Source organism: Agrilactobacillus yilanensis (assembly GCF_003946725.1).
Taxonomy (GTDB): Bacteria; Bacillota; Bacilli; order Lactobacillales; family Lactobacillaceae; genus Agrilactobacillus; species Agrilactobacillus yilanensis.
The window spans coordinates 1-88,836 of the sequence record NZ_RHOY01000014.1 but is presented as its reverse complement, the minus strand read 5'-3'; the positions used below and the strand labels follow the sequence as shown (position 1 = coordinate 88,836).

Here is an 88,836-nt window from a genome sequence, read left to right as displayed (position 1 = left end):
TGATTTCTGCGCTTAGCTACGTCTAACTTGTAAGCGAAGACCGCTCACGGCGTTAGCCTAGGCTATGCTCAAAATCAACCCGTCTTTTGTCGCGCTCTAGACGAGCATGTGATATAGGGTTTGGTTTTCTTGTAGATTGATGTATTTTGGATCAAAGTTTTTAAGTTCTGTCAGGAGGTGATTTAGGTTGTCAGCGTTACCTAGGCGGACGCCGATGAGGACGGGGCCTTTGCCGCTGTTGATTTTTTTAGTGTATTCAAATTTGGTGATGTCGTCGTCAGGATTGAGGACTTCATTAACAAATTCCCGCAAAGCACCGGCGCGTTGGGGGAAATTCACGACGAAGTAATGCTGTAGGCCTTGATAGATTAGGGCGCGTTCTTCGATTTCTTGCATACGATTGATGTCGTTATTACCACCGGAGATGACACAAACGACGGTTTTACCGGCCAGGTGATCTTTATAGGTTTCTAAAGCCGCAACACTCAGGGCGCCAGCGGGTTCTGCGACTAAGGCTAATTTGCTATAAAGGTCGAGGATGGTGGCGCTGACTTGGCCTTCTGGAACGGCGACTAGGCGATCGACATAGGCTTGGCAAGTGGCGTAAGTTAGGGCACCGACTTTGTTAACGGCAGCACCATCTACGAATTTGTCCATGGTGTCTAGGGCAGCGGGGTGACCGTTGGCAAAGGCTTTAGCCATGGAACTGGCACCACTGGGTTCAACACCGACAACGGTTGTGGTGGGACTGACGGCTTTAGTGTGGGTGCTGATGCCGCTGACTAAGCCGCCACCACCGATAGCTGCAAATAAGAAATCAACGTCAATATTTTTGTCTTTGGCGTCGTTAAACACTTCAACGGCTAATGTCCCTTGACCGGCCATGGTATTCAAGTCGTCAAATGGCGCAATAAAAGTTTGATGATGATCGGCACAAAAGGCTTCAGCTGCGGAGTTAGCCGCATCAAAAGTGTCTCCGGTTAATTGGATGGTGACATTGGTGCCGCCGAAAAACTTAACTTGATCAATTTTTTGCCGGGGTGTGGTGGTTGGCATAAAAATCGTTGCGGGGATATCCAGTTGCGCACTGGTCCAAGCAACACCTTGGGCGTGGTTGCCGGCACTGGCACAGACCACACCTCTTTTTCGATCGGCTTCGGGTGTTTGGGAGATGGCGTAATAAGCCCCACGGATTTTGAATGAACGGACGGCTTGAAGGTCTTCTCGTTTTAAATAAACTTGGCAGTTGTACTTTTGGGATAGATAGTCGCTATATTGTAAGGGCGTATGGGCCACAATGGGCTTTAACACCTCATATGCTTTTACGATGGCGGTATCGGTTAAAACGTTATTTGCTGTATTCGTAGTCATTTGATCACATCCTCAATTTATTTTTAAAAATTTATATTAAAAAAAGGGCCACCTGCACTTAGCAGATAGCCCCTTTAGTAACCAGTCATTTAAACTAGCCCATGAATATCTTCAACACCATATCTTGACTGATCGTCCTCGCTGCGCGCGTTAGACCGGCATAGACATGGTACGTGTCCAAGATGAATTCGGGATTAAGCTGTTCAGCACCACAATAATTAATATTTGCGTTGTCAATAATTAAGCTGATTAAGGCCGTTGTAGCGACGGCCTTAATAATGGCAATGTCCCCATTCGTAATGTTGCTAATTAGAATGTGGTTCACGCCATTGGCTTGGGCAATATCAATTCTTGTTTGTAATTCATCAAGGCCATAGTTAATAAAGCCATCTAACTTAACGATAATTTCAAAATTTTCGTCAGTTGTAGCTTGTTGTGCGCTTGTTAAAATTTGATCCAAAGCTTCAGCATTTTCTAAATTGGCGTCACTAAGGATAACTTGGCGGCAACCAATTTTTTGTAAGGCTTGGATGGTTGTTGGTAATGTCCATAATTCAACATTATCAGGGATGTCGGCAATGACAGCCATTTTTGTCACGGCGGCTAAACGTTGCACATAGTTTAAATAAGCGGTTGTGCTTAATAAATCCGTATCATAAGTCCCAAGGAGTTGGGTGCTAACTAAACGGCTGTCTAAGTACACTCGGTCGAAACCTTGCGATTCGAAGTGTTTGAGCATAAGTGCGTTTGATGCGGCTGGAATAATGTGTGCTGACATCATAAAACATCCCTTTCTTAAACAAAAAAGGCCCTCTGATAGATTTATCAAAGGGCGCGAACTGCGCGGTACCACCTTATATTTGCAGCATTACGCTGCCTCATGCTAGAAATCTAGCTTGCATAAAATGTCATACATAAATGAATTATGTAAGTGGAGTAACCTTCAGTTTAGGCCAATACCTTTTTACAGCGGAAGCAAGGCTCTCTGTAAATGGCACAAAACTTACTCGTTCCAATTTTGCTTTTAATTATTTTTTAATTTATCTAAATATAGCACACTCACATCAATTGTCAACAAAAAGATATAAAAGTTATTTTTTGGTCGGATAAATAGTAGAAATGGGCTGAAAACACTGATTTAACCGATTTAAATTTTGTAAATAAGGGAATTCCCCTATTTGATAAAAAATAGTTGACATTTTATGAATTACCGTTTAAATTTAATTCACATCAGCACGACATTAAAAAAATATAATCATAATCTAATTTAAAATTAACCATTTACAAATTAACAATTCTCGTATATGATTAAGCCAATCCAAATTAGATGCCTGATACATAGGGGTTTATGAGGTGTATGTAAAAATGTATTGTTGATAAAAAGAACAAATAGCAGTCATAAGAAATGAGAAATAGTTGTTTTTAGATTATATATCTAATCTATTTTTAATCTAATTGCAATTATACTCATAATCTAACAACTATGGAGGGATGAGATATTATGCTAGCAAAACAGCCAAATGCAAAACAAAGTCAGGTTAATGGTGCAGAAGTCTTAATTCAATCGCTAATCGATCATAATGTTGAACTATTATTCGGCTATCCTGGTGGGGCTGTTTTACCGGTGTATGACACACTTTACACATCGTCATTTCGTAATATTTTAACACGACATGAACAAGGTGCGGCCCATGCAGCTGAAGGTTATGCTAAGGCGACTGGGAAAACCGGCGTCATCTGTGTTACCAGCGGCCCGGGCGCTTCTAATGCCATTACTGGCATTGCGGATGCTATGATGGATTCCACGCCATTAGTTGTGTTGACTGGCCAAGTTGGAACCAACGCGATTGGGACACAGGCTTTTCAAGAATTAGATATCATCAGCATGACAAAAGCCGTGACAAAAGCCAATTTTCAAGTTCGGCAAGTCAGTCAATTGGCACAAATTATGGATCAGGCCTTTACAATTGCACAGACTGGTCGTAAAGGGCCGGTTGTGGTGGATTTGCCAAAAGATATTATGGCAGCGGCAATTGACGTCCCAACAAAGCGGACAACACCAAGTACGGACCGCAATGAAACCGATTTGTCAGCATTCCAAAAAGCCTCTTTAAAGGCGATTTTATCCGGTTTAAGAAGCGCAACAAAGCCGTTATTACTCTTAGGTGCTGGTGTCAGTGCAGCGCAGGCGGGTACTTTAGCCAAAACCTTTGTCCATCAGTGGCAAACACCAGCAGTTGCGACCTTATTAGGCTTAGGTATTTTGACAAATGAGGAACCTTTATTCTTAGGTATGGGCGGAATGCACGGGACTTATGCGGCCAATATGACGTTTCAAGAGTGCGATTTCTTATTAAATATTGGGGCTCGGTTTGACGATCGCTTAGTACCGAATGTGGCTAAGTTTGCACCAAATGCCAAAATTGCGCATATCGATATCGATCCTAATGAGATTGATCGCATTGTTAAAACGGATTATGCCGCAGTTGCAGATGCCAAAGCTGCTTTGGAATTCATGGTGCAGCAACCCGTTGCCAATTATCCTTCCCAACCTTGGTTACGCTTAGTTCAACAGCGTAAACGGCAGCATCCTTACCATTATCGGTTAAGTGATAGTTTCTTTAAGCCCCAAGAAGTCGTTGAAGCGGTAGGCAAAGTAACCCGCGGACAAGCGATGGTCGTTACTGATGTGGGTCAGCATCAAATGTGGACAGCACAGTTTTATCCGTTCCATTATCCACAACAGTTGATTACTTCTGGTGGTTTAGGCACTATGGGCTTTGGTATCCCTGCGGCAATTGGGGCTAAATATGCCCATCCCGATCGCGACGTTGTTTTATTCGTTGGGGATGGCGGTTTCCAGATGACGAGTGAAGAGTTAGAAGTTTTAGCAACGGAACAATTAGATATCAAGATTGTTCTGCTGAACAACAAGACCTTAGGCATGGTCCGTCAATGGCAAGATGAGTTTTATCAACATCATCGCTCACAGACAATGTTTACCCATCAGCCTAATTTTGAAAAATTAGCGGCTGCCTATGATGTAGCCTACTATGAATTAACCAAACCGATGGCTCTGGAACCAACATTAAAAGCAATTTTTGCCGAAAAAGGCCCTGCTTTAATCAATGTAACCATTCCAAGTTTTGAACAAGTATATCCAATGATCGCCCCAGGCTGTGCCAATGATGACATGATGGGTTTAGATCAGTAAAAAAGGTATCTCGCTTAATTAAATTCGATTTTGATGAGCTTGATCATAGATGAAATCAAAAAAATTATATCTTATTGGAGGCATTATTATGAATGTAGAAATGTTGTATGAAAAGGATGTAACCACAAACTATTTGCAAGGTAAGAAAATCGCTTTTATCGGCTATGGGGCACAAGGCCACGCCCAAGCGAATAACTTACGTGACTCCGGATATGATGTAATTATCGGTGTTCGTCCAGGGAAATCTTTTGACAATGCCAAAAAAGACGGCTTTGATGTTTACAGTGTAGCAGATGCTGCGAAACAAGCGGACTGGATCCAAATGTTAACAACTGATGAAAATATGGCTGATATTTATAAAGACAGCGTTGCGCCTAATTTAGAAGCAGGCAATGTTTTAGGCTTTTCTCATGGCTTTAATATTCATTACAAAGAAATCGTGCCACCAGAAGATGTTGATGTTGTTATGATGGCCCCTAAAGGTCCTGGTAACTTGTGTCGTCGTACATACAAAGAAGGTTTTGGTGTACCAGCATTATATGGCACTTTCCAAGATTACTCTGGCCATGCTGAAGACTTATCTAAAGAATTTGCTAAGGGCAATGGTGCTGCTAGAGCCGGTTTACTTGAAACAACATTTAAAGAAGAAACTGAAGAAGATTTGTTCGGTGAACAAAATGTCTTGATGGGTGGCGTTACAGCCTTGATCGAAACCGGGTTTGAAGTTTTGACTGAAGCTGGCTACTCTCCACAATTAGCTTACTTTGAAGTACAACACGAAATGAAATTAATCTGTGACTTGATCTATGAAGGTGGTTTCAACAAGATGTATGCAGATTGCTCTAACACCTCTGAATACGGTTCTTATGTTATCGGCCCTAAAGTCGTTGGTCCTGAATCTAAACAAGCCATGAAAGATGCCTTAACTGAAATCCAAAATGGTAAATTTGCTAAAGACTTCATGGATGACTACCGTGCTGGCTTCCCAGAATTGAAGAAGATGCGGGAACGTTCTGCCACATCTCAACTTTCTGAAGTAGGGGCTGAATTGCGTCAACGGATGCCATTCGTTAAAGATGCTGATAAATACAGCACACCTCAAAACTAGAGTTTATTAAGCGACTCATAAAATACTGCCACAAAAATATTTTAGCGTAACGGCTGGCTGAAGACTTTGGTCTTTTACCGGCCGTTTTGCATAGAAAGGCCGATCAAAATAGATAAAATTTTAGAATTTAAAGATGTATCTGTGACAAGAGGTGACCGCCAAATTTTGAAGCATATTTCTTGGCAAGTGCAAGCAAAAGAAAACTGGGCAATTTTAGGGTTAAATGGGGCTGGGAAAACAACAATGCTCAAAATGATTCACGGGGATCTTTGGCCGACGACCGGTAAGCTAGAAGTTTTAGGCGGTGTTTTTGGACATGTGAATATCCCTGAATTAAAAACGAAGATTGGCTGGGTGAGTACGGCACTGCAAGATGAACTGCATGCCGGGGATGTGGTGGATGAGATTGTCTTATCCGGTAAATTTGCCAGTATTGGTATTTATCAAGCCTATACTAAAACAGAAATGGCTGAAGCGCAGCAGACATTGATCGATTTGGGCGGTGAAAAACTATTGGGCAAACCCTATGCTATTTTGTCCCAAGGAGAACGGCAGCTGGTCTTGATTGCCAGAGCCTTGATGACGCAACCGAAGTTATTAATTTTAGATGAGCCTTGTAACGGCTTGGACTTATTTGCCCGTGAAGAGCTGTTAAGTCGGATTCAAAATATTGCCAAGCGGCCGAACAGTCCGGCGTTGTTACTGGTATCCCACTATACTGAGGAAATTTTGCCAATCTTTGATCATTTGTTATTGCTCCGTGGTGGGGAAACTGTGGCCATGGGGCAACGGCAGGCCTTGTTATCTGAAGAAAGCTTGTCTAGCTTTTATCAAAAACCGATCGCAGTTCAAGAAATTAGTGGTTCTAGAATTGCGGTCTATCCTAAATAGTTTGGGCCTAACTATGTTATTTAAGGCAAACCCTTGGTATAATACGCTTTATTAGGTTATATTTTGATGAAGTTAGGGGTTTTAAAATTATGGGTAAAACAAAGCGCACAGCTTTTGAAATCAGTATTTTGGGGCTGCTGTCGGCTTTAATCTTGTTACAAGTTTATATTCCAATTGTGATTCCTGGTGGGCTACAAATTGTGACGGTGCATATTACAGTAGCGTTGGGTGCCATTATTTTAGGCACTAGAGATGGGGCAATTTTAGGATTGGTCTGGGGGTTGTTGTCGTTATTTCGCGCGTACACCTCGCCGGCCTCGCCACTGACCATTTTACTGTTCACCAATCCGGCAATTGCCATTATTCCTCGGGTTTTGGTAGGGATTGCGGCCGGGTTATTGTTTAATGTTTTTTATCAAAAAACGAAGCTGAAAAAAGCGGTTAGTTTGAGTATTACCGGCGTGGGCAGCGCCTTAGTCAACACATTATTTGTTTTATTGCTGACGGTTATCTTTTTCCAGCACGACCCTAATGCTTTATTCGGGGCAGCACGAGGCGGTGGCAGTAATACCAACTTGTTGATTTTCTTATTAACTGTTTTTGGGATTAATTCAATTATTGAGGCAGTTACGGCTGGGGTATTAGTACCATTAATTGGAACACCGTTGTTACGATTTAAAAAAGAAAAATAGCATTTTAATAAAAAAATCAGATTAACTTTTCTATATTTTGAAGTTGATCTGGTTTTTTTAGGTTGTTATTCTAAAAAAACTTAATAATATCATAAATAGATATAAATTTTTAAGGTAAATGACTTAAGTAATAAAACCCATTAATTTCAATTTTTGGTGGGCCGTTATAGCGCCCACCATTACTGCTCGTATGAGACGTATTTAATAATTCATAATTGAGCATACTCACAAAGCGATCATAAATTCTTATAAAATCATCATAATTTTTTTATCCATAAAAATTTTGGCTCAGTTAGAGGATATAATATTTGACGAATTTTGTAATCGCTCTATAATAGGTGTCGTATAGGAAACGCTTTCCATTTTTTTATATAACTTGAAGCTGAAAGGACGTTTGTTTTGTTGTTTTTTGCATTTGGAGATAATTTTATTATACATATTGACGATTAATAATACTGTGAAAATGTTCGTTTGCGGTGCGCTAAAGTATGCTAAAAAATAATTATTAGATATTACTAATTTTTAGATAGGCAATATTTAAAAGTGTTGGGAGATGGCTTTAAAGACGTAGCAGATTGTATTGAAGAAAGGACGAAAATTTAATGGACAATACGATGACACTAACTAAAAAAGTAGCGCTTATCCATAGCTTTGAACCTGAACCGGATGCTGCTGTAAATATTTTACTAACTTTACAGCAAGCCACAAAAGACGCCTATGTTGATGAAGCTTCCGCGCGTTTGGTGGCAGATTATGTAGGTTTGACACTGGCAAATATTTACGAATTAGTCAGTTATTATCCGGCTTTAAATGAACAGCCACAAGCCCGTTACGTATTAACTTTTTGCCACAGTGCACCTTGTGCCGTTAGCGATAATGGCTTCATTGAAAAAACATTGCATCAGATTTTAGGCATTGATGAAGGACAAGTTACAGACGATGGGTTATTGGCTTATCAAGGTGTGGCTTGTGTTGGGGCCTGTGAGCAAGCACCTTTTATCAAAATTAAAGATCACATCTTCCCAAATCTAACGACAGATAAGATTCAGCAGCTGGTGGCGGACTTAAAAGCCGGTCACTTCGACGATATTTTGTAAGGCGGTGGCAAAAAAATGATTACAAGACAACCTTTAACGAGTCGCTTTGGTCGTGTAAAAGATATAACCGACGTTGCGGCGTATGAACAGCTACAAGGCTATGAAGGTTTGAATCAAGTGCTGGATGCAACAGAAACTCAAAATCTAAATACATTGATTGAAGGGGCGCTATGGAGTCGTAGTGGGAATGGCACCAATGTTGCGGTAGATTGTCAAGAAGTTCTGACGAATGAAGCTGAGACAAAATACATCATTTGTAATGCCGATGAAGGTGAACCAGGGACATTTAAAGATAAGGCATTATTACGGTCAGATCCGTTAGCGGTCATCGAAGGGATGACCATTGCGGCTTATTTAACCCATGCTCAAGTAGGTTACATCTATGTTCGGGGTGAATTCCGGGACTTGATTTTAGAATTGATGCAGACCATCGAGAATTGCCGGGCAGCCCATTTATTGGGTAAATCTATTTTTGATGTACCGGGCTTTGATTTTGATATTAAAATCAGCGAAAGTGCAGGGGCTTATGTGTGCCAAGAACCAGCTGCCTTATTTAACGCTATGAGTGGTGCTACTGGGCGCCCAGGCGGCCGGGTAACGCCAACTAAAGCTGGTTTTTATAAACAGCCAACTTTAGTAGAAGATGCGGAAACTTTTGCGAATTTACCAGTACTTTATCGGTTAGGGGCCAAAGCTTATCAGAGTTTAGGAACTAGTGAAAGCGGCGGGACCAAATTAGTTTGTTTGACCGGGCAAGTTAAAAATCGCGGTCTGTTTGAAGTACCAATTGGGCTTGAATTGACAACGATTCTAAATGATCCAGAATTTGGCGGCGGCAGCCAAGATGGGACGCCATTTAAGTTTATCCATTTAGGCGGTCAGTCAGGGATGATTTTACCTGCTGAAAATATAACAGATTTAATTTATAGCCCAGAAGCCTTACAGGCTGAACATTTAACAATGGGCACAGGGGCGATTGTAGCGGCCACAGAAGCAGTTAATATTTTAGATTACTTAGTGCCAGTAGCACGCTTCTTTATGGATGAATCTTGTGGGAAATGTCCGGCTTGTCGTATTGGGACAGTTCGGATTTATGAAGCTTTACAAACATTACAAAAACAAGAAGGCGTACCAGGGGATTTAACCCGGTTAGCCCATATGGTAGATCATGTGGCCAGTCAAGCGTCTTGTTTTGTAGGGCAAGTTGTTGCCAATCCAATTTTTAGTGCAATGGCTGCTTTTCCTGAAGAGTTTAAAGCAGGTGTAGATTGGCAAGCGGAAGTCGTCAAGGAGGTGCCTTGGTAATGGGAACAGTTGATCATCGTCCAAAAATAACTATTAAACCAATGTTAAATCAATACAGCAATTTGGCAGAGGCCGTTAACCTAGAGCAAGAAGATACCCGGGATAAGAAAGAAAAACGGCAAGATGCCCGGAAATTCATCGTTGATTTGGAAATCAGTAATCATCATTTGAACTGTTTAGAATGTCCAAAAGATGGGGATTGCGGTTTAGAAAAAGAAGCTTTAGCAACCGGTATGATGCATACGACTTTCCACGGCCGTAAAATTAAAGATCACAAAATTGATTGTACGAATCCATTCTTTGAATATGATCCTGAAAAATGTTTGCTATGTGGTAAATGTGTGCAAGTTTGTCATTTGCGGCAAGGTCGGGATGTTTTAAGTATGGGCCGCAGAGGTATCGAAACGCGAATTATTCCAGGTTATGGTGATACTTGGGATAAGTCTGTTTGTGAATCTTGCGGGAACTGTGTCGCAGTTTGTACGACCGGTGCTTTAACTACTAAAAACCATAAGAGCTATCGGAAATGGGAAACCACAACCGTTCAGACAACATGTCCATATTGTGGGACCGGCTGTCAAATTGATATGGTCCTTAAAGATGGTAAGATTGTGGATGCAGAACCTGCAAATGGCCCGGCTAACAAAAACTTACTTTGTGTCAAAGGCCGGTTTGCTGCCTTTAATTTTGCCCAATCTAAAGACCGCTTGACTAAGCCATTAATTAAAAAGAATGGTAAGTTTGAAAAGGTTAGCTGGAGTGAAGCGATTGACTATATTGCCAAACGATTCACAGAATTAAAGACAAAATATGGCCCAGACAGCTTAGCTGGTTTTGCTTGTTCTCGTTCTACAAATGAAGACGATTATGTTTTACAAAAAATGGTTCGAACGGCCTTTGGCACCAATAATGTAGATAACTGTGCCCGGGTTTGTCATGCGCCATCCGTTCATGGTTTGGGGATGACCCTAGGCAGTGGGGCGATGACCAATACGATCAAAGATATTACAACAGATGTAGATGCCATCTTATTGATCGGGTCTAACACAACTGAAGCCCATCCTGTCATTGGGGTACAAATCAGATCAGCTGTCCAGCATGGGGCTAAATTGATCGTTGTAGATCCAAGAAATATTGATTTAGTTAAAAATAGTAAGCTGCATCTACAGCTTAAAGCCGGAACGAATATCGCCTTAATCAATGGGATGATGCATGTCATCATTGAAGAAGGCTTAGCAGATATGAATTTCATCGAGCAACGGACAGAAGATTTTGACAAGATCAAAGCTTTAGTCGCTGATTACACACCAGAAAAAGTTGCCGAAATTTGTGGGATTGATGCCAATTTAATTGTAGAAGCTGCTGAAATGTATGCTAAAGCAAAGAAAGCCCCATTAATCTATTGTTTAGGTGTCACTGAACATTCTTACGGGACTGAAGGCGTTATGAGCATGTCTAATTTGGCCTTATTGGTTGGTAAATTAGGCAAACCTGGCTGTGGGGTAAATCCATTGCGGGGACAAAATAATGTCCAAGGTGCTTGTGATATGGGCTGTGACCCATTTGATTTCCCAGGTTATCAAAAATTAAATACACCAGGCGTTGTTGAAAAATTCGAAGAAGCTTGGGGTACAAAATTAAATCCAAATGTCGGGAAGACATCCACGCAAGTTATGCCGGCAGCTGGTGAAGGTAAGATTAAAGGGCTCTTTATTTTCGGGGAAGATCCAATTGTGACCGATCCGGACACGAATGAAGTACGGCATGATTTGGAAAACTTAGAATTCTTAGTGGTCCATGAATTGTTCATGACCGAAACGGCAGAATACGCAGATGTTGTTTTGCCAGGGTTAAGCTATCTTGAAAAAGATGGGACGTTCACGAATACAGAACGGCGGATTCAAAGAGTACGGGCAGCCATCAAACCATTGAGTGGTGTGAAACAAGACTATGACGTCTTTACCGAAATTGCCACAGCAATGGGGTACCCAATGCACTATAACTCAGCTTCTGAAATTATGGATGAAATCGCCCAATTAGTACCAACATTCGGTGGGGTTAGCTTCGATCGGCTAGAAAATCCAAATGGTTTGCAATGGCCATGTCTAGATGTTCATGATCCTGGGACACCAATTATGCATGTGCATGAATTTACGCGGGGCAAAGGATTATTCATGGCTTTACCATATCATCCAGCAAAAGAATTACCGGATGATAAGTATCCATTTGTTTTGTCCACAGGTCGGGAATTGTATCATTATAATACCCGGGCTTATTCAGAAAGAACTGAAGGCATCACGGAATTAGCCGGTTTGGGCCGTGACAAATCTTATATCGAAATGAATCAAGTGAATGCGGATGAATTAGGTATTAAAGATGGTGATCGGGTCAGAGTTAGCTCGCGGCGGGGGACTTTGGAAACCTACGCCAATGTGGGTCAACGGGTATTGCCAGATGCTGCCTTTATGACCTTCCATTTCCCAGATGGGAATGCCAATATTGTAGCCAATCCAATGACGGATGATATTGCGAGATGTCCAGATTATAAAGTGTGTGCCATTAACATTGAACCGGTTTAAACTAATGCGTCACTAAAAAATAAATGCGTTGATGCCAGCAGACTAGAGGCAAAATCTAGGGCTGGGGTCAACGCATTTATTATTGACTAAAAGTTAATCTACTTTATTTTTTAAATCTCTAGCTTGTTTTTGGGCGGTATTCAAATTAACATTCATAATTTCAATTTGCTGGAAAACGGCGCCATAGTACTGATTTAGCCGGTTTTCCTGTGCCTCTAATTCTGAAATGTCATCGTCACTTGCTGTATTTGTACCGCTGCTGTCTGCATGGGCTTGTGAATCCTGGCTTAGCAAGTCATAATAAGTTTCTTCAGCACTAGTGAGCTCGTCCATAAAGGTCACAAATGTTTTTTGGTCTAAAGCAGAAAGATGTAGGCTTTGAACTAAGTCGTTGATCGCCTGTTTGGGCATATTGGGGTAAGTTTGGTTACTAATTTTTAATAACTCGGTGCGGTCGCTTTGTAAAGCCGTTTGGTTCCGTTTGAAGGCTTCATAGGCTTCGCGACGCTCAGTAACCGTCTGATAAGTTTTAGAATCCGCCGTATCTAATAAATTTTCGCCGGGAAACTTATCTTGTTCACTAGAAAAAGAAGCCTGATTTTTAGTCATCTTTGCTTGAATCGTACGTAAACTTTGCTTTTGTTTTTTGATATCCGTTAAAATAACCTTTGTATTAGTGCCCAACTGCGCTTTAGCGCTTTGTTTAGGGGTACAGCCGCCAAGGATTAGAATGAAGATTAGGGCGAGGCTTAAAGCAAGGCAGCGATTAACTTTTTTATATTTACTCATAATTTGTTTAAATCTCCAATTATTCTTGTTACCATAATAATAGCGTAATTTACTGACCCATGCCAACAATTAGACGGGAGGAATTTATTTTTGCGGATTGGTTTAAGAACCATTAAAACAGCGGTTGGTGCAGCGATTGCCATTTTAGTCGCTTATTATATGCACTTGCAGTACTGGCCGGCTGCCGGTATTATCACGGTTTTAAGTGTTCAAAATACTACTAAATCATCATTGCGACTGGCTTTTTTTAGAGTGATTTCAACAGCAATTGCCTTTTTAATTGCGATTATTAGTTTTCATTTAATTGGTTATAACGCCATTGCTTTTGGGGTATTTTTGCTGCTGTTTATCCCAGTGGCAGATATGTTCAATTTACAAGACGGTATTATTTTAAGTGCGGTGTTAGTGACCCACTTCTTGATTGAACGCAGTACCTCTTGGTATTGGATCGGCAATGAATCTTTATTGATGGTTGTCGGGGCTGGGATTGCGATCATTGCCAATTTATTCATGCCAAATTTAGAGGATCGCATTTCAACGTATCAAGCTGCCGTTGAGGACAGTATGCGGGCCATTTTGGAAAACATGAGCCAGCAGCTTTTGGGCGCAGCCGATGAAACTAAAAAAGCCGATTTGATTAAAACCAGCTGGGATCATATCAGTGACCTCAAAATTGCGATTAATGATGGGACCGCTTGGACGGTACGGCATAACGAAAATCAGCTGTTGTCTGAAAATGATTACTATCGAGCGTATTTTGAAATGCGCAATAATCAATATGAATTATTGCGACAAATGCAAAATAGTTTAGAAAAAATTCCAGCGACAGTTTTACAAAGTAAAGCTATTGCTAAAATTTTAACACAAACGGCGAACGATTTGGCGGAAGATAATTCGACAAAAGATTTAATCGAAAACGTAGAAATTTTACAACAGAAGTTCCATGTCAGCGCTTTGCCGAAGTCCCGTGAGGAATTTGAAATCCGAGCACAGCTATATTATTTATTAAATAATTTCCACCAATTTTTACGTTTAAAACACACATTTTATACAATTGTGGCCAGCCAGAATTAGCGCTATATCCCTTGTCATAGCTAGGTTGTTATGGTAACATAGAGCTGTACTTTTTGAATGGTTATGGTTCGATCGTTTCATAAAACTTTCTTCCATTGTACCAAACAAGAATGCACAATTATTTATTTACTTTCGAGGAGGAAATGCTCTTATGGAACATGGTACAGTAAAATGGTTTAATGCTGAAAAAGGTTATGGTTTTGTAACACGTGAAGATGGCAGCGATGTATTCGTACATTTCTCTGCAATCCAAGGCGACGGCTACAAGACTCTTGAAGAAGGTCAAGGCGTTACTTTTGATATTGAAGAAAGCGACCGCGGCCCACAAGCTGTTAACGTTGTTAAAGACTAATTCTTAAAATTTATTAAGAGCTGAGGCAAAACATTGTTTTGTTTCAGCTCTTTTTGTTATTTTGTTTTACAATAGAAGTAGAACAGAGCAATTAAAATAATTGTTTTTTAAAAAAGGAGGTCATCAAATGGCTTATAACGATTTAGCAGCCATTGCCCAAGCCGTGATTCGTGAGAAATATGGGAATACCCATGTTTTCAGCACTGAAGTATTACGGGGGCCTGCGGTTTTATTTGACGATTGGGCCCAATCCAATGCCCAATTGACTAAGGCACAAGTCCGTCAGATCAAAGAATTATTCACAGATTATGAGTGGATGCTGTGCCAAAAGGCAATTTTCCAAGCGACGACAATTCCAGAATACAGTGCTAAGGCAGATTATATTTATGCCAATGCCAAAAAACATGTGGCAAAACACTGGCTTGCTGCTGAAAATTGTCAAAGCAGCTTTAAAAATGAACAAGTTTTGAATCATCCCGTTGTCCACTTACGGCTGACGATGGGGTACGATTTATGGGGCTTTTCAGACATCTTAGATTTTGTAGTACCTGCGCATATTCAAGAAGCGATTGAAACCAAACAATTGGACTTGCTAACTTGGGCCAATGACCTTAAAATTGAAAAATAACAAGGTTACAAATTAAACGAAAAAAGTAGGTAGATTATTTTTTGGCAAATCAGCGGAAAAGACAAGGGTATCGACGGAAACAACAAAACAATGGCTTATTAGGTGTGCTAATAACGCTGTTAATTTTGTTGATCGCCATTTTTGGTGTAGTACGCGGCTTTGAATATCATGAAGCCAGTTTACAGCAAGCCGCAATTGATTCCTCCAAAGCTGTACGGGAAAAAGAACAACGCGAAAAAACAGCCTTTATTAATAAAATAGCACCTTATGCGAAGCAACTTTATCAGACTTATCATATTTTGCCCAGTATTACAATTGCCCAAGCTATTTTGGAAAGTGATTGGGGCAAAAGTCGGTTAGCTTCAGAATATAATAATTTATTTGGCGTTAAGAGTACCGATCCCAATAACAGTAAGGTATTAGATACCCAAGAATATGTTGATGGCGCGTGGCAGACCGTGAAAGGGCGTTTTCAAGTCTATGACAGCTATGATGCGTCTTTATTAGCCCATGCCAAACTATTAGCAGGTGGTACTAGCTGGAATCAAGACCAATATACGCATGTGGTTAACGCGACGGATTATGTGTCTGCAGCCAATGGTCTGCAGCAAGATGGGTATGCTACTGATCCGGGCTATGCCAAAAAAATCATTCAAATTATTGATAAATATAAACTCACCCAATACGACACCTAATTTTAAGGCGACCTGCTGATTTTGCAAAAGCCGAACAAACTGTGTTATAAAACACGAATATTATAATTTAATGAAATTGTGTTCTTGATATTGAGAACACAATTTTTTTATGGTAATGTTTAATTTAATTAAATTCGTATTTTACGTTAGTTGCGAATGATTAGACTTATAAATTTACGCTAATAGTTCAAAATACGAATATTATACAAACTATGACCTATGAGAAAGGAACGTTAATTTTGAAGATTCTAGAAGATCGTATTTTAAAAGATGGGCAAGTGTTGGGGCATGATGTCTTAAAAGTCGATAATTTTTTAAATCACCAAGTAGATCCAATGCTAATGCAACAAATGGGCGAGGAGTTTCATCGATTATTTAAAGATGAGAAGATTACAAAAATATTGACCGTCGAGTCTTCTGGAATTGCACCTGCTGTTTTTGCAGGATTGGCGTTTAAAGTGCCCGTTGTTTTTGCACGGAAGCACAAGAGCGTTACCTTAAAAGATGAACTCTACACCTCTGTTGTGTATTCTTATACAAAAAAAGTCAGCAATCATATCTCTATTTCCAAAAAATTCTTAAACAGTGATGACCGCGTTTTAATCATTGATGATTTCTTAGCCAATGGACAAGCGGTTCAAGGTTTAGTAGACATTATTAAACAAGCAGATGCGGATTTGGCCGGAATTGGGATTGTCATCGAAAAGACATTCCAAAAAGGTCGGGAATTAATTGATAAAGAAGGCATTCATGTGGAATCATTAGCACGGATCAAAGCCTTTGAAGACGGCAAGGTTATTTTTATGGACGAGGCGAACACCATTAATGCCAACAACTAAGACCAATAACGTGCCCACAGCTGAAGTGGGTAATGTTAAGGCTGCAGTTTTAGGACTGCAACATTTATTAGCAATGTATTCAGGTGCGGTTGTCGTGCCGTTATTAATCGGTGGGGCATTACATTTTTCAGCATTGCAAATGACTTATTTAGTGTCGATTGATATTTTTATGTGCGGTTTGGCAACTTTTTTTCAGCTGCGCAGTAATCGTTTTATGGGTATTGGCCTGCCCGTTGTCTTAGGTTGTGCCGTACAGGCCGTTGAACCGTTAAAGATGATTGGGGCGCATTATTCCGTTGGGACAATGTATGGCGCAATTATTGCAGCCGGTATTTTTGTGGTTTTAATCGCCGGCTGGTTTGCTAAAATTAAGCGTTTATTCCCGCCATTAGTGACAGGAACGTTAATTACGGTGATTGGCTTGAGCTTGATCCCGGTAGCTTTTCAAAATCTGGGCGGCGGCGATATGAATGCTAAGAATTTTGGCAATTTAACAAACATTGGTATCGGCTTTTTGACGATTTTTATCATTTTAGGGGTCAGCTTTTGGGGCCGTGGTTTTTTGAAGTCCATTGCGGTACTGGTTGGTTTAATCATTGGGACTTTAGTCGCCGCTTATTTTGGCTTAGTGTCCTTAAAACCAGTGGCTGAGGCCAGCTGGTTCCATTTTCCACGACTCTTTTATTTTGGCAGACCGCAATTTGAATGGTCTTCAATTATGACGATGATTTTAATTTCGTTAGTTTCAATGGTGGAATCCACCGGTGTTTATTTTGCACTGGGGGATATTACCAAACGTAAATTAACCCGGGATGATTTAAAACGGGGCTATCGGGCAGAAGGGATGGCCATCATTTTTGGCGGCCTATTTAATACCTTCCCCTATACCACTTTTTCACAAAATGTTGGTTTAGTGCAGTTATCAGGAATTAAAACCCGCAAACCAGTTTATTTTGCAGCCGGATTTTTAGTCTTATTGGGGCTATTGCCAAAATTTGGTGCGATAGCCACCATTATTCCTGATCCAGTACTGGGCGGTGCCATGTTAGTGATGTTTGGCATGGTGGCTGTTCAAGGGATTCGGATGTTGCAGAACGTTAATTTTCAAAATGACAAAAATCTGTTAGTTGTGGCGATTTCAATCGGCTTAGGCTTGGGCGTGACGGTCCAGCCGCAGATTTTCCAATTTTTACCTAACACGCTCCAATTACTCTTTAGTAATGGGATTGTAATGGCTAGCTTAGCGGCAGTCTTATTAAACCTGATCTTTAATGGCATGGGGACGATCGATGAAGAAGCGGTGGGCTTAAATGAAGACAAGACAGATGAACGATAAAATTTTGGCATCCGTTAAAGTTGTGTGGTACTGTAAACTCAGCGAATACTATTTTTATTAAAGGCAGGACCGAACAATGGCTTTTATTTATCCTAGGCAAACGATCGGCATCATTGGCGGCGGCATGAAAAGTTATGCTTTAGCATTAACGGCTAAAAAAATGGGCTTTAGTGTGGCCTTGATGACCGATCGACAAGAACCAGTTTTAAATATTGTAGATTTTCCCACGGTGGGGGATTTAGAGGCGACTGAGGCGGTATTGGATTTCACAGCCGGCTTACCGTTAGTGATGTTTCAAGACGAGAATATTAATTTTCAAGTTTTGGAAGCTTTGCAAAATCAAACCTTCTTACCACAAGGCAGTGATATTTTGGCCATCACACAAGATCGTTATTTAGAAAAAACTTTTTTAGATGATTTGAATGTGAATGTGGCGCCTTATACGACGGTGGTGAATTTAGATGATGTGCGGGCGGGCTTAGCGTCAATAGGGTATCCGGCGGTGATTAAACCGATTCAAAAAGGCTTGGCGCACAATCGCCAAGAAGTCTTATATCGAGATGAAGATATCGCTTATCGGACGCATTTTTTAGAAGATACCTCTGCAATTTTGGAATCTTGGGTACCCGTATCGCAAGAGTTTTTGATTATGGTCTGTAAAGATCAGGATCAAAAAATTCAACTGTTGCCGATCATTGAAACTTTTTATGACGGCCACCAGCTGATTGCGGCAATGGTCGCACCACGCTTAGCAACAGAGGTTCAAACTGAAATTCAGCGTGTTGCCCAACGGATTGCTGAAACCGTCAATTATTGCGGTTTGTTCGGTGTCTCATTTTTATTGACAGCCACTGGCAATCTTTATGCCCAGCGGATCTTTCCAGGTACGCATACGGCGGCAGATATTTATGAACAGACAACTGGCGTTTCCCAGTATGAATTGCAGCTTAGAACTTTGTTAGGCTGGCCGCTGCCTAAAGTGACGTTGCAAACCAACGGAGCTCTATTGATGATGCTTAAGATCATGGAAGAAGCCAGTTATACGCAAATTAAAATTAAACCAGAATGGCAATTTAACTATTATCCAGCAGCGATTGCCAATTCAGTCGCTGAGCCCATTGGTGAAATTTTTGTGACGGATGACGATCGGGCCAATTTAATTAATCGAATCAATGCCACGGACTTGTGGTATTTATAAAAAAACGAACGCTAATTAATATGTGATCACTTAAAAAATTAAGATAATAATAAAGGAGACTGCAATGATTCCACGATATGTAAGACCTGAAATGAGTAAGATCTGGACCGATGAAAACCGCTACCAAGCTTGGTTGGAAGTTGAAATACTTGCGGATGAAGCTTGGGCACAATTAGGTGAGATTCCCACAGAAGATGTTCAAAAAATTCGGGAAAATGCGACGTTTGATGTTGATGAAATTCAACGTTTGGAAGCTATTACGCACCATGATGTGGTCGCTTTTACACGGACCGTATCTGAAAGCTTAGGCGCTGAAAAGAAGTGGATTCATTACGGCTTAACTTCAACGGATGTTGTGGATACAGCTTATGGTTATTTATTAAAACAGGCCAATGATATTTTGCGGCAGGATATTGATGATTTCTTAGCAGTGATCGCTAAAAAAGCAAAAGAATACAAGTATACAGTAATGATGGGGCGGACCCACGGCGTTCATGCTGAACCAACAACTTTTGGGCTTGTGTTAGCAAACTGGTATGCTGAAATGAAACGGAACAAAGCACGCTTTGACCGGGCCAGCAAAGGGGTTGAAGCTGGTAAAATCAGTGGTGCTGTCGGTACTTTTGCCAATATCCCACCTGAAGTTGAAGCCTATGTTACCGAACATCTAGGGACAAGAGCCCAAGATATTTCAACGCAAGTGCTACCAAGAGACTTGCATGCCGATTATGTGCAGACGATGGCTTTAATCGCCACTTCTGTGGAACGCTTTGCCTTAGAAGTACGGCATTTGCAAAGAACTGAAGTCCGAGAAGCAGAAGAGCATTTTGCAGCCGGACAAAAAGGGTCTTCAGCAATGCCACATAAACGTAATCCAATTGGCTCTGAAAATGTGACTGGACTCGCAAGAGTGATCCGCGGTCATGCGATCACCGCTTTAGAAGATGTGCCCCTTTGGCATGAACGGGATATTTCCCATAGTTCTGCAGAGCGCATTATTTTACCGGATACGACGGAATTATTAGATTATATTTTACAACGTTTTACAAAAATTCTAGATAACTTAACCGTTTTCCCAGAGAATATGTTAGCCAATATGCAAAAAACACACGGCTTGATCTACTCACAACGGGTACTGTTGAAGTTAGTTGATAAAGGCTACAGTCGTGAAGCGGCTTATGATATTGTGCAACCTAAGACGGCACAAGCTTGGGATGAACAAAAAGATTTCCGCACCTTGTTAGAGGCTGATCCAAAAGTAACGACTAAGTTAAGTCCAGCTGATTTGGATGATGCTTTTGATTATCATTGGCATTTAAAGAATATCGACACCGTGTTTGAACGGGTTGGTTTAGGCTAAATATTATTTTCAGAAAATATCACAATTAAATTAACGTCTCAAAATTGGGGTTGAATGCCAAACCGTTGGCTTCAGCGCCTTTTTTTGCGATTTGAAATAACGGTGAGCCTCAGTGGCGCTTAATGAAATAGGCCTTATATTTTGGTATAATGTAGTGTACTTTTAGACGTGTAAATAATAGATAAAATGCGCTTTGCAATATAAGCAGATACGAAAGGACAAACCATGGCAATCGATTTATTAGATAAATTAAATGATAAACAACAAGAGGCCGTTCGAACAACGGAAGGGCCGTTATTAATAATGGCTGGTGCCGGCAGTGGGAAGACTCGGGTGTTAACACATCGGGTCGCTTACTTGATTGAAGAAAAAGGGGTTAACCCTTGGAATGTTTTGGCAATTACTTTTACTAATAAAGCGGCTCGAGAGATGAAAGAACGGGTGGGCCAATTATTAAATGCTGACGATGCACAAGCTGTTTGGGTTTCTACATTCCATGCATTATGTGTGCGAATTTTACGGCGAGAAAGTGAAAAAATCGGCTATGCCCGCAGCTTCACCATCGCTGACCCAGCAGAACAGCTGACTTTGATCAAACGAATCTTGAAAAATTTAAATCTTGATCCGAAAAAATTTGAACCCCGCAGTATTTTAGGGGCCATTAGCAATGCCAAAAATCAACTGATTACGCCAAAAGAATTTCATCCGGAAAATCTATTTGAAAAAACAGTGGCTCAAGTTTACGAACGCTACCAAGCCAGTCTCCAAGCTGACCAGGCCATGGACTTTGATGATTTGATCATGTTGACGATTCAATTATTTGAAAGCGATCGGACAACACTGAGTTATTATCAAAATAAATTTCATTATATCCACGTGGATGAATATCAAGATACCAATGAAGCTCAATATCAATTAGTTAAACTGTTGGCTGGCCAATATCATAATCTCTGTGTCGTTGGGGATGCGGATCAAAGTATTTATGGTTGGCGGGGTGCCAACATGAATAATATCTTGGATTTTGAAAAGGACTACAGTGATGCCAAAGTAGTGATGCTGGAACAAAACTATCGCTCTACGAAACATATTTTAAAAGCCGCTAATGAAGTCATTCAGCATAATGTCGTTCGGCGGCCCAAGGATTTATGGACAGATAATACAGAGGGTGAAAAGATCACGTATTATCGGGGCCAAAGCGGTCAAGATGAAGCAATTTACGTGATTCAGCAAATTCAAGCCCAGATTAAAGACAAGCACTATCGCTATGGGGATTTTGCAATTTTATACCGGACCAACGCCCAATCACGGATCGTCGAAGAAAGTTTACTTAAAGCCAATATGCCTTACAAAATTGTGGGCGGCCACAAGTTCTATGACCGTAAAGAAATTAAAGATGTTTTAGCTTATTTGCGGTTAGTGGCTAATCCTAAAGATGATATGAGTTTTCAACGCGTGATCAATGTGCCAAAACGGGGTATTGGCCCAGGCACCATTGATAAGCTGCAAGATTTTGCGGATCTCCATGATTTTTCTTTACTAGAAGCTTGTTTAAACATTGATTTAGCGAATATTACGGGCCGAGCAAATGGTAATTTGGCTGATTTTGGGAATATGATTTATGCCCTACGGCAACGGATTGAAGCACAGACACTGACACAATTGACAGAAGATTTGTTAGACCGTTCCGGTTATTTAGCAGCTTTAAAGAAGCAAAACAATTTAGAGTCAGCGAGCCGAATTGAAAATATTGAAGAATTACTGTCAGTGACCCAACAATTCGACGACCATTATGAACCTGAAGATGAAGACAGTGACAAGTTTGTGGACTTTTTGGCAGACTTAGCTTTAGTTTCCGATCAAGATGATTTAGAAGAAGCTGCCAGTGAAGTCACTTTAATGACTTTGCATGCCGCAAAGGGTCTAGAGTTTCCAGTGGTCTTTTTGATTGGCTTAGAAGACGGCATTTTCCCAATGGGCAGAGCGTTAACCGATCAAGACGAACTTGAAGAAGAACGGCGCTTAGCTTATGTGGGCATTACGCGAGCTCGAGAAAAACTGTATATAACCAATGCTTACAGCCGAATGCTTTACGGCCGGACCCAAAGTAACCCAGCCTCTCGATTTATCAGTGAAATTAACGATAATTTAATTGAGAATGCCAATCGGAATGCCGGCGCAGTACCCTTTAGAAAACCGGGCAACAGCCGCTTAGCAAACCAATATGAACGGAGTCAAGCCACCGCGTACCAAGCACCGGGGGCAGTGGCTAAAACGAGTGATGCAGGTGGCAAAACTTGGCTGCCAGGGGATAAAGTAACCCATAAGAAATGGGGCATCGGTACGGTGGTTAAAGTCAATGGTACCGGTGAAAATGCGGAACTGGATATTGCCTTTAAGGAACAAGGCGTGAAACGGTTACTAGCCGCTTTTGCACCAATTCAAAAAGTAAAAGCAGAAGATTAGCTTAGAAATCAGCAATTGAGGTGACTAAATTGACATTAGATAAACCGATTGAAGCTTATACAAAAACACAAGCTCAGCAAGCAGCCCAATCGTTGCGGGAGACGATCAATCGTTACAGTGCGGCTTATTATACAAAGGATGCACCGGTCGTTGAAGATAGCGTCTACGATCAAGTGTATCGGGATTTACAAGACTTAGAGGCGGCTTTTCCAGATATCGTCACGCCGGATTCACCGACTCAAAAAGTTGGCGGTGAAGTTTTACCAGGATTTAACAAAATTACCCATAGTACACCAATGCTTTCCATGGGGGATGTGTTCTCCTTTGAAGAACTTGAAGCATTTGATGCGCGGCTGCAAAAAAATATTGACGGTGATTATGCCTATAGTACCGAGCTAAAAATTGATGGTTTAGCAATCAGTTTAGTTTATAAAAACGGCCAGTTCGTGCAAGGGGCTACCCGGGGTGACGGGACAATTGGTGAAGATATTACAAAGAATTTGATGACCATTGATGGCATTCCAAAGACGTTGCCGGAACCGTTGTCCATTGAAGTTCGTGGGGAGTGTTACATGCCAAAAGCGGCTTTTGAAGCGTTGAATGCCCAACGAGAAGCCGAGGGGAAAGCCGTTTTTGCCAATCCCAGAAATGCGGCGGCCGGTAGTTTACGGCAGTTGGATACCAAAGTTACGAAAGCGCGGCAGTTGGAAACCTTTATTTATTTTATTACGCAGCAAGATACTTTAAACATTCAAACCCAAACCCAAGCGCTTGCCACTTTAAAACGCTTAGGCTTTAGCACCAATCCGGATAGTAAATTATGTTCAAATGTGGCTGAAGTGATGGACTACATTAAAGCACAAACACCGCATCGAGATGATTTGCCTTATGGTATTGATGGTGTGGTTTTAAAAGTAGATAGTTTGGCGTTGCAGGCACAATTAGGCAACACGGTCAAAGTCCCTCGGTGGGAAATTGCCTATAAATTCCCGCCAGAAGAAGCGCAGACGATTGTCCGAGATATTGAATGGACCATCGGCCGAACTGGCGTGGTTACGCCCACTGCGGTAATGGATCCTGTTCAGTTGGCTGGGACGACAGTAGCCCGGGCGACGTTGCATAATGTGGATATGCTTAAAGAAAAAGATATTCGTATCGGGGATACGGTTGCTTTGTTTAAAGCCGGGGATATTATCCCGGAGGTCAGTGCGGTTATTTTGAACAAGCGGCCAGAAACAGCTTTGCCTTATGAAATACCAACAACTTGTCCTTCTTGCGGCGCTCAGTTGGTTCATTTAGAAGACGAAGTGGCTTTACGTTGTATTAATCCGATGTGTCCGGCTCAAGTTAAAGAAGGACTGACTCATTTTGCCAGTCGGAATGCGATGAATATTGATGGATTAGGCCCGCGCATTATTGAACAGCTTTATGATTTAGAATTAGTCCATGATGCAGCGGATTTATATCGCTTAACAGCGGACACTTTAACACAGTTGGACAAATTTAAAGATAAGTCTATTAATAATTTATTAAATGCGATTGATCGTAGTCGTCAAAACTCATTAGAACGCTTATTATTTGGCTTAGGGATTCGACATGTAGGGGCTAAGGCCGCTAAAATCTTAGCCGCACATTTCGGGGATGTTTGGCAGCTTGCCCAGGCCAGCGCTGAAGAGATGGTAACCATTGATAATGTCGGTCAAATTATGGCTGACAGTGTGGCAACTTATTTTGCGAATGCCGGGGTTCAAGAATTGCTGCAGGAATTTAAAGCCGTGGGGGTTAATTTAACCTATATTGACACTAGCACCTCAACCACGACGACCAGTTACTTCACGGATAAAACTGTGGTTATAACCGGAAAATTAGAAAATATTACCCGACCAGTTTTAACGCAGCAATTAGAAGATTTAGGCGCTCATGTCACCGGCTCTGTCTCTAAAAAAACGGATGTTTTAATTGCCGGTACAGCAGCGGGCAGCAAGCTTACAAAAGCACAAAATTTAGGGATTCAAATCATTAATGAATCCGAATTAGATCAATATTTGACAGCAACGGATTAGTTTCAGGAGGACAAGCTTTGAAACGTAAAGGATTATTAGTAGCAATGGCTGGACTAGTACTTATTTTAGCCGGATGCGGCAATTTAAAGAGTACCGGCAGCGGCACATCTACGACCACCACCAATAGCAGTAAAGGGGTTCAAACAACAGGTTCCACAGGGGAAAGCAACTATACCGGTGTGATTCAAGACGGTAGCTACAAAACCAGTGCAGCTCGGGGCTTAATGGTGAGTCAAACGGATAATGTGCTTAATGTAAAAAGCATGGAAACCGGTTTAACGACCATTTCTAAAAAAGAGTTCTCCACTGATAAGTACTTATTACAAGAAGGTCAGTATTTAAAGAGTGCGACGGTTAAAAAATGGCTGGCTCGCAAATCTAAAAGTAACCCCACTGGTTTGAATCCAAAGAGTAATGGCTCTACAGATGCGGATAAGCGGACGCCCCTTTATTTACAGCAAATATTAGAACAAGATTACGTGACGCAAACGGATAATAACAAAAGTGTCAAACTCGGCGGTGTAAGTATTGCCCTGGGAATGAATACCGTTGATTATTATCAAAAAGAAAGATACGGTGCAGAATATAAAACGACCATTTCAGATTCGGAATTATTAGCCCAAGGTAAGTCAATGGCGAACACCGTTTTAAAACGTTTGCGGCAAAATTCGGACTTGAAAAATGTCCCCATTGTCATCGCAATTTATAAACAAGCGGCTAAAGATAGTTTGGTCGGTGGGGTTTATGTTGCTTATTCGGCCAATAAAGCCAGTGCAACAACTGTGACAGATTGGAAGAACTTGGATGAAAAAAATCAGGTTTTACCAACCGTTGGCGATGAAAAGGCAGTGAATTCTGGCGATAGCGATGCTTTTTCGAACTTTAAATCGCAAATTCAAGGCTTTTTCCCTAATCTTGCCGGTGTTGTTGCCCAAACACATTATGAAGATAATCAGTTGCAGGGGATGAATATTACCATCAATACGCAGTTCTACGGCGAAACCGAAATTACCAGTTTCACCCAATATGTTTCACAAGCTGCGGGTCGTTATTTGCCAAGTAATATTCCAATTGAAATTACCGTGCAATCCACTCAAGGTATTCAAGCTTTTGTAGCTCGCGAAAGTGGTGAAAAGAGCTTTTATACCCACGTTTTCAGTAGTTATTAAGCTGGTTAAACCAGTGTCAATAAAAAATATGTTACAATATATGAGTATGTTCGAATTTGGAGTAAAGAAGGAGAAAAAACATGATTTCAAAGGCACAAGTTAGTCATGTTGCCAAGCTGGCCAGGCTAGAATTTAATGAAACTGAATTAGAGAATTTTACGAGTCAATTAGATAAAATTGTTGAATTTGTAGATCAATTAGAAGCAGTAGACACAACTGGCGTTGAACCAACAACGCATATTTCTAATGCCATTAATGTTTTCCGCGAAGACGTACCGCAAAAAGAGGCGACACGGACGGAACTATTAAAGAATGTGCCGGAACAAGCCGATGGGTTGATCCGTGTACCAGCGATCATCGAAAAAGAGGAGGGCGAATAGTTGAATTATTTTGATGAAGATATCGCCAGCTTACATGAAAAACTGGTGCATAAAGAAATTACAGTGCGACAATTAGTTGAAGCCACTTTTGAACAAATCGAGGCTAAGGATGAAAAAATTAATGCCTTTGTAACGTTAAATAAGGCCGCTGCTTTAGAAAAAGCAGATGCTTTAGATGCTAAAGGGATTGATGAAGCCACTATTTTAGCGGGTATTCCTTTAGCAATTAAAGATAATATCGTAACCAAAGGCTTGCGGACGACCGCTTCTAGCCATATTTTAGATAATTTTGAACCTGTCTATAATGCCACCGTAATGGATAAATTAGACGCAAAAGATACCATCACAGTTGGGAAAACAAACTTGGATGAATTTGCCATGGGCGGTTCTACAGAAACCTCTTATTTTGGTGTGACGCGTAATCCTTGGCAATTAGACAAAGTACCTGGTGGCTCATCAGGTGGTTCGGCAGCTGCAGTTGCTGCTGGTGAAGTTATCGCTGCTTTAGGGACAGATACAGGTGGCTCTATTCGCCAACCAGCCGCATTCAATGGTATTTTCGGCATTAAACCTACTTATGGGCGTGTTTCCCGTTGGGGTTTAATGGCTTTTGGTTCTAGTTTGGATCAAATCGGGGTCTTGTCTCGCAGCGTCAAAGACAGCGCCCTTGTTTTGAATGCGATCAGCGGACAAGACGCCCATGATGGAACAAGCATTGATACGGCTGTACCTGATTTTACCGCTGCTTTAGGGCAGTCCGTTAAAGGCATGAAGATTGCAGTGCCAAAAGAATATATGGGTGAAGGGATTGATCCAGATATTGTAGCTGCAGTCAAAGCGGCCATTGCCACTTTTGAAAAACTTGGGGCAACGGTTGATGAAGTGACGCTACCTTACACAAAATATGCCGTACCAGCTTATTACATTATTGCGTCCAGTGAAGCTTCTTCTAACTTACAGCGTTATGATGGCATTCGTTATGGCTTTAGAGCTAAAGATGTTCATTCATTAGATGATGTTTATATCAAGTCTCGTTCTGAAGGTTTCGGCGATGAAGTCAAACGCCGGATTATGTTAGGAACATTCTCATTATCTGCTGGGTACTACGATGCCTACTTTAAAAAGGCGGCGCAAGTTCGGACATTAATTAAACAAGATTTTGAAAAAATATTTGAAACCCACGATTTAATCTTAGGACCAACAACGCCAACACCAGCCTATGGGATTGGTGAAAAAATTACAGATCCCGTAACGATGTATTTAAATGATATTTTGACCATTCCTGCAAACTTAGCCGGTATTCCAGCGGCTTCAATGCCAGCTGGTTTTTCTAAAGCTGGGCTGCCAATTGGGGTTCAATTGATGGCTAAAACTTTAAATGAAACAGCTATTTTCACGGCAGCGGATGCGTTTGAAAAAGCAACAACTTTCCATAAACAAGTACCCGAATTCAAAGGAGGCCAAAATTAATGAATTTCGAAACAACTATTGGTCTTGAAGTCCACGTTGAATTAAAGACAAAAACAAAAATGTTTAGTCCCTCACCGGTTGAATTTGGGGATGAACCCAATACAAACACAAACGTTATTGACTTTGGGATGCCTGGGGTTTTGCCTAAGGTGAACAAGCAAGCTTATCGTTATGGCATCATGGTGGCTTCCGCATTAAATGCGACAATTACGCGGGATACCCATTTTGATCGGAAAAACTATTTTTATCCAGATAATCCAAAAGCTTATCAAATCACTCAGTTTGAAAAACCATTAGGGACAGACGGCTGGATTGAAATTGAAGTTGACGGTAAGAAAAAGAAAATTGGCATTACTGAATTGCACGTCGAAGAAGATGCTGGGAAAAACACCCATTCTGAAGATGGCTATTCTTATGTGGATTTGAACCGTCAAGGCACACCTTTGATTGAAATTGTGTCCAAACCAGATATCGCTTCCCCAGATGAAGCGTATGCCTATTTAGAAAAACTTCGCCAAATTGTCCAATTTACGGGCGCTTCTGATGTTAAAATGGAAGAAGGGTCTATGCGGGTGGATACAAACATTTCCATTCGGCCAATTGGACAAAGTGATTACGGGGTTAAAACAGAATTAAAGAACTTAAACTCCTTTAACTTTGTGCGCAAAGGGTTAGCTTATGAAGAAAAACGGCAAGCTCGGGAATTAATGGCTGGCGGGGTAATTCGTCAAGAAACACGGCGTTATGATGATGCGACTGGCCAAACTTACTTGATGCGGGTGAAGGAAGGCTCTGATGATTATCGTTATTTCCCAGAACCAGATATTCCGCCATTCCATTTAGATGATGCTTGGATCAAAGAAATTCAAGCAAGTATTCCTGAAATGCCTGAAAAACGGCGGGCCCGCTACGTTCAAGAATTTGGGTTACCAGAATACGATGCCAACGTTTTGACAGCGACCAAAGAAATGTCTGATTTCTTTGACGCTGCTGTTGCCCAAAAGGCAGATCCTAAGTTAATTTCTAACTGGTTAATGGGCGAAGTGAATGCCTATATGAACGATAAGAAATTAGATTTACAAGAAACTAAATTAACCCCTGAAAATTTAGCCACAATGGTTAAGTTGATTACGGATGGGACGATTAGTTCTAAGATCGCTAAAAAAGTCTTTAAAGAAACGATCACCAACGGCACAGAACCAAAAGAATATGTTGAAGCTAAAGGCTTGGCACAGTTATCTGATCCAGCTAAATTAACCCCAATTATTGATGGCGTTTTAGACAGCAATCAACAATCTATTGATGATTTCAAGAATGGTAAGGATCGGGCAATCGGCTTTTTAGTAGGTCAAATTATGAAACAAACAAAAGGTAAAGCCGATCCAAAAGTAGTCAACCAAATTTTGATGACTGAACTTAAAAAAAGATAAAGATGAAGGATATAGAGGGATAACATGAGAGTCCGAGCAAGATTAATTTATAATCCAACCGCAGGGCATGAAACGCTTTTAAGAAGTGTTGGCCAAATTTTGAATATTTTAGAAAAAGCGGGCTATGAAGCCAGTGCTTTTCAAACCACCAAGGAGCCTAACTCTGCTGCTAAAGAAGCGAGAAGAGCCGCTAAAGAAGGATTTGACTTAATTGTTGCTGCTGGTGGTGACGGGACACTTAATGAAGTTGTTAACGGCATTGCTGGACTAAAAAAACGGCCGAAAGTCGGGATTATTCCAGCAGGGACAACGAATGATTATGCCCGGGCTTTGAAGATCCCTCGTGAAGATCCTGTAGAAGCTGCCAAAATTATTTTGAAGAAGCAAACAATCAAGCTAGATGTTGGGCAAGCCAATGATGCTTACTTTATTAACATTGCGGCCGGGGGCTTCATGACAGAGCTGACCTATGAAGTACCTTCTCAGTTTAAGTCTATTTTGGGTTACTTGGCCTATGTTATGAAGGGCGCAGAAATGCTACCGAAAATGCGGGCAAAAGCAACTCAAATGCATTTGGAATACGACGGCGGTTCTTACGATGGCCCGGCGTCGATGTTCTTTTTGGCATTGACGAATTCCGTTGGCGGCATGGAGCAAATTGTTCCGGATGCTTCTTTAGGCGACGGCCACTTTTCATTAATTATTGTGAAGGCGGCTAATGTTGCTGAAATGATCAAATTATTAGCATTAGTCTTAAATGGTGGCAAACACGTCGACGATCCGAATATTATTTATGTGAAAACTAAAAAATTAGTAGCTAAAACTAAAAATGGTGAACGCATGATGATTAATTTAGACGGGGAATACGGTGGAGATGCCCCTGTACGCTTTAAAAACTTAAAGCAGCACATTGAATTTTTTGCAGATGTAGATGCTATTCCAGCAGAAATTATGCCGGTTGAAGATTATGGTGAAGACGGTAAAAGATTGGTAGAAAACCTAGAAGATCAAGTCGCGGCCACTGATTTGGCGGCCTCTGAAACACCTAAAGTAGAATAACTTTGAGGATAAGTCTAGCTACAATTGTTGTGGGTAGACTTGTTTTTTTGCAGAAAATTCGTTAAGCTTAACGGCGACTAAAAAAAACGAGGTAAATATGAAAACAAAAATTGAAGCACCTATTGAAAAAAACGAACAGAGACAATTTGAGATCACAGATCTATCTTATGACGGCTTAGGGGTCACTAAGATTGATCACTATCCAATTTTTGTCAGCGACGCACTACCTGGAGAAATCGTTGAAGCAGTAGTAACTAAAGTGGGTCAAAAATACGGCTTTGCTAAAACTAAAAAGATCCTTAAGAAAAGTGCGGATCGGGTCACTGTAGAAAATCGGCAATACACGCAAACAGGTATTGCGCCACTCCAACATTTAGCTTATCCAGCGCAATTGCAATTTAAGCAAAAACAAGTTGAAAATGTTTTTCAAAAAGCACAGTTGGCAATCAATGTTTTACCAACTTTAGGGATGAGTGATCCAACCCATTATCGGAACAAGGCTCAAATTCCAGTCCGGAACTTAAATGGGCAAGCAACGGTAGGCTTCTTTAGAAAACGGAGTCACCAGTTAGTGCCAATGACGGATTTCTTTATTCAAGATCCAGAAATTGATAAAGCTATTGCGGCGCTGCAATCCATTATTCGCCGTTTAGCCATTGAACCTTATGATGAAATTCGCCATACGGGCGTTTTGAGAAATATTATGGTGCGGCGCGGCTATTATTCGCATGAATTAATGCTGGTTTTAGTAACGCGCAGTACGAAATTAGCTTCAGCTAAGACGTTAATTGCCATGATTCAATCTGAAATTCCAGAAGTCACCAGTGTGATTCAAAATATCAACCCTAGTAAGGGCAATGCGATTTTGGGGAAGACGCAAAAAGTTCTTTGGGGCAAACCCGTATTGCGGGATGAATTGTTAGGGCTGCAGTTTGATATCTCCCCGTTATCTTTTTATCAAGTGAATCCACAACAGACACAAGTGCTTTATCAAAAAGCGATTGATGTGGCGGATCTTCAAGGGACTGAAACTGTGATTGATGCTTATTCTGGTATTGGTACTATTGGCTTATCCATGGCGAAGCATGTCAAGGCGGTCAAAGGGATTGAAGTGGTTGAAGATGCGGTCAAAGATGCCCGGCATAATGCAAAACTAAATGGCATTACCAATGCGGAATTCACCTTGGGTAAAGCTGAAACAGTCATGTTGACCTGGCAGGCAGAGGGTCTACAAGCAGATGTTGTCGTCGTGGATCCACCACGTAAAGGCCTAGCACCTGAATTTATTGAAGCAGTTGGCAAAGTAGCCCCTGAAAAAGTGGTTTATATTAGTTGTAATCCAGCGACACTCGCTCGGGATTTGACGTTATTCGGTGCCCAAGGTTATACAGCTAAAGAAACACAGCCAGTGGATATGTTCCCAATGACAACCCATGTGGAAAGTGTAACTTTATTAACAAAATAAAAAGGATTTAAATTTGAAGAATTCTGAAAGTGCTGCTGTGACAGGCGATTATTTCAGAGTTCTTTTTATTTTTAGATTATTTACATTGTGAAATAATTATCAATATACCTTGAGATTGCCTTTCTGCTATGCTAAGCTACCCTATAGTAAATATAAGAAAAGAGGGTAAAAAATGGGCTTTTTACAAGGAAAGACGGCAATCATTACCGGTGCTGGCCGGGCGACTTTAAGTGATGGCACATGTGGGTCAATTGGGTATGGGATTGCGACGGCTTATGCGAAAGAAGGGGCTAATTTAGTTATCACCGGTCGTAATGTACAGAAGTTAACGGATGCTAAAGAAGAATTGGAGCGTCTGTATGGTATTTCAGTATTGCCGGTCGTAGCGGATGTGAGTGCGGGTAAGGATAATGAAGCAACGGTTAATGTAGTTATTGAACAGGCGGTAGCGACATTTGGCGGCATTGATGTGTTAATTAATAATGCCCAAGCTTCAGCTTCGGGCGTACCGTTAGCGGAGCACACATTGGATCAGTTTAATTTGGCTATTTATTCTGGACTTTATGCGGCATTTCTTTATATGCAAAAATGTTATCCGTACTTGGCAAAGTCCAAAGGTTCAGTGATTAACTTCGCTTCTGGTGCTGGCTTATTTGGTAATTTTGGACAAAGTGCCTATGCCGCCACAAAAGAAGGGATTCGGGGGCTATCTCGAGTGGCCGCCAATGAGTGGGGTAAGGATGGGATCAATGTGAATATCGTATGCCCCCTTGCTTGGACAGCGCAACTTGAGAATTTTAAAAAAGCGTATCCAGAGGCATTTGAGGCCAATGTGCATATGCCACCAATGGGCCATTATGGTGATTGTGAAGCTGAGATTGGGCGTGTCTGTGTGCAATTAGCATCCCCAGACTTTAAGTACATGAGTGGTGAAACGATCACGCTTGAAGGCGGTATGGGACTGCGCCCATAAGAATGTTAGCTGTTGTATTACGGGAATGGGTTAAAAAATGACGAGTCGTATTAAAAAGTGAAAGCATTTCATCGGTTAAGATGAAGTGCTTTTTTAATTTTAAGATAAAAATCGGTCCATAGTTGCAAGAAAATGAACAGGAAGCTGAGGGTTGAATTTGCTATACTTTTTTGTGAAAGGAAGGTGGCACAGTTGAATATCATAAAACAATTTAATGAGGCTATGGCCTATGTGGAGGCGCATTTGATGGCGGATATTGATACCGCACAAATCGCGCGACTTGCGGGGTGTTCGGACTATCATTTTCGCCGCATGTTTTCGTTTATGGCGGACATGCCTTTGGGGGAATACATCCGCCGTCGTCGATTATCATTAGCTGCTAATGTTTTGCAGTCGACGGCTAAAAAAGTTAGCGACGTTGCACTAGATTTTGGTTACGAAACACCGGAAGCTTTTAGTAAGGCGTTCAAAAAAATGCATGGTGTCAATCCTTCACAAATAAAAAAAGGTGCTGTTCAATTGAAAATATTGCTACCAATGACCTTTCAACTGACAATAAAAGGTGGGGAAACAATGGATTACAGGATTGTCGAAAAAGAAGCTTTCCAAATAATTGGTTTTAAGAAAAGGGTGACTTTACAATTTGAAGGTGTTAATCATCAAATGGATTCGCTAGTACAGCAACTAACACCGGAAATCATAGCTGAACTTAAAGCCCTAAGTGATGTTGAACCAAAGGGCATGCTGAATGTCTCTGCTAACTTTGCTGACGAGAGAGTTGAAGGCTGTGAATTAGATCAGTATTTAGGGGTAGCAACAACTCAGACGGTAAAAACGAGTTTTGACAGGCTAGCGGTTGAAGCGTCAGAATGGGCGGTCTTTAACGTTGTTGGCCAATTTCCGGAAGCCTTGCAAGCGACTTGGGCAAAAATCTACGGTGAGTGGTTTCCAACTTCGGGTTATGAACTCACAGGCGGGCCAGAGCTATTGTGGTCTGAAAGTCCAGATACGTCTAAGATAAATTATCGAAGTGAAATTTGGATTCCAGTTTGTAAATTATCGTGAATTTGATTGAATAATGCACGCCGATAGCCCAAAGTAGCAGTGTCTACTCTGGCTGTCGGTTTTTATTGCTAAGTGAGTTTTTATGCTATAATAAAGACTTAAAAAAGTGCGAAAGTTGGTTTGGTGCAAAGCTAAAATAACTTTAAAAGATGCGAGCATTACGCAGCAAGGAAAGATTGGTATGTGCAGGTTGACTATTGCAGGATAACGATCAATGTCTATAGCTTTACAATCATAACGGCACATAAAACAAAATGATTGTTAATAATTTATAAAAAGAGGCGCTTAACATGTTTGCAGAAATGAGACGACAAAATCGGGCATTAGCCCCAGAGGCATTACCCGCAGTTTTGGAAAAAGCAGCTTATGGCATTTTAGCAACGATTGGGACAAACGGCTATCCTTACGGGGTACCGGTTAGTTTTGTGACTAAAGATGGCGCAATTTATTTTCATTGTGCGCCAGATGTGGGGCAAAAAGTAGAGAATCTAAAACACAATGCCAAAGTTAGCTTTACCGTTGTGGGCGATACCGAGGTTTTACCAGATAAGTTTTCGACTAAATATGAAAGTGTCATTGCCTTTGGAGAAGCGGTAGAGGTTTCAGGTGATGTAAAACAATTGGCCTTGGAGTTGCTGATTCAAAAGTATTCACAGAATTTTGAAGCAAAAGGTTTAAAGTATATCAAAGCCATGTCTGATAAGACGGCGGTTTATCAAATTAAGGTTGAACACATTACCGGAAAAGCGCGTAAAAAGTAATAAAATTTTAAATAAATAGGTTCACAAAATAAGCTAATATTTGGCGTAATAATGCTGAGTATTGGCTTTTATTGTGCCTGTTATCTAATTTTATAAGAAAAAGAATTCGATATGATTAATTGATTAATACTCAAAAAATATGTTTTTTTTAGAATTTTCTGATATAATATAGGCGAGGTTAGATAATAATAATTAAATGAATGCCTTATTCTCCACTTAATGATGATAACGATCGGTTTAAAATTTGCTGTATTTCATAAGGCGATTAGTGAGCGATGCAGGTTTGTGCAAATTTATTTAAAACAAACGTGCTAGTTTTGTAAAAAATTAGCGATATGTTAGTAATTAGGTTATTTAAACGCACTCAGTTCACGTTATTAGAATTAGGGAGAAGGGTGAACTTTGAAGAACAAAAAATTTATATTCAGCTTATTAGCCATTGTGGTTCTCTTGTTTTCAATCGGTTTGGTAGCTTCTCAAACAAAAATTGCCAAAGCTGATACAACACCGGTGACACAAAGCACAGAAAGTACCGCCAAAACAGCTGGCACAATGGCGCAAACAGCTCAGAAACCATCTGAAACAACGACAATTCCTGAAACGCCGTCAGCGACACCGGGAGTCACGGAATCACCAGCGACTGAAACGGCGCCACCAGCATCAGGGACAACAGAACCTGCTAAGCCAGTGACACCAGCACCAACAACACCTACAGAAACACCAACGCCACAGGCTAAGCAGCCACGAATTAATAATATTACTTTTATGACGAGTGGCATTGGTATTTTAGATGCTAAAGACAGCGATGGTCAGCCGATTACAAATGCGACGGATTGGATTTTAGGTGACTATCATGCGATTCATTACGATTGGAATTTCGGCAATGATGTTGAAGTGATCAGTGGCGACACCTCCATTTTAACTTTGCCAAACGGCGCACAATTTATCAAAAATGAAAATTTTGCGATTAAAAATGATAATGGGGATGTGGTTGGCCAATTTGTAGCTACTGAAGGTCAAAGTACCGGGACCATTACTTGGACAGATTACTATACCAATCATCCCTTAGATCGTACTGGTAATATTTATTTAACCGTTACCGGTCAAAAACCTAATGATCATCAGGCAGAATATATTGCTAAAAACGGCTGGGCGATTAATCAACAAGCTAATGGTCGCTACCGTCAGATTCAGTGGCAGATGCGGATTAATCCAAAAGAATACGATATTGAAAATGCGGTTGTAACGGACACTCTACAGAACTTGGACAATCAAACCATTGATAAAGATTCATTTCAAATAACCTATACCAATGAACAAAGAGTTGTCCCGGCTGATTTATATGTCTTAGAAATATCAGACACGGGTTTTACGCTTAAATTTAAGCAGGCAATCGTAAGAGATATCCAAGTCCTTTATACATCGACATTGAATGAAAACAGCCCTTATCTGCAAGATGGCAGCCGGATGGCACTAACGAATTCAGTAGGCATCAAAGGGGCTGATATCACCCATGGACACTTGTTTAATGATAGCGGCATCAAAACGGTTGTACTTGGTGAAGGCGGCAGTGGTTTAGGAACGAACCGTAGTGTGACACTTACTAAAGTAGATCAAATTACCAACGCACCTTTAGCCGGGGTTCACTTTAAGCTACTAGATAGCCAAGATCGCGTTGTTCCCGGCTATGAGGATTTAGTAACCGATGAGAAAGGGCAGATTTTTATTAAAAACCTACCTGCTGGTGACTATTCCTTCGTGGAGACACAAGCGCCTGAAGGGTACGTTTTAAACAGCACACCGGAGCCGTTTTTCATTGATAACGATCTACAACCAACCGTTAAAATGGTGATGTACAATGTGCCGAGTACTAGTGTTTCCGGAACAAAAACTTGGGAAGATGACGCTGATCAAGCTGGTAAGCGGCCAGCGTCAATTACCGTAAATCTACTGGGTAATGGACAACTTGTTCAGACAAAAACGGTGACCGCTGAAGATAATTGGCAGTATACGTTTGATAATTTACCGACATTTAAAAATGGTCAAAAAGTAGATTATACAATTACAGAAGACCATGTTCCAGATTATTCTGCGACAGTAGAAGGCTACAATTTAATTAACACCTATACGCCAGATAAAATGAATGTTACGGTAACTAAACGTTGGGATGATATGGGTAATATTGCAGAAACGCGACCGGAGAGTGTTTTAGTTCAGCTATATGCTAATGGTGAAAAAGTTGGCGAACCAGTGACATTAAGTGCTGATGAAGATTGGACACACACTTGGCAAGGCTTAGCGCTCGATCAAGATGGTACGGCAATTCATTATACCGTGAAAGAGTTAAATATCTCTGAAGATTACCTGGCCTCAGTGGATGATAAAGATTCTGGTAATATCATCCTTACCAACGCCTTATCGTATCATGACGAGGATGAGCCGGAGAACCCAGAGAATCCAGAGAATCCAACGAACCCGGAGAATCCGGAAAACCCAGAGAATCCAGAGAATCCAACGAACCCGGAGAATCCAGAGAACCCAGAGAATCCAGAGAATCCAGAGAACCCAGAGAATCCGGAGAATCCAGAGAACCCAGAGAATCCGGAAAACCCGGAGAATCCAGAGAACCCGGAAAACCCGGAGAATCCAACGAATCCGGAAAAACCAACAAATCCTGGTAAACCAGATACAAACAAGCCAGATACAAGCAAACCAGATACAAATAAGCCAGATACAAGCAAACCAGATACAAGCAAACCAGATACAAGTAAACCAGATACGAGTAAACCGGATACGAGTAAACCAGATACGAGTAAACCAGATACAAGCAAACCGGATACAAGCAAACCAGATACAAGTAAACCAGATACGAGTAAACCGGATACAAGTAAACCAGATACGAGTAAACCAGATACAAGTAAACCAGTCTTGCCAAGTCCTTCGATACCAGGTACAGCAACACCGAAACCAACGCCGACACCATTATTACCAGAGCCGGCATTACCTGGGTTAACAACATCGACACCGGCTAAGGACGAAGCCCGTGATTTCCCACAAACTGGCGAAAAGCATAATCAATGGGCAGTCATTTTAGGATTATTGCTTGTTGGAACAGCTGCTTTTATCTATCAAAAGAAATTCAGAGTTAAACGATTAAAAAAATAGTTTAACGTATCTAAGGTAATGCAAATAAAGAATCCAGATCAGAATTAATCTTGATCTGGATTCTTTACTGTGTTCAGGTTGTGTTGGATCACGCTCTGGCTCTAAAACGCGCTCACTAGAGCAAAGCTCTCACCTAACTACGAATCTCTTGTGTGTCTGACGACACCCTGCAAGATTCTAGGTTAGTGCTCAAGGCTTTCCCGCTCTAGTTCCCGCTCTGGCTCTAAAAACGCGTTCCCAAAGACTGATTTCTGCGCTTAGCTACGTCTAACTTGTAAGCGAAAACCGCTCACGGCGTTAGTCTAGGCTATGCTCAAAATCAACCCGTCTTTGGTCACGCTCTGATCTTGAAACGCGCTCACTAGAGCAAAGCTCTCACCCAACTACGAATCTCTTGTGTGTCTGACGACACCCTGCAAGATTCTAGGTTAGTGCTCGAGGCTTTCCCGCTCTAGTTCGCGCTCTAATCTTTTTTATCTTTCAACAGGTTTTTAACGGCGGGGAGTTGGCCGAGGCTGTCGATGGCTTGGCTTGGCATAACAACGGTGTTTGTGTCACTATTGGCTAAGGCTTCCATGGCTTCGATGTTACGATATTGCAAGTAAACGGGGGCGTTTTCTTTTAAAGCTTCATTAATAAAGTCAATTTGGTCTCTAGAAGCTTGGGCGAGTAAACGTTGACTTTCAGCCCGACCTTGGGCTTCTAAAATTTGGGTTTGTTTCTTACCTTCAGACTCCAAAATGTTAGCTTGCTTTAAACCTTCAGCTTTAGCAATGGCAGCTTGTTTTAAGCCGTCTGCTTCCATAATGTTGGCTTCTTTTTCTCTAGAAGCTCGGAGCAACTTGTTCATAGATTCTTGAATATCTTGATCAACTTCGATGGAATCAATGTTCACCCGATCTACATTAAGACCGTAGCCGGCGGTGATGTCACCTAGTTGTTCAAATAAAGAGTGATTAATGGTTTCGGTACCGTTTAAGACTTCATTTAGGTCCATATTCCCAATAATGCCCCGAAGTTGTGCCCGGGTGTCTTGAATCATACTTTCAACGGAGTCTTTATTTTTGTAAACAAAAGCGTCCACATCGGTAATATGATATTTTAAAGTTTCGGAAACTCTAACGACAACGTTGTCTTTTGTAATAACTTCTTGCTCATTAATTTGCATAGGAATCTGTTTTAGATTCACGACTTGAGTGATACGGTATAAAATCGGCACCACAACGTGTAAGCCGGGCTGTAAGGAACGGACATAAACCCCTAAACGTTCTACAATCCCAACTTCACCAGTATGGATGATAGCAAACGATGAAAAGATAATAAATAAAACAAATAAGATAATTGCAATTACAATAATCCAAGTAATAATGGACATAAAATAGCACCCCTCAATTAGTATTTAAGTTCTGGTATATATGGTTGGACAAGCAAATAACTTGGTGTTACTTCGGTAACTTCCAGTATTTCACCAATGGCAACCGGTTCTGTGAGACGATAACGGTAAAGAATACCAAAGAAACGCACCGTTCCCGAATCTGTTGCGGTTGTATTAGTGAATCGTTGGCCGATTAAACGTTGATCTAACATTGTCATCATTCCTTATCTCAAACAGACCCCTTACATAGCATAGCAATAACTATCCTCAATTAAAAGAACAATTGTTAAATTAGAAGTTATTTAGATGCCAACATTGAATATCTATTCACAAGCTGAAAAATAGCCTTTAGAAGAATAACCTTATATAATCTGTCTTACTAAAGGAAACAATTATTTTTATTTGGGGTTATTGCAATAGGTTTTAGGCTTGGGGGTATCACAATGAAAAAGCGACTATATTACATGTTGTTGGGACTACTTTGTGGGTTGGGGGCTTTTTTAGTGATGGATCACCAAGTTGTCAGGGCGGTTGATGAAGAACCAAAAGATGTTTTTGGAAGAGCCTATCCCAGAGGGTTAAGTTCTACACAATCATTATTTACACTTGGTAACATTTCTTATAACTCAACAGAATTCTATACACCAAGTGATGGTAATGGGACAACGGCGATCATCATAACGCCTGCGAGATATAATCGTGTTGGATCCGTGTGGTCCAACATGGCCGCTGACAATTATATTGATTTATCCAAACGGCAAACTATGTCCATGTGGCTGTATTTTGGTGCACGTTACTATAATGGCGGGGACGGGATGGCTTTTGTCATGCAAAATGATCCTCGAGGCGTCAGTGCCTTTGCTCAAGGACCTGGGGGCAGCAGTATCGGTGGTGAAACGTTAGGTGTTTGGGGCTCTACGCAAGATGGCAGCACGCCAGAAGTTACGGCTTCTCGAGCGATTCAAAATAGTTGGGCTTTAGAATTTGATACGTATCTTAATCCGAAAGGTGCTAATCCAGCAAATGATAATAAGTTTGATATCAATCTTGGCTTAGGTGACACAAACTACAATAACCATATTGCCTCTAATTATCCAGGAGAAGTTGCGACGTATAATACAGACCTTTCAATGAACCATGAAGGCTTAGTGAAATTAGGAGATGTCTTTAGCAGCACTATCGATAAGATTTTAAGTAACGTAAAATGGCGGCATTTAAAGATGCAATGGGATCCTACAACCCAAGAAATGACGTATATCTTTGATGATGAGAACTTTGATGTTGATGGACAAGCAAACGGCTCGCCTTCAGGTAAAGCCGTGACCCGGACGGTCCCTATTGATATCAGTAAGCTGAATTTGACCGATGGGAATACTAAAGTTAGATGGGGCTTTACCGGGTCAACCGGTTCTGCCAGCGAAAATAACTTTGTAATCTTTGAATCGATCCCTTCTTTAGTTGAAGCAGAGGCCACTGCAGAAATTCAAAATGTCACGCAAGGCAGAACCGTTGCCAGTGGGGATGCAGTAATCGCTGGGGACACATTAGATGTCCACTACCAATTAAGCTATTTAAGTGGGAATCAATCTTGGCAAAATATTGTGGCCAGTCTTAGCTTGCCTAAGAGTATGACTTACACAACGGCGCAGATCACTTATCCTAATACGGATAAACCTGCTGAGACCATTGATGTCAGCAAACTAAGTAATTTTGCAATGAGTCAAACGTTGGGGCAGGCTTTGGACAGCAGTGTGGCTAGAGCGGATATTCATTTCATTGGGACGGCCAAAGCGGGAACATTAGGCTCAACGGCTACAGTACCTTCGGCAGTATCTACTTTTAAGGGCACTAATTTGATTGCTACGGCAGCGACCAATAATTTTGTAATTAAGTCAGCAAAACCTTTAACAATTGCCACTACGGTCAATACGGTGAACATTCAGCAAGGTGACGATGCGGTTTTAGGCGGTACTATGGCCTATACTAGCGGCGGGACGATTGATAACACTAAAGTTACCCTTTATACAAAACTCAATGAAGCTACTACTGAAACGGGCACTTTGGCTAGCGTAGAGAGCAGTACTAACGGGACTTATAAAATTACGGTGCCTGCTGAGGGGTTAAAGCCTGGTGTGAATATATTAACGGTTTATGCCCGGGATGCTGATGGCAATAAATCAAATACGATCACTTATACTATTAACATGACCGGCTATCTTGTTTTAAAAGCAACTCCGGCGGTTACCTTTGAAAGAGGTTTCGCTGGTGACACCCATCAAATTTTGGATCGACAGGGCGATTGGACTGTGACGTTAGAAGATACGCGCACATCAGGTTCAAAGTGGGCCATTCAAGCAACTGCCAGCCAACTGATGCAAACAACAACGCCGTTAAATGGCGATATCATTTATGTAGATATTAATAGTAATCAAACGGCAATTACGGATAATCCAACAACCGTGGCTTCAGGGACAAAGATGGGGGATGATCCCACGACAACGGACATTTCTACAGGCTGGGTGCCTACAACGGGCTTATTCTTAAATACAACCGGTAATAATAATGCCGGTATTTACACGGGTACCATCACTTGGACAGCAACCAATAGTATTTAGAAGATTAAAATAGTGCTGGCATAAAGCGCGTTAATACGCCTTACCAGCGCTATTTATTTGTCAATTTATAGTAATATATTAGTAGGGGATGTAAAATAAAATAAAATTAATAATATAAACTTCATTTTATCTAAAGTTGATCTTTAAATTATTGACCTTGTTTTAAATAAACCCTAAGCTAAAAGATGATAGAACTCCGAATATGATGTCGTCAAATAAGGCTTAGGTGGAATAGGTGTCTATAAAACAAATAAAATACTTTATTTTCTTCTTAATTAGTATGGTATTCATTATCAGTTGCAATGTGCTCTATAAACCAACAGTAGCTTATGGCGAACAGATTAACGATATTCTGACTAAAAAATTGCCAAATGGTTTGCCCGATGCAGATAAATTATTTACCTTGGGGACAATTCCCGGGACTTTTAATAATTCGAGTTTTGGTGCAACGGGGACGTCCGTTGTGCCAATTATTTTAACGACGGAGCAGGCGGGGGTTTACGGTTCAGTTTGGTCTAAAGCCAGCGCCGGTAATTATTTTGATATTACAAAAGCACAAACAATGTCGATGTGGTTATATTTTGGGAATCGATTTGAAAATGCTGGTAATGGGATGGCTTTTGTTTTACAAAATGACAAACATAAAACAGAGGCCTTTTCATTAAATAGCAACGGCAAAGGCGAAGGTGGTGAAACACTGGGGGTCTGGGGAACGACACCAGGCGTTGATGGGATTTCAGCGATCGCCAAACGCGCAATTCAAAATAGTTGGGCTTTGGAGTTTGACAGCCATAAAGATACGCCGGTGAATAATCAGTGGGCGGCGAATGCGAACTTTGATAATGGCTTAACTTTTCCTAGTAATGGTCTTTCAGATCACATTGCATCTGCCTATCCGGGTCAACCTGCAACTTACACGCCTTTTAATGGCAGTTTTATGAGTTTGATGATGAATCACAGCGGTGTTGTCATGTTGGGTGATGAATTCACCGGTAATGACCGGTATTTGAGTAATGGTAAGTGGCGGCATTTGAGTATTCATTGGGATCCGATTGCCAAGCAGATTACATACACATTTAACGATAAAGCATTTGATGAACCGGGGCTGCCAGATGGAGCGCCTACTGGTCAAGCGATTACACGGACGGTGCCAGTGGACCCGACTGTTTTTTTAGCAACCCAGGATTCCAAAATCCTTTGGGGATTTACAGGCACAACTTGGAACAAGGTCGAAAACAATTTAGTTATTTTTGAATCAATGCCCGCTTTTGTGGCGGGGGATGTTACCGCACAAATTAAAGATGTTGTCCAAAACAGAGTTTTAAATGAAGATGATACGGTGCATGTAGGGGATACATTAGCCGTAAATTATCAGCTGCATTATAATAGCGGCTCTGAAGACTGGGGTTCAATTTTAGCAACATTGCGGTTGCCGCAGCAAGTATCTTATACCAGCGGCAAGGTGACGTATCAAAATGGGCAACAAGACAGTATTGATTTACAAAACTTAACTGAAAATGAAATTAAAGTTGCTTTAAAACAGAATTTAAATCTTAATAATAATACGGCAACGCTTGAATTAGTGGGTACGGTGGAAAGTGTAACGACAGATACAGAGGTAGCTGCGACAACTTCTCATTTTGCAGGTCGACGACTGATTACGGATGCCACAACGCCAGCGTTCAAGATTGAACGGCCAGAATTGGGGATCATGGAACAAACACCAAACCCAATGGCCTTAAAAATTGGTGAGGACGGCTTTATTTCGGGTAAAATTCAGTATCGAGATAATCATGAAGTTGTAAATCAGCAACAGACACTCTATACAAAATTAAACGATGGGGCATTAGTTAGCCGTAATGTCCAAGAGACCAGTCAAATTGCAGGAACATTCAACATCAATATAGCCCATCAAGCGTTGCATGTGGGGACCAATGTATTGGAAGTTTATCTTAAAGATCAAACGGGTTTAAAATCAAATGTGATTACTTATTTAATTAATGTAATCGGTGTTTTAGAATTAGAACCGATGGCTGATCTGTATTTTCAACAAGGCTTCAGCAGTCAGGCGCATCAAATTATTCAGCGTCAAGACAATTGGATGATTAAAGTGATCGACAGCAGAGCACCTGGGCTTAACTGGCACATTCAAGCCCAGGCCACCAAACTGCTTCAAGATCAAACGGTGTTAAATGGTGAGTTAATTTATGTTGCAGATTCAGGGCAAATAACCCCATTATCGGATACACCAATTTCTGTGGGTCATGGGGTTAAAAGTGGGCTTGGCGTGCAGACGACAGATTTGACCACGCAATGGCAGCCAACCACTGGTATTTTATTAAGAACTTCAGACTATAATGAACCTGGAACTTATCAAGGGACGATTACTTGGACAGCGGTGAACAGTCTTTGAGAAGTCAACTAAATTATAAAACTAGGTTAAATAAAAAAGTGAGGCCTCAGATCAAAATAAAATTTTGATCTGGGCACTCACTTTTATTAATGCTGGACCTAGTCTGCCAAGGGAATAATAGAATAATAATTATAATTTCAGGTAGAACGCTTTTTTAGATCAATGCTAGGCAGCAAGTTTTGAAACTGTTACAATATAAGGCATAACTTCAAGGCGTATTACGATCGACAATATCATAAGTTTCGCCGCTGGATTCATCATAAATCTTTGCTGGACGACGATCTTGCGCAAAAATTTTTAGTTGAAAGCCATAATGGTCTAGGAAAGTTAAAAGTTCTGAACTCAAACCAATAATATGACCGTCAAGCTTTTTATGATCGATCGTAATTTTTAAGTCTTGATCTATCAACATAGCATGCTCTTTTTTTGTATGGGCATCAATAAAGGCCCACTTCCCGGCAAAAATTGTTGAATAATCAGGTTCTACATGTTCAACAGCTTGGGCGTGCTGCTTGACGCGACGCTTTTGCACCCAATCATTTAACCGCTGGGCACTTTGCTTAAAAATATCTGCCATACGTTTGTTTCCTCCCTATACTATTAAATATAGCACTAGCACGATTACAAACTCAATCGTTTTGACTATTAAATAAAAATTAATCTTGGAGGCGTTTTAAATGTTAAATCTTGGTATTATTGGTACGAATTGGATTACAAAACAGTTTGTTCAGGCTGCATTGGCAACTAAAGAATATACGCTGGCAGGGGTTTACTCTCGAAACATTGAAAAAGCCCAGGCATTTGGCCAAGAATTTGGAACGGGGATTCAGTATTTCGAAGACATGGCGCAATTTGTCAATTCAGAAGCTATTGATATTATTTATATTGCCTCACCAAATAGCTTGCACGCCCCTCAAGCACTAACTGTCATTAATGCGGACAAACATGTGATTGTTGAAAAACCGGCAGCAGTAAATCCTACTGAAATGGCCGCAATTCAGGCTGCATTAGTCGCCCATCCTAAAGTCTATTATTTTGAAGCTGCCCGGCAGATCCATGAACCGAACTTTCAAACGGTGACAAAAACAATTCAAGGTTTTGATCATCAAGATGGGGCGTTTTTAACGTACATGAAATATTCCTCACGATTTGACCAGTATTTAGCCGGTGAAGAACCAAATATTTTCTCAGCAAAATTTGCGGGCGGTGCTTTGCAAGATTTAGGGGTGTACTTAGTGTATAATGCAATCAGTTGGTTTGGTGTCCCTGAAAAAGTGCAGTATCACCCAGTCTTTTTACGGACCGGTGTAGATGGCCGCGGCACTGCAATTTTGAATTATCCAGATTTTGAAGTTACTTTAAATATGGGGAAAAACGTCCAGTCGACTTTAGCCTCTGAAATTTATTGCGGGAAACAAACTTTACGTATTGATAATGCTGGGGAATTTAATGAAGTTACTTTGACAAGAGCACCTGACGCGGCAGCAGAACTTTTAAGTGAAAAACCTGCAGCAAATCCGATGATTCATGAAGCTCAAGATTTTGCAACGATTATTGCCCAGCAAGATCGGCAAACTTTCCAGAAGCTGAATCAATTAAGCGTTGCTGTTAATCAAACGATGTACAATTTACGACAATCCGCCGGGTTTAATTTGCCTGCGGATCAATAGAAAGGTTTAAAAAATTAATGAACGAAACTATCACAGAAGCATGGCATCAGCAAGGGTTTGACCAACCTACAGAAATTCAAGCCAAAGTTTTTGAACCATTGGCATCAGGACAGTCTTTACAAGGCTTAGCCCCAACCGGTACCGGGAAAACCTTAGCTTTTAGTCTACCAATTTTACAAAATATTGAGGCTGGCTCCGGCTTACAATTAATCATTTTAGTCTCTTCTCAAGAATTAGCCCATCAAATGCGGGCAGCGATTCAGCCTTTTGTACAGGCTTTGGGTTTAAAACAAACGGTGGTTACCGGAAATGCCAATGTGCAGCGGCAAATTGAAAAACTAAAGGCAAAACCCGAAGTTATCATTGCCACAGTAGGGCGACTGATGGAGTTGCTCAATAAAAATAAAGTTAAGAGTAAACAACTTAAAACGTTGATTTTGGATGAAGCCGATGCGCTGCTGTTTGAAAATGGCCAAGAAAAACTACAGATGGTGTTGGATCATTTACCAAAACCATTACAAGTAGGTTTCTTTGGTGCCACAACATCACAAGCGGTGACGGAGTTTGCTAAGGCTAATCGTATTCAGCTGACAACCATTGATACCCGGCAGCAGTTAGTGCATACCAGTAAGGTACGGCACCTCTTTTTACAGACGAGTCCCCGGGGCAAAGCGGTTGTTTTAAAAGAATTAAGTCGACAAAAGTCATTTTATGGTGTTGCTTTTTTCAGACAAAAAAATCAACTGATCAAAACCAATCATATTTTAGAAGATTGGCGGGTTAATACAGCGATTTTGGATGGCCGTAAGGATGCTCAGCGGCGGCAATTAGCACTGCAAGATTTTAGAAAACACAAATTGAATTTAATGTTGGCGACCGATGTGGCGGCCCGTGGATTAGATATTGAAGATTTATCTATGGTCATTAACTATGATCTGCCAGAAAGTAAGACGGAGTATATTCATCGTAGCGGCCGTACAGGACGGATGCATAAACAAGGGACTGTTTTAAGTTTGGGCAATGATCATGATCGCCGGCTATTGCAGCAACAACTAGGTACAGAAGTTGCGCTACAGCAAGTTTATTTAGTAGACGGTCATTTGACAACGAAGCGGCCAGCTGCTGGGACAACGGCTAAAAAGGCTAAAAATAAAGCAGCTAAAACAACAACAGCGCCAGTTGCAAAATCGGCAGAAAAACCAGTTAAGAAAAATAAACATCTAAGGCAACGAAAAAATAAAGGTAAGCCAAAACAAAAAAAGTAAGAACTGGTGTATAATTTACCCAGGACGAAATGAAGCTAATTTTTAATCAAATGAGGGGATTCATGATGAAATCAAACACACAGAGCAACGAAAACTTAGATGCTGCAATGAATTTGATCGTGAATGGCGGTAATGCTAGAAGTAGTGCAATGGCTGCAATTAAAGCAGCACGAATGGGAGACTTTGAAACGGCAGCCGCTAAATTGGCTGAGGCGGATACTTATATTAAAGAAGCGCACACTAAAGAAACAGCCCTGTTGACCGCTGAAGCTAGTGGAGAACCGGTGAATATTACATTACTCATGATTCATGGCCAAGATCATTTGATGAATGCGATTACGATTCGTGACTTGGCTGATGAGTTTATTACTTTATATCAACGACAAGCAAAACAGTAAGTTTTGACAAACATGGAGTGATTGCTATGGAACTAAAACAAGTACTCAATATTCCAACGACATTTTTCTATAAGATGCTGATTGACCCAGTTTTATATGATGTTCAGCGCTACAAAGGTCAAAGTGTTCGTTTGGATCAATTGCAAGGTTTGCAATACATTCGAAAGATGTCTAATAATGAGGACAATATCGTAACGATTACTAAAGTTGTCCCAGATCGCAGCTACCACTTTACGTCCGAAGTAGAGGCGGTTAAGACGGCAGTTAGTTATGACTTAAAACCTTTGAATGATCAATCTTTTGAATTGACTTATTCAGAAAACATTGTAACCAGTGGCCTTTTTGATCGCGCAAAAGAAAAATTAAAAGAGACTTTTTTAGACAATATGCATAAACGCAATTTACGTCGAATTTGGAATCAAATCGAGGAATCTTACTAAGAAAACTTTACAAATATTCTAGAAAGTGGCAAAATATTTAGTACTGTCACTTTTATTTTGTCTCCGTGGCTCAGCAGGATAGAGCAACCGCCTCCTAAGCGGTAGGTCGCCAGTTCAATTCTGGCCGGGGACACTAAAAGAAATAAATGAATAACTCGTTTTATAGTTTAGAGTGTTGGTGAATAAAAATCTGCCAACACTTTTTTTGTATTATTTGGTGCAAGAAAAGGAGAAATTATGATTTTATCGCATTATAAAAGCAAGCGCCGTTTAGGGAAAATACGCTGGCTTTTGGGGATGGTCATTGGGCGATTACGGATACTAAAAACACGATTTACTGGCTGATACGCCAGCGCTAAGATATTTTAATGACGCACAAGGTGAATGTGTATAATATGCTTTGGAAGTAGTTGTAGTCTGAATAATAAAATTTTATTGTTCAGTAAAAATAGGTAAGGTTTATTTTCTGAAAGTCATACAATTACAAGGGGAGTTGAATGCAATGATTCGACAAGCGCAAGTAGCAGATGAACCTCAAATCATGACAATTTGGTTAAATGGGAATTTTGAAGCCCATAATTTTGTGCCCCAAGATTACTGGCAGCGTCATTATGAAGAAACTAGGGCAATGCTGGGGCAAGCTGATATCTACGTTTATGAAATAGATGGGAAAATTTTAGGTTTTGCCGGTTTGATGGCAGATTATTTAGCGGGTATTTTTGTTGCATCAGCAGCACAATCAAAAGGCATTGGGCAGGCGCTATTGGCAGCAGTTAAAGCCGATCATGCCCGAATAACCCTACATGTTTATCAAAAAAACCAACATGCTGTTAATTTTTACAAGCGGGCTGGTTTTAAAATCCATGAAGAGGATATTGATGAAACAACTGGTGAAAATGAATTTGAAATGACTTGGCAGCGAGCTAATTAAGTAATTAAAAAAAGGCTAAGATTAGCCTTTTTTAAACCATCAAATCGAATCCATCGGCGTATTAACTTTGTGCACGGTTTTAACCCAATCTTTGCGATTCAAGGCTAAACGCCCCAAAGCACGAAAAGGGATAGCTGATAAACAAGTATTTAAAACAAAAAAGAAAAAGGCGGAAATGACTCTTTGCTGATGGGCTCGATAGCTATAAATATAAACTAAGTAACACCAAAAAAGAAAAACAATAACCATCAAAATCATCAAAACTATGAAATAACGGTATAAATACATAAGCCAAAGCTGAACAAAAATGGAAACCGTGTTGCTAATAATAAAAGTAATCCCGGCTATAGGCACAAGTAAAAACAAGATAATATCTAATTTTTGAATCAGCATCATTTTTTTAGAAAAAATAAGGGCGCCTAAATAACGGGGGATGCATTGCAAGGAACCTTGGCACCAGCGGGTTCTTTGGGTCATTAACGGCCGCAGTTCATCAATCGCCTGCTGGTAAACGATGGCGCTTCTTAAAAAGTAAGTTTGATAACCTTTTAAAAAACCACGAATGGTGAACTCGCAGTCCTCAAGCAAACTATTGCCCCAAGTGACAGCGTCTAAATAAGACTGCGTCATGAACTGACCATTGCCAGAAGCAATCGCAGTATGGGTGATGTTACGGATGCTTTGAATTAAGGCATTATTGGCAAAAAATTCAAAGTCCTGGCCGCGGGTAATCCAATTATCATTGTAATTAGACATCCCGATATTTGTTTGAATCAGTTGAACATCCCGATTTTCAAAACAGTAAATTACATTCTCGAGATCTGTTGCCGCCATGAAGGCATCCGCATCTAAGACACCATAAATAGCTTGTTGATCCGGTTTAAAAGTCTGCTGAACCCTTTGAAAAGCATCGTTTAAAGCATCCCCTTTACCAGTTTGTGCCTGTGGCTTTTTGCGATGGATGACATATAACAATGGGTCAGATAGCTGTTGTAAAATTTCGGTGGTACCGTCGTTAGAAGCGTCATCAATAATGACAAAACACGGTGCAATACTGGTGGGCAATAAACGCAATTGTTTGAGTTCTGATGTGATCGTGTCCACAATGACAGCCTGTTCGTTAAGGGCCGGAACAAATAAAAATAATTGATGCGGTTGTTTAATGTCATAGTGTTTGCTGAGATGACGGCTTTTGTAAAGTGCTACAGAGCCCATGCCAACAAACCAAAATAACAGAATCAAAAAATAAATTAAAGAAATCAGCAACAATATTTTGAGTATCATTATGAGATCACCTCCGAGTGCCGTAGCGCAGCAGCGTTAATTAGGTAATCTTATTGTAGATGGATTTTGATTAAACCAGCTTGCAAAAATGTGCGATCAACTTACATTTTTTGACAGTATCCGCTAGACCCAAGTGCCATTTCTAAAGATAGGAACTACCTGACCGGTTTTAGTTAAGCCATCAATAGCCATTTGTTCAGAGCCTACCATGAAATCCACATGAATCAAACTTTGATTTAGACCCGCTTTTTGCAGGGCCAGCGGATTCATTTTTGTGCCCGCTTTAATTGAAAATGGGTAGGCTGACCCTAAAGCCAAATGATTTGAGGCATTTTCGTCAAATAATGTATTGTGGAAAACTAAATCAGCTTGGGCGATTGGAGATGTCACTGGAACTAGCGCCACTTCACCGAGACTTTTGGCACCATCATCGGTGGATAAAAGTTGCGTCAACAGCGTCTGCCCAGTTTTGGCGGTGGCCTGAACAACTTGACCTGCTTTAAAGGTAAATTCGAGACCATCTAGCATTTGACCGGCGTAACTCAAGGGTTTTGTGGCCGTAACGGTACCGTCAATGCGCCGGTGATCCGGGGCGGTAAAGACCTCTTCCGTGGGCATATTAGCCATAAATCGTTGGCCGTGGGCATTTTGACTGCTGGCTGCGGACCAAAAATGAGCTTTAGGTAAGCCCACGGTTAAATCCGTACCTGGTGCTTGATAGTGCAGGGCATCAAACTGTAAGTCATTGAGCCAAGTCGCTTTTTGCCGTAATTGAGCATCATGGGCCGCCCAAGCTTGTACAGGATCCGGCTGATCGACGCGGGTTGTCTTAAAAATTTCTTGCCAAAGGGCCGCTTCGGCAGCGGTTGGTGTTAAATCTGGGAAAACAATTTGCGCCCAGTCAGGTTCTGCTGCAGCGACAACAGTCCAGCTGACATCATTATTTTGAGTGGCTCGACGCAAAGTTTGCTGTAATTGGCCAGCGGCAGTTTGAAAAAGATGAATGCGCTCAGGATCAACATCGGCTAAAGCATTTGGTGCAGTGGACATGACAGAAATACGTTTAGCTTGATGACTGAGCCAGTAATCGATTTCTGCTTTACGGTAATCGGGTTGAGCGGTTAAGCGGGTCTTGTCGGCTTGGGTGAGCAATTGCTTTTGGACGAAAGAATCAGCCCAAACGACTAAAACTTCGGCAGCCCCTAGAGTATAAGCTTGCTGAACAATGTGATGTGCCAGCTGTGTTTGAGTAACCGCAATTTGCAGGACAACGGTATCACCAGCCTGGACATTAATCCCGGTTTTGACGATTAACTGGGCATATTTTTTTAATTGTTGATTAAAGGTAGGTTGAGACATAAAAAGACTCCTTTAAAATTGGTTGGAATTTAATTCTGTTATCTACTTGTTAAAATAACGGGATAATTTGCGACATTTAACACAATTTTTTTGTTTAAAAAATGGTGATCTGTGTGTTATTATTTGTGTGTTGGTATAGAACCGCTATTTACGAATAGTTAGTAAAGGGTATCTGATATATCGTAAAATATTTATACTTGATATTAGTTACACAAAATATTAATAAAAAAACATAAAAATATTGTTATTTTAGAGATTTACAGATATGATAAGATTATAACATGCATGGAAATTTGTCCTGGGGTAACTCAGGCGGAAAAAGGGTGAGTTCTTTGGCTCGGAAAAAGACGATTACGAGAGACAATATTTTGAATGCGGCATTTGATTTAGTAGTTGAACAAGGCTTTTCAAATTTTACAGCACGTAATTTAGCAAAATTTATGAACTGTTCAACACAACCCATTTATTTGGAGTTCTCTTGTATGGGAGATTTGAAAAACACAGTTTTAGCAAAGGTACAAAATTATTTACAAACAAAAGTTTACAGTCAGCATTATTATGACAACGCGCTAGTGAATATCTTTTTAGCACATATTGACTTAGCTCGGACGAATCGGGCACTATATCAGGCTATTTTTGTGGATGATCACTTTGGGGTGAGTGCCATGCGCGATTTTGTTTACGAAACGGCTTATGAAAAAATGGCTGCTGACGAAAAGATGAAAGCGCTGCCTGACAAGCTGAAAAATGAAATTATTTTGCACTGCTGGATTGCAGCGACGGGGATCGCAACGCTTTACTCTGCAGAATATATTGATTTGACACAAGCGCAAATGATTCAATTTATCGAATCACAAATTGAAACTACTATTCGAACGGCTGGCACAGCTTCAGACGATGCAATACAAGAACATATGGTATCATAGGGCGTACCCATTATCTGATGATTTATAGATGATGTATAATACAATTTAGTATTAATTTTTAGAGTCAAGGAGATTTATTTTGAAGAAAATTAAAGTTATGACCGTTTTTGGCACAAGACCAGAAGCGATTAAAATGGCCCCACTTGTATTAGCGTTAAATCAGCGCCCAGATCAATTTGAAACGATCACAACAGTGACTGCCCAGCATCGACAAATGTTGGATCAAGTTTTAGAAATTTTTCATATTACACCGGATTACGATTTGGATATTATGAAGAACCGGCAGACGTTAAGCGATATTACGAGTAATGTTATTTTGAACTTAGATAAGGTAATTGCCGCAGAACAGCCCGATATTGTTTTAGTTCATGGGGACACGACAACTACTTTTGCGGCTAGTATTAGTGCTTTTTATCATCAAGTGAAAGTTGGTCACGTGGAAGCGGGCTTACGGACTTGGCAAAAATATTCCCCTTATCCAGAGGAAATGAATCGGCAGCTAACGGATGTTTTAAGTGATCTCTATTTTGCGCCAACCACGCAAAGTCAGGCTAATCTGCTAAAAGAAAATCATCCCCAATCAGAGATTTTCATCACTGGGAATACGGCAATTGATGCTCTGAAACAAACGGTTTCTAAAGATTATCATCATGATATTTTGGATTTGATTGATCCTAAAAAACGCCTCATCTTAGTGACGATGCATCGCCGGGAAAATCAAGGCGAACCTATGCGGCGCGTCTTTAAGGTGATGCGGTCAGTGGTTGAACAACATGATGATGTGGAAATTATTTATCCGGTTCATTTGAATCCAGTAGTTCAAGAAGCAGCCAATGATATTTTGGGCAATCATCCTCGGATTCATTTGATTGATCCGCTGGATGTGGTAGATTTTCACAATTTAGCAGCACGCAGCTACTTTATTATGACAGACTCTGGGGGCGTGCAAGAAGAAGCGCCTTCCTTAGGCAAACCCGTCTTAGTTCTGCGGGATACAACGGAGCGGCCAGAAGGTGTTGCGGCTGGGACTTTGAAACTTGTCGGCACACAGGCGGCAGCGGTTGAAGCAGGGATGTTGGCATTGTTAGAAGATAAAGCAGCCTACGATAAGATGGCGCAGGCCAAAAATCCTTATGGGGATGGTCATGCAGCCGAACGAATCCTAGAGGCAATGCGTTATTATTTCAAACAAACTGACGTCAAGCCGCAAAGCTTTGAACCATAATCATTTTGAGTATCATTAAATAGTAAATAGCTTCACTCCAGTATTTTAAGCTGGCGTGAGGCTATTTTTTTGGCTTTTTAAAGCGCCTAAGCCAAAGATTTTAGGTTAGTTTTGAGCCGGTTAATGAATAATTCGGCGACCTTTGACTGCACCGTGTTTTTCTTCCAAATGACAGTAATAGGTTCAGTTACTTCTGGTTTAAGCGGTCGAAAAACCAATGCTTCAGAGGTTGAGTCCTCAATTAAGTGCTCGAAGGTTAATAGATAAATACGATTATTTTTGACTAAAAGCTTTGCATTAAAAATTAAAGTATAGGTCCCCACAATCGGAATAGCAGAGCCGGTATTCCCCCACCAACTTTGGAAACGATGATCTTGAATTGCTTGTTCAGAAACAAGCAGCGGTCGATTTTTCAGGTCTTCAGGCTGGATTTGTTCAAGGCGACTTAAGGGATCATCTTTACGCATAACAATGCCCCAGCGATCATATTCTGGTAATTGCAAGTGATTATATTGTTCTAATGGCCGTTCGCCCATGATGACCCCGAAATCTAAAATCCCCTTGGTGAGTTGTGCTTCAATTTCTTCAGCGTTGCCACTGACAAGGCGGATTTTCACATCGGGATAGTCCAGCATGATATCACTGGTAATATTCATAATTCTTTGCATCCCAACACTTTCACCAGCACCAATGGATAGTTCCCCGCCGATAACTTGTTCTGTGGCAATATTAGCGACAGTTTTATCTGCTAAATCGACCAATTCCATGGCTCTAGCTCTAAGGTATTCTCCAGATTCAGTCAAAGTTATTTGCCGATGTCCCCGCACAAAAAGCGGGGTGCCTAGCTCTTGTTCCAAATCTGCAAGTTGTTTTGACAGCGCTGGCTGTGAAATGAGTAGTTGCTTAGCGGCATGGGTGATGTTTTTTTCCTGAGCAACCGCCAAAAAATAACGTAAAACGCGTAAATCCATCGTATACCCTCCAGTCATAATTAAAAGCTATGATACATGATATTTTATAAGTATTTCACAGGTAGTACAAGGGGGACTATACTAAATATCGTTCAGTTGTGAAGGGAGTGATCGTGATCAATACACAAGACATCGCACTTAAAGCTGACGCACGTTTGATTGAACAAAATCAACGTTTACTAAGGCATTTGAATACAACAAGACAGGGTCATGCTGAAATAAAACAGCTGCTTAATGAGATTATCGGTAGGCCATTAGCTGAAGGGACTATGATTCGACCACCTTTTTATACGGAGCTTGGTAGAAATATAAGCATTGGGCATCATGTGCTAATAAATTCTAATGTCACGTTATCAGATTTTAACTTCATTATTATTGGCAATTACGTCGAAATTGATTCTGGTGCAATGCTATTAACATCAAGTTTTCGATTTAATAGACAAAAAGAGCCTGAACGCTGGACAGCCCCAATTATTATTAAAGATCATGTAAAAATTGGCAGCCGCGTTATTATTCAACCAGACGTAACGATTGGTGAAAATTCAATTATCACAGCTGGGACAATTGTAAATTCAAAAGTTTCAGCAAATACAATCATTAATAGTCATTAGAAAGGACAATCATAAAGTGAATACTAAAGATAAAGTTATTGTAATTACAGGCGCTTCCAGTGGTATTGGTGCTGAGACCGTCCGGGTGTTAGCTAAACAGCATGCAAAGCTCGTTATCGGTGCACGACGGATCCAGCGTTTGAATGCGCTGAGAGCAGAATTCCCGGATGAACAGATCATTGTGCAACAAGTTGACGTTACGAAGCTTAACGAAGTTCAGGCGTTGATTGACGTAGCCTTAAGCAAGTTTAATCGGATTGATGTACTTTATAATAATGCTGGGATAATGCCAGTGAATGCGTTGGTGGATGCTGATCCTGAGGAATGGCGCAAGATTTTAGAAGTCAACGTTATGGGGGTGCTCAACGGTATTTCAGCCGTACTACCGACGATGATCAAACAACAATCCGGACATATTTTAGCGACGGATTCTGTTGCTGGACACGTTGTTGTGCCTAAATATGCCGTGTACAACGGTTCAAAGTTTGCCGTACGTGCCATCATGGAAGGTTTAAGACAAGAGCAACAGAAAAATCATATTCGGACAACCATCGTTTCTCCAGGGGCGGTGCATACTGAATTATATAACTCGATTCCTAACGAAAAAGAGCGGCAGGCTGAGATTGAAACAGAAAACACGATTGGTATTGCGCCAATTCATATTGCCGAAGCCGTTGCCTTTGCAATTAATCAGCCAGATAACATAGATGTAAATGAAATGATTATTCGACCGATCCAACAGAGTGTTTAAATCAATAAATGAATGGAGATTCCAATAATGAGTAAATTAGCAAATGATACACGAGTTTTTAAGATCAATCCTGAAATAGACGTCCAAAATGTACGGTTTAACAATCGCTATGGCTTTAACTTAGCGGGTCATCTATACTTACCGTTAGATTTTGAGGCGCATAAAAAATATGCGGCAATTGTTATTTCTGGGCCTTTTGGTGCCGTTAAGGAACAGTCAAGCGGCTTATATGCACAAACATTAGCGGAACAAGGCTTTGTTACATTGGCGTTTGATCAATCCACTACGGGAGAAAGTTCGGGTTCAGCCCGCAATGTTGCCTCCCCAGATATTTTTGTAGAAGACTTCTCTGCAGCCGTTGATTTTATCGGCTTACAAGACTTTGTGGACCGTGAAAATATTGGAGCCATTGGTATCTGCGGTTTGGGCAGCCATGTGCTAACGGCGGCTTCAGTCGACGTTCGCATCAAAGCTGTGGCGACTTCTGTGATGTATGATATGGCAGACTCCATGTGGTCTGGACTAAATCATTCTAAAACGGCGCATCAACGGCGTGTTGAAAAACAATTCCTTGCGGACCAACGTTGGGCTGATGCCGAGAATGGACAAGCAGCAGGTGGTTTGCATGAATTACCTTTTGATGCTCAGGATCAACCGATACAATCCGATAAATTATTCAGCGGTGATTTACCAGCAGATGCCGACCCGGTAACTACAGAATTCTTTAATTACTATCGTGGTCGAGCTTTCCATCCAAGATCAGTCAACTCAGCTGCAGCGTGGACCGCAACGACACCGCTTAGTTATTACAATTTTGCATTGCAGGCCCACATTGATCAAATCTCACCACGGCCAGTTTTGATCGTAACCGGTGAAAAGGCACATTCTCGCTATATGGCAGAAGAATCATTTAATCGATTGAATGAACCTAAAGAACTAGTTATTGTGCCGGGTGCGACCCATACAGATTTATATGATCAAATGAATTTAATTCCATTTGCTAAATTTAGTGAGTTCTTTAAAAAGAATTTGAAATAAGCCTATCTTTATTTATTGGCGGTGGATATAAACAAAAGCGCATAAAAAAAACTAGACCTTTAACGACGGGTCTAGTTTTTTTATGCGTGGCGCTTCAGTGAGCCGCATGCCGGTCTATAAACGCTTTATTTGTTATTACGTAAGCCATTGAGCCGTTCTTTAGAACGTTTTAAAGCTGCTTGCATCTTTTTGTTTTCGTGGTTAAAAACTAAAACACTGGTGCCATAATTCAGGAGGCCGACGAGTAATTGGTCTAGAATTTTGACCCACAGACTTGGCCAACCTAAAATAGTGATACCTAAAATCATAATAAAATTGTCCGCAAAAAAAGAAACAATTCGAGAAAGCATAAAAGAAACGAATTCTTTTAGAAATTCTCGTAGTGTGGAGTATTCACTATTAAAAACCCAGGATTTATTACTGAAAAAACTAAAGAGTACAGAGACTAGCCAAGCTAAAGAGTTCGCAAATAAATAGGGCATATGTACTAAATGCCCAAAAAACCAGTAAGAAAAAATATTGACTAGGGACGCCAAAAAGCCAAAGACCATATACATCAAAAAATTCCGATGCTTTTTACAATATTTCTTTATAATATCCATAATCTATCGGTTTTGTTGCGCGGCCACCAATTGCTTTACAAAGTTTTCCAGCTTTTGGATATCGGCTTCTTCAGGTGCTAAGTCGACTTTGACAACATCGGCGCCTTTAGTAGCACCAGTTGCTTCAAAAGCAGCTGCAAAGGCATCAACCGCCTTACCAAAATCATCATAAAAAGTATCACCAGAGCCACAGCAGCCATAAATTTTACCGGAGAGATCTTCTTCTTTTAGATCTTCAAAAAAGTCAACGGCTTCATCTGGTAGTTCACCATCACCGTAAGTGTAAGTGGATACAACGCAAATATCGACGTCTTCTAATTCTTCAGCGTCAGCTTGTGAAATTTCAACGGAATCTACATCAACGCCAAGATCTTCAAAAGCTTCTTCGACGATGCCGGCGATTTCTTCATTATTGCCGGTCATACTAGCATATACAATTTTTGCACTAGCCATAATAGTTGTTTCCTCCAAAATAGTTATTATGTGTCATTATAGCAAAAATTCATCAAAGAGCGATAGCAGAATGGCTAAGTTGGTGCTTTCTTAAAAAAAGTTTATAATGAATTGGTAGAAGAAATCGTAGCGGAGGTATTATTTTGATTACTTTAAAGTCACCTAGAGAAATTGAAGGCATGCGGCGTTCCGGTGCCTTATTAGCAGCTGTGCATCAGCATTTACAGAAAATAATTAAACCTGGTATTTCCAGCTGGGAAATTGAAGCATTTGCTGATAAATATATTACAGATCACGGTGGTGTCCCTTCGGAAAAGGGATTTGAAGGTTACAAATATGCGACTTGTGTTTGTGTCAATGATGAAGTTGCGCATGCAACACCAAGAAAAGATTTGATTTTGCGCAATGGCGATATTGTTAAGGTAGATATGACTGTTTCATTAGATGGTTATCAAAGTGATTCTTGCTGGGCCTACGCCGTTGGAGAAGTCTCACCAGAAATTAAACATTTAATGGAAGTGACCCATAAAGCTTTATATTTAGGGATTGATCAGGCGATTATTGGTAATCGTATTGGGGATATCGGCCATGCCATTCAGGAATATGTTGAAACTGAAAACGGCATGGGGGATGTTCGGGAACTAATCGGCCACGGGATTCAACCAACCATGCATGAAGCGCCTAATGTACCACATTATGGCGAAGCTGGTAAGGGCTTACGTTTAAAAGAAGGCATGACCATTACGATTGAACCAATGGTTAACTTAGGCACTTGGCAAATTAAGACGAAGGTAATGAAGGACAACTGGGAATATTACGTTTCAGGCGATGGCACACCGTCTTGTCAATACGAGCATACGCTGGCGGTTACCAAAGAGGGGCCTAAGATTTTAACTTCTCAAGATCCAGAGTTTGATGCAAAGTATCTCTAAAATAAGAATATGACCAAAGATCGGCTTTTTGGTGCATGTTAACCCAAAATAAAAGCAACTGCGTCAACGTTAATTTTGACCGGTTGCTTTTTGCTATATCTTTTAGGGGGCACTGGATTACTTGTCTGGTTTTATTTGTTCGTGTATGATAAGGCAAGTTGAAAGTGGTCTCAAAGAAAGAGAAGTTTATGCAATTTTTTGAAAAAGTGAAACGGTGGTTTGAAGCGGTTAAAGCGTTCATTTTAGCCGTGGCTGCCAGAACTAGTGTTGCCGAAGTTAGTAATAACGCTAAAGTCATTACTTATTACATTTTATTTTCATTTTTCCCGCTGATTATCTTTGTAGGAAATTTGTTACCCTTACTGAATTTGAATGTGAATTCGGTTGTTTCGTATATCCATTTTGCGATGCCTGAAGAAATCTCAAAAAATATTTTGCCCATTATAAAAAGTCTACTGACCAATAGTTCTGGTAGATTACTGTCCATCGGGGCGATTACCGCACTTTGGGGGGCAAGTCGGGGGATTAATATTTTATGGCAATCGGTCAATCGTGCCTATCAAATTCAGCCGCAGTACGGCGAAATCGCTGTGGTAAATGCAATTATTAAGCGGGGCATTGCCTTTTTATTCACTTTAGGCTTTATTTTAATTTTATTTGCTATCTTTATGGCGTTTATTTTTGGTCAGAGACTATTGGAATGGCTGCTGCCGATTTTTAATTTACCAACAACTATTTTAGACACATTTGTCCGTTGGAAGTGGCCGATTGCCGGGGGTGTTATTTTTATTGCGCTATGGCTGGCCTATTTTATTTTACCGAATGCTAAAGTTAAACTGCTGAGTGCACTACCAGGAACCGTTTTGACATCGGCCGGCTGGTTGGCAATCTCTCAAGGTTTCTCATTTTATATTGATCATTTCGGCAGCTGGACATCTTATGGCACATTAGGTATCTTCGTCATCATGTTATTTTGGCTGAATATGATTTCAATGATTTTTATGTTTGGTGCAGTTTTGAATGCGGTCATTGAGGAATATTACAATGGCCCTATTGAGGTGCGTCAATTGAATGAACTATCTAGTAGTCTGATAAAAATAAAAAGAAAATTATAATTTGTTAAGAATTCACAAAATGTTCAGGGTTTTACCACTAAAACGTATACAAAGTTCAGCCTAGAAATGCTATGATGTAATATAAATAACTATTAAAGAGGGTTTTAATACATGAAAGTACGTAAAGCAGTTATTCCTGCTGCTGGGTTAGGCACAAGATTTTTACCAGCAACTAAAGCAATGGCTAAAGAAATGCTGCCAATCGTTGACAAGCCAACAATTCAATTTATCGTAGAAGAGGCTAAAGCTTCAGGTATTGAAGATATTTTGATCATTACTGGCAAGGCCAAACGACCTATCGAAGATCATTTCGATTCTGCGCCAGAATTGGAACAGAATTTAACCGCAAAACATAAAACAAAATTATTAAAATTAGTTGAAGAAACAACAAATCTAGGGGTCAATCTTTACTTCATCCGTCAATCTTATCCAAAAGGCTTAGGGGACGCGGTACATTTGGCAAAATCTTTTGTCGCCGATGAACCTTTTGTCGTGATGCTAGGCGACGATTTGATGGAAGATAAAGTACCGTTGACACAGCAATTAATCAATGATTACAATGAAACACATGCGTCTACATTAGCCGTTATGAAAGTACCGCATCAAGAAGTCAGCAAGTATGGGGTTATTGCACCTAGCGGTAAGATGAAAGATGATTTGTATAACGTGGAGAGCTTTGTAGAAAAGCCTGAGGTTGACAAAGCGCCTAGTGACTTGGCAATCATCGGCCGTTATTTGCTGACACCAGAAATCTTTAATATTTTGGATACCCAAAAACCAGGTGCGGGGAATGAAATCCAATTAACGGATGCCATTAATACGCTAAACAAAACCCAACGCGTTTTCGCCCATGAATTTAAGGGCCGGCGTTATGATGTGGGTAATAAATTTGGTTACTTACAAACCTCGATTGAATACGGCTTGCAACATCCCGAAGTTAAAGATCAACTAAAAGCATATTTAAAAGAATTAGCAAAAACATTGAAATAATTATTTTAATAAAGCTTTGCCGTTTTCGAAACGAAAACCAAAGATTGGTTGTAGCTGCTGTTTATCATCTTTAACATAAAGAAGGTGAGACAGTAGCTCTTTTTTTTGCAGTAAGACAAAAATCTCCCATTGTTGACGGGGATGCTGTTTGGCATCCACTAGCAAGCATAATTTGTCCGCAACTAGCTCATAGGCCACAATCGGAAGATAGTGCGTACGGTCTATTTCATAGTAAAAATGAGTTTGTCGTTGCAAAGTTCGGATTAATGCTAAAAAATCTAATACACGCATAATTAACAACCTGCCTTTTTAGATATTTCTTAAGGGTTTATGGAATTTGTCGCATCCAGTGTTAGTTATGATTATAATGACAATTAATAAGTAAATACAATAATTGATTGATAAATATATAAGTGAGGTAACTATGGATAAAGTTGTAATTGTGAGTGCTAAGCGAACACCGATCGGTAAGCTAGGTGGTCAGTTTATGAAACTATCCGCCAAAGAGCTGGGCGTTATTGCGGCTAAAGCAGCGATTCAAGCCAGTGGCATTGCGCCAGGCAAAGTAGATCACACCATTTTTGGTAATGTGCTGCAAGCGGGTTCTGGCCAAAATATTGCACGCCAAATTGGACTAGGTGCTGGGCTATCCGTGACGAGTACAGCGATGACCATTAATGAAGTCTGTGGTTCCGGTTTAAAAGCCGTTCGTTTAGGCCAAAGTGCCATTGCCATGGGGGATGCAGAGGTTGTCTTAGTCGGTGGTACAGAAAGCATGTCTCGGGCACCATTTTTAGCGGATCTACGTTTTGGGCATACTTTAGGTAATGTGAATTTTGTGGATAGCTTAGAACATGATGGTTTGATAGACAGCTTTTCAAATCAACCCATGGGCGTTACCGCTGAAAAAGTAGCCACTGAATTTAAAGTTGATCGACAAACACAAGATGATTACGCGGCGCTATCTCAGCAACGGGCGGCGCAAGCTACTGAAAACGGCTGGTTTGATGCTGAAATTATTCCAGTGACGTTAACCGATAAAAAAGGGAAAACGACGACTTATCGCAAAGACGAAGCCATTCGTCCAGCAACCAATACCGATATTTTGAGCCAATTGAAACCGACTTTTCAAGCAGAAGGCACCGTTACAGCTGGGAATGCCTCGGGGTTAAATGATGGTGCAGCGGCATTAATCTTGATGACTGAAGCACAAGCCAAAGCCCAGCATATTCCATATTTAGCAACGATTGACGGCTTCTCAGAAGTAGGCCTGGACCCCTCAATCATGGGCTATTCCCCAGTATTAGCCATTGATCGACTCTTGAAAAATCAGCATTTAACCCAAGCAGACATTGATCTGTTTGAAATCAACGAAGCCTTTGCGGCACAATCCGTTGCAGTAGCTAGAGATCTAAAATTACCTTTGGATAAAGTTAACGTTGCCGGAGGCGCTATTGCATTAGGCCATCCCTTAGGCGCATCCGGCGCCCGCGTCTTAACCACCTTGTTATATCAATTAGAACGCCTGAACAAAACCACCGGCATCGCCTCATTATGCATCGGCGGTGGATTAGGCGTCGCCATGAAAATTACCAGAGCATGAAGCCTCAAGGGTTGCCTTCGCGTATAACCTAGAATCTTGCAGGGTGTCGCCAGACACACAAGAGATTTGTAGTTAGGTGAGAGCTTTGCTCTAGTAAGCGCGTTTCAACCCCCAACTAAAAAACATCAAGAGAGGATGGCACCCTGTGAAATTTTATCAATTGAGCCGAGAACAACGCTTAGACGCCTTAAAAGCAAGCGGGGATCTAGACACCCAAAGCTACGAATTAATGCTGAAAAACCAGCCAATTCCTGCTGAAATTGCGGCAAACATGGTAGAAAATCAAATAACCCAATATGCGTTGCCAGAAGGCGTTGTACAAGACGTTTTAATTAACGGCACATGCTATCAGATCCCCCTGGTTACCGAAGAGCCCTCCGTTATTGCTGCAGCGAATAACAGTGCCAAATTAGTGCGTCAATGGGGTGGCTTTCAAGTGACTGCCAAACGCGGCGGTTTAATCGGCCAAATTGTATTTGACCACGTCAGTGACATTGAAACAAAAGCCCAGCTGTTAAAAACTAAAGCAGATGAAATTCAAGCAATAGCGGCTTCGGCCTACCCCTCTATCCTTAAGCGTGGGGGCGGTTTACGGCAACAAAAAGTGACCATTGTCGGTCAAGATTTCTTAAAATTGGAACTATTAGTAGATACAAAAGCCGCAATGGGCGCAAATATGGTCAATAGTATTTGTGAAGCAGTAGCCCAGGCGGCAAGCCAGTGGCTGCAGCAACCACCATTACTAGCCATTTTGTCCAACCATGCCTTAGAAGATTTGACAACAGTCACGTTAAAACTGCCAGTTACTGCTTTAACCCGGGGGCACTTATCTGGGCAAACAGTCGCTCAAAGAATCGTTGCAGCCACCGAATTTGCTCAATTAGATATTAACCGGGCCGTGACCCATAATAAGGGCATCATGAATGGCGCTATCGGTGTGGTACAAGGCTATGGCAATGATACCCGGGCAATTAGTGCGGGCATCCATAGCTATGCGGCCCAATCCGGGCAATATCAGCCGTTAAGTCAATGGCGACTTGTGGATACAGACTTAATTGGCCAGCTCACTTTACCGTTGCCTATTGGTGCAGTGGGCGGCTCCATTGGCATTGTCCCCCTAGCTAAAGCCAATCAACAATTAGGACAGGCCACTGATCCTTTAATAATGCAGGCGCAAATCGCAACGATCGGTTTAGCTTCGAATTTAGCCGCTTTACGGGCTTTAGTCACCGAAGGCATTCAAAAAGGCCACATGCATCTGCAATACAAAGCGTTAGCGATTCAAGCAGGTGCGACTGGATCAGAAATTGACTGGTTACAAAATGCATTGAGTCAGCAGCCAATTGTAAATTTAGCCATTGCGAGACAATTATTAGTTGAAAAATCTAAAACAGAAAAGAGTGCAACCCATGACCATCGGAATTGATAAAATTGGTTTTTATACCCCAAATCAGTATGTAGATTTAGTAGAACTCGCTTTAAAACGCCGGATTGACCCTGCCAAGTTTACGATCGGCATTGGCCAGGACAAAATGGCAGTAGCCCCTTTAAGCCAAGATGTTGTTTCAATGGGCGCTAATGCCGCTGCTAAAATTTTGACACCAGAAGACAAAGCCGCTATTGATCTAGTGATTTTAGGGACAGAATCTGGTGTGGATAATTCTAAAGCAGGCGCCTTAATAATTCATCGGCTATTAAAACTACCTAATACCGCTCGTGTTTTAGAAATCAAAGAAGCTTGTTATGGGGCAACCGCTGGACTACAGTATGCCAAGTTGCATTTATTACAAAATCCAAAAGCTAAGGCGCTGGTCATTGGCTCAGACATTGCCCGCTATGGCTTAGAAACCTCTGGAGAAGTCACCCAAGGTGCAGGTGCTGTGGCTTTGCTGTTGAGTGCTGAGCCGCATATTTTAGCCTTAGATCTACCAAGCAGCTACTACAGTGAAGATATTGATGATTTCTGGCGGCCATTGGATCAGCTGACGGCAGAAGTGGATGGCAAATATTCAACAACTGCTTATATTGAATTTTTTGAAAAAGTTTTTAAAGATTACCAAGCTAAAACGGGCTTAACTTTGGAAGATTACGCAGCGATCACGTATCATTTACCTTATACAAAAATGGGGCTAAAAGCGTTGAAACAAGTTCTGCCAATGGCTTCTGATGAGAAACAAACAGAATTGCAGCAACATTATCAGCAAGAAACCTTATATAGTCGGCAAGTTGGTAATATTTATACGGGATCATTGTATTTGGCCTTACTGTCTTTACTCAACAATGACCGTGTTTTAAAACCAGGGATGAGAATTGGTCTGTATAGCTATGGCTCCGGGGCTGTAGCGGAATTTTTCTCTGGAAAACTACAACCGAACTACACTAAATATTTAGATCCTATTTATTATTTAGAATTATTTGAAAAACGGCAAAAATTAACAATTGCAGATTATGAAGCACAGTTTAAAGCACAATTAGAACCAATTGCACCAGGACAGGTGTTAGAGAATCAAGATCCATCAGCGCAATTTTATTTCGCGGGCGTTGTGGATAAAAAACGTCAATATAAAGAGATAAAATAACAATTTTTTGACTAATAAATCAAACGTAGACCAATTTAATATTATGGTCCTATAAATAACTTTCAGTTAACACCTGAAGGTTGATCTAATCGAATTGTCTGACCTTAAAAAAATATTTTTAATCAGACAATTTTTTTGTCCCAAAAGTGTTGTAAACGGTTACACCATGTGTTATATTATAAGTGCGGAAGGATAAGGAAACTATCCTAAAAGCAATTCAAGGTAAGATGTAACGCGTGAAATTGAATTGGGTTGCTTCAGCAATTAAGCAAGGACTAGAAGCTGGTTGAAGAGATTCATCCCAGAAGCTAGCAGAACCAGACAATATCGATATTGTAAGTACCATCTATGATCAAGCATTAAGTAATAAGAACCAAGATTCAAGTAATAAGAATCATGAACCATGTAATATGTACCGTATTTTATGCATGAAGTTCTAAGCGTTATGTTCCATGATTTATGAACCAGGATTCATGGTAATAAGAACCAAGAACCAAAAAATCAGACATTTAACTACAGCATCAAGAATTAAATGTATTAGGCATTTAGATTTAAAGATGAACCTGTATAAAAATGATTTGAGGGTTTCTTCAATAGAATTAAACCCAAGTTGGCTTGAACGATTAGCCATCAGACATTCTGTAAGCGTTTGTGACTGAATCGACTCAAGTACAGCGATCGCGCCAAGCATAGTTTATATTGATACCATAAGCTTGTTTGTCCAAAAAAATCCAATGTGGAGGTGTATGTCTGATAACGAGACATATTTCCGAATCAAGCGAATATTTGGTGTACTGAAAATATCTTGCTGGTGAACATTAATCTTAGCATGTTATAGCAGACAGTCATAAAAAATAGCAGATATGTCACCAAATGAATCGTAAAAATTGAATAGAATTTTAGAGGTGGAAAGTTATTCAAGTTTTCCAAATTAATCAGGATATGACTTATCCTAATTCCGCAGATTTCTAAGAGACCATCGTGCCGGACGCCGACAAGATGGTCTTTTAGTTTGTCAAAAATTAGGGTTTTAACAAATTGACTTTTTGATATAAAAGCATAAAATTAAAATATGATGAGATTAGACTAACGCCGTTGGTAAGATTACCCAGCGTTTTGGATAGGGGACTTAAAGTTGCATTGGGATGCAGAGGGATATAGAAAAAATCAGCAGTTTGTAGCCAAATATGGTACCGCTTTATTAGAAGATGTACCGGAATGTGATGCCATTTTAGATGTGGGCTGCGGAACCGGCGTATTAACAAAGCAGCTTTGTCGTAAAGCGACATTTGTTAGAGGCATTGATCAGTCTGCAGCCATGGTGCGTGTAGCCAAAAGCCAATTCCCTAATTTGGATATTACGGTTGGCGATATTTTGCAATATCATGATGCCCATCGCTATGATGTTGTTTTCTCAAATGCGGTGTTCCATTGGATTTCCAGGCGGCAACAAGGTCAGTTATTGGCCAAAGTGCACCAATTGTTAAAACAACAAGGCTTATTAGTGGCTGAATTTGGCGGTGCCTATAATATTGATCAGATTTATCAGGCCTTTGTATCGGTGTTAAAAACTTACGCTATCAAAAGCAAATTACATTTTTATTTTCCAGATCCAAGAACTTATCAGAAGTTATTAATCCAACAAGGGTTTTTAATTAAAAAATTAAATCATTATTATCGACCGACCCCTTTAGAAAATGGTTACCATGGATTACCAAGTTGGTTGGCTCAATTTTTTGAGGCGGATTTAGTTCAATTGCCTGAAGCACAACAAACTGAAATTATTCAAAAAACTTGTGATAAATTGATGCCGAAATTATGGGATGGTACAAGTTGGGTGGCGGATTATTGGCGCCTGCAAGTGGTAGCTCAAAAAAAGTAATCCTGTAAATCAAAAAAATAAAGTGTTTTGACAAATTAGCCAAAACACTTTATTTTTTTTGATTTTTAAGAAATTACGCGAACCGTAATGCTTTGCCGGCCGAATTGTAAAGCTTGGCTATTTGGCATTGCAATATCCAATTGGTTCGGATTAGCGTAGGCAAAAGTACCTGTATCACGAACAACGTAATCTTTGCTTGTGCCGTTAGCAAAGGTAATGTTTAATTTTGTACCTCTAGGGAAAACACTTAAATTGGCAGCGACAGTGTCGTAACCAAATGTGTAGTTGCCTAAGACTCGAGGATCGTAAGCTGTTGCTGTCATAGCGATACCTGGTGTTTGTGTAATTGGTTGATCGGCGCTCATGTCAGGTCCCCATACCCATTGGCCGCCGCCAACTTCGTACCAAGTTTCGCCATTAACTGTAACTTGACCAGAAACGTGCCAGCCAGAGTCTTTTTCCAAAGTTTGGCCAGTTTGTTGACGATCTGCATAAGGTGAGTTAAAAACAGCAGCGCCATAAGTACCAACAACATACATTGTTGTGTCTAAGGCTGTTGCAATTGGATTTGTGCTTAAGTCAGCACCTTTAACCCATTGGTCGCCGCCAACTTCATACCAAGTTGTGCCGCGTACAATTTGTTTTGAAGAAACATGCCACGCTGTTCCAGAAGTTAAAGTTTGACCCGTTGTATTGCCAGCAGGTGCTGTGTAAACAGCCGTATCTCTTGCGGCATACATTGTCGTGTCTAAGCTCATTGTTGTTGAAGCAGTTGCTGCGAAAGTTTGATCTGCAGTTGTTGTAATCGTTGCAGTTGAAATGGTCCCCAAAGCTAAAGCAGAAAAAACTAAGTTTCTAAGTTTCATAAAAATTCAAATCCTCCAAAATCTCTTGTTCCGATTAATTACATTCCCCACTATACAAGATAAATTTTGAAAAAGTTGAAATAAATCGAATCGTTAGCAAGTTGTAACAGGATTGAAATAATTCTTAACAGAAATGTCATATGTTAGATTCAGAACAAGATCAAAAAAATTAGCACAAAAAGTCAATTGAATGCTAGTTATAGCGGGCTTTTTGTGTTAATGAAAGATTGTTTTATTTGTGCTTGTCTTCTGAAACGCGCTTAGCCTCATTGTCTTCTTGTATAACTACGAATCTCTTGTGTGTCTAACGACACTCTGCAAGATTCTAGGTTAGTGCTCGAGGCTTTCTCGCTCTAGGTCACGCTCTGGCTTTAAAACGCGTTCCAAGCTACTGATAATTTACATAACTACGTCTTACTCACAAGCCAAGACCGGGCTTATGTCGTAAGTCTAGGTTATGTGCATTGTCAAACCGTAGCTTGTCACGCTCTGGTTTGAAACGCGTTCCCAAAGACTGATTTCTGCGCTTAGCTACGTCTAACTTGTAAGCGAAGCCCGCTCACGGCGTTAGCCTAGGCTATGCTCAAAATCAACCCGTCTTTGGTCACGCTCTGGTTAGTTTTACAATGGCTTCACATCGTGGTGTTTGTGGGAACATGTCGATGGATTGGATGTAGTCGATGTGATAGCTTTTTGCTAGGGTGACGAGGTCTTTGGCTAAGGTGGATGGGTTACAAGAGATGTAGACGAATTGTTTTGGTTTGGCTTTAACGATGGCTTGGGTTAGTTCTGGGCCTAAGCCGGTGCGTGGTGGATCAACGATTAAGGCGTCGATATTTTGTTTTTCTTTGAACCATTTGGTTAAGAGGACTTCAGCTTTGCCAACTTCATAATGGCAGTTGGTCAAGCCGTTAGCAGCGGCGTTCATGTTGGCATCTTCAATACCTTCTGGCACAATATCCATGCCTTTGACGGTTTGCACTTGGTCGGCCATGGTGATGCCTAATGTGCCCACACCGCAATAAGCGTCAACGAGTGTTTCGTTACCTTTAAAATCAAAGGCGGCTTGGGCAAGGCGGTACATTTTTTGAGTTTGCTTAGGATTTAATTGGAAGAAAGCTTGGGGCGAGAGTTTAAAAACTTTATCGCCAATTTTTTCTTCAATTGTTTCAGAGCCATAGATGTGAATTGATTCGTTGCCCCAAATTAAAGAGGTTTGAACATCATTTATATTCACAAAAAGTGAGGTAATATCTGGAATTTTGGCTTTAATAGCTTCAAATAAAGGTTGATTATCAGCGAGGGCTTTATTGGAAACAATTAATGTGGCTTGGACTTCACGGGTGGTATCTGAGGCCCGGACAACAAGGGTACGGAAGCCGTCTTGTTGGCTGCGCTCGTCATAAATTGGAACGTGCTGATCATCTAAAACGTGCTTTAATTGAAAGATAACTTTATCTACTTGAGGCATTTGTGTGCTGATTGTATCTACATCAACAAGATCATGGGTGCCTTCTTTGTAAAGGCCAGCAATGACTTTACCATCGCGTAATTGCAACGGAAATTGGGCTTTATTGCGATAATGGGTTGGTCGACCGGCAATGGTTGGGCGAATTTCGTAATCTTCGTAGCCTTTAGGTTTGAATTTAGCTAAGGATTGCACGATAACATCCGTTTTAAAAGCGAGTTGCGCTTTATAATTTAAATGAGCGAGATCTAAGCCACCAATTTTACCGTAGAGATGATCTTTTGGTTCGATACGGTCTTTAGAAGGTTCCCGCAGACGTTGTAATTTAGCACGGATGAACTTAGGTGAGACTTCGGTAACTTTGGCGGTGATCACTTCACCAGGAAGGGCTTGGGGCACAAATACAATTTTACGTTTGAAGTAACCGATGCCTTCGCCGTTGATGCCAAGGCGTTTGATCGTTAGAGGGAACTTTTGGCCAACAGTAACGGTGACGTCTTGATTACCATTGGTTTGTTTAGAGGATGTTGTCATAATATCTCCTTTGTTTGACAGTGATTTTGGGGCTTGCTAGACTTAAATAGAGAATCAAAAAGTGTGTAGAAAGAAAATTGAGGTGCGTCAGTGAAGATCACAAAAATTGAAGTGCAGCAGCGGCATAAGGATCGCTACAATATTTATCTTGATGAAACTTATGCTTTTCCAGTTGCAGAATCTGTGTTGATTCAATTTGCCTTAATGAAAGGCCAAGAATTGACAGAAGCTGAAGTTGAGGCATTAAAGAATGCGGATAATGAGGCCAAAGCCTATGGCCGCGCTTTGGATTATTTGAGTTATCAGCTACGGTCAACATTAGAAGTGAAAAAGTATTTGTATGATAAAGATTATACGGGTGCTACTGTTAATCATATTATCACGAAATTAACGGAACTGAACTATTTAGATGATTTAAGTTTTGCTCGAAGCTTTGTGCGCACAGAAATTAATGTTAGTCGCAAGGGACCTAAAGTTATTATACAAAAACTCCGGCAAAAAGGTATTGCCAATGAGACTATAGAAAATGTGTTAGCAGAAGAATATCCGTTTGAAACCCAAGTAGCGAATGCGCTGCTGCTCGTTAAGAAATTAGCTAAAGGCGGACAACAGCGGTCTTTTTTTGAGCGGCAACAAAAAATTCGGCAGAATTTAATGCAAAAAGGGTTTAACGGGGATGTTATTACTGAAGCCTTAGCGCAAGCGGCATTAACTCAAGATGATGATGCTGAACAAACAGCGCTGCAGCAAGCTGGTGAACGGCTGTGGCGACGCTATCACGATCAGCCCAATGGCCGTCAAAAGATAAAGCAAAGTTTGTACCGCAAAGGATTTAATTTAGATATGATTCAGCGATTTTTGGAACAAAAAACAATGGATGAGGCTTGAAATGGAACAGCAGACAATTAGAACTTTTCAGAGCACGTTTTTGACTTGGTACGATCAAAATCGGCGGGTACTGCCTTGGCGTGAAAACCCACAGCCTTATTATGTATGGCTGTCAGAGATTATGTTGCAGCAAACGCAAGTACAAACGGTGCTGCCTTATTTTGAGCGGTTTATTCAAACTTTTCCTGATTTAGCAAGTTTGGCTGCTGCCCCAGATGATGTATTGATGAAGTGCTGGGAAGGGTTGGGCTATTATGCTCGGGCACGAAATTTAAAACGAGCAGCGCAACAAATTATGACCGATTATAATGGGCAGTTTCCCCAGACGGCTACGGCGCTGCTGGATATTATCGGCATCGGACCTTATACTGCCGGTGCGGTGGCAAGTATTGCGTTTAATGAGGTGGTTCCAGCGGTGGATGGCAATGCTTACCGGGTGTTCAGTCGTATTTTTAATGACCAAACCGATATTTCACAAAGCAAGGCATCTCAGCATTTTAGAACTTTGATTCAGCCGTTAATTCCAAAAGATCGGCCGGGGGACTTTAATCAGGCCGTAATGGATCTGGGGGCTTCGGTTTGTACAACAAAAGAGCCGCTCTGTTTATTTTGCCCGTTGCAAGCATTCTGTCAAAGTTATGCCCAAGGAACTATGCTAGATTTACCAGTGAAAAAGAAAAAGATTAAAAAGCAAAAAGTACAATTAGTAGCTGTTGCCGTTCGCAATGAGGCTGGGGCTTATTTGTTGCAACAGCGGCCTAAAACGGGTCTATTAGCAGGTCTATCAACTTTCCCATTGATTGATCAAGCAGATTTGCCTGAAGACTTGGATTTGACACAAGGGGTGCTTCGTTATTTTAAGCAACATTATAATTTGGCCTTGCAACAGATACAATTAGCCCCGGTGAAACCAGTGACGCATATTTTCACGCATTTACATTGGACTTTAACCTTAGTGACTGCAGATTTATCAGAAAGCAGCGATTTGGCTTACTTTTCTGGTGCTTTTAAACAGCCCGCTGAATTTGCAAAGCTAGCATTGCCAACTTTGCAAAAAAAGCTTTGGACTAGATTAAGTCAAGCCTAAAATATTGTTTAGGAAAATAGGCGCTTTTCTGTTATAATATGTAAGGAAAATGTATTTGGAAAGCTGGGTCGACAATGCCTGTTCCCAAAGAAGGAGACTACATTGCGATTCAAAGTTATAAGCATGATGGGAGCTTACATCGGACCTGGCGAGATACAATGGTTTTAAAAACCAGTGAGTATGAATTAATTGGCTGTAACGATCATACGTTAGTTACGGAATCAGATGGGCGTCGCTGGCTGACGAGAGAACCAGCCATTATTTTCTTTCATAAACGTTACTGGTTTAACATCATTGCAATGATTCGCGAAAGTGGTGTTGCGTATTATTGCAATCTTGCCTCACCGTTTGTGTTAGACAAAGAGGCACTAAAATATATTGATTATGATTTAGATGTTAAGGTTTTTGCAAATGGTGAAAGGCGTTTACTAGATGTGGATGAATATGAGGATCATGCCGCTAAGTGGCATTATTCTGCTGAAGTTGACCATATTTTAAAATCAAATGTCAAAGTTTTGGTGGATTGGATCGAACATGGTAAGGGTCCGTTCTCAAAAGAGTATATTGATATTTGGTATAATCGCTACCTTGAGTTATCCCATCGTCAATAAGAATCGCAGTTAATTAGAGGCCATGGCAAGACGTTATGTTTTGTCATTGGCCTCTCTTTTGAATGTTAATAAATATTCTGATAAGTAGCTGATTAAATTTAAAGTAAAGGGGATAGAGATTTTGAGTAAAATTGAACAGGTTGCACCGCTGAAGTTTATAGGGCAGGCGAACTTGGCAACCGCTTTAGATGAAAATGGCAGTTTGACGTCGGCTTGGAATGAACTAATTGGCAATGGGGACTTGGCCCAATTAGATCAACTTGTAGCGGCATCGGGGGCACCAATGAATCGCAGCACTTTAATTGTTTTTTCACCGTATTCCTTTATTGCTTGGGTGGGTGTTGTGGTGCCAGCGGCGATTACCATTCCAGCAGGGCTGCATCAATTTGATTTACCAGCAAGTCAGGTGGCCAAGGCACAGCAAAAAGCAAGTATCCAGCTGCCTTTACCTTTAGGACAGTTAATTAATGCCACTTTTGATAGATTTGAAAAAGCAGGTATTACACTGCCAGAACATTTGGGCCAAACAAATAAGCCTTATTTTTTGGAAAGTTACCAGTTAGATGATGCTGGTGAAATTACGAGTGTGACCCAACAAATTTATTTAGGGACAGCAACGGATGATGCTGCCTACTTTGATTAGAGGACTGTTATGGCTGAAAATAAAATGAAATCTAACAATCGTGGGGTGATCATGGCGGCGGTATTTATTGCCACGTTCATGACTTCTGTGGAAGTAACCATTGTGACTACGGCTCTACCGGCGATTATTAGTGAACTGCATGGCTTGGCTTATCAGAGTTGGATTATGAGTGCCTATTTGTTGACCACCGCAATAACCACACCAATTTATGGCAAATTAGCAGATACTTTAGGTCGGCGTAAGATCTTCTTATGGGGTGTACTCGTCTTTACGCTAGGTTCTTTATTCAGTGGGTTAGCGCCAACAATCTTGCTGCTAATTATTGCCCGGGCCATTCAAGGTGTTGGTGCCGGTGCGGTAATGCCGTTGACATTTACGATTATTGCCGATAATTTCGATTTTGAAGAACGGGCAAATGTCTTGGCTTTAAACAATACGGCTTGGGGCTTGTCAGCGTTAGTGGGCCCATTAATTGGGGGCTTTTTAGTAGATCAACTTTCTTGGCACTGGGTCTTTTTTGTCAATGTGCCTTTAGGTGTATTGGTCTTGTTGCTGGTCTGGTTTGGATATAGGGAGCATTTTGAACAAAAAACGAAACTGGTTATTGACCGAGTTGGGATTACTTGGCTGTCTTTAGGGTTGATTACGACCCTGTTAGCAATTCAAATCTTAAACAGTCAAGTGATTTTAGCGCTAATTTTGGCAGTGATCGCACTTGTTAGTTTTGGCCTGTTCATTCGCCAAGAAAAACGGTTTGAGGATCCTTTAATTTCACCAAAGATGTTTCATAATCGGACGTTTACCATTCAAATTGTTACGGTGACCATCTTAAGCGGTATTTTGATTGGCTACCAAGTTTATTTCCCAATTTGGCTGCAGTCGTTGTACCAAGTTTCAGCAACCGGTGCCGGCTTAGTTGTTACGTCTAGTTCAATTATGTGGCTTTTGGCGTCCTTTTTTGTCGGCCGGATTATTAGCCGCTTTGTGCCAAAACGGGTAGTTTTAGTAATGGTGGCAATTTTGTTGGCGGCGTATGTTAGTTTGTTATTTGCAGACTTAAATTTCCCAGTCTGGCTGTTTTATGCGATTGCCATTTTAAATGGTTTGGTCATGGGGATTGTCATCAGTATGAATACAATTCTTAGCCAACATTTAGTGGATGATACGATGGTCGGTTCTGCAACTTCAGTACTTACATTGGGCCGATCCTTAGGCCAAACGGTAATGACCGGTATTTACGGCGCGGTGTTGAATTTGATGATTAAATTAAATTTGAACAGCGGGGTTACTTTTGGACAGGTCAACGACGTCATTAGCAGTAGCAGCAAAGTCAACGATGCGAACCGACAAGTTATTGATCCTATTATTTTAACTGCGTTACACACTGTCTTTGGTATCACGGTCACTATGATTGCTATTGTTTGGCTGATCAATTTGACAGATCCAAATAAGGAAATTATTGAGTAAAAGAAAAGAGCGTGAATTGGAGTTTTGCTCCAGTTCACGCTCTTTTTCGAAATCACCCGTGTTGGCTCACGCTCTAAACGCGTTCCAAAAGACTGATTTCTGCGCCTAGCTACGTCTAACTTGTAAGCGAAAACCGCTCATGGCGTTAGCCTAGGCTATGCTCAAAATCAACCCGTCTTTTGTCACGCTCTGATCTAAAACGCGCTCACTAGAGCAAAGCTCTCACATAACTACGACTCTCTTGCGTGTCTGACGACACACTGCGAGATTCTAGGTTAGTGCTCGAGGCTTTCCCGCTCTAGCTCACGCTCTTTTACTTTAATCTGCGCCGTCAACGCTCAGCAGGTCAAATTCTAGGTAAGCACCGATGAGGGCGAAGACAAACATTAGGCCTAAGACGATGCCTAACAGGTTGCCTAAGATTTGGCCGTGGGTGAATAATTGGCGGATGCCCCAGGTAGCAATGCCAGATAGGACAAAATCAACGATTAAATTAGAAATGATTTTGCGTTTGGATTGGGTGATCCAAAAACTATTGACGAGAAAACGCAAAAAGCGGTTGTTTACAAAATTTAAAATAATTTCTAAAGGGCGTTCAACGGTAATTTTGACGGCAAGCATGATGCAAGCGCCGACACAACTGCCCACTGCGGTTCGCCATAGGCTAGCACTATGTAAAACTAGGGCGTTATAGGCAATGCCGATCAGAGCTAGGCTCAAAATGTAAGGAATGACCAGCATAAAAGTATAAACTAAAATTGCTTTTTTATTTGACATGATGGGGCGACTCCTATTCTATTTTACGATAAGACGCATTTCGCGATGCCGCATACCGGCGTCTAAATAAGCAGGTTCATCAGCGATAACTTGAAAGCCTAACGCTTCATAAAATTCAATGGCATGTTCTTGTGCACCCAGCTGTAAGGCTTGATCCGGGTAGTGCGCAAGATGATAGTGTACAATAGCCTTAATGAGTTCAGAACCGATATGCTGATGGCGCGCGGCTTTCATAACAGCCACACGTTGAATTAAATTAAAATTTTTATCAGGGCAGGGCAATAAACGTGCTGTACCCACGGGCTGTTGCTTGATATACTTTACAAAGTGAATTGTTTTACTTTCATTGGCATCAATTTCCAAATTTTCAGGGACATGCTGTTCTTTAACAAAAACAGCTTTGCGAATATTTAGCGCATCTTGATAGATAGCGCAAGTTAAGTCAGTTGTAGATTTAATTGTCATAAAACACCTCAGAGTCAATGTTAACATTGATTATTGTACAACACTAGCTTTTTAAGGAGAAAATTGAATGGTCAAAAAACTCAGAGAATCCAGATTAATTACCTGGCTAGTGATTTTGCTATTAGCCGCCACTTTGGTATTTGTGTTATCCAAAATCCAGTTTTTATTCTCACCAATTGGTGTTTTTGTATCCACTTTATTTGGGCCCGTCATTGCAGCTGGGTTTTTGTATTATCTACTCAATCCATTAGTTGTATTGCTTGGTAAAGTTAAAATTAAACGGGGTTGGGCCATTTTGATCGTCTTTTTAATCTTAATTTTAGCGATTATTTGGATTGTGATGACCGTGATTCCTAATTTAATTACGCAAATTACGGCTTTGATTAATAATTTTCCAGATTTTATTAAAGAGATCGAAAAATTAGTCAAAAAATTAAATGAGTATTCTTGGTTTAAACAATTTAATGTGGAAGAAATGCTGAGTTCGATTAAGATTAGTCCAAGCAGCTTGGCAAAAAGCAGCTTTTTGACGATTACGAGTAATTTAGGGTCCTTTATGAGTTCCGCAGCAGGCGTTGTGGTGAATTTAATTACAATTCCAATTGTTTTATTTTATTTCCTAAAAGATGGGAATCGATTTGTACCTAATTTTCAAAAGCTATTCCCCGAACGTTACCGTGAACGGGTGGCGGAATTGTTACATCAAATGAATGGGACAATTTCACGTTATTTTGCGGGGCAGATGTTAGAGTGTTTGTTTGTCGGAACGTTTACGTTTATCGGTTACACGATTATTGGGATGCCTTATGCCTTTTTACTAGGTTTTGTGGCGGGGGTCGCCAATATTGTGCCTTACTTAGGCCCTTATATCGGTCTAGCACCCGCATTAATTATTGGATTAATGCAGTCTTTCCCTAAGGCGATTGCCGTGGTTATTATTGTTTTAATTGTACAGCAAGTTGATGGTAACTTCATTTATCCCCACGTAGTCGGCAAGGCTTTGGATATTCATCCCTTAACGATTATTTTGATTTTGTTAGCTGCTGGGAATATTGCGGGCTTGTTAGGGATGATTCTAGCCATTCCGCTTTATGCCGTAGCCAAAACTGTCGTGAAGTATGTGATTAATTTGTATCATCTGCGTAAAGGCGATGTGGAGGTTGAAGCAGCACTCAAGACGGAAGAAAAACAGCCGCCAAGTGCGACACCACCGCTTGACTAGGCTAATAGCAGTGATCGGTTTAAAATAAGTTTAATTTAGTGTAAAATCAACCGTTACCAGCTTTAAAATTCATTGAAATTATAGCTACAAATTGCTATAATTTTTTTACTATGTATAAATTAGAAAGAGAGCGTGAATAGTCTATGAGTGGTGATGGTTCAGTCACTGGTCAGATAATTTTAATTATTGTTCTAACAATGGTAAATGCAGTGTTTGCGGCTGCAGAAATGGCCATTGTGTCGGTAAATCGAGGTCGAATTGAATCGGAGGCCGCTGCTGGGGATAAAAAAGCTCAGAAGTTAATGGGCGTCATGAATAGTTCGTCCAAGTTTTTAGCGACGATTCAAGTGGCCATTACTTTTGCCGGTTTCTTATCTTCAGCCAGTGCGGCAACGTCTTTAGCTAAGTACTTGGTGCCGCTTTTTCGAGGGGCGCCTTGGGCTAGTGAAGCGTCAGTTGTTGTAATCACCATTATTTTGTCCTATATTACATTGGTTTTTGGGGAACTTTTCCCGAAACAAATTGCATTGCAGCGGGCAGAAGCGGTGGCAAAATTAACCGTAACACCGGTCCAAGCGGTAGGGGTATTAATGCGGCCGTTTGTTTGGTTGCTGTCGGCGTCAACGAACTTACTGATGAAGATTGTACCAATCGATTTCACTAAAGAAGAAGAGCAGATGACTCGAGATGAGATGGTCTCGCTCATTGAAAAATCACGTAAGACAGGGATCATTGCGCCAGATGAATTTGAAATGCTGGAAGGGATCATCTCCTTTAGTGATAAAATGGCTAGGGAAGTTATGGTACCAAGAACCGATGCTTTCATGGTCGATATTGACGATAACAGCAGCGAAAACATTACGGCGATTTTAAATCAACCTTATTCTCGAGTACCTGTCTATAAGGAAGATAAGGACAAAGTCATCGGGGTTGTGCACATTAAGAGTATTTTGCGGGCAGCCCACAAAAAAGGCTTTGAAAAATTAGATTTGGCAGATGTGATGATTGAACCGTTATTTGTACCTGAAACGATGACAATTAATGACTTGTTAGTAGAATTTCAAAAAACACAACAGCAATTGGCAATTTTGTTAGATGAATACGGCGGCGTCGTCGGCTTAGTCACAATTGAAGATGTCTTAGAAGAAATTGTTGGTGAAATTGATGATGAGTCTGATCACGCTCAAAAGTTAATTGATAAAATTAATGACAATGAGTATGTTGTTTTAGGTAAAGTACCATTAGATACCTTTAATAACTACTTTAAAACTGAGATTAAACACTCTGATGTGGATACAATTGCCGGTTATATGATTACGCGACTGGGCATGATTCCTACAAATACACAGCACGAGACCATCACTTTAAATGAGGGTATTGAACTTTATTCCGGACGAATGAATGGCTCAAGATTAGAAACGATTATTGTTAAACTGCCAAAAGTCACCGAAACGGAAGCTGTCTCTGAAACACAGGATTAAAAGAATGGAGATTAATAAAAGACATTGAATGATTTAGAAAAAGCCGTTTCAAAACGGCGGACTTTTGCGATTATTTCTCACCCGGATGCTGGGAAAACAACGATCACCGAACAGTTATTGCTTTTAGGTGGGGTTATTCGAAGTGCTGGGACTGTTAAAGGTAAAAAAACTGGCCAATTTGCGACCTCTGACTGGATGGCGATTGAAAAGCAGCGGGGGATTTCCGTTACAAGTTCTGTGATGCAGTTTGATTATGCGGACAAGCGGGTTAATATTTTGGATACCCCTGGACATGAGGACTTCTCTGAAGATACGTATCGGACATTAATGGCTGTCGATGCGGCTGTGATGGTGATTGACTCGGCTAAAGGGATTGAACCGCAAACTAAGAAACTATTTAAAGTTGTAAAACAACGGGGTATTCCGATTTTTACGTTTATGAATAAATTGGATCGGGATGGTCGTGAACCACTAGATCTAATTGCAGAATTAGAAGATTTATTGTCAATTGAAGGCTATGCCATGAACTGGCCAATTGGCATGGGTAAAGATTTAAGAGGCCTTTATGACCGGGCACAAAAGCGAATCGAATTATATCGGCCGACTGATGAAGCCCATCGCTTTTTGCCATTGGATCCTGAAACTGGCCAATTAACAGAAGCCTCAGACTTAACAGAAGAATCCATCTACCAACAGACGTTAGATGATGTGGATTTATTATCAGAAGCGGGTAATAGTTTTGATTTAGAAAAGATCAAAACCGGCGATCAAACACCAGTCTTCTTCGGTTCTGCTTTAACGAACTTTGGGGTTGAGACTTTCTTGCAGTCTTTCTTAGAGATGGCCCCTGCCCCATCAACTCATGAAATTAATGATGATAGTGAAACTTTAAGTCCAGTGGACAAGCATTTCTCCGGGTTTGTTTTTAAAATTCAGGCCAATATGAATCCTAATCATCGGGACCGAATTGCATTCATTAGAATTTGTTCTGGTGAATTTGATAAGGGGATGGATGTGCAATTAACGCGGACGGGTAAAAAGTTACGCTTAAATAATGCCACCGAGTTCATGTCAGATGAACGAGAAAATGTGGAAAAAGCCGTCGCCGGGGACATTGTGGGTCTTTATGATACTGGTAATTTTCAAATTGGGGATAGTATCTATACGGGTAAGAACCCAATTAAATTCGCCCCATTACCACAATTTACCCCTGAATTATTTATGCGCGTCACTGCTAAAAATGTGATGAAACAAAAGTCTTTTCATAAAGGGATGCAACAACTTGTCCAAGAAGGGGCGATTCAGCTGTATAAAACTTATACAACTGAAGATTACATTTTAGGGGCTGTCGGTCAGCTGCAATTTGAAGTTTTCCAATTTCGGATGAAGAACGAATATAATTCTGAAGTTATTATGACACCAATCGGTTCTAGAACTGCTCGATGGATAGATCCAGAACAGCTGGATGAAAATATGTCTTCTTCGCGGAATCTATTAGTGAAAGATTTAAAAGGCGAACCATTATTCTTATTTGAAAATGCCTTTGCAGAACGCTGGTTCCAAGACAAGTATCCAGATGTTAAATTAACCGCAAAATTATAAAAAGTGATGGTTTACCCAAATAAAAAAGGCACGGTCTCATATTGACCGGCCTTTTTTATTTGCGCCTGGCATGGGCGGTAACCTTTCTCCACTTCTAGCCAAGATATACCTGAATGAATTGGATAACCTACTCGATTCTTATAAGTAGCTAATATATTTTGATTCAATAAAGGCACCGTTATCCAGCTGCGACCAGAGACTATGGTTGTCCAGTTGAATCTGCTGTTGAATGAAGATGACTTCTCCGGGATAAAGCTTGTAATTCAAAGTTTGACCGTAAGGAGCCGACCACATTGTTACTGGGGTATCATGACCTGTGTTGACCACGGCCTGTTTTTGGATAGGTACTTCACTGATAATTTGGTACCGCAATTGCAATGGCTGGGTAGTCTGAGTTAGCAGCTTTGGCCGATAATCATTAACTAATTGAAAATCTTGAGCAATGATCCAAATAAAGCCGCCCAAATTAAACCAGACCCGGCCGTTCGTTTTTTCTTTAACCGCTTGATAGATTCGCCAGATAGACGCTTTTGGCAAAGGCTTCTCTAGCTGAGTCGTTGTATCTGGCTGTGAAAAGACGCGGGTTTGTGCTAACAGTTGAACGTAAGTGTTTTCGGCAACCTCTAGTGCTGACAATTGCATTGTTTCATACGTAATATCAATTTGAGTTGTTTTTTTAGTAAAAGTACCATTCATCTGCGGCTCAATCGACTGCATGAATTGCTGCATTCCACTTAAAGGTTTAACGGCGTAAGCACTATTTAAATGGCCATGTAAAAATTCTGGTGGACTAAGTAAATTACCATTATTATCGCGGTGGTAAACAACAACCGGTGCAGCGGTTTGTTTGGCATAGATTAAATAAATGCCGTGGGGGTTGGGTAAGAAACTTTTTTGAAAATGATGAATGGACGCTAGAATATAGCTGGGAATTGTTTGCCAAGGGATGGTTAATTTACTTTGATAAGGTCCTGTGACAGTCACAGGCTCTAATAAAGGCCGACCCAAACTATCGACGTAATGAATGGTCACGTCGATCGTCTTAGGAATAATTCTGGTATTTGCTTCAGTACGTGCTTCGGCAACATCTAAAGTGGCTGAGACCGGTGAAGGTAAGTGCCGCTTTTTTTCAGAAGCTTTAACCCGCTGCTGCTTTTTCTTGCGCTTAAAATACTTCTGCCGCAAGCCATTGGGTGTTCTAATCATATCTTCCATTCCTTTGGGCAAACGATAATATTAATCTAAGTTTATCACATTCCATTGTTATCGCGCAGTCAATTAATTGAGATTACGAAAAAAATAAGGTTCTAGGCAATTATTATTGTCTAGAACCTTATTCAGCGTTAGTGCATTATTGAGTGCAGCCTATTTATCTTCAGCAGGGGTATCATCAGTTTCAGATTCGTCAGTGGCTGGTGTTTTTGCATCAGCAACGGCGATCTTGATTTGATCATTCTCCATACGGGCATCTAAATCATGTGCCCCTTGATGGTCTAGATAAAAATCAGCAACACGGTCTTCGATTTGTTCTTGAATGACCCGACGTAATGGCCGAGCACCCATTTGCGGATCATAACCTAATTCCACTAAGTTTTCCTTAACAGGTTCCGTTACATGAATATGCAAGCCTTGATCGGCGATCATATTATTTGTATCCGTAATCATTAAGTCAACGATGTGCAATAAGTTGTCCTTAGTTAAGGCATTAAATTCAACAATATCATCAAAACGATTTAAAAATTCAGGTTGGAAATAATTGGTTAATTGATTCAAAACAGAATGGGCGGTCCCATTAGCCGTTGCACCAAAACCAACATTTGCTTCAGCATTTGCTTGACCGGCATTAGAAGTCATAATGATGATTGTATCTTTGAAGCTGACTGTCCGACCTTGAGAATCAGTGAGACGGCCATCATCTAAGATTTGTAAGAACATATGCATAACATCAGGATGCGCTTTTTCGATTTCATCTAATAGAATTAAACTATAAGGATGACGCCGAACTTGCTCTGTCAACTGACCAGCTTCTTCATAACCAACATAGCCAGGAGGAGAACCAATCAGTTTAGACACACTGAATTTCTCCATATATTCACTCATATCAAAACGAATCATTGAATCTTCGCTACCAAAGAGTTGCTTAGCTAATTGTTTGGCAAGTTCTGTTTTACCAACCCCAGTAGGGCCGACAAATAAGAAGGAACCAATTGGCCGACCGGATTTGTTAAACCCAACCCGGTTTCTACGAATGGCTTTAGCAACTTTATCAACAGCTTCATCTTGACCAATAACGTGGGCTCTAAGATCAGGACCCAAGTTCTTTAATTGGGCTTGTTCTTGAGCTTTTAATTCGCCTACTGGAATATTCGTCTTTTCTTCAACGATTTGTTCCATATCTTTTTCGGTAACAGTCGGTTCGTTAGCAGGGTTGATGGTATTTTTTTCCTTCATCCCATTTAACTTTGTGACTTGATCCCGATAATAAGCTGCTTTTTCGTAATCTTCTTGTTTTAAGGCATCTTGTTTTTGCTTTTCAGCAGTCGTAATCTTTTCATCTAATGTCTTTGGATCAACGGCATTGATTGTTAGATTCTTTCTTGAACCGGATTCATCCAATAAGTCGATTGCCTTATCTGGCAAGAAACGATCTTGGACGTAGCGGTTTGAAAGGGCAGCTGCGGCATTGATGGCATCATCTGTGTAATGTACGTGATGATAGTCTTCATATTTTTTTTGGATACCTTTTAGAATTTGAACGGTCTCTTCGACAGTTGGTTCATCTACTTGAACAGGCTGTAAACGTCTGGCCAAAGCAGAATCTTTTTCAATTGTCCGATACTCGTTTAAGGTTGTGGCCCCAACTAATTGAAGTTCGCCACGGGCTAAAGCAGGTTTCAAGACGTTACCAGCGTCCATACCGCCTTCAGCATTCCCGGCACCAACAATTTCATGGATTTCATCAATAAATAAGATGATATTCTTATTCTTCTTAACTTCATCCATTAATTGTGTCATGCGCTGTTCAAATTGGCCTCGGATACCAGTCCCTTGAACTAAGGAAACCACATCCAAACGGACAACTTGTTTATCTTGAAGTTTTGCAGGGACATCGCCATCGACGATCTTCTGTGCTAAACCTTCAACAACGGCTGTTTTACCAACCCCGGCTTCACCAATGAGGACAGGATTGTTTTTAGTCCGTCTATTTAAAATTTCAATGACACGGGCGATTTCTTTATCCCGGCCGATAACTGGATCAATTTGACCCTCTTTGGCCAAGTTTGTCAAGTTTACACCGTACTGCTCTAACAAACCACCTTGATCCCCGCCATTACGTGGATTTCTAGGGCCATTGCCCATACCACCAGATTGGGTCTGTGGTCCTTGCTGGAATGAAGCTGCATCGTTTGATGCGCCTTGACTCATATTCCGGAAGATATCATCCAGACTACCAAAGCCAAAAGGATCATTCATTGCATTTGTAGCGTTATTGCCGCCATTTTGCTGCCGGTTCTTTAAGAGCTGGTAACAATTTTGACATAGGTTAATTTCTTGACGTTGACCATTTACATTCGTATATAAATGGATCGTAGCCTCGTTTTTATGGCAATTTTGACACAACATCGCGTTTGTCACGACCTTTCTGTACAAGCCAACGTAATCAACATCCAGATCAAAGTAATTATTTAATGGCTCTGATCTACAAGTGCTATTATATATTTAGCACTCTAAGTAGTCAAGTGCTAAAACTAAAAAAATAGGCGGTCTTTTCAAGAATTAAGCCGGATTAAAAAAACATCATATAATAGGAACAAATCCATTATATTAATGATAGTATAGTATAAGAATAATTATTTTTATAAAGGTAGGGTCGCTATGGCTGAAGATTTTGAACATGCATTGACACAGTTAGTTGCCGGAGAAATTGATGAGATCAAGGTTGAACCTAAAGATTTCTTGAAATTCCGACGTTTTTGGCAGGAACGTCCAGAGCGAAAAGAGATTATTGGTATAGCTCAGCGAAATGGACAGATTATTTATGAGTTCAGGGAAAACGCTTCAAACTAAGCTATTTCAAGGCTTAGTTATGAAAAAAATGTTGTACTATTTTCAAAAAAATGGTAACCTTAAATTTGGATAAGAGGATAAATATCCTTTAATTTCTTTGTCAGTCAAAGAATAATTTATTGTGAATAAAAAGGAGTTAGATTGATTATGGAAAAACGCGACTTTCATGTAATTGCTGAGACAGGTATCCACGCTCGCCCAGCAACTTTATTGGTACAAACTGCTAGCAAATTTAGTTCTGATATTAACTTAGAATATAAGGGTAAATCTGTTAACTTGAAATCTATTATGGGTGTTATGTCCTTAGGTGTTGGCCAAGGCGCAGATGTTACAATTAGTGCTGATGGTGCTGACGAAAAAGATGCTATTGATGCTGTTGCCGAGACAATGAAAAAAGAGGGTTTATCTGAATAATGTCAGAACAACTAAAGGGAATCGCCGCAAGTGATGGTATCGCCATTGCCAAAGCTTACCGTTTAGTTGAACCGGATCTCTCATTTAACAAGCAAGCTGTAGATGATACGGAGAACGAAACGAAGCGGTTAGAAACAGCAATCTCGAAATCTAATGATGAACTACAAATTATCCGTGACAAAGCAAAAGAGGCTCTTGGTGAAGAAGAGGCTCAAGTTTTTGATGCGCACATGATGATTTTAGCAGATCCAGAATTTACTGGGGCTGTGAAACAAAAAATTGTTGACGAAAAAGTTAACGCTGAAGCTGCTTTAGATGAAGTATCTAGTCAATTTGTTTCTATGTTTGAAGCAATGACTGATAATAAGTATATGCAAGAACGGGCAGCTGATGTTCGTGATGTTACAAAACGTATTATGAGTCATTTACTTGGTGTTGAACTACCGAATCCGGCCTTGATTGATAAAGAAGTCATCATTGTCGCTAAGGACTTAACACCTAGTGATACAGCACAACTTAACAAGAATTTTGTTAAGGCTTTCGTCACTGATTTAGGCGGTCGGACAGCGCATTCTGCAATTATGGCCCGGTCTTTAGAAATTCCAGCAATTGTTGGTAGTGAAAATATCACCACTGAAGCCACTGAAGATGAAATGATTATCGTCGATGGGATCAATGGGGATATTATTTTAGACCCTACAGATGCTGAAATCGCTGAATACCAAGAAAAAGCTAAAGCCTTTGCTGCTCAAAAAGCAGAATGGAATAAGCTTAAAAATGAAGCGACTGTCACAGCGGACGGCAAACACTATACAATTGCTGCTAATATCGGGACACCTAAAGATTTAACGGGTGTATTAGACAATGGCGCTGAAGCAATTGGTTTATATCGGACAGAATTTTTATATATGGATTCTGCTGAATTGCCATCTGAAGATGATCAATTCCAAGCCTACAAGACTGTTTTGGAAAGTATGGGTGATAAGCCTGTTGTTGTTCGGACAATGGACATTGGTGGGGATAAACACTTACCTTATCTACCTTTACCTGAAGAAATGAACCCATTCTTAGGCTATCGGGCTATCCGGATTAGTTTAGATCGGCAAGAAATTTTTAGAACACAATTAAGAGCTTTACTACGGGCTTCAGTCCATGGTAAATTGCAAATCATGTTCCCAATGATTGCAACATTACCTGAATTCCGTCAAGCAAAAGCTATTTTTGAAGAAGAAAAAGCAAAATTAGTTGCTGAAGGGACACCAGTCTCAGATGATATCCAAACTGGGATCATGATTGAAATTCCAGCAGCAGCTGTTTTAGCAGACCAATTTGCTAAAGAAGTTGATTTCTTCAGTATTGGAACGAACGATTTGATTCAATACACAATGGCTGCTGATCGGGGCAATGAACATGTTTCTTACCTCTACCAGCCTTACAATCCATCAATTTTACGGTTGGTCAAGAATGTCATTGACGCTGCCCATAAAGAAGGTAAGTGGACTGGCATGTGTGGGGAAGCCGCTGGCGACTCTATCATGGCACCATTACTATTAGGTATGGGTCTTGATGAATACTCAATGAGTGCGACTTCTGTTTTACGGGTTAGAAGTTTGATGAAACGTCTATCCACAGCAGATATGAAAGTACTCGCTGATAAAGCAATGACTGAAATGACAACGAATGATGAAGTTGCTGAAATGGTTAAAAAGGCAACGAATCAGTAGTTAAAAAACCAAAACTTATCAACGGCTGACGCAAATTGTGTTGGCCGTTTTTTTATGCAATTTTTGAAGGGGACGTTTGACTTTAATAAGTAAGACACTTATGCTAGCTTGTATTGGAAAAAAGGAGCGTTAAAAAATGAGCGTACTAAAAGTGGAACATTTATCCCATCAATTTTTTGAAAAACAACTATACATCGACGCCAGTCTAGAATTGAACGCTGAAGATCATATGGGGATCATTGGTGAGAACGGTGCGGGCAAGAGTACGTTGATCAAATTCTTGACGGGCCAATTAATGCCAGATGAAGGACAAGTGAAGTGGCAGCGTAATATTCAAGTAGGCTATTTAGACCAATACGCCAGTTTAACACCGGGAATGACGGTGGTAGATTTTTTGGAGACGGCTTTTGAAGGGCTCATTAAAGCGGAACAAAAAATGCTGGCAAATTATGAAGCTTACGGTGAAAATCCAGATGCTGAATTATTGGAGCAGGCCGGCAAGATTCAAGAGCAACTGGAAGCGCAAGGTTATTATGAACGGCAGACAGCAATTGATAATGTCGCCGCCGGGTTAGGTATTTTACCTCTATATAATAGTGATGTCGCTGAACTAAGTGGTGGACAGCGCTCTAAAATTATTTTGGCTAAGATGCTTTTATCTCAACCAGATGTATTACTTCTAGACGAACCAACTAACTTTTTAGATAAGGAACACATTGAATGGCTGAGCAATTATTTGACACAATTTTCAGGGGCATTTATTGTAATTTCCCATGATTATGACTTCTTAAATAAGATCACTAATTGTATCAGCGATGTGGAACTCAGCACAATTACACGCTATACCGGTTCATTGAAACAGGCCTTAAAACAAAAAGCTGCCAATCAATTAACATACCAAAAGGAATTTGATAAACAACAACGAGAAGTCGCCAAACTAAAAAAATACATTCAAAAGAATAAAGCTGGAACTCGGGCTAAAAGTGCCAAAAGTCGGGAGAAACAATTAGAACGGATTGATATTTTAAAGCCGCTTTCTAATAATAAGAGCGCTGTTTTAGATTTTCCTTATGTTGATACCGCCAGTCAAATTCTATTTGAAGTAAATAATTTAATGATTGGCTACACACAGCCACTGTTGCATAAAGCTTTAAATTTCTCAATCGGCCGCGATGAAAAAGTCGTGATTCAAGGTTTTAACGGGATCGGGAAATCTACATTGATCAAAACGTTATTAGGTCAAATCCAACCGTTAGCAGGGACCGTTAGTCAGTCTAAAACAAATCAGGTCACTTATTTTAAACAGGAACTAGCTTGGCCAAATCAAAATATGACGCCTTTACAGTATATGCAGGCGAAGTATGAAAAATTGAAGCCTAGAGATTTACGTAAAGTTTTAGCTAAAGCTGGTTTGGGTAGTCAACAAGCGATGTTGAGCTTAAAACAGTTAAGTGGTGGCGAACAAAGTAAAATAAAATTAGCTGAGATGTTATTACAGCCAGGGAACGTTTTAATTTTGGATGAACCGACGAACCATTTAGATGTGGACACTAAAAATGCCCTAAGACAGGCCCTAATTCAATTCCCAGGAACCGTCATTTTAGTTAGCCATGAGGCTGATTTTTATGCAGGTGATTGGATCACTAAAAAAATAGATGTAGAAAAATCAATTTAGTGTTGACATTATTCAAAGAACTTGGTAAGATATAAAAGTTGTCGCTTTAAGTGATTGACACAAAAAAATAATTTTAGAAACCTATTGACATATGCTTCTAAAATTGATATTATATAAAAGTTGTCAATTGCGTATGACGAATTAAATATTTAAAAATATCGTTTGTCATATAACTAGCAGCAATAAGTATCATATAAGATATATCAAATATAAAATAAGTTAACAAAATGTGTTGACAAAATATTTTAAAGATGATATACTTAATGAGTACTTAAATAAGTAGTTCTTTGAAAACTGAACAAAGTTTCGATTTTATCAAATGTGCAGGCTAGGTTCTTAGGAACCTAACAAAAGTAACATTTGCGAAGTCAATTCGCTAGCAAACAAAAAATGAGTCACAAACTTTATTTGAGAGTTTGATCCTG

76 protein-coding genes, 1 tRNA gene and 1 pseudogene are annotated in these 88,836 nt (G+C 40.6%); 60 read left to right on the top strand and 18 right to left on the bottom strand.

Annotated elements, in window-relative coordinates; genetic code table 11:
• Window positions 1-96 precede the first annotated feature (96 nt).
• Both ilvA and EKM93_RS09715 read right to left on the bottom strand, forming a co-directional pair.
• A complete protein-coding gene (gene ilvA / locus EKM93_RS09720; protein WP_125715395.1) occupies window positions 97-1,371 on the bottom strand; it encodes a threonine ammonia-lyase IlvA in 1,275 nt (424 codons plus the stop codon).
• Window positions 1,372-1,465: 94 nt separating this feature from the next.
• Complete coding sequence (locus EKM93_RS09715) at window positions 1,466-2,149, bottom strand: isocitrate lyase/phosphoenolpyruvate mutase family protein (protein WP_164507058.1); 684 nt, start codon at window positions 2,147-2,149, stop codon at window positions 1,466-1,468.
• A 723-nt stretch (window positions 2,150-2,872) separates the two neighbouring features.
• Between EKM93_RS09715 and ilvB the strand changes: the two genes are divergently transcribed.
• From ilvB to fdhF, 7 genes are all read left to right on the top strand, one after another.
• On the top strand, window positions 2,873-4,585 hold the full coding sequence (gene ilvB, locus EKM93_RS09710) for a biosynthetic-type acetolactate synthase large subunit (protein WP_125715393.1): 1,713 nt from the start codon (window positions 2,873-2,875) through the stop codon (window positions 4,583-4,585).
• 88 nt (window positions 4,586-4,673) lie between these two features.
• Window positions 4,674-5,693: a ketol-acid reductoisomerase gene (ilvC, locus tag EKM93_RS09705; RefSeq protein ID WP_125715392.1), complete on the top strand. Its 1,020-nt coding sequence runs from the start codon at window positions 4,674-4,676 to the stop codon at window positions 5,691-5,693.
• Window positions 5,694-5,801: 108 nt separating this feature from the next.
• Window positions 5,802-6,584 (top strand): ABC transporter ATP-binding protein, encoded by a 783-nt coding sequence (locus EKM93_RS09700; protein ID WP_125715401.1) that lies wholly within the window; start codon window positions 5,802-5,804, stop codon window positions 6,582-6,584.
• Between the two features lie 89 nt (window positions 6,585-6,673).
• A complete protein-coding gene (locus EKM93_RS09695) occupies window positions 6,674-7,276 on the top strand; it encodes an ECF transporter S component (RefSeq protein WP_125715391.1) in 603 nt (200 codons plus the stop codon).
• Window positions 7,277-7,878: 602 nt separating this feature from the next.
• Window positions 7,879-8,373: an NADH-quinone oxidoreductase subunit NuoE family protein gene (locus EKM93_RS09690; RefSeq protein WP_125715390.1), complete on the top strand. Its 495-nt coding sequence runs from the start codon at window positions 7,879-7,881 to the stop codon at window positions 8,371-8,373.
• 15 nt (window positions 8,374-8,388) lie between these two features.
• A complete protein-coding gene (locus tag EKM93_RS09685; RefSeq protein WP_125715389.1) occupies window positions 8,389-9,678 on the top strand; it encodes an NADH-ubiquinone oxidoreductase-F iron-sulfur binding region domain-containing protein in 1,290 nt (429 codons plus the stop codon).
• Window positions 9,678-12,257, top strand: a complete 2,580-nt coding sequence (gene fdhF / locus EKM93_RS09680; RefSeq protein WP_125715388.1) for a formate dehydrogenase subunit alpha — start codon at window positions 9,678-9,680, stop codon at window positions 12,255-12,257. The genes EKM93_RS09685 and fdhF overlap by 1 nt, the downstream gene beginning before the upstream one ends.
• Before the next feature lie 93 nt (window positions 12,258-12,350).
• Here the strand turns inward: fdhF and EKM93_RS09675 are convergent, their stop codons facing one another.
• Window positions 12,351-13,046, bottom strand: a complete 696-nt coding sequence (locus EKM93_RS09675; protein ID WP_125715387.1) for a hypothetical protein — start codon at window positions 13,044-13,046, stop codon at window positions 12,351-12,353.
• 90 nt (window positions 13,047-13,136) lie between these two features.
• Here EKM93_RS09675 and EKM93_RS09670 point away from each other — a divergent pair, with 90 nt between their 5' ends.
• From EKM93_RS09670 to EKM93_RS09570, 21 genes and pseudogenes are all read left to right on the top strand, one after another.
• Window positions 13,137-14,120: an aromatic acid exporter family protein gene (locus EKM93_RS09670; protein WP_125715386.1), complete on the top strand. Its 984-nt coding sequence runs from the start codon at window positions 13,137-13,139 to the stop codon at window positions 14,118-14,120.
• A 151-nt stretch (window positions 14,121-14,271) separates the two neighbouring features.
• Window positions 14,272-14,472, top strand: a complete 201-nt coding sequence (locus EKM93_RS09665) for a cold-shock protein (protein WP_125715384.1) — start codon at window positions 14,272-14,274, stop codon at window positions 14,470-14,472.
• Between the two features lie 127 nt (window positions 14,473-14,599).
• Window positions 14,600-15,100 carry a hypothetical protein gene (locus tag EKM93_RS09660; RefSeq protein WP_125715382.1) on the top strand — a complete coding sequence of 167 codons (501 nt, stop codon included), beginning with the start codon at window positions 14,600-14,602 and terminating at the stop codon, window positions 15,098-15,100.
• A 41-nt stretch (window positions 15,101-15,141) separates the two neighbouring features.
• A complete protein-coding gene (locus EKM93_RS09655; protein WP_125715380.1) occupies window positions 15,142-15,795 on the top strand; it encodes a glycoside hydrolase family 73 protein in 654 nt (217 codons plus the stop codon).
• Between the two features lie 239 nt (window positions 15,796-16,034).
• Entirely contained in the window at window positions 16,035-16,634 is a 600-nt protein-coding gene (locus EKM93_RS09650; protein WP_125715400.1) for a xanthine phosphoribosyltransferase, read from the top strand.
• Between the two features lie 10 nt (window positions 16,635-16,644).
• Window positions 16,645-17,970, top strand: a complete 1,326-nt coding sequence (locus EKM93_RS09645; protein ID WP_376923130.1) for a nucleobase:cation symporter-2 family protein — start codon at window positions 16,645-16,647, stop codon at window positions 17,968-17,970.
• Window positions 17,971-18,046: 76 nt separating this feature from the next.
• Window positions 18,047-19,168, top strand: a complete 1,122-nt coding sequence (locus tag EKM93_RS09640; RefSeq protein WP_125715376.1) for an ATP-grasp domain-containing protein — start codon at window positions 18,047-18,049, stop codon at window positions 19,166-19,168.
• 64 nt (window positions 19,169-19,232) lie between these two features.
• Window positions 19,233-20,528, top strand: coding sequence for an adenylosuccinate lyase (gene purB / locus EKM93_RS09635; RefSeq protein WP_125715374.1), 1,296 nt, complete (start codon window positions 19,233-19,235; stop codon window positions 20,526-20,528).
• A 225-nt stretch (window positions 20,529-20,753) separates the two neighbouring features.
• Window positions 20,754-22,991: a DNA helicase PcrA gene (gene pcrA / locus EKM93_RS09630; protein WP_125715372.1), complete on the top strand. Its 2,238-nt coding sequence runs from the start codon at window positions 20,754-20,756 to the stop codon at window positions 22,989-22,991.
• Window positions 22,992-23,020: 29 nt separating this feature from the next.
• On the top strand, window positions 23,021-25,054 hold the full coding sequence (gene ligA / locus EKM93_RS09625; RefSeq protein WP_125715370.1) for an NAD-dependent DNA ligase LigA: 2,034 nt from the start codon (window positions 23,021-23,023) through the stop codon (window positions 25,052-25,054).
• A 17-nt stretch (window positions 25,055-25,071) separates the two neighbouring features.
• On the top strand, window positions 25,072-26,223 hold the full coding sequence (locus tag EKM93_RS09620; RefSeq protein ID WP_376923129.1) for a CamS family sex pheromone protein: 1,152 nt from the start codon (window positions 25,072-25,074) through the stop codon (window positions 26,221-26,223).
• Between the two features lie 80 nt (window positions 26,224-26,303).
• Window positions 26,304-26,603: an Asp-tRNA(Asn)/Glu-tRNA(Gln) amidotransferase subunit GatC gene (gatC, locus tag EKM93_RS09615; RefSeq protein WP_125715368.1), complete on the top strand. Its 300-nt coding sequence runs from the start codon at window positions 26,304-26,306 to the stop codon at window positions 26,601-26,603.
• Complete coding sequence (gatA, locus tag EKM93_RS09610; protein ID WP_125715366.1) at window positions 26,604-28,073, top strand: Asp-tRNA(Asn)/Glu-tRNA(Gln) amidotransferase subunit GatA; 1,470 nt, start codon at window positions 26,604-26,606, stop codon at window positions 28,071-28,073.
• Window positions 28,073-29,503, top strand: coding sequence for an Asp-tRNA(Asn)/Glu-tRNA(Gln) amidotransferase subunit GatB (gene gatB / locus EKM93_RS09605; protein WP_125715364.1), 1,431 nt, complete (start codon window positions 28,073-28,075; stop codon window positions 29,501-29,503). The genes gatA and gatB overlap by 1 nt, the downstream gene beginning before the upstream one ends.
• A 24-nt stretch (window positions 29,504-29,527) precedes the next feature.
• Window positions 29,528-30,562: a diacylglycerol kinase gene (locus EKM93_RS09600; RefSeq protein WP_125715362.1), complete on the top strand. Its 1,035-nt coding sequence runs from the start codon at window positions 29,528-29,530 to the stop codon at window positions 30,560-30,562.
• 97 nt (window positions 30,563-30,659) lie between these two features.
• Window positions 30,660-32,027, top strand: a complete 1,368-nt coding sequence (gene rlmD, locus EKM93_RS09595) for a 23S rRNA (uracil(1939)-C(5))-methyltransferase RlmD (RefSeq protein WP_125715360.1) — start codon at window positions 30,660-30,662, stop codon at window positions 32,025-32,027.
• Window positions 32,028-32,199: 172 nt separating this feature from the next.
• Window positions 32,200-33,000: an SDR family NAD(P)-dependent oxidoreductase gene (locus EKM93_RS09590; RefSeq protein WP_125715358.1), complete on the top strand. Its 801-nt coding sequence runs from the start codon at window positions 32,200-32,202 to the stop codon at window positions 32,998-33,000.
• Window positions 33,001-33,192: 192 nt separating this feature from the next.
• Window positions 33,193-34,065 (top strand): AraC family transcriptional regulator, encoded by an 873-nt coding sequence (locus EKM93_RS09585; protein ID WP_125715356.1) that lies wholly within the window; start codon window positions 33,193-33,195, stop codon window positions 34,063-34,065.
• Window positions 34,066-34,245: 180 nt separating this feature from the next.
• Window positions 34,246-34,323: pseudogene (locus EKM93_RS13810) on the top strand (DUF3781 domain-containing protein); the annotation flags it as partial.
• Between the two features lie 32 nt (window positions 34,324-34,355).
• Window positions 34,356-34,826, top strand: a complete 471-nt coding sequence (locus EKM93_RS09575) for a pyridoxamine 5'-phosphate oxidase family protein (protein ID WP_125715351.1) — start codon at window positions 34,356-34,358, stop codon at window positions 34,824-34,826.
• A 402-nt stretch (window positions 34,827-35,228) separates the two neighbouring features.
• The gene (locus EKM93_RS09570; RefSeq protein WP_125715349.1) at window positions 35,229-37,991 is read left to right on the top strand and encodes a Cna B-type domain-containing protein; all 2,763 of its coding nucleotides are present in this window, start codon (window positions 35,229-35,231) and stop codon (window positions 37,989-37,991) included.
• Between the two features lie 463 nt (window positions 37,992-38,454).
• Here EKM93_RS09570 and EKM93_RS09565 read toward each other — a convergent pair whose 3' ends face one another.
• Together EKM93_RS09565 and EKM93_RS09560 are read right to left on the bottom strand one after the other, a co-directional pair.
• On the bottom strand, window positions 38,455-39,366 hold the full coding sequence (locus EKM93_RS09565; protein WP_125715347.1) for an SPFH domain-containing protein: 912 nt from the start codon (window positions 39,364-39,366) through the stop codon (window positions 38,455-38,457).
• A 17-nt stretch (window positions 39,367-39,383) separates the two neighbouring features.
• A complete protein-coding gene (locus tag EKM93_RS09560; RefSeq protein ID WP_125715398.1) occupies window positions 39,384-39,578 on the bottom strand; it encodes an NfeD family protein in 195 nt (64 codons plus the stop codon).
• Window positions 39,579-39,809: 231 nt separating this feature from the next.
• Here EKM93_RS09560 and EKM93_RS09555 point away from each other — a divergent pair, with 231 nt between their 5' ends.
• On the top strand, window positions 39,810-41,981 hold the full coding sequence (locus EKM93_RS09555; protein WP_125715345.1) for a lectin-like domain-containing protein: 2,172 nt from the start codon (window positions 39,810-39,812) through the stop codon (window positions 41,979-41,981).
• A gap of 235 nt (window positions 41,982-42,216) precedes the next feature.
• Window positions 42,217-44,394 carry an L-type lectin family protein gene (locus EKM93_RS09550; protein ID WP_125715343.1) on the top strand — a complete coding sequence of 726 codons (2,178 nt, stop codon included), beginning with the start codon at window positions 42,217-42,219 and terminating at the stop codon, window positions 44,392-44,394.
• Window positions 44,395-44,602: 208 nt separating this feature from the next.
• On the opposite strand, the gene EKM93_RS09545 is transcribed toward EKM93_RS09550, so the two are convergent.
• Entirely contained in the window at window positions 44,603-44,971 is a 369-nt protein-coding gene (locus tag EKM93_RS09545; protein WP_125715341.1) for a DUF4828 domain-containing protein, read from the bottom strand.
• Window positions 44,972-45,071: 100 nt separating this feature from the next.
• Between EKM93_RS09545 and EKM93_RS09540 the strand changes: the two genes are divergently transcribed.
• From EKM93_RS09540 to EKM93_RS09515, 6 genes are all read left to right on the top strand, one after another.
• Window positions 45,072-46,064: a Gfo/Idh/MocA family protein gene (locus tag EKM93_RS09540; RefSeq protein WP_125715339.1), complete on the top strand. Its 993-nt coding sequence runs from the start codon at window positions 45,072-45,074 to the stop codon at window positions 46,062-46,064.
• A gap of 17 nt (window positions 46,065-46,081) precedes the next feature.
• On the top strand, window positions 46,082-47,329 hold the full coding sequence (locus tag EKM93_RS09535) for a DEAD/DEAH box helicase (RefSeq protein ID WP_125715338.1): 1,248 nt from the start codon (window positions 46,082-46,084) through the stop codon (window positions 47,327-47,329).
• A 62-nt stretch (window positions 47,330-47,391) separates the two neighbouring features.
• Entirely contained in the window at window positions 47,392-47,727 is a 336-nt protein-coding gene (locus tag EKM93_RS09530; protein WP_125715336.1) for a PTS lactose/cellobiose transporter subunit IIA, read from the top strand.
• Between the two features lie 26 nt (window positions 47,728-47,753).
• Window positions 47,754-48,167, top strand: a complete 414-nt coding sequence (locus EKM93_RS09525) for a DUF3284 domain-containing protein (RefSeq protein ID WP_125715335.1) — start codon at window positions 47,754-47,756, stop codon at window positions 48,165-48,167.
• Window positions 48,168-48,226: 59 nt separating this feature from the next.
• Window positions 48,227-48,300 (top strand) — tRNA-Arg (locus tag EKM93_RS09520).
• 369 nt (window positions 48,301-48,669) lie between these two features.
• Entirely contained in the window at window positions 48,670-49,098 is a 429-nt protein-coding gene (locus EKM93_RS09515) for a GNAT family N-acetyltransferase (RefSeq protein ID WP_125715333.1), read from the top strand.
• 39 nt (window positions 49,099-49,137) lie between these two features.
• Here the strand turns inward: EKM93_RS09515 and EKM93_RS09510 are convergent, their stop codons facing one another.
• Window positions 49,138-50,382 (bottom strand): glycosyltransferase, encoded by a 1,245-nt coding sequence (locus tag EKM93_RS09510; protein WP_125715331.1) that lies wholly within the window; start codon window positions 50,380-50,382, stop codon window positions 49,138-49,140.
• Window positions 50,383-50,505: 123 nt separating this feature from the next.
• On the bottom strand, window positions 50,506-51,741 hold the full coding sequence (locus EKM93_RS09505) for an aminopeptidase (RefSeq protein WP_125715329.1): 1,236 nt from the start codon (window positions 51,739-51,741) through the stop codon (window positions 50,506-50,508).
• Between the two features lie 323 nt (window positions 51,742-52,064).
• Between EKM93_RS09505 and EKM93_RS09500 the strand changes: the two genes are divergently transcribed.
• Window positions 52,065-52,667 carry a TetR/AcrR family transcriptional regulator gene (locus EKM93_RS09500; RefSeq protein WP_164507057.1) on the top strand — a complete coding sequence of 201 codons (603 nt, stop codon included), beginning with the start codon at window positions 52,065-52,067 and terminating at the stop codon, window positions 52,665-52,667.
• Between the two features lie 79 nt (window positions 52,668-52,746).
• Window positions 52,747-53,892 carry a non-hydrolyzing UDP-N-acetylglucosamine 2-epimerase gene (gene wecB, locus EKM93_RS09495; protein ID WP_164507056.1) on the top strand — a complete coding sequence of 382 codons (1,146 nt, stop codon included), beginning with the start codon at window positions 52,747-52,749 and terminating at the stop codon, window positions 53,890-53,892.
• Window positions 53,893-53,978: 86 nt separating this feature from the next.
• Here wecB and EKM93_RS09490 read toward each other — a convergent pair whose 3' ends face one another.
• Entirely contained in the window at window positions 53,979-54,863 is an 885-nt protein-coding gene (locus EKM93_RS09490) for a LysR family transcriptional regulator (protein ID WP_125715325.1), read from the bottom strand.
• A gap of 113 nt (window positions 54,864-54,976) precedes the next feature.
• On the opposite strand from EKM93_RS09490, the gene EKM93_RS09485 reads away from it, so the two are divergent.
• From EKM93_RS09485 to EKM93_RS09475, 3 genes are read left to right on the top strand one after another with little or no spacing between them, the layout of a single operon-like run.
• Window positions 54,977-55,474, top strand: coding sequence for an LbetaH domain-containing protein (locus EKM93_RS09485; RefSeq protein WP_125715323.1), 498 nt, complete (start codon window positions 54,977-54,979; stop codon window positions 55,472-55,474).
• Between the two features lie 16 nt (window positions 55,475-55,490).
• The gene (locus EKM93_RS09480) at window positions 55,491-56,225 is read left to right on the top strand and encodes an SDR family oxidoreductase (RefSeq protein ID WP_125715321.1); all 735 of its coding nucleotides are present in this window, start codon (window positions 55,491-55,493) and stop codon (window positions 56,223-56,225) included.
• Window positions 56,226-56,252: 27 nt separating this feature from the next.
• Window positions 56,253-57,263: an alpha/beta hydrolase gene (locus tag EKM93_RS09475; protein WP_125715319.1), complete on the top strand. Its 1,011-nt coding sequence runs from the start codon at window positions 56,253-56,255 to the stop codon at window positions 57,261-57,263.
• Between the two features lie 125 nt (window positions 57,264-57,388).
• Here EKM93_RS09475 and EKM93_RS09470 read toward each other — a convergent pair whose 3' ends face one another.
• Both EKM93_RS09470 and EKM93_RS09465 read right to left on the bottom strand, forming a co-directional pair.
• Entirely contained in the window at window positions 57,389-57,814 is a 426-nt protein-coding gene (locus EKM93_RS09470; RefSeq protein ID WP_225423685.1) for a GtrA family protein, read from the bottom strand.
• A gap of 54 nt (window positions 57,815-57,868) precedes the next feature.
• Window positions 57,869-58,318 carry a flavodoxin gene (locus tag EKM93_RS09465; RefSeq protein WP_125715315.1) on the bottom strand — a complete coding sequence of 150 codons (450 nt, stop codon included), beginning with the start codon at window positions 58,316-58,318 and terminating at the stop codon, window positions 57,869-57,871.
• A 143-nt stretch (window positions 58,319-58,461) separates the two neighbouring features.
• On the opposite strand from EKM93_RS09465, the gene map reads away from it, so the two are divergent.
• From map to galU, 3 genes are all read left to right on the top strand, one after another.
• Entirely contained in the window at window positions 58,462-59,250 is a 789-nt protein-coding gene (gene map, locus EKM93_RS09460; protein ID WP_125715312.1) for a type I methionyl aminopeptidase, read from the top strand.
• A 188-nt stretch (window positions 59,251-59,438) separates the two neighbouring features.
• Window positions 59,439-60,365 carry a YihY/virulence factor BrkB family protein gene (locus EKM93_RS09455; RefSeq protein ID WP_125715310.1) on the top strand — a complete coding sequence of 309 codons (927 nt, stop codon included), beginning with the start codon at window positions 59,439-59,441 and terminating at the stop codon, window positions 60,363-60,365.
• Between the two features lie 111 nt (window positions 60,366-60,476).
• Window positions 60,477-61,355 carry a UTP--glucose-1-phosphate uridylyltransferase GalU gene (gene galU / locus EKM93_RS09450; RefSeq protein ID WP_125715308.1) on the top strand — a complete coding sequence of 293 codons (879 nt, stop codon included), beginning with the start codon at window positions 60,477-60,479 and terminating at the stop codon, window positions 61,353-61,355.
• On the opposite strand, the gene EKM93_RS09445 is transcribed toward galU, so the two are convergent.
• A complete protein-coding gene (locus EKM93_RS09445) occupies window positions 61,356-61,646 on the bottom strand; it encodes a hypothetical protein (protein WP_125715306.1) in 291 nt (96 codons plus the stop codon).
• Between the two features lie 133 nt (window positions 61,647-61,779).
• Between EKM93_RS09445 and EKM93_RS09440 the strand changes: the two genes are divergently transcribed.
• From EKM93_RS09440 to EKM93_RS09425, 4 genes are all read left to right on the top strand, one after another.
• On the top strand, window positions 61,780-62,958 hold the full coding sequence (locus EKM93_RS09440; protein ID WP_125715304.1) for an acetyl-CoA C-acetyltransferase: 1,179 nt from the start codon (window positions 61,780-61,782) through the stop codon (window positions 62,956-62,958).
• A gap of 145 nt (window positions 62,959-63,103) precedes the next feature.
• Window positions 63,104-64,384 carry a hydroxymethylglutaryl-CoA reductase, degradative gene (locus EKM93_RS09435; RefSeq protein ID WP_164507055.1) on the top strand — a complete coding sequence of 427 codons (1,281 nt, stop codon included), beginning with the start codon at window positions 63,104-63,106 and terminating at the stop codon, window positions 64,382-64,384.
• The gene (locus EKM93_RS09430; protein WP_125715300.1) at window positions 64,368-65,537 is read left to right on the top strand and encodes a hydroxymethylglutaryl-CoA synthase; all 1,170 of its coding nucleotides are present in this window, start codon (window positions 64,368-64,370) and stop codon (window positions 65,535-65,537) included. The genes EKM93_RS09435 and EKM93_RS09430 overlap by 17 nt, the downstream gene beginning before the upstream one ends.
• Before the next feature lie 1,135 nt (window positions 65,538-66,672).
• The gene (locus EKM93_RS09425; protein ID WP_164507054.1) at window positions 66,673-67,419 is read left to right on the top strand and encodes a class I SAM-dependent methyltransferase; all 747 of its coding nucleotides are present in this window, start codon (window positions 66,673-66,675) and stop codon (window positions 67,417-67,419) included.
• Window positions 67,420-67,484: 65 nt separating this feature from the next.
• On the opposite strand, the gene EKM93_RS09420 is transcribed toward EKM93_RS09425, so the two are convergent.
• The gene (locus EKM93_RS09420; RefSeq protein WP_125715296.1) at window positions 67,485-68,285 is read right to left on the bottom strand and encodes an SLAP domain-containing protein; all 801 of its coding nucleotides are present in this window, start codon (window positions 68,283-68,285) and stop codon (window positions 67,485-67,487) included.
• A 604-nt stretch (window positions 68,286-68,889) separates the two neighbouring features.
• Entirely contained in the window at window positions 68,890-70,287 is a 1,398-nt protein-coding gene (gene rlmD / locus EKM93_RS09415; RefSeq protein ID WP_125715294.1) for a 23S rRNA (uracil(1939)-C(5))-methyltransferase RlmD, read from the bottom strand.
• Between the two features lie 90 nt (window positions 70,288-70,377).
• Between rlmD (EKM93_RS09415) and recX the strand changes: the two genes are divergently transcribed.
• The 5 genes from recX (at window position 70,378) to EKM93_RS09390 (ending at window position 74,983) form a co-directional block, all read left to right on the top strand.
• On the top strand, window positions 70,378-71,175 hold the full coding sequence (gene recX, locus EKM93_RS09410) for a recombination regulator RecX (RefSeq protein WP_125715292.1): 798 nt from the start codon (window positions 70,378-70,380) through the stop codon (window positions 71,173-71,175).
• 1 nt (window position 71,176) lies between these two features.
• Window positions 71,177-72,262, top strand: coding sequence for an A/G-specific adenine glycosylase (gene mutY / locus EKM93_RS09405; protein ID WP_225423684.1), 1,086 nt, complete (start codon window positions 71,177-71,179; stop codon window positions 72,260-72,262).
• Window positions 72,263-72,336: 74 nt separating this feature from the next.
• Entirely contained in the window at window positions 72,337-72,873 is a 537-nt protein-coding gene (gene ntdP / locus EKM93_RS09400) for a nucleoside tri-diphosphate phosphatase (RefSeq protein WP_125715288.1), read from the top strand.
• A gap of 121 nt (window positions 72,874-72,994) precedes the next feature.
• Window positions 72,995-73,516: a hypothetical protein gene (locus tag EKM93_RS09395; protein ID WP_125715286.1), complete on the top strand. Its 522-nt coding sequence runs from the start codon at window positions 72,995-72,997 to the stop codon at window positions 73,514-73,516.
• A 9-nt stretch (window positions 73,517-73,525) separates the two neighbouring features.
• A complete protein-coding gene (locus tag EKM93_RS09390; RefSeq protein ID WP_125715284.1) occupies window positions 73,526-74,983 on the top strand; it encodes an MFS transporter in 1,458 nt (485 codons plus the stop codon).
• A gap of 318 nt (window positions 74,984-75,301) precedes the next feature.
• Here EKM93_RS09390 and EKM93_RS09385 read toward each other — a convergent pair whose 3' ends face one another.
• Together EKM93_RS09385 and EKM93_RS09380 are read right to left on the bottom strand one after the other, a co-directional pair.
• The gene (locus EKM93_RS09385; RefSeq protein ID WP_125715282.1) at window positions 75,302-75,760 is read right to left on the bottom strand and encodes a hypothetical protein; all 459 of its coding nucleotides are present in this window, start codon (window positions 75,758-75,760) and stop codon (window positions 75,302-75,304) included.
• Between the two features lie 18 nt (window positions 75,761-75,778).
• Window positions 75,779-76,225 (bottom strand): GNAT family N-acetyltransferase, encoded by a 447-nt coding sequence (locus tag EKM93_RS09380; RefSeq protein WP_125715280.1) that lies wholly within the window; start codon window positions 76,223-76,225, stop codon window positions 75,779-75,781.
• A 67-nt stretch (window positions 76,226-76,292) separates the two neighbouring features.
• Between EKM93_RS09380 and EKM93_RS09375 the strand changes: the two genes are divergently transcribed.
• From EKM93_RS09375 to EKM93_RS09365, 3 genes are all read left to right on the top strand, one after another.
• On the top strand, window positions 76,293-77,447 hold the full coding sequence (locus EKM93_RS09375) for an AI-2E family transporter (RefSeq protein WP_125715278.1): 1,155 nt from the start codon (window positions 76,293-76,295) through the stop codon (window positions 77,445-77,447).
• A 143-nt stretch (window positions 77,448-77,590) separates the two neighbouring features.
• The gene (locus EKM93_RS09370; RefSeq protein WP_125715276.1) at window positions 77,591-78,928 is read left to right on the top strand and encodes a hemolysin family protein; all 1,338 of its coding nucleotides are present in this window, start codon (window positions 77,591-77,593) and stop codon (window positions 78,926-78,928) included.
• Between the two features lie 24 nt (window positions 78,929-78,952).
• A complete protein-coding gene (locus tag EKM93_RS09365; RefSeq protein ID WP_125715274.1) occupies window positions 78,953-80,530 on the top strand; it encodes a peptide chain release factor 3 in 1,578 nt (525 codons plus the stop codon).
• Window positions 80,531-80,668: 138 nt separating this feature from the next.
• On the opposite strand, the gene EKM93_RS09360 is transcribed toward EKM93_RS09365, so the two are convergent.
• Together EKM93_RS09360 and EKM93_RS09355 are read right to left on the bottom strand one after the other, a co-directional pair.
• Window positions 80,669-81,736 carry a MucBP domain-containing protein gene (locus tag EKM93_RS09360; RefSeq protein ID WP_164507053.1) on the bottom strand — a complete coding sequence of 356 codons (1,068 nt, stop codon included), beginning with the start codon at window positions 81,734-81,736 and terminating at the stop codon, window positions 80,669-80,671.
• 159 nt (window positions 81,737-81,895) lie between these two features.
• The gene (locus EKM93_RS09355) at window positions 81,896-84,154 is read right to left on the bottom strand and encodes an ATP-dependent Clp protease ATP-binding subunit (protein ID WP_125715396.1); all 2,259 of its coding nucleotides are present in this window, start codon (window positions 84,152-84,154) and stop codon (window positions 81,896-81,898) included.
• Window positions 84,155-84,406: 252 nt separating this feature from the next.
• Between EKM93_RS09355 and EKM93_RS09350 the strand changes: the two genes are divergently transcribed.
• The 4 genes from EKM93_RS09350 to EKM93_RS09335 all read left to right on the top strand — a co-directional run bounded on the left by EKM93_RS09350 (window position 84,407) and on the right by EKM93_RS09335 (window position 88,411).
• Window positions 84,407-84,598 carry a hypothetical protein gene (locus EKM93_RS09350; protein ID WP_125715270.1) on the top strand — a complete coding sequence of 64 codons (192 nt, stop codon included), beginning with the start codon at window positions 84,407-84,409 and terminating at the stop codon, window positions 84,596-84,598.
• Window positions 84,599-84,745: 147 nt separating this feature from the next.
• The gene (locus EKM93_RS09345) at window positions 84,746-85,012 is read left to right on the top strand and encodes a phosphocarrier protein HPr (RefSeq protein ID WP_125715267.1); all 267 of its coding nucleotides are present in this window, start codon (window positions 84,746-84,748) and stop codon (window positions 85,010-85,012) included.
• Entirely contained in the window at window positions 85,012-86,736 is a 1,725-nt protein-coding gene (ptsP, locus tag EKM93_RS09340) for a phosphoenolpyruvate--protein phosphotransferase (protein ID WP_125715265.1), read from the top strand. The genes EKM93_RS09345 and ptsP overlap by 1 nt, the downstream gene beginning before the upstream one ends.
• 136 nt (window positions 86,737-86,872) lie before the next feature.
• A complete protein-coding gene (locus EKM93_RS09335; protein WP_125715263.1) occupies window positions 86,873-88,411 on the top strand; it encodes an ABC-F family ATP-binding cassette domain-containing protein in 1,539 nt (512 codons plus the stop codon).
• Window positions 88,412-88,836 lie beyond the last annotated feature (425 nt).

Excerpts from the sequence above, each read along its gene's own strand:
- ilvA (WP_125715395.1), bottom strand. The coding sequence starts at position 1,371 with ATGACTACGAATACAGCAAATAACGTTTTAACCGATACCGCCATCGTA.
- EKM93_RS09715 (WP_164507058.1), bottom strand. The coding sequence starts at position 2,149 with ATGTCAGCACACATTATTCCAGCCGCATCAAACGCACTTATGCTCAAA.
- ilvB (WP_125715393.1), top strand. The coding sequence starts at position 2,873 with ATGCTAGCAAAACAGCCAAATGCAAAACAAAGTCAGGTTAATGGTGCA.
- ilvC (WP_125715392.1), top strand. The coding sequence starts at position 4,674 with ATGAATGTAGAAATGTTGTATGAAAAGGATGTAACCACAAACTATTTG.
- EKM93_RS09695 (WP_125715391.1), top strand. The coding sequence starts at position 6,674 with ATGGGTAAAACAAAGCGCACAGCTTTTGAAATCAGTATTTTGGGGCTG.
- EKM93_RS09690 (WP_125715390.1), top strand. The coding sequence starts at position 7,879 with ATGGACAATACGATGACACTAACTAAAAAAGTAGCGCTTATCCATAGC.
- EKM93_RS09685 (WP_125715389.1), top strand. The coding sequence starts at position 8,389 with ATGATTACAAGACAACCTTTAACGAGTCGCTTTGGTCGTGTAAAAGAT.
- fdhF (WP_125715388.1), top strand. The coding sequence starts at position 9,678 with ATGGGAACAGTTGATCATCGTCCAAAAATAACTATTAAACCAATGTTA.
- EKM93_RS09675 (WP_125715387.1), bottom strand. The coding sequence starts at position 13,046 with ATGAGTAAATATAAAAAAGTTAATCGCTGCCTTGCTTTAAGCCTCGCC.
- EKM93_RS09665 (WP_125715384.1), top strand. The coding sequence starts at position 14,272 with ATGGAACATGGTACAGTAAAATGGTTTAATGCTGAAAAAGGTTATGGT.
- EKM93_RS09660 (WP_125715382.1), top strand. The coding sequence starts at position 14,600 with ATGGCTTATAACGATTTAGCAGCCATTGCCCAAGCCGTGATTCGTGAG.
- EKM93_RS09640 (WP_125715376.1), top strand. The coding sequence starts at position 18,047 with ATGGCTTTTATTTATCCTAGGCAAACGATCGGCATCATTGGCGGCGGC.
- purB (WP_125715374.1), top strand. The coding sequence starts at position 19,233 with ATGATTCCACGATATGTAAGACCTGAAATGAGTAAGATCTGGACCGAT.
- pcrA (WP_125715372.1), top strand. The coding sequence starts at position 20,754 with ATGGCAATCGATTTATTAGATAAATTAAATGATAAACAACAAGAGGCC.
- gatC (WP_125715368.1), top strand. The coding sequence starts at position 26,304 with ATGATTTCAAAGGCACAAGTTAGTCATGTTGCCAAGCTGGCCAGGCTA.
- gatB (WP_125715364.1), top strand. The coding sequence starts at position 28,073 with ATGAATTTCGAAACAACTATTGGTCTTGAAGTCCACGTTGAATTAAAG.
- EKM93_RS09600 (WP_125715362.1), top strand. The coding sequence starts at position 29,528 with ATGAGAGTCCGAGCAAGATTAATTTATAATCCAACCGCAGGGCATGAA.
- rlmD (WP_125715360.1), top strand. The coding sequence starts at position 30,660 with ATGAAAACAAAAATTGAAGCACCTATTGAAAAAAACGAACAGAGACAA.
- EKM93_RS09590 (WP_125715358.1), top strand. The coding sequence starts at position 32,200 with ATGGGCTTTTTACAAGGAAAGACGGCAATCATTACCGGTGCTGGCCGG.
- EKM93_RS09575 (WP_125715351.1), top strand. The coding sequence starts at position 34,356 with ATGTTTGCAGAAATGAGACGACAAAATCGGGCATTAGCCCCAGAGGCA.
- EKM93_RS09565 (WP_125715347.1), bottom strand. The coding sequence starts at position 39,366 with ATGTCCATTATTACTTGGATTATTGTAATTGCAATTATCTTATTTGTT.
- EKM93_RS09560 (WP_125715398.1), bottom strand. The coding sequence starts at position 39,578 with ATGTTAGATCAACGTTTAATCGGCCAACGATTCACTAATACAACCGCA.
- EKM93_RS09555 (WP_125715345.1), top strand. The coding sequence starts at position 39,810 with ATGAAAAAGCGACTATATTACATGTTGTTGGGACTACTTTGTGGGTTG.
- EKM93_RS09545 (WP_125715341.1), bottom strand. The coding sequence starts at position 44,971 with ATGGCAGATATTTTTAAGCAAAGTGCCCAGCGGTTAAATGATTGGGTG.
- EKM93_RS09540 (WP_125715339.1), top strand. The coding sequence starts at position 45,072 with ATGTTAAATCTTGGTATTATTGGTACGAATTGGATTACAAAACAGTTT.
- EKM93_RS09535 (WP_125715338.1), top strand. The coding sequence starts at position 46,082 with ATGAACGAAACTATCACAGAAGCATGGCATCAGCAAGGGTTTGACCAA.
- EKM93_RS09530 (WP_125715336.1), top strand. The coding sequence starts at position 47,392 with ATGATGAAATCAAACACACAGAGCAACGAAAACTTAGATGCTGCAATG.
- EKM93_RS09525 (WP_125715335.1), top strand. The coding sequence starts at position 47,754 with ATGGAACTAAAACAAGTACTCAATATTCCAACGACATTTTTCTATAAG.
- EKM93_RS09515 (WP_125715333.1), top strand. The coding sequence starts at position 48,670 with ATGATTCGACAAGCGCAAGTAGCAGATGAACCTCAAATCATGACAATT.
- EKM93_RS09510 (WP_125715331.1), bottom strand. The coding sequence starts at position 50,382 with ATGATACTCAAAATATTGTTGCTGATTTCTTTAATTTATTTTTTGATT.
- EKM93_RS09505 (WP_125715329.1), bottom strand. The coding sequence starts at position 51,741 with ATGTCTCAACCTACCTTTAATCAACAATTAAAAAAATATGCCCAGTTA.
- EKM93_RS09490 (WP_125715325.1), bottom strand. The coding sequence starts at position 54,863 with ATGGATTTACGCGTTTTACGTTATTTTTTGGCGGTTGCTCAGGAAAAA.
- EKM93_RS09475 (WP_125715319.1), top strand. The coding sequence starts at position 56,253 with ATGAGTAAATTAGCAAATGATACACGAGTTTTTAAGATCAATCCTGAA.
- EKM93_RS09470 (WP_225423685.1), bottom strand. The coding sequence starts at position 57,814 with ATGGTCTTTGGCTTTTTGGCGTCCCTAGTCAATATTTTTTCTTACTGG.
- EKM93_RS09465 (WP_125715315.1), bottom strand. The coding sequence starts at position 58,318 with ATGGCTAGTGCAAAAATTGTATATGCTAGTATGACCGGCAATAATGAA.
- EKM93_RS09455 (WP_125715310.1), top strand. The coding sequence starts at position 59,439 with ATGCAATTTTTTGAAAAAGTGAAACGGTGGTTTGAAGCGGTTAAAGCG.
- galU (WP_125715308.1), top strand. The coding sequence starts at position 60,477 with ATGAAAGTACGTAAAGCAGTTATTCCTGCTGCTGGGTTAGGCACAAGA.
- EKM93_RS09445 (WP_125715306.1), bottom strand. The coding sequence starts at position 61,646 with ATGCGTGTATTAGATTTTTTAGCATTAATCCGAACTTTGCAACGACAA.
- EKM93_RS09440 (WP_125715304.1), top strand. The coding sequence starts at position 61,780 with ATGGATAAAGTTGTAATTGTGAGTGCTAAGCGAACACCGATCGGTAAG.
- EKM93_RS09430 (WP_125715300.1), top strand. The coding sequence starts at position 64,368 with ATGACCATCGGAATTGATAAAATTGGTTTTTATACCCCAAATCAGTAT.
- EKM93_RS09420 (WP_125715296.1), bottom strand. The coding sequence starts at position 68,285 with ATGAAACTTAGAAACTTAGTTTTTTCTGCTTTAGCTTTGGGGACCATT.
- rlmD (WP_125715294.1), bottom strand. The coding sequence starts at position 70,287 with ATGACAACATCCTCTAAACAAACCAATGGTAATCAAGACGTCACCGTT.
- mutY (WP_225423684.1), top strand. The coding sequence starts at position 71,177 with ATGGAACAGCAGACAATTAGAACTTTTCAGAGCACGTTTTTGACTTGG.
- ntdP (WP_125715288.1), top strand. The coding sequence starts at position 72,337 with ATGCCTGTTCCCAAAGAAGGAGACTACATTGCGATTCAAAGTTATAAG.
- EKM93_RS09390 (WP_125715284.1), top strand. The coding sequence starts at position 73,526 with ATGGCTGAAAATAAAATGAAATCTAACAATCGTGGGGTGATCATGGCG.
- EKM93_RS09385 (WP_125715282.1), bottom strand. The coding sequence starts at position 75,760 with ATGTCAAATAAAAAAGCAATTTTAGTTTATACTTTTATGCTGGTCATT.
- EKM93_RS09380 (WP_125715280.1), bottom strand. The coding sequence starts at position 76,225 with ATGACAATTAAATCTACAACTGACTTAACTTGCGCTATCTATCAAGAT.
- EKM93_RS09375 (WP_125715278.1), top strand. The coding sequence starts at position 76,293 with ATGGTCAAAAAACTCAGAGAATCCAGATTAATTACCTGGCTAGTGATT.
- EKM93_RS09370 (WP_125715276.1), top strand. The coding sequence starts at position 77,591 with ATGAGTGGTGATGGTTCAGTCACTGGTCAGATAATTTTAATTATTGTT.
- EKM93_RS09360 (WP_164507053.1), bottom strand. The coding sequence starts at position 81,736 with ATGATTAGAACACCCAATGGCTTGCGGCAGAAGTATTTTAAGCGCAAG.
- EKM93_RS09355 (WP_125715396.1), bottom strand. The coding sequence starts at position 84,154 with ATGTTGTGTCAAAATTGCCATAAAAACGAGGCTACGATCCATTTATAT.
- EKM93_RS09350 (WP_125715270.1), top strand. The coding sequence starts at position 84,407 with ATGGCTGAAGATTTTGAACATGCATTGACACAGTTAGTTGCCGGAGAA.
- EKM93_RS09345 (WP_125715267.1), top strand. The coding sequence starts at position 84,746 with ATGGAAAAACGCGACTTTCATGTAATTGCTGAGACAGGTATCCACGCT.
- ptsP (WP_125715265.1), top strand. The coding sequence starts at position 85,012 with ATGTCAGAACAACTAAAGGGAATCGCCGCAAGTGATGGTATCGCCATT.
- EKM93_RS09335 (WP_125715263.1), top strand. The coding sequence starts at position 86,873 with ATGAGCGTACTAAAAGTGGAACATTTATCCCATCAATTTTTTGAAAAA.